This is a genomic window from Methylovirgula ligni, from assembly GCF_004135935.1.
Lineage (GTDB): Bacteria > Pseudomonadota > Alphaproteobacteria > Rhizobiales > Beijerinckiaceae > Methylovirgula > Methylovirgula ligni.
This window is the reverse complement of record NZ_CP025086.1, coordinates 1,206,677-1,318,873: the sequence shown is the minus strand read 5'-3', so window position 1 is coordinate 1,318,873 and position 112,197 is coordinate 1,206,677. Positions and strand designations below refer to the sequence as shown.

Annotated in this window: 111 protein-coding genes and 1 other RNA gene (2 of these 112 only partly in view); 67 read left to right on the top strand and 45 right to left on the bottom strand. The window is 63.6% G+C overall.

Going from position 1 to position 112,197, the window contains the following annotated elements; genetic code table 11:
* The 11 genes from pstB to argH form a co-directional block, all read right to left on the bottom strand.
* Positions 1-576, bottom strand: partial view of a phosphate ABC transporter ATP-binding protein PstB gene (pstB, locus tag CWB41_RS06425; protein WP_115835054.1) — the 5' portion only. It extends 222 nt beyond the left edge of the window; the window shows 576 of its 798 coding nt (coding positions 1-576); it begins with the start codon at positions 574-576; its stop codon lies off the left edge, out of view.
* A complete protein-coding gene (gene pstA / locus CWB41_RS06420; protein ID WP_115835055.1) occupies positions 573-1,412 on the bottom strand; it encodes a phosphate ABC transporter permease PstA in 840 nt (279 codons plus the stop codon). The genes pstB and pstA overlap by 4 nt, the downstream gene beginning before the upstream one ends.
* A gap of 2 nt (positions 1,413-1,414) precedes the next feature.
* A complete protein-coding gene (pstC, locus tag CWB41_RS06415) occupies positions 1,415-2,407 on the bottom strand; it encodes a phosphate ABC transporter permease subunit PstC (RefSeq protein WP_115835056.1) in 993 nt (330 codons plus the stop codon).
* 116 nt (positions 2,408-2,523) lie between these two features.
* Complete coding sequence (gene pstS, locus CWB41_RS06410) at positions 2,524-3,570, bottom strand: phosphate ABC transporter substrate-binding protein PstS (protein WP_115835057.1); 1,047 nt, start codon at positions 3,568-3,570, stop codon at positions 2,524-2,526.
* 141 nt (positions 3,571-3,711) lie between these two features.
* Complete coding sequence (locus tag CWB41_RS06405; RefSeq protein ID WP_115835058.1) at positions 3,712-4,770, bottom strand: ATP-binding protein; 1,059 nt, start codon at positions 4,768-4,770, stop codon at positions 3,712-3,714.
* 30 nt (positions 4,771-4,800) lie between these two features.
* A complete protein-coding gene (locus tag CWB41_RS06400) occupies positions 4,801-5,382 on the bottom strand; it encodes a cob(I)yrinic acid a,c-diamide adenosyltransferase (RefSeq protein WP_115835059.1) in 582 nt (193 codons plus the stop codon).
* Between the two features lie 4 nt (positions 5,383-5,386).
* Positions 5,387-5,575, bottom strand: coding sequence for a twin transmembrane helix small protein (locus CWB41_RS06395; protein WP_115835060.1), 189 nt, complete (start codon positions 5,573-5,575; stop codon positions 5,387-5,389).
* A 61-nt stretch (positions 5,576-5,636) separates the two neighbouring features.
* Positions 5,637-8,243 carry a TIGR02302 family protein gene (locus CWB41_RS06390; protein ID WP_245411124.1) on the bottom strand — a complete coding sequence of 869 codons (2,607 nt, stop codon included), beginning with the start codon at positions 8,241-8,243 and terminating at the stop codon, positions 5,637-5,639.
* A gap of 62 nt (positions 8,244-8,305) precedes the next feature.
* Positions 8,306-9,586 (bottom strand): diaminopimelate decarboxylase, encoded by a 1,281-nt coding sequence (gene lysA, locus CWB41_RS06385; protein WP_115835061.1) that lies wholly within the window; start codon positions 9,584-9,586, stop codon positions 8,306-8,308.
* Between the two features lie 7 nt (positions 9,587-9,593).
* Complete coding sequence (gene lptM, locus CWB41_RS16270) at positions 9,594-9,860, bottom strand: LPS translocon maturation chaperone LptM (RefSeq protein WP_207206633.1); 267 nt, start codon at positions 9,858-9,860, stop codon at positions 9,594-9,596.
* A 76-nt stretch (positions 9,861-9,936) separates the two neighbouring features.
* Positions 9,937-11,328, bottom strand: a complete 1,392-nt coding sequence (gene argH, locus CWB41_RS06375; protein WP_115835062.1) for an argininosuccinate lyase — start codon at positions 11,326-11,328, stop codon at positions 9,937-9,939.
* A gap of 24 nt (positions 11,329-11,352) precedes the next feature.
* Here argH and tlpA point away from each other — a divergent pair, with 24 nt between their 5' ends.
* From tlpA to CWB41_RS06355, 4 genes are all read left to right on the top strand, one after another.
* Positions 11,353-12,030: a thiol:disulfide interchange protein TlpA gene (tlpA, locus tag CWB41_RS06370; RefSeq protein WP_115835063.1), complete on the top strand. Its 678-nt coding sequence runs from the start codon at positions 11,353-11,355 to the stop codon at positions 12,028-12,030.
* A 46-nt stretch (positions 12,031-12,076) separates the two neighbouring features.
* The gene (locus tag CWB41_RS06365) at positions 12,077-13,000 is read left to right on the top strand and encodes a 50S ribosomal protein L11 methyltransferase (protein ID WP_342633720.1); all 924 of its coding nucleotides are present in this window, start codon (positions 12,077-12,079) and stop codon (positions 12,998-13,000) included.
* 126 nt (positions 13,001-13,126) lie between these two features.
* On the top strand, positions 13,127-14,359 hold the full coding sequence (locus CWB41_RS06360; RefSeq protein WP_115835065.1) for an NAD(P)/FAD-dependent oxidoreductase: 1,233 nt from the start codon (positions 13,127-13,129) through the stop codon (positions 14,357-14,359).
* Positions 14,360-14,517: 158 nt separating this feature from the next.
* Positions 14,518-17,724, top strand: a complete 3,207-nt coding sequence (locus CWB41_RS06355; RefSeq protein WP_115835066.1) for an autotransporter outer membrane beta-barrel domain-containing protein — start codon at positions 14,518-14,520, stop codon at positions 17,722-17,724.
* A 94-nt stretch (positions 17,725-17,818) separates the two neighbouring features.
* Here the strand turns inward: CWB41_RS06355 and hisS are convergent, their stop codons facing one another.
* A complete protein-coding gene (hisS, locus tag CWB41_RS06350; RefSeq protein WP_115835067.1) occupies positions 17,819-19,312 on the bottom strand; it encodes a histidine--tRNA ligase in 1,494 nt (497 codons plus the stop codon).
* A gap of 136 nt (positions 19,313-19,448) precedes the next feature.
* Between hisS and CWB41_RS06345 the strand changes: the two genes are divergently transcribed.
* The 4 genes from CWB41_RS06345 (at position 19,449) to CWB41_RS06330 (ending at position 24,387) form a co-directional block, all read left to right on the top strand.
* Positions 19,449-20,234: a DUF2076 domain-containing protein gene (locus CWB41_RS06345; RefSeq protein WP_115835068.1), complete on the top strand. Its 786-nt coding sequence runs from the start codon at positions 19,449-19,451 to the stop codon at positions 20,232-20,234.
* A gap of 173 nt (positions 20,235-20,407) precedes the next feature.
* Positions 20,408-21,205: a trehalose-phosphatase gene (gene otsB / locus CWB41_RS06340; protein WP_165204071.1), complete on the top strand. Its 798-nt coding sequence runs from the start codon at positions 20,408-20,410 to the stop codon at positions 21,203-21,205.
* A 12-nt stretch (positions 21,206-21,217) separates the two neighbouring features.
* Positions 21,218-23,008, top strand: a complete 1,791-nt coding sequence (locus tag CWB41_RS06335; protein WP_115835070.1) for a glycoside hydrolase family 15 protein — start codon at positions 21,218-21,220, stop codon at positions 23,006-23,008.
* Positions 22,993-24,387, top strand: a complete 1,395-nt coding sequence (locus CWB41_RS06330) for an alpha,alpha-trehalose-phosphate synthase (UDP-forming) (protein WP_115835071.1) — start codon at positions 22,993-22,995, stop codon at positions 24,385-24,387. Before CWB41_RS06335 ends, CWB41_RS06330 begins: the two co-directional genes overlap by 16 nt.
* On the opposite strand, the gene CWB41_RS06325 is transcribed toward CWB41_RS06330, so the two are convergent.
* On the bottom strand, positions 24,374-24,973 hold the full coding sequence (locus CWB41_RS06325; RefSeq protein ID WP_425373905.1) for a L,D-transpeptidase: 600 nt from the start codon (positions 24,971-24,973) through the stop codon (positions 24,374-24,376). The two genes, CWB41_RS06330 and CWB41_RS06325, sit on opposite strands and share 14 nt — an antisense overlap.
* Before the next feature lie 330 nt (positions 24,974-25,303).
* Here CWB41_RS06325 and CWB41_RS06320 point away from each other — a divergent pair, with 330 nt between their 5' ends.
* The gene (locus CWB41_RS06320; RefSeq protein WP_129396423.1) at positions 25,304-25,657 is read left to right on the top strand and encodes a VanZ family protein; all 354 of its coding nucleotides are present in this window, start codon (positions 25,304-25,306) and stop codon (positions 25,655-25,657) included.
* Positions 25,658-25,735: 78 nt separating this feature from the next.
* Here CWB41_RS06320 and CWB41_RS06315 read toward each other — a convergent pair whose 3' ends face one another.
* Both CWB41_RS06315 and CWB41_RS06310 read right to left on the bottom strand, forming a co-directional pair.
* A complete protein-coding gene (locus CWB41_RS06315; protein ID WP_115835074.1) occupies positions 25,736-27,151 on the bottom strand; it encodes a mannose-1-phosphate guanylyltransferase/mannose-6-phosphate isomerase in 1,416 nt (471 codons plus the stop codon).
* Positions 27,152-27,242: 91 nt separating this feature from the next.
* Positions 27,243-28,820: a CYTH and CHAD domain-containing protein gene (locus CWB41_RS06310; protein WP_165204068.1), complete on the bottom strand. Its 1,578-nt coding sequence runs from the start codon at positions 28,818-28,820 to the stop codon at positions 27,243-27,245.
* Positions 28,821-28,974: 154 nt separating this feature from the next.
* Between CWB41_RS06310 and CWB41_RS06305 the strand changes: the two genes are divergently transcribed.
* The gene (locus CWB41_RS06305; RefSeq protein WP_115835076.1) at positions 28,975-29,676 is read left to right on the top strand and encodes an MgtC/SapB family protein; all 702 of its coding nucleotides are present in this window, start codon (positions 28,975-28,977) and stop codon (positions 29,674-29,676) included.
* Between the two features lie 9 nt (positions 29,677-29,685).
* Here the strand turns inward: CWB41_RS06305 and CWB41_RS06300 are convergent, their stop codons facing one another.
* Positions 29,686-30,573 (bottom strand): branched-chain amino acid aminotransferase, encoded by an 888-nt coding sequence (locus CWB41_RS06300; RefSeq protein WP_115835077.1) that lies wholly within the window; start codon positions 30,571-30,573, stop codon positions 29,686-29,688.
* Between the two features lie 243 nt (positions 30,574-30,816).
* Here CWB41_RS06300 and CWB41_RS06295 point away from each other — a divergent pair, with 243 nt between their 5' ends.
* The 3 genes from CWB41_RS06295 to CWB41_RS06285 are packed head-to-tail and all read left to right on the top strand — an operon-like array spanning position 30,817 to position 33,505.
* Complete coding sequence (locus CWB41_RS06295; RefSeq protein ID WP_115835078.1) at positions 30,817-31,371, top strand: MarR family winged helix-turn-helix transcriptional regulator; 555 nt, start codon at positions 30,817-30,819, stop codon at positions 31,369-31,371.
* Positions 31,368-32,123 carry a response regulator gene (locus CWB41_RS06290; RefSeq protein WP_115835079.1) on the top strand — a complete coding sequence of 252 codons (756 nt, stop codon included), beginning with the start codon at positions 31,368-31,370 and terminating at the stop codon, positions 32,121-32,123. Before CWB41_RS06295 ends, CWB41_RS06290 begins: the two co-directional genes overlap by 4 nt.
* Before the next feature lie 2 nt (positions 32,124-32,125).
* Positions 32,126-33,505 (top strand): sensor histidine kinase, encoded by a 1,380-nt coding sequence (locus tag CWB41_RS06285; protein WP_425373445.1) that lies wholly within the window; start codon positions 32,126-32,128, stop codon positions 33,503-33,505.
* Positions 33,506-33,549: 44 nt separating this feature from the next.
* Here CWB41_RS06285 and CWB41_RS06280 read toward each other — a convergent pair whose 3' ends face one another.
* The 6 genes from CWB41_RS06280 to cobU all read right to left on the bottom strand — a co-directional run bounded on the left by CWB41_RS06280 (position 33,550) and on the right by cobU (position 39,594).
* Complete coding sequence (locus tag CWB41_RS06280; RefSeq protein ID WP_115835081.1) at positions 33,550-34,257, bottom strand: TetR/AcrR family transcriptional regulator; 708 nt, start codon at positions 34,255-34,257, stop codon at positions 33,550-33,552.
* A 100-nt stretch (positions 34,258-34,357) separates the two neighbouring features.
* Entirely contained in the window at positions 34,358-35,185 is an 828-nt protein-coding gene (gene proC, locus CWB41_RS06275) for a pyrroline-5-carboxylate reductase (RefSeq protein ID WP_115835082.1), read from the bottom strand.
* A 1-nt stretch (position 35,186) separates the two neighbouring features.
* Positions 35,187-35,693, bottom strand: coding sequence for a type III secretion system chaperone family protein (locus CWB41_RS06270; RefSeq protein ID WP_115835484.1), 507 nt, complete (start codon positions 35,691-35,693; stop codon positions 35,187-35,189).
* Positions 35,694-36,101: 408 nt separating this feature from the next.
* Complete coding sequence (gene cysN, locus CWB41_RS06265) at positions 36,102-38,042, bottom strand: sulfate adenylyltransferase subunit CysN (RefSeq protein ID WP_115835083.1); 1,941 nt, start codon at positions 38,040-38,042, stop codon at positions 36,102-36,104.
* A complete protein-coding gene (gene cysD, locus CWB41_RS06260) occupies positions 38,042-38,938 on the bottom strand; it encodes a sulfate adenylyltransferase subunit CysD (RefSeq protein WP_115835084.1) in 897 nt (298 codons plus the stop codon). Before cysD ends, cysN begins: the two co-directional genes overlap by 1 nt.
* Positions 38,939-39,042: 104 nt before the next feature.
* Positions 39,043-39,594: a bifunctional adenosylcobinamide kinase/adenosylcobinamide-phosphate guanylyltransferase gene (cobU, locus tag CWB41_RS06255; RefSeq protein ID WP_115835085.1), complete on the bottom strand. Its 552-nt coding sequence runs from the start codon at positions 39,592-39,594 to the stop codon at positions 39,043-39,045.
* Between the two features lie 60 nt (positions 39,595-39,654).
* Between cobU and CWB41_RS06250 the strand changes: the two genes are divergently transcribed.
* The 10 genes from CWB41_RS06250 (at position 39,655) to CWB41_RS06205 (ending at position 52,472) form a co-directional block, all read left to right on the top strand.
* Positions 39,655-40,746 (top strand): extracellular solute-binding protein, encoded by a 1,092-nt coding sequence (locus CWB41_RS06250; protein ID WP_115835086.1) that lies wholly within the window; start codon positions 39,655-39,657, stop codon positions 40,744-40,746.
* Between the two features lie 99 nt (positions 40,747-40,845).
* A complete protein-coding gene (gene zapE, locus CWB41_RS06245; protein WP_115835485.1) occupies positions 40,846-42,009 on the top strand; it encodes a cell division protein ZapE in 1,164 nt (387 codons plus the stop codon).
* Positions 42,010-42,017: 8 nt separating this feature from the next.
* The gene (locus CWB41_RS06240) at positions 42,018-42,635 is read left to right on the top strand and encodes a TetR/AcrR family transcriptional regulator (protein ID WP_245411125.1); all 618 of its coding nucleotides are present in this window, start codon (positions 42,018-42,020) and stop codon (positions 42,633-42,635) included.
* 236 nt (positions 42,636-42,871) lie between these two features.
* On the top strand, positions 42,872-43,837 hold the full coding sequence (mdh, locus tag CWB41_RS06235) for a malate dehydrogenase (protein WP_115835487.1): 966 nt from the start codon (positions 42,872-42,874) through the stop codon (positions 43,835-43,837).
* A gap of 41 nt (positions 43,838-43,878) precedes the next feature.
* Complete coding sequence (gene sucC / locus CWB41_RS06230; RefSeq protein WP_115835087.1) at positions 43,879-45,075, top strand: ADP-forming succinate--CoA ligase subunit beta; 1,197 nt, start codon at positions 43,879-43,881, stop codon at positions 45,073-45,075.
* Between the two features lie 4 nt (positions 45,076-45,079).
* The gene (sucD, locus tag CWB41_RS06225; RefSeq protein ID WP_115835088.1) at positions 45,080-45,964 is read left to right on the top strand and encodes a succinate--CoA ligase subunit alpha; all 885 of its coding nucleotides are present in this window, start codon (positions 45,080-45,082) and stop codon (positions 45,962-45,964) included.
* An 86-nt stretch (positions 45,965-46,050) separates the two neighbouring features.
* On the top strand, positions 46,051-49,050 hold the full coding sequence (locus tag CWB41_RS06220) for a 2-oxoglutarate dehydrogenase E1 component (RefSeq protein ID WP_115835488.1): 3,000 nt from the start codon (positions 46,051-46,053) through the stop codon (positions 49,048-49,050).
* Between the two features lie 107 nt (positions 49,051-49,157).
* Entirely contained in the window at positions 49,158-50,372 is a 1,215-nt protein-coding gene (odhB, locus tag CWB41_RS06215) for a 2-oxoglutarate dehydrogenase complex dihydrolipoyllysine-residue succinyltransferase (RefSeq protein WP_115835089.1), read from the top strand.
* A gap of 51 nt (positions 50,373-50,423) precedes the next feature.
* Positions 50,424-51,821 (top strand): dihydrolipoyl dehydrogenase, encoded by a 1,398-nt coding sequence (gene lpdA, locus CWB41_RS06210; RefSeq protein ID WP_115835090.1) that lies wholly within the window; start codon positions 50,424-50,426, stop codon positions 51,819-51,821.
* 108 nt (positions 51,822-51,929) lie between these two features.
* Positions 51,930-52,472: a Clp protease/crotonase-like domain-containing protein gene (locus CWB41_RS06205; RefSeq protein WP_245411126.1), complete on the top strand. Its 543-nt coding sequence runs from the start codon at positions 51,930-51,932 to the stop codon at positions 52,470-52,472.
* Positions 52,473-52,475: 3 nt separating this feature from the next.
* Here CWB41_RS06205 and CWB41_RS06200 read toward each other — a convergent pair whose 3' ends face one another.
* Positions 52,476-53,453: an AraC family transcriptional regulator gene (locus tag CWB41_RS06200; protein WP_165204065.1), complete on the bottom strand. Its 978-nt coding sequence runs from the start codon at positions 53,451-53,453 to the stop codon at positions 52,476-52,478.
* A 106-nt stretch (positions 53,454-53,559) separates the two neighbouring features.
* Here CWB41_RS06200 and CWB41_RS06195 point away from each other — a divergent pair, with 106 nt between their 5' ends.
* Positions 53,560-54,660 (top strand): DUF3047 domain-containing protein, encoded by a 1,101-nt coding sequence (locus CWB41_RS06195; protein ID WP_115835092.1) that lies wholly within the window; start codon positions 53,560-53,562, stop codon positions 54,658-54,660.
* Positions 54,661-54,912: 252 nt separating this feature from the next.
* The gene (gene rpmE / locus CWB41_RS06190) at positions 54,913-55,146 is read left to right on the top strand and encodes a 50S ribosomal protein L31 (protein WP_115835489.1); all 234 of its coding nucleotides are present in this window, start codon (positions 54,913-54,915) and stop codon (positions 55,144-55,146) included.
* Between the two features lie 151 nt (positions 55,147-55,297).
* Here rpmE and rcdA read toward each other — a convergent pair whose 3' ends face one another.
* Both rcdA and CWB41_RS06180 read right to left on the bottom strand, forming a co-directional pair.
* Complete coding sequence (gene rcdA / locus CWB41_RS06185; protein ID WP_115835093.1) at positions 55,298-55,831, bottom strand: protease adaptor protein RcdA; 534 nt, start codon at positions 55,829-55,831, stop codon at positions 55,298-55,300.
* A 304-nt stretch (positions 55,832-56,135) separates the two neighbouring features.
* The gene (locus CWB41_RS06180; RefSeq protein WP_115835094.1) at positions 56,136-56,342 is read right to left on the bottom strand and encodes a DUF1192 domain-containing protein; all 207 of its coding nucleotides are present in this window, start codon (positions 56,340-56,342) and stop codon (positions 56,136-56,138) included.
* Positions 56,343-56,624: 282 nt separating this feature from the next.
* Between CWB41_RS06180 and CWB41_RS06175 the strand changes: the two genes are divergently transcribed.
* The 3 genes from CWB41_RS06175 to CWB41_RS06165 all read left to right on the top strand — a co-directional run bounded on the left by CWB41_RS06175 (position 56,625) and on the right by CWB41_RS06165 (position 59,252).
* Positions 56,625-57,323, top strand: coding sequence for a DUF1013 domain-containing protein (locus CWB41_RS06175; RefSeq protein WP_115835490.1), 699 nt, complete (start codon positions 56,625-56,627; stop codon positions 57,321-57,323).
* A gap of 92 nt (positions 57,324-57,415) precedes the next feature.
* Positions 57,416-57,730, top strand: coding sequence for a hypothetical protein (locus tag CWB41_RS06170; RefSeq protein ID WP_115835095.1), 315 nt, complete (start codon positions 57,416-57,418; stop codon positions 57,728-57,730).
* Between the two features lie 85 nt (positions 57,731-57,815).
* Complete coding sequence (locus CWB41_RS06165; RefSeq protein WP_115835096.1) at positions 57,816-59,252, top strand: L,D-transpeptidase family protein; 1,437 nt, start codon at positions 57,816-57,818, stop codon at positions 59,250-59,252.
* Positions 59,253-59,255: 3 nt separating this feature from the next.
* On the opposite strand, the gene queC is transcribed toward CWB41_RS06165, so the two are convergent.
* The gene (gene queC / locus CWB41_RS06160) at positions 59,256-59,966 is read right to left on the bottom strand and encodes a 7-cyano-7-deazaguanine synthase QueC (protein ID WP_115835097.1); all 711 of its coding nucleotides are present in this window, start codon (positions 59,964-59,966) and stop codon (positions 59,256-59,258) included.
* 125 nt (positions 59,967-60,091) lie between these two features.
* On the opposite strand from queC, the gene ffs reads away from it, so the two are divergent.
* The 12 genes from ffs (at position 60,092) to CWB41_RS06100 (ending at position 71,111) form a co-directional block, all read left to right on the top strand.
* An RNA gene (gene ffs, locus CWB41_RS06155) (signal recognition particle sRNA small type) lies at positions 60,092-60,188 on the top strand.
* 118 nt (positions 60,189-60,306) lie between these two features.
* Positions 60,307-62,118: a DNA polymerase III subunit gamma/tau gene (locus CWB41_RS06150; protein ID WP_115835098.1), complete on the top strand. Its 1,812-nt coding sequence runs from the start codon at positions 60,307-60,309 to the stop codon at positions 62,116-62,118.
* Between the two features lie 17 nt (positions 62,119-62,135).
* Positions 62,136-62,456, top strand: a complete 321-nt coding sequence (locus CWB41_RS06145) for a YbaB/EbfC family nucleoid-associated protein (RefSeq protein WP_115835099.1) — start codon at positions 62,136-62,138, stop codon at positions 62,454-62,456.
* A gap of 1 nt (position 62,457) precedes the next feature.
* On the top strand, positions 62,458-63,063 hold the full coding sequence (gene recR, locus CWB41_RS06140; RefSeq protein WP_115835100.1) for a recombination mediator RecR: 606 nt from the start codon (positions 62,458-62,460) through the stop codon (positions 63,061-63,063).
* Positions 63,064-63,290: 227 nt separating this feature from the next.
* On the top strand, positions 63,291-65,201 hold the full coding sequence (locus CWB41_RS06135) for a methyl-accepting chemotaxis protein (protein WP_129396421.1): 1,911 nt from the start codon (positions 63,291-63,293) through the stop codon (positions 65,199-65,201).
* A gap of 48 nt (positions 65,202-65,249) precedes the next feature.
* A complete protein-coding gene (locus tag CWB41_RS06130) occupies positions 65,250-65,615 on the top strand; it encodes a response regulator (RefSeq protein WP_115835102.1) in 366 nt (121 codons plus the stop codon).
* Between the two features lie 15 nt (positions 65,616-65,630).
* A complete protein-coding gene (locus CWB41_RS06125; protein WP_115835103.1) occupies positions 65,631-67,823 on the top strand; it encodes a chemotaxis protein CheA in 2,193 nt (730 codons plus the stop codon).
* Positions 67,820-68,719, top strand: coding sequence for a CheR family methyltransferase (locus CWB41_RS06120; protein WP_115835104.1), 900 nt, complete (start codon positions 67,820-67,822; stop codon positions 68,717-68,719). The genes CWB41_RS06125 and CWB41_RS06120 overlap by 4 nt, the downstream gene beginning before the upstream one ends.
* 50 nt (positions 68,720-68,769) lie before the next feature.
* Positions 68,770-69,792 (top strand): protein-glutamate methylesterase/protein-glutamine glutaminase, encoded by a 1,023-nt coding sequence (locus CWB41_RS06115; protein ID WP_245411163.1) that lies wholly within the window; start codon positions 68,770-68,772, stop codon positions 69,790-69,792.
* Entirely contained in the window at positions 69,771-70,160 is a 390-nt protein-coding gene (locus tag CWB41_RS06110) for a response regulator (RefSeq protein WP_115835105.1), read from the top strand. Before CWB41_RS06115 ends, CWB41_RS06110 begins: the two co-directional genes overlap by 22 nt.
* Positions 70,157-70,714 (top strand): chemotaxis protein CheD, encoded by a 558-nt coding sequence (locus CWB41_RS06105; RefSeq protein WP_115835106.1) that lies wholly within the window; start codon positions 70,157-70,159, stop codon positions 70,712-70,714. Before CWB41_RS06110 ends, CWB41_RS06105 begins: the two co-directional genes overlap by 4 nt.
* Positions 70,715-70,727: 13 nt before the next feature.
* Positions 70,728-71,111 carry a hypothetical protein gene (locus CWB41_RS06100; RefSeq protein WP_115835107.1) on the top strand — a complete coding sequence of 128 codons (384 nt, stop codon included), beginning with the start codon at positions 70,728-70,730 and terminating at the stop codon, positions 71,109-71,111.
* 101 nt (positions 71,112-71,212) lie between these two features.
* Here the strand turns inward: CWB41_RS06100 and CWB41_RS06095 are convergent, their stop codons facing one another.
* The 3 genes from CWB41_RS06095 to CWB41_RS06085 are packed head-to-tail and all read right to left on the bottom strand — an operon-like array spanning position 71,213 to position 73,452.
* Positions 71,213-72,058, bottom strand: a complete 846-nt coding sequence (locus CWB41_RS06095; protein WP_115835108.1) for a quinoprotein dehydrogenase-associated SoxYZ-like carrier — start codon at positions 72,056-72,058, stop codon at positions 71,213-71,215.
* Between the two features lie 46 nt (positions 72,059-72,104).
* Positions 72,105-73,064 (bottom strand): quinoprotein relay system zinc metallohydrolase 2, encoded by a 960-nt coding sequence (locus tag CWB41_RS06090; RefSeq protein ID WP_245411127.1) that lies wholly within the window; start codon positions 73,062-73,064, stop codon positions 72,105-72,107.
* A 37-nt stretch (positions 73,065-73,101) separates the two neighbouring features.
* Positions 73,102-73,452 (bottom strand): carboxymuconolactone decarboxylase family protein, encoded by a 351-nt coding sequence (locus tag CWB41_RS06085; protein WP_425373442.1) that lies wholly within the window; start codon positions 73,450-73,452, stop codon positions 73,102-73,104.
* Positions 73,453-73,571: 119 nt separating this feature from the next.
* On the opposite strand from CWB41_RS06085, the gene CWB41_RS06080 reads away from it, so the two are divergent.
* From CWB41_RS06080 to CWB41_RS06055, 6 genes are all read left to right on the top strand, one after another.
* Complete coding sequence (locus CWB41_RS06080) at positions 73,572-74,135, top strand: TetR/AcrR family transcriptional regulator (protein ID WP_115835110.1); 564 nt, start codon at positions 73,572-73,574, stop codon at positions 74,133-74,135.
* Positions 74,136-74,152: 17 nt separating this feature from the next.
* On the top strand, positions 74,153-74,710 hold the full coding sequence (locus tag CWB41_RS06075; RefSeq protein WP_115835111.1) for a PQQ-dependent catabolism-associated CXXCW motif protein: 558 nt from the start codon (positions 74,153-74,155) through the stop codon (positions 74,708-74,710).
* A gap of 137 nt (positions 74,711-74,847) precedes the next feature.
* Positions 74,848-76,020 carry a (5-formylfuran-3-yl)methyl phosphate synthase gene (locus CWB41_RS06070; RefSeq protein ID WP_115835112.1) on the top strand — a complete coding sequence of 391 codons (1,173 nt, stop codon included), beginning with the start codon at positions 74,848-74,850 and terminating at the stop codon, positions 76,018-76,020.
* A gap of 9 nt (positions 76,021-76,029) precedes the next feature.
* Complete coding sequence (locus tag CWB41_RS06065; protein ID WP_165204062.1) at positions 76,030-76,665, top strand: amino acid kinase family protein; 636 nt, start codon at positions 76,030-76,032, stop codon at positions 76,663-76,665.
* 22 nt (positions 76,666-76,687) lie between these two features.
* Entirely contained in the window at positions 76,688-78,082 is a 1,395-nt protein-coding gene (locus CWB41_RS06060) for a DUF6513 domain-containing protein (RefSeq protein WP_115835114.1), read from the top strand.
* A 1-nt stretch (position 78,083) separates the two neighbouring features.
* Entirely contained in the window at positions 78,084-78,647 is a 564-nt protein-coding gene (locus CWB41_RS06055) for a DUF447 domain-containing protein (RefSeq protein ID WP_115835115.1), read from the top strand.
* On the opposite strand, the gene CWB41_RS06050 is transcribed toward CWB41_RS06055, so the two are convergent.
* Positions 78,644-79,657: a hydantoinase/oxoprolinase family protein gene (locus CWB41_RS06050; protein ID WP_115835116.1), complete on the bottom strand. Its 1,014-nt coding sequence runs from the start codon at positions 79,655-79,657 to the stop codon at positions 78,644-78,646. The genes CWB41_RS06055 and CWB41_RS06050 overlap by 4 nt on opposite strands.
* Before the next feature lie 72 nt (positions 79,658-79,729).
* On the opposite strand from CWB41_RS06050, the gene CWB41_RS06045 reads away from it, so the two are divergent.
* Positions 79,730-80,431, top strand: a complete 702-nt coding sequence (locus tag CWB41_RS06045) for a HisA/HisF-related TIM barrel protein (protein WP_115835117.1) — start codon at positions 79,730-79,732, stop codon at positions 80,429-80,431.
* Positions 80,432-80,478: 47 nt separating this feature from the next.
* Here CWB41_RS06045 and fae read toward each other — a convergent pair whose 3' ends face one another.
* The 7 genes from fae to CWB41_RS06010 all read right to left on the bottom strand — a co-directional run bounded on the left by fae (position 80,479) and on the right by CWB41_RS06010 (position 86,939).
* Positions 80,479-80,988 carry a formaldehyde-activating enzyme gene (fae, locus tag CWB41_RS06040; RefSeq protein WP_115835118.1) on the bottom strand — a complete coding sequence of 170 codons (510 nt, stop codon included), beginning with the start codon at positions 80,986-80,988 and terminating at the stop codon, positions 80,479-80,481.
* Between the two features lie 165 nt (positions 80,989-81,153).
* Positions 81,154-82,005 (bottom strand): triphosphoribosyl-dephospho-CoA synthase, encoded by an 852-nt coding sequence (locus CWB41_RS06035; protein WP_245411128.1) that lies wholly within the window; start codon positions 82,003-82,005, stop codon positions 81,154-81,156.
* Positions 82,002-82,949, bottom strand: a complete 948-nt coding sequence (locus CWB41_RS06030; protein ID WP_115835119.1) for an ATP-grasp domain-containing protein — start codon at positions 82,947-82,949, stop codon at positions 82,002-82,004. Before CWB41_RS06030 ends, CWB41_RS06035 begins: the two co-directional genes overlap by 4 nt.
* Positions 82,933-83,892 (bottom strand): methenyltetrahydromethanopterin cyclohydrolase, encoded by a 960-nt coding sequence (mch, locus tag CWB41_RS06025; RefSeq protein WP_115835494.1) that lies wholly within the window; start codon positions 83,890-83,892, stop codon positions 82,933-82,935. Before mch ends, CWB41_RS06030 begins: the two co-directional genes overlap by 17 nt.
* Positions 83,889-85,019: an ATP-grasp domain-containing protein gene (locus tag CWB41_RS06020; RefSeq protein WP_115835120.1), complete on the bottom strand. Its 1,131-nt coding sequence runs from the start codon at positions 85,017-85,019 to the stop codon at positions 83,889-83,891. Before CWB41_RS06020 ends, mch begins: the two co-directional genes overlap by 4 nt.
* Positions 85,012-85,899 carry an NAD(P)-dependent methylenetetrahydromethanopterin dehydrogenase gene (locus CWB41_RS06015; protein WP_115835121.1) on the bottom strand — a complete coding sequence of 296 codons (888 nt, stop codon included), beginning with the start codon at positions 85,897-85,899 and terminating at the stop codon, positions 85,012-85,014. The genes CWB41_RS06020 and CWB41_RS06015 overlap by 8 nt, the downstream gene beginning before the upstream one ends.
* The gene (locus CWB41_RS06010; protein ID WP_115835122.1) at positions 85,899-86,939 is read right to left on the bottom strand and encodes a beta-ribofuranosylaminobenzene 5'-phosphate synthase family protein; all 1,041 of its coding nucleotides are present in this window, start codon (positions 86,937-86,939) and stop codon (positions 85,899-85,901) included. The genes CWB41_RS06015 and CWB41_RS06010 overlap by 1 nt, the downstream gene beginning before the upstream one ends.
* A 163-nt stretch (positions 86,940-87,102) precedes the next feature.
* On the opposite strand from CWB41_RS06010, the gene CWB41_RS06005 reads away from it, so the two are divergent.
* The 6 genes from CWB41_RS06005 (at position 87,103) to CWB41_RS05980 (ending at position 92,704) form a co-directional block, all read left to right on the top strand.
* Positions 87,103-87,489, top strand: coding sequence for a 4a-hydroxytetrahydrobiopterin dehydratase (locus CWB41_RS06005; protein ID WP_115835123.1), 387 nt, complete (start codon positions 87,103-87,105; stop codon positions 87,487-87,489).
* Between the two features lie 46 nt (positions 87,490-87,535).
* Positions 87,536-88,618, top strand: coding sequence for a molybdopterin-binding domain-containing protein (locus CWB41_RS06000; RefSeq protein WP_115835124.1), 1,083 nt, complete (start codon positions 87,536-87,538; stop codon positions 88,616-88,618).
* Between the two features lie 6 nt (positions 88,619-88,624).
* Positions 88,625-90,262 carry a formylmethanofuran dehydrogenase subunit A gene (locus tag CWB41_RS05995; RefSeq protein ID WP_115835125.1) on the top strand — a complete coding sequence of 546 codons (1,638 nt, stop codon included), beginning with the start codon at positions 88,625-88,627 and terminating at the stop codon, positions 90,260-90,262.
* Entirely contained in the window at positions 90,250-91,158 is a 909-nt protein-coding gene (gene fhcD, locus CWB41_RS05990; RefSeq protein ID WP_115835126.1) for a formylmethanofuran--tetrahydromethanopterin N-formyltransferase, read from the top strand. Before CWB41_RS05995 ends, fhcD begins: the two co-directional genes overlap by 13 nt.
* Positions 91,155-91,958 (top strand): formylmethanofuran dehydrogenase subunit C, encoded by an 804-nt coding sequence (locus CWB41_RS05985; protein WP_115835127.1) that lies wholly within the window; start codon positions 91,155-91,157, stop codon positions 91,956-91,958. The genes fhcD and CWB41_RS05985 overlap by 4 nt, the downstream gene beginning before the upstream one ends.
* A 62-nt stretch (positions 91,959-92,020) precedes the next feature.
* A complete protein-coding gene (locus tag CWB41_RS05980) occupies positions 92,021-92,704 on the top strand; it encodes a hypothetical protein (RefSeq protein ID WP_342633296.1) in 684 nt (227 codons plus the stop codon).
* A gap of 50 nt (positions 92,705-92,754) precedes the next feature.
* On the opposite strand, the gene CWB41_RS05975 is transcribed toward CWB41_RS05980, so the two are convergent.
* Positions 92,755-94,479 carry a lysine--tRNA ligase gene (locus tag CWB41_RS05975; RefSeq protein WP_115835128.1) on the bottom strand — a complete coding sequence of 575 codons (1,725 nt, stop codon included), beginning with the start codon at positions 94,477-94,479 and terminating at the stop codon, positions 92,755-92,757.
* A 241-nt stretch (positions 94,480-94,720) separates the two neighbouring features.
* On the opposite strand from CWB41_RS05975, the gene CWB41_RS05970 reads away from it, so the two are divergent.
* Positions 94,721-95,005, top strand: coding sequence for a hypothetical protein (locus CWB41_RS05970; protein WP_115835129.1), 285 nt, complete (start codon positions 94,721-94,723; stop codon positions 95,003-95,005).
* Here CWB41_RS05970 and CWB41_RS05965 read toward each other — a convergent pair.
* Positions 95,002-95,796: a glycosyltransferase family 2 protein gene (locus tag CWB41_RS05965; protein WP_115835130.1), complete on the bottom strand. Its 795-nt coding sequence runs from the start codon at positions 95,794-95,796 to the stop codon at positions 95,002-95,004. The genes CWB41_RS05970 and CWB41_RS05965 overlap by 4 nt on opposite strands.
* 29 nt (positions 95,797-95,825) lie before the next feature.
* On the opposite strand from CWB41_RS05965, the gene CWB41_RS05960 reads away from it, so the two are divergent.
* The gene (locus CWB41_RS05960; RefSeq protein ID WP_115835131.1) at positions 95,826-96,263 is read left to right on the top strand and encodes a hypothetical protein; all 438 of its coding nucleotides are present in this window, start codon (positions 95,826-95,828) and stop codon (positions 96,261-96,263) included.
* 243 nt (positions 96,264-96,506) lie between these two features.
* On the opposite strand, the gene CWB41_RS05955 is transcribed toward CWB41_RS05960, so the two are convergent.
* Positions 96,507-96,806, bottom strand: coding sequence for a hypothetical protein (locus CWB41_RS05955; protein WP_129396420.1), 300 nt, complete (start codon positions 96,804-96,806; stop codon positions 96,507-96,509).
* A gap of 139 nt (positions 96,807-96,945) precedes the next feature.
* On the bottom strand, positions 96,946-97,932 hold the full coding sequence (locus CWB41_RS05950) for an IS1595 family transposase (RefSeq protein ID WP_115835132.1): 987 nt from the start codon (positions 97,930-97,932) through the stop codon (positions 96,946-96,948).
* Between the two features lie 99 nt (positions 97,933-98,031).
* On the opposite strand from CWB41_RS05950, the gene CWB41_RS05945 reads away from it, so the two are divergent.
* Together CWB41_RS05945 and CWB41_RS05940 are read left to right on the top strand one after the other, a co-directional pair.
* The gene (locus CWB41_RS05945) at positions 98,032-98,274 is read left to right on the top strand and encodes a DUF6471 domain-containing protein (protein ID WP_245411129.1); all 243 of its coding nucleotides are present in this window, start codon (positions 98,032-98,034) and stop codon (positions 98,272-98,274) included.
* Between the two features lie 20 nt (positions 98,275-98,294).
* Positions 98,295-99,131 (top strand): hypothetical protein, encoded by an 837-nt coding sequence (locus CWB41_RS05940; RefSeq protein ID WP_115835133.1) that lies wholly within the window; start codon positions 98,295-98,297, stop codon positions 99,129-99,131.
* A 79-nt stretch (positions 99,132-99,210) separates the two neighbouring features.
* Here the strand turns inward: CWB41_RS05940 and CWB41_RS05935 are convergent, their stop codons facing one another.
* Complete coding sequence (locus CWB41_RS05935) at positions 99,211-100,497, bottom strand: glycosyltransferase (RefSeq protein WP_165204059.1); 1,287 nt, start codon at positions 100,495-100,497, stop codon at positions 99,211-99,213.
* Between the two features lie 110 nt (positions 100,498-100,607).
* Between CWB41_RS05935 and CWB41_RS05930 the strand changes: the two genes are divergently transcribed.
* Positions 100,608-101,423, top strand: a complete 816-nt coding sequence (locus CWB41_RS05930) for a transporter substrate-binding domain-containing protein (protein WP_245411130.1) — start codon at positions 100,608-100,610, stop codon at positions 101,421-101,423.
* 6 nt (positions 101,424-101,429) lie between these two features.
* Here the strand turns inward: CWB41_RS05930 and CWB41_RS05925 are convergent, their stop codons facing one another.
* On the bottom strand, positions 101,430-102,011 hold the full coding sequence (locus CWB41_RS05925) for an SCO family protein (RefSeq protein WP_115835136.1): 582 nt from the start codon (positions 102,009-102,011) through the stop codon (positions 101,430-101,432).
* Positions 102,012-102,200: 189 nt separating this feature from the next.
* Between CWB41_RS05925 and CWB41_RS05920 the strand changes: the two genes are divergently transcribed.
* The 8 genes from CWB41_RS05920 to mscL all read left to right on the top strand — a co-directional run bounded on the left by CWB41_RS05920 (position 102,201) and on the right by mscL (position 108,984).
* Positions 102,201-103,094 (top strand): metal ABC transporter solute-binding protein, Zn/Mn family, encoded by an 894-nt coding sequence (locus CWB41_RS05920; RefSeq protein WP_115835137.1) that lies wholly within the window; start codon positions 102,201-102,203, stop codon positions 103,092-103,094.
* Positions 103,095-103,100: 6 nt separating this feature from the next.
* Positions 103,101-103,964, top strand: a complete 864-nt coding sequence (locus CWB41_RS05915; protein ID WP_115835138.1) for a metal ABC transporter ATP-binding protein — start codon at positions 103,101-103,103, stop codon at positions 103,962-103,964.
* Positions 103,957-104,760 (top strand): metal ABC transporter permease, encoded by an 804-nt coding sequence (locus tag CWB41_RS05910; protein WP_115835139.1) that lies wholly within the window; start codon positions 103,957-103,959, stop codon positions 104,758-104,760. Before CWB41_RS05915 ends, CWB41_RS05910 begins: the two co-directional genes overlap by 8 nt.
* A gap of 75 nt (positions 104,761-104,835) precedes the next feature.
* A complete protein-coding gene (locus CWB41_RS05905; RefSeq protein ID WP_115835140.1) occupies positions 104,836-105,933 on the top strand; it encodes a CobW family GTP-binding protein in 1,098 nt (365 codons plus the stop codon).
* Positions 105,933-106,940, top strand: a complete 1,008-nt coding sequence (locus CWB41_RS05900) for a WD40 repeat domain-containing protein (protein ID WP_115835141.1) — start codon at positions 105,933-105,935, stop codon at positions 106,938-106,940. Before CWB41_RS05905 ends, CWB41_RS05900 begins: the two co-directional genes overlap by 1 nt.
* A 113-nt stretch (positions 106,941-107,053) precedes the next feature.
* On the top strand, positions 107,054-107,572 hold the full coding sequence (locus CWB41_RS05895) for a DUF2937 family protein (RefSeq protein WP_165204040.1): 519 nt from the start codon (positions 107,054-107,056) through the stop codon (positions 107,570-107,572).
* Position 107,573: 1 nt separating this feature from the next.
* Positions 107,574-108,371: a bifunctional hydroxymethylpyrimidine kinase/phosphomethylpyrimidine kinase gene (gene thiD, locus CWB41_RS05890; protein WP_115835143.1), complete on the top strand. Its 798-nt coding sequence runs from the start codon at positions 107,574-107,576 to the stop codon at positions 108,369-108,371.
* A gap of 175 nt (positions 108,372-108,546) precedes the next feature.
* The gene (gene mscL / locus CWB41_RS05885; RefSeq protein WP_115835144.1) at positions 108,547-108,984 is read left to right on the top strand and encodes a large conductance mechanosensitive channel protein MscL; all 438 of its coding nucleotides are present in this window, start codon (positions 108,547-108,549) and stop codon (positions 108,982-108,984) included.
* A gap of 68 nt (positions 108,985-109,052) precedes the next feature.
* On the opposite strand, the gene CWB41_RS05880 is transcribed toward mscL, so the two are convergent.
* Together CWB41_RS05880 and CWB41_RS05875 are read right to left on the bottom strand one after the other, a co-directional pair.
* On the bottom strand, positions 109,053-109,676 hold the full coding sequence (locus CWB41_RS05880) for a Spy/CpxP family protein refolding chaperone (protein ID WP_245411131.1): 624 nt from the start codon (positions 109,674-109,676) through the stop codon (positions 109,053-109,055).
* 212 nt (positions 109,677-109,888) lie between these two features.
* Positions 109,889-111,697, bottom strand: coding sequence for a hypothetical protein (locus CWB41_RS05875; protein WP_115835146.1), 1,809 nt, complete (start codon positions 111,695-111,697; stop codon positions 109,889-109,891).
* 169 nt (positions 111,698-111,866) lie between these two features.
* Here CWB41_RS05875 and CWB41_RS05870 point away from each other — a divergent pair, with 169 nt between their 5' ends.
* Positions 111,867-112,197, top strand: the 5' portion of a protein-coding gene (locus CWB41_RS05870; RefSeq protein WP_115835147.1) for a hypothetical protein. The gene runs 98 nt beyond the window's last position; only the first 331 of its 429 coding nucleotides appear in the window; the start codon lies at positions 111,867-111,869; the stop codon falls past the right edge of the window.

The following is a 112,197-nucleotide window of genomic DNA, read 5'->3' as shown; positions in this document are numbered from 1 at the left end:
GAGCGCCGAGCACGGCTCGTCGAACAGGATGACCTCGGGGTGGATGGCGATGGTGCGGGCAATGCAGAGCCGCTGCTGCTGGCCACCCGAGAGTGACAGGCCGCTCGCATTGAGCTTGTCCTTGACCTCGTCCCACAGTGCCGCGCCGCGCAACGCCGTCTCGACCCGCGCGTCGAGATCGGCCCGCGAAAGCTTTTCATAGAGCCGCACGCCGAAGGCGATGTTTTCATAGATCGTCATCGGAAACGGCGTCGGTTTCTGGAACACCATGCCGACACGCGCGCGCAGCAGATTGAGATCCTGCCCCGGCTTGAGAATATTCTCGCCGTCGAGCATGACCTCGCCCTCGGCGCGCTGGCCGGGATAGAGATCGTACATCCGGTTCATCACACGCAGCAGCGTCGATTTCCCGCAGCCGGAGGGCCCGATCAGCGCCGTCACCTTGTTGGTGTAGAGCGGGATGTTGACGTCCTTCACCGCATGATTCTGGCCGTAATAGAATTGCAGGTTGCGGACCGAGATCTTCGTCGGAAGCTCGTTTGTGGCCGGCACTGTCGTCGTCGCTACCGCGGTCATCGGCTGGGTCCTTGAGAGCTGAGGGTCCGCGCCAGAATCGATAGGCCAAGCACGGCAAGGGTGATGAGCAGCGCGCCCGTCCAGGCCAACCCCTGCCAGGCCTTGTAGGGGCTCATCGCGAACTGGAAGATGATGGCCGGCAGGCTCGCCATCGGCGCGTTGAGATCGGTCGAATAGAACTGGTTGTTGAGCGCGGTGAAGAGCAGCGGCGCCGTCTCGCCGCTGACGCGCGCGATGGCCAGCAGAACGCCGGTGATCAATCCGGCGCGCGCCGCCTTGTAGGCGATCTTCGCGACCACGGTTGCACGCGGCAAGCCGAGCGCGCTCGCCGCCTCGCGCAGGGCGCCGGGGACGAGCAGCAGCATGTTTTCGGTGGTGCGCACGACGATTGGAATGACAATCACGGCGAGCGCCGCGGCGCCGGCGATGCCGGAGAAATGGCCCATGCGCGTCACCATGACCTGATAGATGAACAGGCCGATGACGATCGACGGCGCGCTGAGCAAGATGTCGTTGATGAAACGCACCACCTGGGTGAGCTTCGTGTTGCGTCCGTATTCCGCCATGTAAGTGCCGGCGAGCATGCCGAGCGGCGTGCCAATCGCCACGCCGAGGATCGTGATGATGAGGCTGCCGACAATGGCGTTCAGCAGGCCGCCGGCGCTGTCGGGCGGCGGCGTGTTCTGCGTGAAGACGGCAACCGACAGTCCGGAAAAGCCGTTCCACAGCAGCGTGATGAGGATGAGCACCAGGAAGAACAGGCCAAAGACCACGGAGGCGTAGCAGAGGCCGAGCCAGACTGCGTTGGCCCGTTTGCGGGAATCGTAAAGCGCCATGATTACCCCCCCTGCCTCTCGAGCCGCATCAGCATGAACCGCGAGATCGCCAGCACGATAAAGGTGATGACGAACAGGATCAGGCCGAGTTCGATGAGCGACGAGGTATAGAGATCGCCGACTGCCTCGGTGAATTCATTGGCGATCGCGGCGGAAATCGTCGTTCCCGGCGCAAGCAACGAAGTGGGAATAACGTCAGCATTGCCGATGACGAAGGTGACCGCCATGGTCTCGCCGAGCGCGCGGCCCAGGCCAAGCATTACCCCGCCCAGCACGCCGACGCGTGTATAGGGGATGACGATGTTCCGGATCACTTCCCAGGTGGTGTACCCCATGCCGTAGCCCGCCTCCTTGAGCAGCGGCGGCACCGTGTCGAAGACGTCGCGCGCAACCGCCGAGACGAAGGGCAAAACCATGATCGCGAGAATAAGGCCCGCCGTCAGCAGGCCGATGCCATAGGGCGGCCCGGCGAACAGCGTGCTGAGAACCGGGATGTTAGCGAAGGCCTTGATCAGCGCCGGCTGGATATATTGCTGGAGGAACGGGCCGAGGACGAACAGGCCCCAGATGCCATAGATGATCGAGGGAATGCCCGCGAGCAGCTCGATCGCCGTGCCGATCGGCCGGCGCAGCGCGTGCGGACAAAGCTCGGTGAGGAAGATCGCGACGCCGAGGCCGATCGGCACGGCGATGATCATGGCGATGAAGGAGGTGACCACCGTGCCATAGACCGCGGCCAAGGCGCCATAATGGTCGGTCGCCGGGTTCCAGACATTGCTGACGAGGAAGCCGAGGCCGAAGGCGCGGATCGCCGGCAGGGAGCCGTAGATCAGCGAAGCAATGACGCCGCCGAGGATCAACAGGACAGCGACGGCCGCTCCAAAGGTCAGCCAGTGAAATGTCGTGTCGCGGAACTTGAAGCCGCTTAACGCGCGCGCCCGCCGCGCGGCATCTTCGTAGGCCACCTGGCCGCCCTTTACCGCTATGTCCGCCAAACGCCGTCTCCGCCACTCAAGAGGATTGCCGTAACCCGGTTATGCGCACGGCGATCCTTGTTTTGAGGATGCGGCGCCGCCGCCGCATCCGGATTTGTCGAGGATCGAAAGCTCGTTTAGTTCACCAGAGCCTTGCCATCCGCGCCCTTGACCTCGTCCTCCCAGGTCTTCTTGATGAGCGTCACGACCGCAGCCGGAATCGGGATGTAATCAAGCGCCTCGGCCGCCGGGCCGCCCTTGTCAAAGGCCCAGGCGAAGAACTTCAGCGCCGCCTTGGCCGCCGCCTCATCCTTCGGCTGCTTCGGCAGCAGAATGAAGGTCGCGGCGGTGATCGGCCAGGATGCGTCGCCGGGCTGATTGGTCAGGATCAGTTGGAAGCCGGGGGCATGCGCCCAGTCGGCATTCGCAGCGGCCGCCTGGAAGCTCGGCGTCTCCGGCGCGACAGTCTTGCCGGCGCTGTTGATGAGCTTGGTGTAGGTCAGCTTGTTCTGCAGCGCGTAGGCATATTCGACATAGCCGATGGCGCCCTTGGTCTGGATGACATTGTTGGCAACGCCCTCATTGCCCTTGGCGCCGATACCGGCCGGCCATTGCACCGCGGTCGCGGAACCGACCTTCGCCTTCCAATCCGGCGAAACCTTCGACAGATAATCGGTGAAGTTAAAGGTGGTGCCCGAACCATCGGCGCGGTGGACGACGGCAATCGCGGTCGAAGGCAGCTTGACGCCGGGGTTCAGCTTGGCAATCGCCGCATCATCCCAGGTCTTGATCTCGCCGAGGAAGATCTTGGCGAGGGTCGGGCCGTCGAGAGCAATCGCGCCGGAGGCGATGCCGTCGAGATTGATGACCGGGACGATGCCGCCGATGACCTGCGGCCACTGGACGAGGCCATTCTTTTCGAGATCGGCGCTGTCGAGCGGCTTGTCGGTCGCGCCGAAGGTCACGGTGCGGGCTTCGATCTGCTTGATGCCACCGCCGGAGCCGATTGACTGATAGTTCAGGCTGTCGCCGGTCTCGGTCTTATAGGCGGCGGCCCATTTCGAATAGATCGGATAGGGGAAGGTGGCACCAGCGCCGGAGATGTCGGTGGCTTGGGCGCCAGCAAAGACGGCGATCGCCGCAGCGGCGACCAAACCCGTCCTTACGAAGGACTTGAAACTCATATTATGCCTCTCAAAACTGAGAAAAATGCGCTGCATGTCGAACCTTCCAGGCTGACCCGCGCAAGCGGCACCCTAGGGAGAGCGGGCAAAGCATTTACGACAATCACATGACGTTTACATGACGGGTGTGGAGGAGGACGTTTAGTCCTCGAAAAGCGGCAGCGTCACCGTAAACGTCGCGCCTTCACCCAGTTTAGATTCAATGTTTAAGCGCCCGCCGTGGCGTGCGACGATATGTTTCACGATCGCGAGGCCGAGGCCGGTGCCGCCCTTGGCGCGGCTCTGCCCGGCATCGACGCGATAGAAGCGCTCGGTCAGCCGCGGCAGATGTTCCGGCGCTATGCCTGGCCCGTGATCGCGCACGTGAATCTGCGCCTGACGCCCATGCGTCGTGAGTTCGACATCCACGTGCCGGTCGGACGTGCGCGGGTCGGACGCGCCGTATTTGATCGAATTTTCGATCAGGTTCTCGGCAACGCGGAGAAGCTCATCGCGATCGCCGGGGACGACGATGGCCTTCGGCGCAATGATGCTGAGCGTGACATCGCGCTCCTCCGCGACGGGTGAGAGCGTATCGGCAATATGGCGGAAGATGCCGATAAGATCGACCGGCGTCTCCGGCCGCACATGCAGATGCTGCTCGATCCGCGACAGCGACAGCAGATCATCGACCAGCCGCGCCATCCGCTGCGCCTGTTCGCGCATGATGGCGAGGAACCGCGTGCGCGCCTCGGCATCGTCCTTGGCCGGTCCCTGCAACGTCTCGACGAAGCCAAGCAGCGAGGCGAGCGGCGTGCGCAGCTCGTGGCTCGCATTGGCGACGAAATCGACGCGCATGCGCTCCAGCCGGCGGGCATCGCTCAGGTCATGCAGCGACAGTATCAGCGCCCGCTCGAAATTCTCGTCCGCGAGCGCGGCGATATTGACCTCGAACAGCCGCTCGACCGGAAATTTCTCCGCCCAGACGACGCGCTGGCTGCGGCCGTCCTCGCGCACCCGGTCGAGCGCATCGAGCACATCCGGAGCGCGCAGCGTGCGCGCCAGCGGAATATCCGTTTGCAAGCCCGGCAAGATCGCATGCGCGGCGGAATTGGCGGCCAGGATGCGGTCGTTGCGATCGATGACGACGACCGCCTGCGGCATTGCTTCAGCGATGCTGCGGATCAGCGAACGGTCGTGATTGCGTGTCTTCTCGTCCATGCGGCTTGGCAATAAGCCCCGGTCTGAAAATTAGGGAGCCCCGCCCGGCGTCCAAAGAATATCCCCCTCGCCGAAACGATTGAGATGCCGCGCGGCGACGAAGAGAAAATCCGATAAACGATTGATGTATTTGAGTGCCGGTGCGCCGACTTTTTCGCCGGGTTCGGCAGCGAGCCCGACCATCAGGCGCTCCGCCCGGCGCGTCACCGCGCGCGCGACATGCATCGCCGCCGCCGCCGGTGAGCCGCCCGGCAGAACGAAGGATTTGAGCGGCAGCAGATCGGCATTGAGCACGTCGATCTCGCGCTCCAGCCGGTCGACCTGATCCTGCCGCACGCGCAACCGCTCCGGGGCGCCCTCGACCTCGGGCGTACAGAGATCGGAGCCGAGATCGAAGAGATCGTTCTGGATTGCAGCAAGGACGGCCGCGAGCTTCAACTCGTTCGGCGCATCGCAAAGCGCTGCGCGGGCAAGGCCGATGAAACTGTTGGCCTCGTCGACCGTGCCATAGGCTTCGATGCGCAGATCGTCCTTGCGCCGCCGTGTACCATCGCCGAGCGACGTCATGCCGGCATCGCCGCCGCGCGTATAAATCCTGCTGAGCGTCACCATCGGTCTACTTCCGGAAAAACAGCACGCCGATAATGATGAGGATCGCAATGAACTGCAAACCGACGCGCCAGCGCATGAGCGTCTGCGACGTGCTCGCGCTGCCGCCGCGCAGCATGTTGACGAGCCCGGCGATCAGAACCGCGAAGACGCCGAAAACCGCCACGCCGACGAGCGCATTGGTGAGTTGATGCATGATCGCCTCTTGAGCCTGGCCCGGAGCGAAGTCAACAGATCGTCACAAATTTCGATCCGGTTCAATAGGGCTTCAGCAGCCGCTCGAGATAATCGAGCTCCTCCTGCGAACGCCACGGGTCGGCGAGCCGGCGCCGCAATTCCTCCAGCACACGCTGGGCGCGCTCGGCCGCCGGCAGACCTTCCATGTTCAAGCGCGAATTGGGATTAAGCACCGGATCGTCCGCCATCGGCCGGCCGAGCGGATCGGTATCGCCGGCGCCTTCCGCCTGACCCGGACCCTCTTGACCGCCGGGCTGCTGGCCTTGGCCCTGTCCTTGCTGCATCGCCTGGGCGAGTTGTTCGGCGCCCTTGCGCAGACCTTCGAGAGCGCGGCCCTGCGCCGCGACGGCGGAATCGCCGGGACTCTGGCCTTGACCCTCCTGCTGGCCCTGATCGCCCTGGCCCTGCGCGCCCTGCTGACCCTCGCCCTGCTGGCCCTGATCCTGTTGGCCCTGGCTCTGCTGGGCTTCACCCTGCTGATCCTCGCCCTGCTGACGGCCGGGGCTGAGCGATTTCTCCGCCTGCTGCATCGCCTTCTGCGCATCCTTCAGCGCGGCCTGATCCTGCCCCAATTTCTTGAGCTGCTTCTGCAAATCTTGCAGCCGCTGGGTGAGAGCCTGCTGCAAGTCGTGCAATTGTTGCGCGCTCATCGGCTTTTGCGGGCCGCCGCTTTGATCCGGCTGGTCGGAATCCTGCGCGTGGGCGAGACGCTGCGTCTCATCGCGCAACTTCTGCTGCTCGCGGGTCAGCCGGTCGAGATCGCGCATGGCCTGCGTCATCGCTTGCGCTGTCGGGTCCTGGTTCTGCTGCTGGGACATCTGCAGATTTTCGAGCGTGTTCTGCAATTGCTCGAGCATTTTCTGCGCATCTTGCCGATCGCCCGCATTGGCCATCTGCATCATGCGGTCAAGCATGCTCTGCAAATCCTGCGGCGTGACCGACTGTGGCGCATTGGGCGATCGCGTACCGTTTTGCGCGCGCTGCGCCTGCCGCGCCGCGAATTCACGCAGGAATTTATTCATCGCGGCACGCAGGGCTTCCGTCAGCTTGCGGATTTCCTCCGGCGGAGCGTTGCGCTGCAAGGCGTCGTGCAATTGCTGCTCCGCCGAGCGCAGGTCGCGCTCGGCATCGGAAAGGCTGCCGTTCTCGATCTGCAGCGCCATCTGCCAGAGAAAATCCGCGACGCCGACAAGATCAGTATCGCTCTGCGCGTCCTCCAGCATGTCGGACGCCACGACGAGGCCGAGAAAGACCGGCGCCGTGGTACCGAACAGGTCCGGCGCGATCGTCAAGGCATCGAGCGCCGTCTGCACCCGGTCACGCGACTCGGGATAAAGCACAAGATCGCGCCTTTGCTCGACAAGCGCCTTGGCGATCGGCTTGACGAAGGGCTGTTGCGGCAAGGTGATCTCGATGGGATCGCTGCGGCCGACATTGCCGCCCTCGTCATGCGCGACGAGGGTCATTGTCACCCGCGCCCCGGCCCAGGGATGGCTGGACAGGTCGCCCGTTGTCTCCGCCTCGCCGACGCCGCCTTGCGGCAGAACCAGCGAAAGATGCGGCGCCGCCACCAGCGAGCGCACCGTCCCGCTCGCGCCCTCGACGCTGGGATCGCTAAAGACCGCTTCGGCCGAAGCCGCCCCGTAATCGTCGTTGATCTTGTAGGCGAGCGTGAGCGAGCCGCGCGCGTTGAAGCGCGGCGCATCGGTCAATTCGATCTCGGGCGGCCGGTCAGGAATAACCGCGATCTTGAAGACGCCGACGGTCGATCCGGCGTGTTTCAAGGTCAGCTCGGCATCGCCGCGCAGCGTCAGCCTCTGTTCGCTCTCGTCCGGCGCCTGCGGCGCCTTTGTTCGCGGCGCCGATTCAAGACCGCCTTGCCTCTCGACGCCGACGTCGCCGCCGGCGGCGCGCACGATCAGCGTCGAATTGATCGGCGCCGCGACCTCCTCAGGCGCATCCGGCCGGCCGAGATGCAGCAGCACCGGCGGCTTGCCGGTATAGGCGGGCGGATCGAGCCAGGCATCGATGCGATAGCCGGCCGCGGCAGGCATGGCGCCGCGCCAATCGAAGGCTGCCGCCACGCGGGCGTATTTTTCCGGCCCGGCCAGAAAGGCGCTGGCGACGACGAGCACCAGCACAGCAGCGCGCACCGCATAATGGTCCCGCGCGGCGACATGCGGTGCGGGCGCTCCCACGCGCAGCCGGCCGACTCGCGCCAGCAGCCGCTTGCGATGCAGGTTCCACAGCGCCTGCGTGGCGGGATCGCTCCCGGCATTGGCAAGCTCATCATCGAGCCCGGAGGCGGGGTGATGGGCGAACTCCGAGCTTTGATCGATGCGGGCGAGCGCGGCTTTGCGCGCCGGAGGGCGCAGCCAGAGGAACGGCAGAAGCGCGGCGACAAGGGCCACGCCGAACAGGCCGACGCCGATCTCGCGCCAGAGCGGCCCGATTTCGAGCCAGAGACCGGCGAAAGATACCGCGACGAACAGGCCGACGACGACAAGCGGCGGCACTAAGGCCCGCCACAGAGCCTCCCAAAACAGGACCGCGCGGGCGCGCGCGACAAGAGTGTCGAGCCGGCGCAGCGCGGGATTGAGACTTCGGTTTCGTCGCTTCTCGGCCAATCAACGCTCCGGGTCGGGGTGCCCTGCCTGTTTAGGCCGCAATTTGGTCCCCGAGAGGGCGATTATCGGAGCCAGGGCGGCAATTTGTCGAGCCCGATCAATTGCTCATAGGTCTCGCGCGGCCGCACCACGGCATAGGCGTCGCCCTTGACCAGAACTTCCGGCACCAGCAGCCGCGAATTATAGGTCCCGGCCTGGACGGCGCCATAGGCCCCCGCCGAAAGAACCGCGAGCAGATCGCCGGGCCTTGGCTCCGGCATCCGCCGGTCGAGGGCGAGGAAATCGCCCGTCTCGCAGACCGGGCCGACGACATCAGCGACGATTTCCCGCGCGCCGGGCGCGGGCATCACCGGGACGATCTCGTGATAAGCGTCATAAAGCGTCGGGCGGATGAGATCGTTCATCCCGGCGTCGACGATGACAAAAGTCTTTCCAGACTCTTTGGCCTCGGCCTTTTTCACATAAAGAACGCGGGTGACGAGAATCCCGGCGTTGCCGGCGATGAGCCGCCCCGGCTCGAAAATCAATTGCCGGCCGAGGCCGCCGAAATGCCGGCGGACGATCTTGGCGTAGAGATCGGGATGGAAGGCATCGCCCTTGTCGTCCGGCTTGTAGGGGATGCCGAGACCGCCGCCGAGGTCGATATGATCGATCCGATGCCCGTCGGCTTCCAGCACGCCGAGAAACTCGGCGGCGAGCGCGAAAGCATTGTCGAAGGGCTCGAGATCGGTGATCTGCGAGCCGATGTGGATGTCGATGCCGGTGACCTTGAGGCCCGGCAGCGCCGCCGCCCTCGCATAGACCTCGCGGGCGCGGCCGAGCGGAATGCCGAACTTGTTCTCCGCCTTGCCGGTCGAAATCTTGGCGTGGGTGCGCGCATCGACATCCGGATTGACCCGCAGCGCCACCCGCGCCGTGCGGCCCCGCCCCGCCGCGAGGCCGGAGAGCGCCTCCAGCTCCGGCTCGGATTCGACGTTGAAGCAGAAAATATCTTCATCGAGGGCGTAATTGATCTCGTCCGCCGTCTTGCCGACGCCGGAAAAGGTGATCTTCCCGGCCGCGACCCCGGCGCCCCGGGCGCGGCGCAACTCGCCCTCGGACACGACATCCATGCCGGCGCCGAGATTGCCGAGCGTCTTCAACACCGCCTGATTGGAATTGGCCTTCACCGCGTAGCAGACCAGCACCGGCAAATCGCCGAAGGAGCGCTTGAAAACCTCGTAATGGCGGGTGAGCGTCGCGGTCGAATAGCAATAGAAGGGCGTGCCCACCGCGGCGGCCAGCCGGGCAAGATCGACCCCCTCGGCATGCAGAACGCCGTCCTTCAGCTCGAAATGATTCATTCCCGGATCATTTCACCAGCGGGTCGAGGACGAAGGTCTTGCCCTCTGTTCCGGCGGTCGACGTCGTCGCATTGGTTTCCTGCCGCGACGGCGCGTTGGGCACCACCAGATCGCCAGCCATCGCATTGGGGACCTTGACCTGCTGCGGCACCACCTCGCTGGCGGGCACGCCGGGGGGCGGGTCCAAATCGCCGCGGCGCCCGCAGCCGCTAAGCGCCAGCGCGAGAAGGACGAGGCAGAAAAGACCACGTCTGGCGCAGAAACGAGAATTCACACCGAAGCTCCGGTAAGCCTGCGGCTTATATAGACGATGCTGGCCCCAAAGCGAAAGCCGCGAGCCGGAATCTGGCTTAATCCTGCGGGGTTTTCAGCCGATCGAGCCAGGCTTGTGCCTGCTCTGCCACATTGGCCGGTGCCGTGCCGCCATAGCTCGTCCGGCTGGCGACGGAATTTTCCACGCCAAGCACGGCGAAAACCTGGTCCGTCAGCCGCGGCTCGACGGTCTTGATCTCCGTAAGGCTCAAGGCTTCGAGGCCGATGCCGCGCTCCGCCGCCAGCCCCACCAGACGGCCGGTGACATGATGCGCCTCGCGGAACGGCAGGCCGAGTTCGCGGACGAGATAATCCGCCAGATCCGTCGCCGTCGCATAACCGGCGCCGGCGGCGGCCTTCATCCGCGCAAGGTCCGGCACGAAATCGCCGACCATGCCCTTCGTCGCGGCAAGGCAGAGCGAGAGAGTCTGGAGCGCATCGAACGTGCCCTCCTTATCCTCTTGCATATCCTTGGAATAGGCGAGCGGCAGACCCTTGAGCACGACGAGGAGCCCCGTCAATGCGCCGATAACGCGCCCGGATTTGCCGCGCACGAGCTCGGCCGCGTCGGGATTGCGCTTCTGCGGCATGATCGAAGAACCGGTCGAGAACTTGTCGGAAAGTCGCAGGAAGCCGAATTGCGGCGTCGCCCAGAGCACGATCTCCTCGGCGAAACGCGACAGATGCACCGCGCAGAGCGCCGCCGCCGACAAAGTCTCGATCACGAAATCGCGGTCCGAAACGCTGTCGAGCGAATTCGCGGTCGGCCGGTCGAAGCCGAGCGCCTTCGCCGTGGCGAAGCGGTCGATGGGAAAAGACGTACCGGCGAGCGCCGCAGCGCCCAGCGGGCTTTCGTTGAGCCGCGCGCGCGCGTCGCGGAAGCGGCCACGATCGCGGCCGAGCATTTCGACATAGGCGAGCAGATGATGGCCGAGCGTGACGGGCTGCGCCGATTGCAGATGGGTGAAGCCGGGCATCACCGCGCCGGCGAAGGTCAAAGCCTTTTCGGCAAGCGCCAGTTGCAGCGCGGCGATCTGTCCATCAAGCGCCTCGATCGTGGCGCGGACGTAGAGCCGGAAGTCGACCGCGACCTGATCGTTGCGCGAGCGCGCCGTGTGCAGCCGCCCGGCGGCCGGGCCGATGAGATCGGCCAGCCGCGCCTCGACGTTCATATGGATGTCTTCGAGCTTGCGCGAATAGGTGAAATCGCCCTTCTCGATTTCGCCACGGATGCGGCCTAGAGCCTCGGCGATCTTTGCGGCGTCGTCCTTCGACAATATGCCGGTCTCGCCCAGCATCGCGACATGGGCGAGCGAGCCTGCTATGTCATACGCCGCAAGCTTCTGGTCGAAATCAATCGACGCATTGATTTCTTCCATGATCGCGTCGGGGCTGTCGGCAAACCGGCCGCCCCACATCTTGTTGCTCATTGGTTCCGCTTTCAAAGATCAGGCATGTCAGACCAGAAACCACCGAAGCGTGGCCTGCCCGCCCCGGCCATATCGATCATCGCCTTCGGCCTTATGCTGGCCCTCGTATACGTGATGAAGGGCTTGCATCGCAACGAACCCGCCGCAAGCGATGCCTGTCCGGCCGCCCGCGCCATCGCCGCCCGGCTCGCGCCGCTCGTCAAGGGCGAAGTGGCGGCGCTGGCGCTCGACAGCGATCCGCATCCCCTGCCGCCGCTGACCTTCATCGACGGAGACGGCAAGCCGGTGACGCTCGCAAACTTCCACGGCCACGACATCCTGCTGAACCTGTGGGCGACCTGGTGCGTGCCCTGCCGCATGGAAATGCCCTCGCTCGACCGGCTGCAGGGCGCGCGCGGGAATGCGGATTTTTCCGTCGTCGCGGTCAATATCGATACCGCCCGGCTCGACCGGCCGAAGGGCTTTTTGAAGGAAATCGGGGTCAAGAACCTCAATTTCTACGCCGATAACAGCGCCAATATTTTCGAGACGCTGAAGCAGGACGGCAAAGTGCTCGGCCTGCCGACCACGATCCTCGTCGCCAAAGACGGCTGCGACATCGGCACGATGGCGGGGCCGGCGAAATGGGATTCGCCCGAGGCGCTCGCCTTGATCGGGGCCCTGCAATCCGCCGCCGCGGCAGCGCAGCAGCCCAAGAGCTAGCATGGGCTAACCGGAGCCGAGCCCGCATTGCCGCATAGGCGGCCACGTGCTACCCGCCGACATGCTCGAAGGCCTGCCCCCCAACAATGCGGCTTATCTGATGCGCCTGCGCTGCCCCGATGCGGCGACGGCGCGGCAGGTCGCGGACGTGATCGTCGAAAGCTTCGACCCGGCCGAGACGGCGGCCAGCGCCTTCGAGGAGGCGGGCGACCGTCCCGAGATCGAGGGACCGTGGATCGTCGAGGCTTATTTCGGCATGGCGCCGGACGAGCCCCAGGTGCGCGAACTCGTCAGCCTCGTGGCGGGCGAGGCGCTCGCCGCGCAAGTGGAATTCGGCCGCGTGCAGAAGGCCGATTGGGTCGCCAACGCGCTCGCTGGCCTGGCGCCGGTCCGCGCCGGGCGTTTTCTGCTGCACGGCGAGCATGATCGCGGCACCGTGGGCATCAACGATCTCGGCATCGAAATCGAGGCCGCGCTGGCCTTCGGCACCGGCCATCATGGCACGACGCGCGGCTGCCTCACTTTTATTGACGCCATCGCCAAGCGGCGGCGTCCAAGGAAAATCCTCGATGTCGGCACCGGCACAGGCGTCCTCGCCATTGCCGCAGCAAAGGCGTTTCGCCGGGTCGTCGTTGCGGGCGATATCGATGCCGTCGCGGTGGCGACGGCGCGCACCAACGCCATACGCAACGGCACCGGCGCTTTTGTTCATGTCGTCGAGGCGCGCGGCATCGGCCATCCCGCCCTCAAGGGCCGGTTCGATCTTATCACCGCCAACATTCTCGCCGCGCCCTTGCGCAAGCTTGCGCCGGCCCTGGCGAAGGCGCTGGAACCGGGCGGAGACATCATCCTTTCCGGGCTGCTCGGCCGCGATGTACCGGGCATTATCAGCGCCTACCGCACACAAAACCTGCGGCTGGTCGCACGGCTTGACATCGACGGCTGGGCAACGCTTTTGATGCGCCGCTAGCGCGCTTTCCGACCGGATGGACTCATCCGGTCGGAAAGAAATCGCGCCGTTTCAAAACGTTGAAGCGTGTTCTAATCGGAAAAGTCATGCAACTTTTCCGGAACACGCTCTAGCAGAGAAAGAAGAATGAGTTCAGACCAGATTGTCATCGTCGGCGCCGGCCACGGCGGCGTGCAGCTTGCGGCCTCGCTACGCGAGGAAGGATATGACGGCAAGCTGATCCTGCTCGGCGATGAGAAGGATTTGCCCTATCAGCGCCCGCCGCTCTCCAAAGCCTATCTGAAGCGCGCCACGCCGGAAGACGGCGTACTGCTGCGCGGGCCGGATTTCTATCCGCAGAACAGGATCGAACTTGCCCTCGGTGAGCGCGCCGTCGAGATCGACCGCGCCGCGCGGCGCCTGCATCTCAAATCGGGTCAGGTGCTCGACTATTCGCAACTCGTGCTGGCGACGGGGGGCGTGCAGCGCCACCTGCCGATCGAGGGGGCGCATCTCAACGGCGTCTTCTCGCTGCGCACGATGGAAGAGGCGCGCGCCTTACGCGGCTGGCTCGAAACCGCGCAGAACATCATCGTCATCGGCGCGGGCTTCATCGGCCTCGAATTCGCCGCCACGGCCGCCTCGCAGGGCCGCAAGGTCGATCTCTTCGAATTGGCCGACCGACCGATGGCGCGCGCGGTGACGCCGCAGACCTCCGCCTTCTTCGCCAAAGCCCACACGGCTTTTGGCGTCAATCTGCATTTCCGCAGTTCCGTCACCGCGATCAAGGGCGAGAACGGCAAAGTGTCCAGCGTCGTGCTGAGCGACGGCACCAGCCTGCCGGCCGACATGGTGCTGATCGGCATCGGCCTCGTGCCAAGCGACGAACTCGCCCGCGCTTCCGGCATCGATGCGCCGAACGGCATCAAGGTCAACGAGCGGCTCGCGACTTCGGACGAGAACGTTTTCGCGATCGGCGACACGGTCTATCACTACAACACGCATCGCGGCGCGGAGATGCGGCTCGAATCCGTGCAGAACGCGACCGATCAGGCACGCACCTTGGCCAAGCTCCTCGTCGGCAAGCCGGCGAATTACGACCATGTGCCGTGGTTCTGGAGCGATCAGGGCGATCTCAAATTGCAGATCGCGGGCTTCCTCGACGAGAGCGACAAGATTGTCCTGCGCGGCTCTTACGAAGACCGCGCCTATTCGCTCTTCGGCTTCAAGAATGGCGCTCTGACCGGCGTCGAATCGGTCAACAAGGCGGGCGATCACATGCTGGCCCGGCGGCTGCTCGGCGAGCATATTCTGGTGACGCCCGAATTCATCGCCGACCCGGCGTCCGACCTCAAGGCGCTGGTGCGCCCGAGGCGATGATTGAGCATCGTCAAGCCGTGAACCAAGCATTGTGATGAATCAGCCACACTGAGTCTTAATGCTCAGTTCAGTCAAAGGACGGCCGGAAAATTCATCCAAGTGTCACGACCGAAAAATAGCGCCGGTGTGAGTTAAGATAACACATCGGAATAGACATAATGTTGCGTTTGGTTTGTGCGGGCCGCGGGTTGAGCGGCAGGTCGTTTTCAACTTTCGTTCGGACCACCTCTTCACTGTCCCTCGCCGCGGGCTTCTGGGCGCTGCCGGGTCTCGGCGCTTCCGGGCAGGTCCGGGCCGCGTCATTCGACATCACCACAAACACGACCGCCGCGGAGACCCTGTCGTCGACCAATGATACGGGAACGGTCGCGGCGGGCGTCACTTTGACCTACAGCGCCGATACGAGCACGCCGACGGTCACAGTCACCGGCACCGACACGTCGCTGACTAATTACGGGACGATCTCGCAAACAAACCCCGGCGGCGGCCGTGCGGTCCGCGTCAATCAAAAGGGCGTCAGTTTCACCTTGACCAATGCGGATGGCGCGGTCATCTCCGCCGCCGGTGACGACGCATTCCAGTCAAACAAGGACGCCAGCGTCACGATCTATAATTCGGGAACCATCGAATCCCTCGGCGGCGGTCAGGCGATTGACCTGAACGCCGTCACAAGCGGCACGAATGAGGTTTATAATTATTCGACCGGCCTGATCGAAGCCTTCGGCGCGGACGCTTTGCGTCCCGGCGTCAACGGCTATGTGTACAATGCGGGTACGATCAAATCGGAGAACGTCCCCGGCAACGCCACCGGCAACGATGGTATCGACGCGCAGAGCAACAGCGGCGTGACCATCGACAATGCCGGCCTCATCGATGGCGCCCGTCATGGCATCACTGGCGGCAATACCGACACGACCACGAACGGCGCGTATGCGATGACCATCACCAATGAGATCGGCGGCCAGATCACCGGCGAGGACGGGTCAGGCATCAATATCGACGGCTTCAACGGCAATGAGCTGGCCACGATCACCAATCACGGCACGATCACCGGCAATGGCATCACTGGCGATGGCGACGGCGTCGATGTCGATGGCCTCGTCTACCTTATCAATAGCGGGACGATCAAATCCACGCAGGCCTATAACGACGTCAGCGAGGGTGTGACCGTCGGCGGCGGCACGATCATCAATAGCGGCACGATTGAGGGCGACAATATCAACGGCGGTGACTCGCACGGCATTACGCTGGCCGGCATCGATAAGGACAGCAGCGGCAATCCGATCCCGACTGAGGGTATTTATGCCGATACGACCGTGACCAACAGTGGCCTGATCCGCGGCGAAACGGGCTCTGCGATTGCCGTGACGGGCGCGGCCAATGCCTTTACCGTCGAGATCGACAATCTGGCGGGCGGCATCATCGAAGGCGGCGGCACCGAAGCGGCGATCTATACCGGCGGCAACGATGCGACGATCGTCAATTACGGGACGATCGAAGCCGATGGCACCGGCGACGCGATCGACCTTGGCAGCGGCAATAGCGCCGTTCAGATCCTCGGCGGCAGCGCCAAGGTCAACGGCAATATGGACGGCGGCAGCGGAACCAGCACGCTGCTCATTGCGCCCGGCGCCGGAAACAGCTTCACCTATGACGACGTCATCTCCGATTTCTCGTCGGTGGAGATCGGCGAAGGAACGATCACGCTGAACGGCGCGAACACCTACGCCGGCACGACCATGGTCGATGACGGCGGCACGCTCGCCGGCATTGGCACGGTGTCGACCACGATCGTCGATGATGGCGGCACATTGCAGCCGGGTTCGGGCGGAAATCCTGGCACGCTCACCATCAACGGCGATCTTACCTTTTCCGCGGATTCGATCTATCGCGTCGCGATCGGCGCCGCGACCGAGGTGAGCGGCGAAGCGATCCTGAACAACGCGTCGCTTGTCCTCACATCGGGCAACACAATTAATGTCGGCGAGAAATATACGATCCTGACCGCCGCCGATGGCATCAGCGGTACTTTCGATGCGAGTGGAACCTTTTATTCCTACGAGGTTCTGACCAGCTACAATGCCGACGATGTCTTCCTGACCTTCTCCTATGGCAATCTCGCCCTGCCGATGGGCGCCTCCGCCAATGTGATGCGGATCGCCAATGCACTCGATGCGGCCGTTGCGGAAAACCCCAACACGCAATTGCCTTCCGCCTTCAACACGCTCTTCGCCCTAACGCCGCAGCAATTGCAGACAAATCTCGCGCAACTCACGGGCGAGCCCGCGACCGGCGCGCAGGAAGGCGCCTTCCGGATGGAAAATTCCTTCCTCTCGCTGCTGCTCGATCCTTTCGCCGGCGGCCGCGAGGGCGGAAGCGACGGTTTTGGCGCGGCATCGTCCACTGGTGCGCTCGCCTATTCGGCCGAAAGCCAGGCGCAAATGCCGGCCTATCTGGCTGACGCCTATGCGCAAGCTCTGCCGGCGCTCAAGGGGCCACCCCCGGCGCTGGTCTATACGCCACATTGGGATGCCTGGGCGGCACCGTTCGGCGGCGGCGCCTTTACCGCCGGCGATGCGAATACCGGCTCGCACAATACATCGACCACCGCGGCGGGCTTCGCCGCAGGCGCCGATTATCATCTCGCCCCCGGCGCCCTCATCGGCCTCGCTCTGGCAGGCGGCGGCACCGGCTGGTCGCTCGGCAGCGGCTTCGGCAGCGGCCACAGCACCGTCTTCCAGAGCGGCCTCTATGGCATCACGCAATTCGGCAACGCTTATCTCGCTGGCGCTTTCGCCTTCGGCAATTATTGGATCAAGACCAACCGGCTCGTCGGCCTTGGTGACGGCGGCACGCTTGATTCCAGTTTCACTGCGCAGGGCTACGGCGGACGCATCGAGGCGGGCTATCACGTTCCGCTCACAGCGGTCACTTTCACGCCTTATGCCGCGGTGCAGCCGCAGGTCTTCACCTCGCCGGCCTTTAGCGAATTCGCCACCAGCGGGTCTTCAAACTATGCGCTCGCCTACAACAGCGAGAGCAGCACGCAGGTGCGCGGCGAGCTCGGCACCTGGGCCAATACCACGCTGGCGCTCGATGCCGGACGATCGCTGAACCTCTTTGGCCGCACCGCTTGGGCGCATGACTGGCAGAGCAACCCGAACCTCGACGCCAGCTTCCTGACGCTGCCGGCGGCGAGCTTTGTGGTCGAAGGCGCCAAGCCCCCGGCCAATCTCGCGCTCACCACGCTCGGCGCCACGCTCGATCTCACTGGGGGCTGGTCACTGACTGCCAAATTCGACGGCGAATTCGGCAAAGGCGCGCAATCCTACGCCGGGACAGGCCGCCTCGCCTATACGTGGTGAGATTGAGGACGAGCTAATACGTCATTGCGAGCGTAGCGAAGCAATCCAGAGGAACATCCCGGATGGCTTCGCCGCTTTGCTTCTCGCGATGACGTCAGCAATGCCGCGCCAGCACGTCGCGGACCGCCCGCAGCAGATCGGACTCGGCCACCAAGAATTGCGCTTTGGTGCGCAGTTCCAGATAATCCGCGCGCTCTTTCGAGGTCGCCGCGAGCTCGGCGCCGAGAACGAGATCGCGGATGGCGATCTCGCCCTTCTCGCGCTCGTTCGATCCCTGAATGATGGCGCAGACCGCATTGCGCTTGTCGGCGTATTTCAATTGCGCGTTCATGCCGGAGGCGCCGAGATAAAGTTCGGCGGCGATCCCGGCATTGCGCAACGTCGAGACGAAACCCTGATAGCGTGCGATCTCGCTTTGGTCGAGAACGAGGACGATGACCGGCCCGCGTTGTGCCGCGCCCGCGACGATTGGCGAATTGATCGCCTTCAGCGCCGCGTAGAGACGCGAGACACCGATGGAGAAGCCGGTCGCCGGCACGTCGTCGCCGCGGAAGCGGCCGACGAGGCCGTCATAGCGGCCACCACCGCCGACCGAGCCGAAGCGCACCGGGCGGCCATCCTCTTCCGCGATCTCGAAAGTCAGCTCCGCCTCGAAGACGGGGCCAGTATAATATTCGAGGCCGCGCACGACCGTCGGATCAATCCGCACGCGTCCGTCGTCATAGCCGGCGGCGGCAATCAGCCGGCCGATCGCCTCCAATTCGGTGCGCCCCTGCTGGCCGATTTCGCTCTCGGTGAATTTGACGTCACCAGTGGTGACTTGATCTTCCCAAGATTTGCCGGGATCGATCAGCGCGAGAATGAAATTGATCGCAGCCGGGTCCAGTCCCGCACCTTTGGTGAAGTCTCCGGACTCGTCCTTGCGCCCGGCACCAAGCAGCAAACGCACACCTTCGACGCCCAAACGGTCGAGCTTGTCGATCGCGCGTAATACAGTCAGCCGCCGGCCGAAATTCGTCTCGCCGCCAAGATCGATCGCTTCCAGGGCGCCGTCGAGCACCTTGCGGTTGTTCACCTTGATGACGTAATCGCCGCGCTTGACGCCGAGCCGCTCCAGCGTATCCGCCGCCATCATGCAAAGCTCGGCATCCGCCGCGACGGAGCTTGTGCCGACGGTGTCGGCATCGAATTGCATGAACTGGCGGAAGCGTCCCGGCCCCGGCTTTTCGTTGCGGAACACAGTGCCGGCGCGATAGGAGCGATAGGGCTTCGGCAGCTTGTCGTAATTCTCCGCGACATAGCGGGCGAGCGGCGCGGTGAGGTCATAGCGCAGCGACAGCCATTGCTCGTCATCGTCCTGAAACGAGAAGACGCCCTCGTTCGGCCGGTCGAGATCGGGCAGGAATTTGCCGAGCGCCTCGGTATATTCGATGAAGGGTGTCTCGACCGCTTCGAACCCATAGAGCCGATAGCTGTCCTTGATCGCCGCCAGCATCCGCTCGGTCGCGGCGATCTCGGCCGGGCCACGGTCGGCCAGACCGCGTGGCAATCGGGCCTGGGTCCGTGACGTTTTTTTAATGTCATTCATTCTGCGCAAAACCTCTCCGCCGCGCTTCTAATCTATCACCGGCGGAAGCGAAAGCGGGCGCCGATGAGCCCTTGGAGGCGCCGCAATCGCGCCCCATATCTCCGCGGCGGGGTAAGCCGAACCACGGGAGAAAGTCATGTCACCCGAAGAACGCCAGCTGCTGAACGGTCTTTTCGACCGCATCAAGGGGTCCGCCAATGTACCGCGCGATCCGGAGGCCGAGGCGTTGATCGCAAACGCCGTCAGATCGCAACCCTATGCGCCCTACTTCCTGGCACAGGCCGTGCTCGTTCAGGATCAAGCCTTGCAGGCCGCAAGCCAGCGGCTTGAGGAATTACAGGCGCAGGTCGAGGCGCTCCAGCAGGGCCAGGGACAAGGCCAGCAGCAGCCGGCCAGCGGCGGCTTCCTCAACAGCCTCGGCTCGATCTTCGGCGGCGGCCCATCGGCCGCACCGCCTCCGCCGCCCCGGCCCGGGCAGCCGTTGCCAGGTGGCCCCTCGGGCGGTCCTTGGGGCCAGGAGACACAGGCGCCGCGCGGCTATGCGCCCCCGCAATCCTATCCGCCGCAAGGCGGCGCACCGTGGGGCAGCCCGCCGCCCGGCGGCGGCGGTTTCCTGAGCGGCGCGCTGCAAGGCGCGGCGGGCGTTGCCGGCGGTGTCCTGCTGGCCGATTCGATCCGCAACCTCTTCGGTGGCCATGCGGGCGGACTGGGCGGCCTCGGCATCGGCGGCCTTGGTGGACTCGGCGGGCTTGGGACTGGACTTGGCACCACCGCGCCCGGCCTCGGCACGGGCGGCGAAACGATCGTCAACAATTATTATGACGACACCGGCCGCAACGACGCGAACGACGCTAATTTCTACGACGATTCCAGCAGCAACAGCGATCCCGGCAGCAACGACGACGGCTCCTTCGACGTATAGTTGCAAATTTGGGCGTATACACTGGCCTCGTCGCGCCTGCGGCGGGGCCTTTTTATTTCCACATGCGCCGGGAGTTTTTTTACAGCTAGACCGGAACGATTTTACTGCTCGCCCGTTATTTGAACGGTGCGCACGACATCTGTGCGCGCCTGCTCGGACTGGGGGAGCTTATGATGGCCAGCCGCGCCCGGCTGCGCGATAGCGCGAGCGAACATCTTGGGCTAGAGGCAGAGACCATGAAAGATTCGCCCTCGTCGGTGCGAGGCATTTTGGCGCCTGCGCCGGCTCCGAACTGGGCGCTTTTTCTCGACCTCGACGGAACCCTGCTCGATATCGCCGCGACGCCCTCATCGGTCGTCATGCCGCCGACCCTCGTTCGCGATTTGCAAGGCGCGGCACGCGCGTTGAACGGCGCGCTCGCCATCGTCAGCGGCCGCGCGCTCGGCGAAATCGACCGGCTGCTATATCCGCTGCGTCTGGCCGGCGGCAGCGAACATGGCGCGGTCGTCCGCCTGCCCGACGGCACGCAGGACCAGACTGGCGCACCGGTCCCGCCAGGCTGGGTGCAAGCTTTCATCGAATTGCAGCGCGCCCACCCCGGCGTACTCATCGAGGTGAAGCCGCATAATCTTGTCGCGCATTTCCGCAATGCGCCCGCCGCCGAGACGCACGTACGGCGCCTTGCCGAAGAGCTTCTCGCCCGCGAGCCGGGCGCGTTTGAATTGCTGGAAGCCAAAATGGCGATCGAGATCCGCCCCAGCGCGGCGACCAAGGCGCGGCCCGTCTATCGCCTGATGGAGCTCGCGCCCTTTGCCGGGCGCTATCCGGTGTTCGTCGGCGATGACGTGACGGACGAAGACGGCTTCGCCGCTGCCCGCGCCCATGGCGGTCTCGCGCTCGATGTCGCGACCTATTTCGGTGGCCAGCCGCGCGACGTGCGCGATTGGCTCAAACGCGTCGCCGATCTCTGAGGATGCGTGCCAATGCAAACGCTCGACCTTGCTGCTATCGGCAATTGCGCGATCGCAAGCCTCATCGACCGGGGCGGCCGTCACGTGTGGTTCTGCTTTCCGCGACTTGACGGGGATCCTGTTTTCTCGGCGCTCGTCAACGGTGACGATCCGCAGCAGGGCTTCATGGACGTCGTCGTTTGCGACGCGATCGAAACCAACCAGCGCTATCTGCCCAATACGGCGGTGCTGGAAACGACCATCACCGACCGTAACGGCGGGCAGGTGCGCATCACCGATTTCGCGCCGCGCGCGCAGCGTTTCGGCCGCAGCTTCCACCCGCCGATGCTCATTCGCCGTATCGAACCCATGACCAAACGCGTGCGGCTCTCGGTGCGGATACGCCCGCATTTCAATTATGGCGCAACAAAGCCGTCGATCAGCTTCGGCAGCAATCATGTGCGCTACGGCGGCGGCCAGATGGCCTTGCGCGTCACCGCCGACATGGCCATTGCCTATATTCTCGAAGAGACCGAGTTTGCGCTCGACCGGCCTGTCAATCTTTTCATCGGCCCGGACGAATCGGTGCCCGAGGCGCCCGATTCCCTCGCGCAGAGTTTCCTCGCCGCGACGATCGACGACTGGCGCGCCTGGGTGCGCGGCCTTTCGATCCCCTTCGAATGGCAGCAGGAGGTCATCCGCTCGGCCATCACGCTCAAACTCTGCAGTTGCGAGGATACCGGCGCGATCGTCGCAGCGCTGACCACGTCGATCCCCGAAGCGCCGCATACGGTACGCAATTGGGATTATCGTTACTGTTGGCTGCGCGACGCGTTCTTTACCGTCGGCGCGCTGAACCGGCTGGGCGCGACCCGGACGATGGAAAATTTCATCCGCTTCATCATCGATGCGGTTCTGCGCGAGAACGACATCGCCATCGCCCCGCTTTATCCTATCTCCTCCGGCACAAGTTCCGAGGAGCGGTTCGCGTCCACCCTTTCCGGCTATCAGGGCATGGGTCCGGTCCGGATCGGCAATGCCGCCGTCTCGCAAATCCAGAACGACGTGTACGGCTCGATCATCCTCACCGCCGCGCAAATGTTCTGGGACGCGCGGCTGACCTACAAGGGCCTTGCGACGCTTTATCAGCAATTGCGTGGCATGGGCCAACTCGCCGCGCGCTATGCTCTGACGGTTGACGCCGGGCCGTGGGAATACCGCGGCCGCTCGAAAATCCACACCTATTGCGCCGCCATGTGCTGGGCGGCGCTGAACCGGCTCGCGCGCATTGCCGACCGTGTCGGCGAATCGACTGAAGCCGCAACATGGGCGGCGCAGGCGGCCAAGCTGCACTCGGAGATTCTGGAACGCGCGACCACCCCCGAGGGCTGGCTTTCCGGCGTCCTCGATGCGCCGGTCACGGATGCGACCTGCCTGCTGCTGCCGGAGATCGGCTTCCTGCCGGCGAACGACCCGCGAATGGACAAAACGCTCGATGTCATCGCCAAGCGGCTCCTGCGCGACGGTTTCATCATGCGCTACGACGAGGCTGACGATTTCGGCCATCCGGAGACGGCCTTTCTTGTCTGCACGTTCTGGTACGCCGATGCGCTCGCCTTCGCGGGGCGGCGCGACGAGGCGCGCGAGATTTTCAAAAACGCGCTTTCGGTCCGCAATTCGGCGGGTCTGTTGTCGGAAGACATTCTCGCCGGGCCGCGAACGCTATGGGGCAATTTTCCCCAGGCCTATTCGCATGTCGGGCTCATTCATTCGGCGGCGCGGCTCTCGCGCGGCTGGGAGGAGGCGTTATGGCGCGCGTCGTAATCGTTTCCAACCGCGTGCCGCTGCCATCCAAAGGCGCCAAGGCCGGCGGTTTGACCGTCGCCTTGAAGGATGTGTTCAAGCAAGGTGCGCTCTGGCTCGGCTGGAGCGGCGAACTGGCCGCGGAAACCGCGACTTCGGCCAAGATCCACGCGACCGGCAAGCTCGATTTCGCGACGATCGACCTTTCGGAACAAGATTACCGCCGCTTCTATGTCGGCTTCGCCAATTCCGTGCTCTGGCCGCTGCTGCATTTCCAGCCAGGCCTCCTGGAATTCGACCGCGAGGATTTCGAGGGCTATCTCTCCGTCAACCGCGCCTATGCCAAGGCCCTCGCCGAATTGCTGCGGCCTGACGACCTCATCTGGGTGCATGATTATCACCTGATCCCGCTCGCCGAAGCTCTACGCGCGCTCGGCGTCAAGAACCGGATCGGCTTCTTTCTGCATGTCCCGTTCGTGCCGGCGAGCGTCTTCAGCATTCTGCCTTCGGCCGAATGGCTGCTGCGGATGATGCTGGCCTATGATGTGGTCGGCTTCCAGGCGCGCCAGCATCTCCACGATTTCGAGGATTGCCTCCGGAACTTCCTCAATATCGCGCGTCAGTCGGGCGAGCCGATCTGGTTCGAAGGGCGGCCGGTTATCGTCGACACTTTCCCCATCGGCATCGATTCGCGCGCCTTCGCCCGGCAGGCGAAAAAGGCAGCCGGGAGCATCGCCGGGCATCGGCTGTTCGAGAGCATCGCCGGCCGTTCCTTCATGATCGGCGTCGATCGGCTGGATTATTCAAAGGGCCTGCCGAACCGTTTCGAAGCCTTCGGCTATCTGCTCGACCGGTTCCCGGAACATCGGATGCACGTGACCTATCTCCAGATCGCGGCCCGCTCGCGCGAGGATGTCACCGAATATCAGCGGCTGAAGCACGAACTCGACCGTCTGTCCGGCGAAATAAACGGCCGCTATGCCGATTTCGACTGGCAGCCCTTGCGCTACATGACTCGCGCTGTCTCGCGCGCGAATCTTGCCGGATTTCATCGACAGGCGCGGGTCGGCCTTGTCACGCCGCTGCGCGATGGGATGAACCTCGTCGCCAAGGAATATGTCGCCGCGCAAGATCCCGAAGATCCCGGCGTCCTGGTGCTCTCGCGCCTCGCCGGCGCGGCGGAGGACCTGACCGAGGCGATCATCATCAATCCCTACGACCCGGAGGAAATCACCGAGGCGATGCATGCGGCGCTGATCATGCCGCTCGACGAGCGCAAGGACCGGCACGAGAAACTGTTCGAGAAAATCTGCCGGACAACCGCGGCGAGTTATTGCCGCGACTTCCTCAACGCTCTGGCCGGCACCGCGACAAGCACGGGCATGCCTACATCACAATGACCTTGGTGCCGACGCCGACGCGGTCATAAAGATCGATGACGTCCTCGTTCATCATCCTTATGCAGCCCGACGAGACATTGGTGCCGATCGAGTAAGGCTCGTTGGTGCCGTGGATGCGATAGAGCGAGGCGCCGAGATAGAGTGCACGCGCGCCGAGCGGATTGCCGATGCCGCCCGCCATGTGAGTCGGCAAATCCGGGCGGCGTTTCAGCATTTCCGACGGCGGCGTCCAATCCGGCCATTCGGCCTTGCGCGAAATTTTCTCGGTGCCCGACCAGGCGAAGCCCTCGCGCCCGACGCCGACACCATAGCGCCGTGCCTTGCCGTCCTTTTCGACCAGAAACAAAAACTTGTCTTTGGTGTCGATAACGATCGTGCCCGGCCGCTCGGAGCCGGAATAATCGACCTCCTGGCGCAGGAACATCGGATCGACAGTGCGCTGCGGCTCGGCCGGCTGCGCCTCGGCGCGATAGGCCGAAGCGGGCGTGCTGGACGCGGGCGTGTTGTAGGTGCTGCGGCCGCCCGTGGCGAGGAACTCGAAAAATCCGCCACCATAGCTGCCGGGAGGCGGTGCAGCGTTCGCCATTTGGCGATTTTGGGGATCATTATAGGTTTGCGCGGCTGCCGGAAGAGCAAGAACCAACACGGCAAGACTGGAGAGCGCCGCGCCAAACCAGATAGGTGCGCAGGGTTTCAACATGGAACCACCCCGAGAAAATAAGATGTCTCTTTATAAACCGAAATTTTGCGGCGTCGCTCGCATCCGATTGTTGTGGTTAGGAAAGCGATAACGCTAACGGACGCGGCCCCATGGTAAAGGATGGGTGAATCGGCCCCCTGGTTTCTTTTAGCAAATTCGCCAATCTTCGTTGGCCCGCTCCTCTTGGGGTGCTAAGACTTACGCGTGATCCGATTCATGCGACTTGCCCCCTGGTTGGCGATTCTGATCATCGCCGTGGTGTCACTGACCCCCGGCGGACTGCATCCGCACGCGGTTTCATCGGAGCTGGCAGAGCGCTTTCTGGCGTATTTCCTGACCGCTTTGATCCTGTCGATCCGCTTTCCGCGCCCCGCGGCGGGGATCGAGATCGCCGCCTGGCTCAGTATCTATGCCGGCAGCCTGGAGATTCTGCAGCTCCTCATTCCGGGGCGGAATGGGCGCTATGGCGATTTCGTCATGAGCTCGCTCGGCGCTCTATGCGGAGTCGCCTTCGGCCTGTTGGCAACGATCTGGTGGGAGCGTTCGCACAACCAGACCGCCAGGCATTAAAGCGTTTTCGAGCGAAGTGGACACCGGTTCGCGTAAAGAAAACGCGTCAAAAAAAATTATAGCGCGAGCCGTATCGCATCAGACGCGATTGTAGACGTCCTCGATCCGGACGATATCGTCTTCGCCGAGATAAGAGCCGGTCTGCACCTCGATCAGTTCGAGATCGATCCTGCCGGGATTGGCGAGGCGATGCACGGCGCCGATCGGCAGATAGATCGATTCATTCTCGTGCACCTGAATCACTTCGTTGTTGCGCGTCACCTCCGCCGTGCCACGTACGACGATCCAATGTTCGGCACGGTGGAAATGCTTCTGCAGCGAGAGCCGCGCGCCGGGTTTCACGACGATGCGCTTGACCTGATAGCGCGGTCCGTTGTCGACGGATTGATAATAGCCCCAGGGACGATAAGAGCGCTTGTGCTCCAGCGCCTCGCGCCGGTTCTCGGCCTTGAGACGATCTACGAGCTGCTTGACCTTGTCGCCATGCGCGCGATCGAGCACGAGGACCGCGTCCTGCGTCGTCACCACGATGACATTATCGACGCCGACGACTGTGGTGAGATGCTCATCTGAACGGATATGAACGTTCGACGCGTCAAGCACGATGCCATTGCCGCGCACCGAATTGCCGTCGGCGTCATGCTCGGACAATTCGTAGACGGCCGCCCAGGTGCCGACATCCGACCAGCCGATATCGGCCGGCACGACGGCCGCCTTTTCGGTATGTTCCATCACCGCATAATCGATCGAGATTTTCGGCGCGCGGGAAAACGCTTCCTTGTCGAGCAGCAGGAAATCGAGATCCTTGCGCGCCTTGGCCAGCGCCTCCGCGGCCGCCGCCTGCACCAGCGGCGTGAAATGGCGAAGTTCCTCCTGCATGACATCGGCGCGGAAGAAGAAATTGCCGGCGTTCCAAAGATAGCCCTCGGCGACGTAACGTGCCGCCGTCTCCGCATCCGGCTTTTCGACGAAGGCCTCGGCCTTAAGCACCGTGCTGCCAGCGAGCACAGGGGCGCCGGTCCTGATGTAGCCATAGCCGGTCGCAGGCTGAGTCGGCTTGATGCCGAGCGTCACGATATAGCCCTGCGCCGCCGCGGCAGCGGCCTCGCGGCACGCGGCGAGAAAAGCTGCGCGATCTCGCACGATGTGATCCGCCGCGAAGATGGCGACGATCGTATCCGGCGCGATCTCGACAGCGAGTTCCGTGCCGACAGCAACAGCGGCCGCGGAATCGCGCCGCACCGGTTCGAGCACGACGCGCGCGGTGCGGCCCGTCTCCTTGACCTGCTCAGAAACTAGGAAGCGATAATCCTGGTTGGAAATGACGATCGGCGCCTCGAACAGGGATTCGTCGAGATTCTCCAGCGTCGCTTGGAACGTGGAACGCACGCCAAGGAGCGGAATGAATTGCTTCGGCAGGCTCTCGCGCGATTCAGGCCACACGCGCGTGCCGGAGCCGCCACACATGATGATGGGGAGAATTTTCACGTCCATATCCCTGCGGATGCTCCGGCGCTAGATTTCAGTAGCTTAAGCCATGCCGCGGTTGGCGGATAGGCGTCGATGCCATTCTCGGCGAGAGTTGTTAATCACGTGCCAAGCCGGTCCAGAATGGCTTGGTGTCGAAAAGCGCCTCGCGGGCTTTTTCCGCCCCCTTATGGAACTGGCGCTTGCCGCGGCGACGCAATTTGGCGGCGAGCGCGGCGCCCGCGGCGACGGCCGCCGCATCCGCGCGCACGCTATCGCCATCCTCGGCGAGCCTGGCGAAATAGTGCTGCGCCATTTCCGCGTCGTTCTCCTCCCCCAGGAAGGTCTGCAACTTCTTCAAAGCCGCTACAAAGCCACGCAACCGCTTGCGGAACGCTTTGGCATCGGCGCCAGCCGACAGACCGTCGAAAAATTCCGCGCCATAACGCAGATTCTTGGCGCGGATGCGCGTCTGATGCCGCTCCGCGGGACTCGCCTCTTCGAGGTCCGCGCACCGACGATGGAATTTTGGGACGCTTTTGCTGAATTTGCGCTGAACGAAAGTGCCGATCGGCTCAGCGCGGGCGGCGTCCGCTGTCCAATCGCCGGCTTCGATCCAGGTGACGACACGCAACAGGGAATCTTCCGTCCCCGGCGCGTTCAGAACATCGACCAGCGCAGCATAGGTCTTCTCCCGCCGTGCCTCGAGCAATTTGCGCACCGTCGCCACAGCAGAGTCGGCATCCTTGCCCGCCAGCCGCGCCAGCAACACGTCGATATCCCGCGCCGCGCGCAAGGAGCTCTTGATCCGGTTCAGATCCTCCTTCACGGCTTTGGCGCCAGCACCGCCGATCAGCGGGCGGAACAAGCGCAGCGCGGTGGAAAAGCGGCGCAGGGCGACACGGCATTGATGCACGCCCTCGACGTCGTGCAAGCGGCGCACGCGAACTTGTGCCAGCAGAAAATGATCGATGGCGGCATGCGCAATCGCCTGAAAGGCAGCGGCCACCGATGTATCCGCCGTGAGACGTGGCGTGATGGCGGCGGGAGTTGCAACATCGGAATGTCCGGCGGTCTGATAGGCGGTCAGCGCCAGCGTTTCGCCGGTAAGGCGGAGCGGCACGCTCTTGCCGAGCGTGGCGATGAAGGCCAGCGCCAGACCCGCGGCATTCTCCGGATAGATCAACGTCAGCGAAGCAAGCCGCGTATGGATGCCGTTGACGATGTTCGCCTGCTCGAGCACGAGACTCGCATCGCCGCCGAACGGCAGGGACCAGAAGCTCTGCTGCGCCTCGCTCTGATAGACGAGCTTGAGGCTTTGCCTCGCGTTCGGACCGCGCAGGAGCTTTTGCAATTCGCGCGCATCGGTTGGCGCCGCGACGGAGAGCGCATGGCGAAAAGTCGACCAGCCGCCGACGCCCGGCTGGCCGCGGGCGAAGCGGCGCAGCGCCTCTTTCGTATCGTTGAGCGTGACATCGCCACGCCGGCGCACGCCAAATCCGAAGCCAAGCTTGCCGATGGCGCAATCCGGCGTGTCGAGATAGAGCGAGAGCAGTTTCGTCTCCGCCGTCCAATGCGCGCCCGCCTTGCTGAGTCGCGCCAGCAGCAATTCGCAATCGTTGGGATCGAGCGCGAATCTCAGGGTCTTCTCCGCGCCTTCAGGTGCGGCCGGGTCACGCGGCTTCCGGCGGCGCATCGGGGCGCGCAAACCTGAAATTTTTGCCGGACGGCTATTCGATCCCATACGATGATCCCTGGCATTGATCGCGGACGGACGACCATATTCAACGGTCGCGGCTTGGCCTATGATCGGTCGCAAACTTTATCGGCTGTGAACGATATTCGCGCAAATGCCCCTTTATCCGAGTTGGGAAGATATAGCGCTGCGCCTTGCTCTCACCGTGCTGGCGGGCGGCATTATCGGCATCGATCGCGGCGTGCGCGGACATGTCGCGGGCCTGCGGACGACGATCCTCGTCGCGCTCGCGGCCGCGCTGGCGATGGTCCAGGCCAACATTCTGCTGCCGGTCACCGGCAAGACGGCGGCCTCCTTCGGCGACATGGACATGATGCGCCTGCCGCTGGGCATATTGACCGGCGTCGGCTTCATCGGCGGCGGCACGATTTTGCGCCGCGGCGATCTCGTCACCGGCGTCACCACGGCGGCGACGCTTTGGGTCGTGACCGTGATCGGTCTGTGCTTCGGCGGCGGCCAACTCTCTCTCGGCATTGCCGGAACGGTACTGACGGTGCTGACGCTTTCGGCATTGCGCTGGCTCGACGGGCGGATTCCGCGCGAGCAGCGTGCCGTCCTCGTGCTTCGCGCCGCGCCAGAGGACGGACTCTCCGACCGGCTCAACGCGCTGATCGCGCCGCTCGGCTATCATGCCGCCTTCCAGCGCCAGAGCGAGACGGCGGGCGAGCGCAAAGTCTGGTTCGAACTTATCGGCAGGCGCGCGGAAGCGGCGGGAGCGCCGCTCGATCTCATCAACCTGCTGAACCGGAGCTTCGAAGTGGCGCGATTTGAACTCGCGCAGGAACCGCACAATTAGAACGTTGGATCAAGCCGCCTGCTGCTTCGGCCGCACCTCGGCGGAATAATCCTCGACAAATGTGCGCGAGAGTGCGCCAGGCTTGAAAGTATAGGGGCCGATCTCGGACACCGGGGTCACTTCCGCACCCGTGCCGGTGAGAAAGCATTCCTCGAAATTCGGCAGTTCTTCGGGCTGAATGCGCCGCTCGATCACCTCGATACCGCGGCGGCGGGCCAGTTCGATCACCGTGCGGCGCGTGATCCCGTCGAGGAAGCAATCGGCGATCGGTGTATGCAACACGCCATCCACGGCGAAAAAGATATTGGCGCCGGTACATTCGGCGACCCGGCCCTGCCAATCGAGCATCATCGCATCGGCATAGCCGCGCCGCTCCGCGCGATGTTTGGAGATCGTACAGATCATATAGAGGCCGGCAGCCTTGGCCGCCGTCGGCGCGGTCCGCGGATCGGGCCGGCGATATTCGGCGATATCGAGACGGATGCCCTTCATCTTCTCCGCGACATTGAACATGCTCGGCCAGGGCCAGACCGCAATCGCCGTATTGATCGTCGAATTCTGCGCCGCGACGGCCATCATCTCGCTGCCGCGCCAGGCGACGGGCCGCACATAGCAATCGGTGAAATTGTTCTTGTCGACGACGAGCTGTTTGGCCGCATCAAGCTCGGCGACCGAATAGGGAATTTCGAAATCGAGCACATTGGCGGAGTTTCTGAAGCGCTCGGAATGTTCCGTCGATTTGAAAATCTGGCCGCCATAGGCGCGCTCGCCCTCGAACACGCAGGAGGCATAATGCAGGCCGTGCGAGAGCACATGCAGCTTCGCCTCGCGCCACGGGACGAGGCTACCATTCATCCAGATGAAACCATCACGCTGGTCGAACGGCAAAACCGACATGGCAGGATCTCCTCTCGCGTGGCCGGGCATGGCCGGCACGGCGCATTTTGACTCCCAATGGGCCGCTGCGCAAAAAGTTTACGGCACTTCTCGCGCAGGGACGCCGACTTGACGGCTAGCAATCCCGCTGAAATATGTCAATATCACTGACTTAAATAGCCTCGCCCGGGCCTGACGCGGTCCTTGCAGCGTGCTATGGGCATCCCAGTTCTGTCATTGCATCGGTGGCGTGGAAGGCGGCTTATGGAATCAGCGTCGCGGAGAAAAGCCGCCGAGCCCAGCCCCCCGGCGGCGCGAGCTGCAAACGGAGCGGATACGGAGCCGATGTTCGATTTGATCGAACTTCTGTTTTTCGCCTATCGCGATTTTGTCGGCGATGCCGACCGGCTGCTCGAAAATTACGGCTTTGGCCGCGCCCATCACCGCGTCCTGCATTTCGTCAGCCGGCGTCCGGGACTCACCATCGCCGAGCTTCTCGATATTTTGAAGATCACAAAACAGAGCCTCAACCGCGTACTCAAGGAATTGCGCGATAAGGGCTTTGTGGAAGTACGCGCCGGCGTCATCGACCGCCGGCAGCGTCAGCTTTACCCAACGAAGACCGGCACCGCCCTGGCCCTCAATATTGCAAAGCTTCAAACGCAGCGGTTCCGGCGCGTTTTCGGCCATTTGCAGAAGAATGCCCGCCCGGATGCAATTGCGTTTCTGCTCGCCATGATCGACCCGCGCGAGCAGGAGAAGGTCGCAACGCTGGTGGCCTCCGGCGCCCGGCTCAAGTCGCTTGGCCGTGAGCTATGAGCGAACCTGATTTTGAGCGCGACGCGAGCGTCGAGAGCGAAACGCCGATCCCGGCGGACGATGCCGCGCATCTCCTGATCATCGACGACGACCGGCGCATTCGCATTCTGCTGCAACGCTACCTCAGCCAGGAGGGGTATCGCATCACTCTCGCCGGAAATGCCGAGGAGGCCGACGCGGCGCTCAAGAATTTCTCCTTCGATCTCATTGTCCTCGACGTCATGATGCCCGGCGAGAACGGACTCGAATTCGCCGCCCGTTTGCGTGCTGACAATTCGGAGCGCGGCCGCGTGCCGATCCTGATGCTGACCGCAAGAGCCGAGACGGAGGACCGCATCGCCGGGTTCGAAAAAGGCGTCGATGATTTTCTTCCCAAGCCCTTCGAACCGCGCGAACTCTCGCTGCGCATCGCCTCGATTCTGCGGCGGGTACAGCCGGCGGAGCCGGCGACGCAGATCACCCATGTGCATTTCGGCGGCTTCAGCTTCGATCTGGATCGTGGCGACTTGCGGCGTGGCGAGGACATCGTTCGCCTGACCGAGCGCGAGCGCGATATGTTGCGTCTGCTGGCCGCGCGCCCCGGCGAAACCGTGTCCCGCGATGTACTCGCCGGGCCCGGCGGCGCCGGCAACGAGCGCACGGTGGATGTTCAGGTCAACCGCCTGCGTCACAAAATCGAACGCGACCCCGCCAATCCGCTGCACCTGCAGACCGTGCGGGGCGCCGGCTACCGGCTTCTCATTGACCGCTGATGATGCGAACACCGACCCGTCCACCGTTGCCGAACTATCTGGGCAAGCCCCTCGCCCTCTGGCGCGGCTGCGTGCAGAAGCTGAAGTCGGTCATGCCGAAGGGACTTTATGCCCGCGCCCTGCTCATCGTCATCCTGCCGATGGTGATTTTGCAGACCGTCGTGACCTACGTCTTTCTCGAACGGCACTGGCAGCTCGTCACGCATCAGCTTTCGACGGCTCTGGTTCAGGATATCGCCGCGATCATCGATATCCATAATTCCTATCCGCAAGACAAAAACGACGAGACGCTGACGCGCATCGCCCAGCAGCGCATGAACATCGATATCGAGTTCATCCCGAAAGGCCCGCTACCTCCGCCCTTGCCGAAGCCGTTCTTCTCCATCGTCGACAGCGCGCTGTCGAAGGAGATCAGCCGCCAGATCAACAAGCCCTTCTGGCTCGACACGGTCGGCCGCTCGAACCTCATCGAAATCCGCGTCCTGCTCGACAACTCGATCCTGCGCGTCGTCGCCTATCGCAGCGCCGCCTATGCCGCGAACTCCTATATCTTTCTGCTTTGGATGCTCGGCACCTCCTTCGTGCTGATCGTTGTCGCGATGGCGTTCCTGCGCAACCAGATCAAGCCCATCGTGCAATTGATGAACGCGGCAGAGGCTTTCGGCATGGGCCGTGAGGCGGATTTCCGCCCGCAAGGGGCGCGCGAAATCCGCCGCGCTGGCTATGCCTTCATCGAGATGAAGCGCCGGATCGAGCGCAATATCGAACAGCGCACCGCAATGCTCACCGGCGTCAGTCACGACCTGCGCACCATCCTCACACGCTTCAAGCTCTCGCTCGCACTGATGGGTACGGCGCCGGAAGCCGAGGACATGCAAAAAGACATCGACGAGATGCAGCGGATGCTGGAGGCCTATCTCGCCTTCGCGCGCGGCGATTCCGGCGAAGCCGCGGCGAAGATCGATATGCAGGATTTCCTCGCCGGGCTGCGAAGCGAGGCAGAGCGGCACGGCGCGGAGATCGCCGTCTCGCTCCAGGGCGACCCGCAGGTCATTGTTCGCCCCGCTGCTTTCAAGCGCTGTCTTTCGAATCTTATCGGCAATGCCTTGGTTCATGCCAAGAAGGTGCAGGTCGAGGCCTTCCGCGACCAGCGCTTCCTCACCGTCAATGTGGACGACAACGGCCCGGGCATTCCGCCCGAGCGGCGCGAGGACGTCTTCCGCCCCTTCTTCCGGCTCGACCCGTCCCGCAATCAGGATCAGGGCGGCACCGGCCTCGGCCTCGCCATCGCCCGCGACATCGCCCGCTCGCATGGCGGCGATATTACGCTCAGCGACAGCCCCCTCGGCGGCCTGCGCGCGACGGTGCGCGTGCCGGTCTAGACGGCCGAGAGCATCAGACTGAAAAGTGCGCGGCCGGTTTCAGTTCAGAAAGCGGTCGGCGTGTTGTCGTCCCCGCCCGTCTCATGCAAGCTCGAACGGCGGCGGTCGAGAAACGAGCGGGCGATCGAGAACAAAGGCGCGGTCAGGCGGCCGACATCCTCGACGCGCGCCAGCACCGAACTGCCACGGCTGAGCTCGTGCTCGAGGACCGTCTTCGTCGCGGCGAGATCAGGGCTGTCGTCGGTGAACCACGTCGTCAGCACGTGCCGCCAGGCGAAGGCGAGGCCCTGCAATTTGACGACGCCGACGGGGCCTTCGGAATCGATGCCCGCCGCTTCCAGCATGAAGCGCATGGAATTGACCGTTTCACGGTTGAGCGCGGCAGCACCAAAGGGATCGCGCAGGCTCCATTCGCTGATGCTCTCAAGACCCGGCCGATAGGGCTTCAAAGCATCGAGCCGGCGCAGCAGAACCTCGGAGAGCCGGTCCTTCGGCGCTTCATCCGCCTTGGGCGGGCCGCTGCCGTCGAGCACGATCTTGTCGATCTTGCGGGTGAAGGCCGCGAGCACCGCGCCCTTCGACGGGAAGAACTCGCGGAAGGTCGACAGCGAGACATTGGCGCGTGCCGCAATGTCGGTGATCGGAATATCTTCCCAGTGCCGTTCGCCGGCGAGCTCCAGCAAGGCGGCAATGATCGCGTCGCGCGCCGATGCGGGCGCGGAGTCCTGGCTCGATCCCGATCCTTTAGCCATTTCCGCCTCCTCCGCCGAACTCTTGCGCCGAACCTTGGCCGGGGGAGACTAGTGCTCGCGGGCCGTCAGTCAAGCGCGGCACGACAGATCGAAAAACGGCTCAGCCGGACAATTGCTGCGCCCGCTTGCGCGCCGCCGCCACAGCACGAGCGATCAGCTTCGGCAACGCATCGCCGCCCTTCAATTCGGCCAGCGCGGCCTCCGTGGTGCCGCCCGGCGACGTGACATCGGCGCGCAATTTGGCCGCCGCCACCTCAGGCAGCGCGGCGAGCAGCGCGCCAGCACCTTCGATGGTCGCGCGGGCGAGGCGTTCTGCGACCGCTGGCGGCAGACCCTCGACGATGCCGGCTTCGGCGAGGCATTCGGCGAGGTAGAAGACATAGGCCGGGCCGGAGCCGGAAACCGCTGTGACCGCGTCGATCAGGTCTTCATCGCCGAGCCATTCGACGCGGCCGCCAGCGGCGAGCAGCGCGTCAGCCTTGCGCTTTTGTTCTGGCGTCACGGCGGGATCGGCGACGGCGCCGGTGATCCCCGCGCCGATCGCGGCCGGCAAATTGGGCATGGCGCGGACGAAAGCGCCGGCCGAAGGCAAATGATCGGCGAGTGTCTTCAGCGTCTTGCCCGCGAGGATCGAGATGACGAGCGTCGTCGGCGCCGCGAGCGACACGAGCGCAGGCGCGGCGCTGGCGAGAGTCTGCGGCTTGATCGCGAGAACCAGGACTTCGGGCGGAGTCGCGGGAACGCCAAGCTTGACACCGACCGTCGTGCAGAAAGCCTGCAATTCCGGCGACGGCGCGGGATCGAGGACGTGAACCCCGCCGGGATCGAGCCCGAGCTTAAGCCAGCCTTGCAGCAGGGCGCTGCCCATCCGGCCCGCGCCGACGAGAAGCAGCGAGGCGGGGAAATCGCCCCCGCCGGAGATCGTCATCTCAAGCTTCGCCTTTGGTTTCGAGCAGGGCGGTTTCGAGCGCCTCGCGGCCACCCTTGCCGGCCCAGACCACGAACTGGAAGGCTTGATAATAGCGCTCGCAGGCGGTGACCGCATTGCTCAAAGCCGCCTCGCATTGGCTGGTGTTGAGGACCGCGCCGCCGGTGAGCAGGATGGAATGGCGGAACATGACGACGCCATCCTGCGGCCAGACGTCGAAATGGCCGATCCAGAGTTGCTCATTGATCAGCGCGATCAAGGCCAGCGCATCGCCGCGCCGGGCCTGCGGCACCTTGAGATCGAAGGCGCAGGCAACATGCAGCGCCTCGATATCGGAGAGCCAGGTGAAAGCGATGTTGTAATCGGTCCAGGTGCCGGTAACCGCGATCGAGATTTCATCCTCGTCGTCGCGGTCGTAAGCCCATTGATTGCGGAGGGCGATTTTTTCGATCTGATCGACGGGATTCTGGGTTTCAATCTGGGGAAGTTCAATTTGCGAGAGCGACATGCTTTTGCCCTGGGCCCCTTCGCGGCGGAGAGCCGCGATCAAATTTCAAACGCTGCGGGGAAGCTCCCCGTGGCGGCTCACACACGGCAACATTACGCTTCGCTCGATGCCCGCCACGGCAGCGCGACTATTGCGCCGCTCGGGGCGGCGCGACTCATTCGCCAACGCTTGAAACTGAATCACATCGTCCGGTGATTCTGCAACATCGTGACGACGGGGATAACGCGGACAAAGTCATCATGCGCTCTTGCGCCGCCACGCCGCCTGGCACCGGCACGGCGATTCGTTCAGCCTTGGAGAGAGGGAGGCTTTGCCGCCGCGGCACCGGCTACCGTGGCGCACACTTGCCCGAAACTTGTGCAAATCGGCCGCGAAAACAGTGGATAAACGGAAAGCGCGGCCGCCGCTTCAGATCGACCAGTCGCCGGAATCGTCGAACCGTTCGATATGCTGATGCGCGAGAAGATAAGTGATGACCTGCGCCGCCGACTGTGCCGGCGTCGCCCCGCGCCCGAGTATCAACTCCGGCTTTTCCGGCGGCTCATAAACCTGATCGATGCCGGTGAAATTCTTGATCTCGCCGGCCAGCGCCTTCTTGTAGAGGCCCTTGGAATCGCGCGCGATACAATCTTCAAGCGGCGTATCGACGAAAATCTCGACGAATTCACCCTCGTGCACGAGTTCGCGCACCATTCGGCGGTCGGCAGCAAAGGGCGAGATAAAGGCGCAGAGAACGATCAGCCCCGCGTCGGTCATCAGCTTCGCCACCTCGCCAATGCGGCGGATGTTCTCGACTCGATCGGCCTCAGTGAAGCTAAGATCCTTGTTCAGCCCGTGGCGGATGTTATCGCCATCGAGCAGGATAGTATGGACGCCGCGGGAATGAAGCTGCGTTTCGAGCAGGTTGGCAATGGTCGATTTGCCCGAGCCGGAAAGGCCGGTGAACCAGAGCACGGTCGGGGTCTGATGCTTCAGCCGCGCCCGCGCCTCGCGCGTGATGGTCAAGTCCTGGACATGGACATTGGTGGCGCGCCGCAGGCCGTAGGCGATGAGCCCGGCCGCCACGGTCGCATTGGTATAACGGTCGATCAGGATGAAGGCGCCTGTGGTGCGATTCTCCTTGTACGGATCGAGCGCGATCGGCGCCGTCGCGGCAAGGTTGCAGCAGCCGACTTCGTTGAGCGCCAGCGATTTGGCGGGCAGTTCGCCGAGACTCGTCACGTCGAGCCGGTATTTCACGCTCGTGACCGAGACCGGCAACGAGCGGGTGCCGATCTTCATGAGGTAGGAGCGGCCGGGCAGCAGCGTCTCATCGCTCATCCAGATGAGCGTCGCGGCGAATTGATCGACAACCTCGGGACGCGCCTGCGGTGTCACCAGGATGTCGCCGCGGCCGACGTCGATTTCATCCGCGAGTGTCAACGTCACGGCATCGCCCGCCCCGGCGCTCGGCAAATCGCCGTCGGCGGTGACGATGCGCGCGACATGCGAAGCGCGGCCCGAGACCGCCACCGTCACCGGATCGCCGGGGCGGATCGTGCCGGAGGCGATGGTGCCGCAAAAGCCGCGGAAATCGAGATGCGGCCGGTTGACGGCCTGCACCGGCATGCGGAACGGCCGGCCGCTCAAATCCTCTTCGACCTCGATGGTTTCGAGATAGTCGATCAGCGGCGGCCCGAGATACCAAGGCGTCCTGTCGCTCTTGTCCGATATATTTTCGCCGAACCGCGCCGAAATCGGAATGGGTTGCAGCGTGACAAAACCAAGCTTCGCCGCGAAGACTCCGAATTCGGCGACAATCTTGTCGAAGACCGCCTGATCGTAATCGACGAGATCGAACTTGTTCACCGCCAGCACGACATGGCGGATGCCGAGCAGCGACACGATGGCCGCGTGACGGTGCGTCTGCGCCAGCAGGCCCTTGCGGGCATCGACGAGCAGGATGGCGAGATCGCAATTCGAGGCGCCGGTCGCCATGTTGCGGGTATATTGCTCATGGCCCGGCGTATCGGCGACGATGAAGGAGCGCCGCGCCGTCGAGAAGGCGCGATAGGCAACATCGATGGTGATGCCCTGCTCGCGCTCGGCCTCAAGACCGTCGACCAGCAAGGCAAAATCGATGTCCTTGCCGACCGTGCCGTGCTTTTTCGAATCGCGTTCGAGCGCGGCAAGCTGGTCATCGAGAATGAGCTGCTGATCGTAGAGCAGGCGGCCGATCAGGGTCGATTTGCCGTCGTCGACCGAGCCGCAGGTCAGAAACCGCAGCGTCGGCAGATTGCGCGGTGAGGCTATCCCCTCGTCGCGCGCCAAAACTCCGATCCCGGCTCCGACTTCGACCCGTTCGCCCATCAAAAATAGCCTTCGCGTTTTTTCTTTTCCATCGAGCCGGATTCATCGTGGTCGATGAGCCGGCCTTGACGCTCCGAGGTATTGGCGGTGCGCATCTCGTCGATGATCGCCGCGAGTGTATCGGCATCGGAGCGGATCGCGCCAGAGAGCGGATAGCAGCCGAGGGTGCGGAAGCGGACACGCTCCAGACGCGGCGTCTCGCCCGCCTTGAGCGGCAGCCGCTCGTCATCGACCATGATCAGCGTGCCGTCGCGCTCGACCACCGGGCGTTCCTTGGCAAAATAGAGCGGCACAACGGGAATGGATTCGGCGGCCGTATAGTCCCAGATGTCTCGCTCGGTCCAGTTCGACAGCGGAAAGACGCGCATCGATTCGCCCGGCTTGATCCGTGTGTTGAAGAGCCGCCAAAGCTCCGGGCGCTGATTGCGCGGGTCCCAGGCGTGCGTCGTCGAACGATGCGAGAAAATCCGCTCCTTGGCGCGGCTCTTTTCCTCATCGCGGCGGGCGCCGCCGAAAGCCGCGTCGAAGCCGTATTTGTCGAGCGCCTGGCGCAGCGCCTCGGTCTTCATCACCTGAGTGTGCAAGGCCGAACCGGACGCGACCGGGGAAATGCCGCGCCTCAGCCCCTCCTCGTTGGTGTGAACGATGAGATCGACCCCGAGCCGCTTTGCCGTGGCGTCGCGGAAAGTGATCATCTCCTTGAACTTCCAGGTCGTGTCGACGTGCAGGAGGGGAAAGGGCAGCTTGCCGGGATAGAAGGCCTTCTGCGCCAGATGCAGCATGACGCCGGAATCCTTGCCGATCGAATAGAGCATCACGGGCTTGGCGAATTCCGCCACGACCTCGCGGATGATGAAGATCGATTCGGCTTCGAGCCGGCGCAGATGCGGGGTCAAAGCTCTATTTACAGTGAGCACCTGTGATAGGCTCCAATTTACATTCCAGCGCTCATAATCCCTCGATCTGGAGGGTGCAATGAGATTTGCGCGGCGCGTGAAGTCTACAAAATTGATGCGCTATGGGCGGACGGCTTCAACGTCAGCGGCAGACCCGCAGCGACCAGAACGACACTATCGCAAGCCGCAGCGATCGTCTGGTTCAACCGCCCTTGGGCATCCTGAAATCGGCGCGCCAGAATATTATCCGGCACGATGCCGGACCCGACCTCGTTCGAAACGAAAATCACCGGCCCCGCGAGGGTGGCTATGACGTCCGCGAGGTGCTGTCCTTCCGCCGCCGCATCGCCGCCGGCCAGCATCAGGTTGGACAGCCACAGCGTCAGGCAATCGACGAGGACGATCGTGCTAGGCGCCGCCGCGGCCTTCAGGGCATCGCCAAGCGCCAGCGGCGCCTCGATCGTGCACCAGTGTGACCCGCGTTCCGCCTGATGCGCGGCGATCCGCGCCGCCATTTCCGCGTCTTTCGCCTCGCCGGTTGCGATCAACACCGGCTTTTTGCCGGATCGCTCCGCCGCCATCTGCGCGTAGCGGCTCTTGCCGCTGCGGGCGCCGCCGATCACCAGCAGCGAGCGGATGCCCTGCGCCTCAGCCATCAGCACCCCGGCCCCGCGACGCTTGACAAAGCCCGTGCTTCGCCGCGACAGAATTTAAGGATGACACTCCGCCTCGCTTGCCTGCTCTTGTCTCTCATGCTGCTTGCCGGGGCTGAGCCTGCCCATGCCGGCGGACAAGTCAATATTCTCGGCTGGCCGGACTATATCGATGCGCAGGTTCTAGAGGATTTCACCAAGGAAACCGGCATCAAGGTCGTCTACGACACTTTTTCGTCGGAAGCAGCTCTTGAAAGCCGGCTGAACGACAGCAACGCCGATTACGATGTCGTCATGCCGACGGCGCCCTTGCTGCACCGGCTGATCGAGGCCGGCCTGCTGCAAAAGCTCGACAAGGCGCGCCTGCAAAACGCGAAGAACCTCTGGCCGGAGATCATGGCGCAACTTGCGCGCGACGACCCCGGCAACGACCATGCCGTGAACTACATGTGGTTCACCGCCGGCATCGCCTATGACGCGGATAAAGCGCGCGAGCGGCTGGGCGATGCGCCTCCCGACTCCTGGGATCTCGTCTTCCAGCCCGACAATCTGGCGAAATTCGCCGATTGCGGCGTCGATGTTCTCGACGATCCGCATACGATGTTCGCGCTGGCGCTGATCTATCTGAAGCGCAATCCGGCGACACGCAACCTCAACGATCTGCGCCGCGCCGCCGATCTTCTCGCCGGCCTGCATCGCAATATCACGCGCTTCACCTCGACCGATTACGTCAACGCTCTGGGCAATGGCGATATCTGCCTTGCGGTCGGCTGGTCGGGGGATGCCTCACAGGCGCGCCGCGGCGCCGACGAGGAAGACAACGGCACCGAGATCGGCGATGTGACACCGAAGGAGGGCAGCGTCCTCGGCCTCGACAATCTGGCGATCCCGGCGAGCGCGCCGCACCCGGCCGCCGCTTATACCCTCATCGATTATCTGATGCGTCCCGAGATCGCCGCGCGCAATAGTGAGGCGACGGGATTTGCCAGCGGCATCCTCGCCGCCAAACCGCTGCTGTCGAAAGAACTCGCCAATGACAAAGCGGTCTACCCCGACGCCGACACAATGACGCGCCTTTATGCGCTGACCAATCCCGATCCGATGGTCGAGCGTTACATCACCCATGCGTGGACGCTCATCAAGGCGGCGAAATAAGGTGCGACAAGATCGGGCTTTCCCGCCTCGGCTTTGTTTGCACAATGGCAGCTGGCACCACGAACATATCTCTCGCGTCGAAGGCTGACCGGATTGCATCTGCCCAACATTCTTTATGAGCGTTATCTCGATCGCGTCCGCCGCGGTGAGTTCGAGCGTGATCCGGCGCAGGAGCACGTGGTGCTCGGGTTGCAGGAACTGGCGACGCAGCTCGCCTTCTACCGCCCGACGCGCAAGAGCGCGGCGCTCGGCTGGCTGATGGGCCAGAAGCAGAAGGCGGCGCCGGTGCGCGGCGCCTATATCTGGGGCTCGGTCGGGCGTGGCAAGACGGCGCTGATGGACATGTTCTTCGAGGAGACGCAGCTCAGCCACAAGCGACGCATCCACTTTCATGGTTTCATGGCCGATGTGCATGCGCGCATTTTCGCCTTCCGCCAGCAAGTCAAGGAAGGCCGCGCCAAGGGCGAGGATCCGATCGCGCCCGTCGCCGAGGCGCTAGCCAATGAAAGCTGGCTGCTCTGTCTCGACGAATTCACCGTCACCGATATTGCCGATGCGATGATCCTCGCGCGGCTGTTCAAGGCCCTGTTTGAAGCCGGCGTCGTCGTTGTCGCGACCTCCAATGTCGCGCCGCGCAACCTTTACAGCGACGGCCTGAACCGGTCGCTGTTCCTGCCTTTCATCGACATCCTGAATGCTCACATGGATGTGGTGGAACTCAATGCGCGCACCGATTTCCGGCTCGAGAAGCTGAAGGGCGAGCAGGTCTATCATGTGCCCGCCGATGCCGCGGCCCATGCGGCGCTGACGCATGCCTTCACGGCTCTTACCGGCGTTGAGAAAGCCGGCCCCACAACGCTGCAATATCTCGGTCGCGGCCTGCGCGTGCCGCAAGCGAAGAATCGTGTGGCGCGATTCAGCTTCGCCGATCTCTGCGAGGCGCCGCTCGGCGCCCGCGACTTTCTCGAAATCGCCGAGAATTTTCACACCGTTATCGTCGACGACATTCCCACCATCGACAAAAGCCAGACGAACGAGGCCAAGCGTTTCATCCTGCTGATCGACGCGCTCTACGATCAGCAAGTGAAGCTGCTCGCCTCTGCCGCCGCCGAGCCGCATGAACTCTATATCGCGCAAGAAGGCCGCGAAGCCTTTGAATTTTCCCGCACGGTATCGCGCTTGATGGAGATGCGCTCGGCCGCCTATCTTGCCTTGCGGCACGGCCGGCTTGGCGGGGCGCCGAGCGGCGTCGCCGAGACGTGAGGCAAGCGATGGCGCTGCGCAGTGCGTCTCCTCCCAAGCCTTCGACCGATCTGCGTCTGCTCGATCTCGCCACCGAACACGTCCGCCGTTACGGCGCCGCACGGCTGACCGTGACGGAGATCGCCGAGGCGGCCGGCATGTCGCACGCCAATGTCTACCGCTATTTCCGCTCGAAGACGGCGCTGCTCGAAGCTGTAACCGCCACATGGCTCGCGCCGCTGGAAGCCGGGCTGCGCATTATCGCCGACGCGCCGGACCCCGCCCATGACAAACTCGAGCGGCTGCTTTTTACCATCCACCGCGCTTATCGCGACAAGCTCGCAACCGATCCGAAGATTTTCGATCTCTTCTGCGCGGCAACGGCGCAGAATGCGGAGATCGCCCGTCGGCATCAGCAACGCATCGCCCGCGCCATCCAGCGTATTCTCGACGAAGGCCACGGCAGCGGCACCTATCATATCAACGACCAGGGCGGCGCCGTGACCTTCGTCATCGACGCCATGTACCGCTTTCTGTCGCCCGGCACGCTGCGCGCCGACATCGACAGCCCCCGCGCCGAGATTGAAAATCGCGCCGTACGCCTGCTCAATCTGGTCAGCCAGGCCCTCGCGCGTGGCGGCCTTTAAAGCATTACAGATTACATTTTTTGTAATTTGATGTTGCCTATTTCAAAAGCACGAGACTGGGATTTATTGGCCTAATTGATTGAATAATAGGACTCTTCTGAGTCCCTTCCCAATTCCGCCATAAAGGGAGGGCTTAGCCGAATGGCCAAGGTTGGCAGACTTGCTTTTGCCCCCCGGATTGGCGAGAACCCGGCATGGCCATGCCGCAGTGCAACAGGCAGAGTCCCGAGGGAAAGATGGCACGCAGCAAGATCGCGTTGGTTGGCGCCGGACAGATCGGCGGAACACTTGCCCATATCGCCGCCCTTAAGGAACTGGGAGATGTCGTTCTTTTCGACATCGCCGAAGGCATCCCGCAGGGCAAGGCGCTCGATCTCAGCCAGTCCTCCGCCCAGCAGGGCTTCCACAGCAAGATTTCCGGCGCCAACGACTACGGTGCGATCGCCGGCGCGGATGTCGTGATCGTCACCGCCGGCGTGCCGCGCAAGCCGGGCATGAGCCGCGACGATCTTCTCAGCATCAATCTCAAGGTGATGGAATCGGTCGGCGAGGGCATTCTTGCTCACGCGCCGGGCGCCTTCGTCATCTGCATCACCAATCCGCTCGACGCCATGGTCTGGGCACTGCAGAAGAAGACCGGCCTGCCGGCCAATATGGTCGTCGGCATGGCGGGCGTGCTCGACTCTGCCCGTTTCCGTCACTTCCTCTCCGAAGAATTCAACGTCGCGATCGAGGACGTGAGCGCCTTCGTTCTCGGCGGTCACGGCGACGATATGGTGCCCTCGCTGCGCTATTCCACGGTCGCCGGCGTCCCCCTGCCTGATCTCGTCAAGGCGGGCTGGACCACGCAAGCCAAACTCGACGCCATCGTCGAGCGCACCCGCAAGGGCGGCGGCGAAATCGTTGGCCTCCTCAAGACGGGCTCGGCTTTCTATGCGCCGGCGGCGTCCGCGATCGCCATGGCGGAATCCTATCTGCGCGACGAGCGCCGGGTTCTGGCCGCGGCCGCGCAGCTCAACGGCGAATATGGCGTCAACGGCCTTTATGTCGGCGTGCCGGTCGTCATCGGCGCCAATGGTGTCGAGCGAGTGGTCGAAGTCGCCCTCGACGCCGACGAAAAGAAGATGTTCGAGAAATCCGTCGCCTCCGTGCAAACCCTGGTCGATGCCTGCAAGACCATTAACCCGGCCTTTGCAGCCTAGACGTCCCGCGCGCCGGGGTACGGCGCCGAGCTTTGACTGCGATGAACATTCACGAATATCAGGCCAAGGCGATCCTGCGGGATTTTGGCGTGCCGGTTTCGTTGGGCGTCGCGGTGACCGACGCCGCTGTGGCCGAGGCTGCCGCCGCGAACCTGCCGGGTCCGGTCTATGTCGTAAAGGCGCAGATCCACGCGGGCGGGCGCGGCAAAGGCACGTTCAAGGAAGCTGAAGCCGGACCTGCGGGCGGTGTGCGCATCGCCCGCTCGCCACAGGAAGCCGCGGCCGAGGCCGCCAAAATGCTCGGCAAGACGCTCGTCACCGTGCAAACGGGCGCTGCCGGCAAGCAGGTCAACCAGCTCTATATCGAAGACGGCTCGGCGATCGCGAAGGAATTCTATCTCGCGCTCCTCGTCGACCGCGAGAGCGGCGAGATCGCCTTCGTCGTCTCGACCGAAGGCGGCATGTCGATCGAAGAGGTGGCGCATAACACGCCGGAAAAGATCGTCAGTTTCAGCGTCGATCCGGCGACCGGCATCATGCCGCATCATGGCCGTGCGATCGCCGCCGCGCTCAATCTTTCCGGCAATGCCGTCAAACAGGCGGTCGATCTCGCCGAGAAGCTTTTTACCGCGTTCACCGCCAAGGACATGGCGCTGCTTGAGATCAACCCGCTGATCCTCGACAACACCGGCGCTTTGAAGTGCCTCGACGCCAAGATCGGCTTCGACGACAACGCGCTCTTCCGGCACCCCGATATTGCCGCCCTGCGCGACGTAAGCGAGGAAGACCCGAAGGAGACCGAGGCGGCCAAGCACGATCTCTCTTATGTGGCGCTCGACGGCACGATCGGCTGCATGGTCAACGGCGCCGGGCTGGCGATGGCGACGATGGACATCATCAAGCTCTATGGCGCCGAGCCCGCCAATTTTCTCGATGTCGGCGGCGGCGCGACGACCGAGAAGGTGACGGCCGCCTTCAAGATCATCACCGCCGATCCGCATGTCCAAGGTATTCTGGTCAATATTTTCGGCGGCATCATGAAATGCGACGTGATCGCCGAAGGCGTCATCGCCGCGGTCAAGGAAGTCGGGCTTGAAGTGCCGCTGGTCGTGCGGCTCGAAGGCACCAACGTCGAACTCGGCAAGGCGATTATCGCCGAATCGGGCCTCAACGTCATCGCCGCCGACGATCTCGACGACGCGGCGCAGAAGATCGTCGCCGCCGTGAAGAAGGCGTGAGCCCATGTCCATCCTCATCGGCAAAGAGACAAAGATCATCTGCCAGGGCTTCACTGGCAAGAACGGCACGTTCCATTCGCAGCACGCAATCGCCTATGGGACGAAGATGGTCGGCGGCGTTTCGCCCGGCAAAGGCGGCACGCAGCATCTGAACCTTCCTGTCTTCGACACGGTAAAGGACGCGCGGGAAGCAACTGGCGCGGACGCCAGCGTCGTCTATGTGCCGCCGCCCGGTGCAGCGGATGCGATCTGCGAGGCGATCGACGCGGAAGTCCCGCTGATCGTCGCCATCACCGAGGGCATACCGGTCCTTGATATGGTGCGGGTGAAGCGGGCGCTTTGCGGCTCCAAATCCCGTCTCATCGGGCCGAATTGCCCGGGCGTCGTCACCGCTGGCGAAAGCAAGATCGGCATCATGCCGGCCAATATCTTCCTGCCCGGCAGCGTCGGCATTGTCTCCCGCTCCGGGACGCTGACCTACGAGGCGGTGTTCCAGACCAGCCGCGAGGGGCTCGGCCAAACGACGGCGGTCGGCATCGGCGGCGATCCGGTGAAGGGCACCGAGTTCATCGACATGCTCGAGCTTTTTTTGGCCGACGATAAGACGCAATCGATCATCATGATCGGCGAGATCGGCGGCGGCGCGGAGGAAGACGCGGCGCAATTCCTGCGCGACGAGGCAAAGCGCGGCCGCAAGAAGCCGATCGTCGGCTTCATCGCCGGCCGCACCGCGCCGAAAGGCCGCCGTATGGGCCATGCCGGCGCCATCATCGCCGGCGGCAAGGGCGGCGCCGAAGAAAAGATCGCGGCGATGCAAGCCGCCGGAATCGTGGTTTCGCCGTCGCCGGCCCGGCTCGGCAAGACCCTGGCGGAGATCTTGCGGCGGTAATTTTCCGGCCGCTGCTTAAATAGAACAGTGGGATGAAGCGCCGCGGCGGCGCGAAATTCCGGAAGAGCGAAAGCTCGGAGAGCATCATGGCACGACAAGGCACCAACGGTCAGAACGGCTCCGGCGGCGCGGCGCTGGCCCGCTCGACGAGCAATTCCACCTTTGCTCTGACCTCCTTCCTCGATGGCGGCAATGCCGCCTATACCGAGCAGCTTTATGAAAACTATCGGCGTGATCCCAATTCCGTCGATCCGCAATGGCAGAGCTTCTTCGCAGAGCTGAGGGACGACCCGGCTCTGATCGAGAAAAGCGTCCAGGCCCCCGCCTGGAAGGCCGAGGTCACGCAGCCGGCGCGGGATGAAACGCTCTCCGCCCTCGACGGGCACTGGGACGCGGTCGAAAGCGCCCTCGGCGCCAAGCTCAAGACAGTGCATAAGGACGCCGGCCATTCCGACGCCGAACTGCGTCAGGCGACGCGCGATTCCGTTCGCGCCATCATGATGATCCGCGCCTATCGCATGCGCGGCCATCTCGAGGCCGATCTCGACCCGCTCGGCCTGCAAGCCAGAAGCGAGAATGAGGCGCTGCACCCGTCGCATTTCGGCTTCACCGAAGCCGATTATACCCGCCAGATCTTCATCGACGGCGTGCTCGGGCTCAAATTCGCGACGATCCCGGAAATGCTGGCCATCCTGCGCCGCACCTATTGCGGCACGATCGGCTATGAGTTCATGCATATTTCCGACCCCGCGGAGAAATCCTGGCTGCAGGCGCGCATCGAGGGCCTCGGCAAGGAGATCAGCTTCACCCGCGAAGGCAAGCGCGCCATCCTCAACAAGCTGGCGGAAGCCGATGGTTTCGAGAAATTTCTCGACCTCAAATTCACCGGCACCAAGCGCTTCGGCCTCGACGGCGGCGAATCCATGATCCCGGCGCTGGAACAGGTCATCAAACGCGGCGGTGCGCTCGGCGTGACGGAAATCGTCTTTGGCATGGCCCATCGTGGGCGCCTCAATGTCCTCTCACAGGTGATGGCGAAGCCACATCGCGCCATCTTCCACGAGTTCAAGGGCGGCTCGTTCACGCCGTCCGAGGTCGAAGGTTCGGGCGACGTCAAATATCATCTCGGTGCCTCGTCGGATCGCGATTTCGACGGCAATCATGTCCATCTATCGCTGACCGCCAACCCTTCGCATCTCGAGATCGTCGATCCCGTCGTGCTCGGCAAGGTCCGCGCCAAGCAGGACCAGCAGCACGATTACGTCGAGCGCAGCAAGGTTCTTCCGCTGCTCATCCACGGCGACGCGGCCTTCGCCGGCCAGGGCGTCATCGCCGAATGTTTCGGCCTTTCGGGCCTGAAGGGCCACCGCACCGGCGGTTCGGTGCATTTCATCATCAACAACCAGATCGGCTTTACGACCTATCCGCGCTATTCGCGCTCCTCGCCCTATCCGTCGGATGTCGCGAAGATGATCGAGGCGCCGATCTTCCATGTGAACGGCGACGATCCCGAAGCCGTGGTCCATGTCGTCAAGGTCGCCGTCGAGTTCCGCCAGATGTTCCACAAGCCCGTGGTCATCGACATGTTCTGCTATCGCCGCTTCGGCCACAATGAAGGCGACGAGCCGGCCTTCACCCAGCCGCTGATGTATGAGCGCATCCGCGAACATCCGACCACCTTCAATATCTACGCCAAGAAACTGGCTGAGGAAGGCGTCGTCACCGAAGCGGAAATCGACGAGCTAAAGGCCGCGTGGCGCGCCAAGCTCGACGTGGAATTCGAGGCTGGCCAGCAGGCCTACAAATCCAACAAGGCCGATTGGCTCGACGGCCGCTGGTCGTCGTTGCGGCCGGCCGATCAGGTCGATGAGGCGCGCCGCGGCGCGACCGGCGTCGCGATCGGAAAGCTCCGCGAACTCGGCGCCAAGCTCTGCGCCGTGCCCGAGGGCTTCCATCTGCACAAGACGATCCAGCGCTTTCTCGATTCACGCAAGAACGCGATCGAACAGGGCCAGGGAATCGATTGGGCGACAGGCGAGGCGCTGGCCTTCGCCAGCCTGCTCGACGAGGGCTATCCCGTGCGCCTCTCCGGCCAGGACAGCGAGCGCGGCACCTTCTCGCAGCGCCACAGCGTACTGATCGATCAGAAGACCGAGGCGCGCTATGTGCCGCTCAACCATCTGCGCGACGGCCAGCCGCGCTATGAAGTCATCAACTCCATGCTGTCCGAAGAAGCCGTGCTCGGCTTCGAATATGGCTATTCGCTCGCCGAGCCAAATGCGCTGACGATGTGGGAGGCGCAATTCGGCGATTTCGCCAATGGCGCGCAGGTCATCTTCGACCAGTTCATTTCCTCCGGCGAGCGCAAATGGCTGCGCATGTGCGGCCTCGTCTGCCTGCTGCCGCATGGCTACGAAGGCCAGGGGCCGGAGCATTCCTCGGCGCGGCTGGAGCGTTATCTTCAGCTTTGCGCCGAAGACAATATGCAGGTCGCCAATTGCACAACCCCGTCGAACTATTTTCACATCCTGCGGCGGCAGTTGAAGCGCGACTTCCGCAAGCCGCTGATCCTGATGACGCCGAAATCGCTGCTGCGCCACAAGCGCGCCGTCTCGAGGCTCGAGGAGTTCGACATCGACAAGACCTTTCACCGCCTGTTGTATGATGACGCGGAGATGGTCGAAGGCGGCGAGATCAAGCTCGTCCGCGACGACAAGATCCGCCGCGTCGTTCTCTGCTCGGGCAAGGTCTATTTCGATCTTTTCGAGGAGCGGGCCAAGCGCGGCATCGACGACATCTACCTGCTGCGCGTCGAGCAGCTTTACCCCTTCCCGATCAAGGCGCTGATCAAGAAATTGTCGCTCTATAAAAAAGCTGACATCGTCTGGTGCCAGGAAGAGCCGAAGAACATGGGCGCCTGGAGCTTTGTCGAACCCTATATCGATTGGGTTCTGGGTCAGGTTGGCGGCAAGGTGCAACGGCCGGTCTATGTCGGACGCCCGGCGGCAGCGGCGACCGCGACCGGCCTGATGTCGAAACATCTGGCACAGCTCAAGGCCTTCGTTGACGAGGCGCTGGCGGCCTAGAGCATCGGACCGAAAAGTGCGAAGCGGTTTTCGGACCAATCCGATGCGACCGAAAAAGAGACTGAAAACGCTGGACGAGAACGCCCGTTGCTAAAAAGGGGTTGAAAATGACAATTGAAATCCGCGTTCCGGCTCTGGGGGAATCGGTCAGCGAAGCGACGGTCGGCCGCTGGTTCAAGAAGCCCGGCGAGGCGGTGAAAGCCGACGAGCCGCTGGTCGAGCTTGAGACCGACAAGGTGACTCTCGAAGTCAACGCGCCCGCCGCCGGCGTTCTCGCCGAGATCGCGGTCGAAAGCGGCGCAGTGGTGAAGCCCGACGCGCTGCTCGGCGCGATCGGCGAAGGCGCTGGTACAAGCGCCGCACCCCCGAAGCAGGCTCCTGCGCCAGCACCAAGCCCCGCGCCTGCTCCTGCTGCAACGCCCGCATCGCCGCCGCCCTCGCCGGCCGCAGCAAAAATCGCCGCCGACAGCAGCGTCGATCTCGCCGGTGTCGTCGGCTCCGGCAAGCGCGGCCAGGTTTTGAAGGGCGATGTTCTCGCCGCGCTGACCGAGGCGCCGACGGCGCCGCTCGTGCCCGCGCCGCCGCTGCCGCAGGCACGCCCGCCGGTGCCTGTAGAGGACGCGCCGCGCGAGGAGCGCGTGCGGATGACCAAGCTGCGCCAGACCATCGCCCGGCGGCTGAAGGATGCGCAGAACAACGCCGCCATGCTGACGACCTTCAACGAGGTCGACATGAGCGCGGTGATGGCCTTGCGCGCCCGCGCCAAGGATGCCTTCGAGAAGAAGCACGGCACCAAACTCGGCTTCATGGGCTTTTTCGCCAAGGCCTGCGTCGCGGCTCTGAAGGACATTCCGTCCGTCAATGCCGAGATCGACGGCACCGACCTGATCTACAAAAACTACTATCATCTCGGCATCGCGGTCGGCACTGACAAGGGCCTCGTCGTCCCCGTCGTGCGCGATTGCGACCGGCTCTCGTTGGCCGAGATCGAGCGTACCATCGCCGACCTCGGCAAGCGCGCCCGTGACGGCGCGCTCAAGATCGAGGAAATGCAGGGCGGCACGTTCACGATCACCAATGGCGGCGTCTATGGCTCGCTGATGTCGACGCCGATCCTCAACGCGCCGCAATCCGGCATCCTCGGCATGCACAAGATCCAGGAGCGGCCGGTCGCAATCGCCGGCAAGGTCGAGATCCGGCCGATGATGTATCTCGCGCTCACCTACGATCACCGCATCGTCGACGGCAAAGAGGCGGTCACCTTCCTCGTCCGCGTCAAGGATGCGCTGGAAGACCCGGCACGTCTGCTGCTCGACGCTTAGAGCCTTTTCCTGACGCCGACATTCTGATCCGAAGGGATCGAGGAGATTATTGTGACTTACGATCTGACCGTCATCGGCACGGGACCCGGCGGCTATGTCTGCGCCATTCGCGCCGCGCAATTGGGCCTCAAGGTCGCCGTCGTCGAAAAGAACAAGACCTTCGGCGGCACCTGCCTCAACATCGGCTGCATCCCCTCGAAGGCTTTGCTCGCGGCCTCGGAGAAATTCGCCGAGGCGGAGCATGATCTCCCCGCCTTCGGCGTCATCGTCGGCAAGCCCTCGCTCGATCTCAAGGCGATGATGAAGCACAAGAGCGATACGGTCGCGGCCAATGTGAACGGCGTCGCCTTCCTGCTGAAGAAGAACAAGGTCGATCCGTTCATCGGCACCGGCACGATCACGGCGCCGGGCAGGATCGAGGTGACGGCCGCAGACGGCGGCAAGCAGACGATCGAGACGAAAGCCATCGTCATCGCGACCGGTTCCGATGTTGCGCCGCTGCCGGGCGTGACGATCGACGAGAAGGACATCATCTCCTCCACCGGCGCGCTCGAACTGGCGAAAGTGCCCGGCCGATTGCTCGTCGTCGGCGCGGGCGTCATCGGCCTCGAACTCGGTTCGGTCTGGCGCCGTCTCGGTGCGGAAGTGACGGTCGTCGAATTCCTCGACCGGATTCTGCCGGGCCTTGATGCCGAGACGGCGAAACAGGCGCAGCGCATGCTCGAAAAGCAGGGGCTGAAATTCGTCCTCGGCCACAAGGTCGCGAAGATCGAGAAGCAGAAGACTGGCCTCAAGGTTGCTATCGAGCCGTCTGCGGGCGGTGCGGCATCGGAGATCGAAGCCGACGTCGCGCTCGTCGCCATCGGCCGCCGCCCCTACACCGAGGGGCTCGGGCTCGAAAATGCCGGCGTCGCGCTGGAGCGCGGGCGGGTCGTGATCGACGATCGCTTCGCCACCAATGTTCCGGGCATTTATGCGATCGGCGATGTCGTGCGCGGGCCGATGCTGGCGCATAAGGCGGAGGATGAAGGCATTGCGGTCGCCGAAATCCTCGCCGGCCAGCATGGCCATGTGAATTACAACGTCATCCCGAGTGTCGTTTACACGAACCCCGAGATCGCCTCGGTCGGCGCGAGCGAGGAGGAGCTACAAGCCAAGGGCATCGCCTACAAGACGGGCAAATTCCCTTTCAGCGCCAACGGCCGCGCACGCGCCATGCGTGCCACGGAAGGTTTCGTGAAATTCCTGGCAGACGCGACGACGGATCGCGTGCTCGGCGTGCATATCGTCGGGCCTTTTGCCGGCGAACTCATCGCCGAAGCAGCCGTGCTGATGGAATTCTCCGGTTCGTCGGAGGATCTTGCCCGCACCTGCCATGCGCATCCGACCTTGTCCGAAGCGATGAAGGAAGCTGCGCTCGCGGTGGACAAGCGCGCGATCCATATTTGAGCCCGGCGGAACCTGGAGGGGCTATCGGCATTATTGCGGCGGCGGCGCTTCGCTCCGCTAACAACCGGGTTCGACACCGCCATGCCTTCTGCGCCGTTTGACATCACAATGTTCCGATCGCCCGCCGTCCTCCTGTCCGGACCGGTCGATTACGCCATGTACAACAATTTCCGCATCCAGTTCGGCAATGCGCCGCTGGAGGGGCTTGTCGTCATCGAATTGTCAACGCTCGGCGGCGATCCGGAGGTCGCTCGGATGATGGGCGAGGATATCCGCTACCACAGCGATATCAATCCCAACCGCCGTTTCGTCTTCCTCGGCAAGGCGGCGATCTATTCGGCGGGCACGACCTTCATGAGTTTCTTCCTGCCGGAAAATCGTTATCTGACGCGCGGCACACGACTCATGATCCACGAGCGCAAGCTCGCCAAGTCCTTCAAGATCAATGGCCCGCTGACGACTTGCGTCGCGACGGCCAGATCGCTGCTGCACGAGATCGAGGCGTCAATCATGATTCAGAACGAGGGCTTCGAAAACCTCGTCCGTGGCTCGCAAGTCACGATGGAGCAAGTGCTCGAAAGAGCGCCTGGCGACTGGTACATCGAGGCGCAGGAAGCGCAGCAGCTCGGTCTCATCGCCGCCGTGATCTGAACTCTAGCGCCGCCGCCACGCGCGCGGCGGCCTGCCGGCCCATCGGCGGAAGGCGCGGGTGAAATGCGCCGCATCCGAATAACCGAGTTCATGACCGATAGCCGTCACCGCCACGCCCGCTTGCGCCAGAAGTTCGGCTGAGCGATCGAATGACGCGCGCCGCACGATTTCTTCAAAGCTGACGCCCCGCGCCGCGAGCTTGCGCTGCAGGCTGCGGCGCGAGAGATTCAGCCGCCGGCAGAGCCAATCGAGCCGCGGCCGGCCGTCGAGCAGGGCGAGCACCACAAGCGCATCGACGCAGGCGAGAAGATCGTCGGGGTCGGGTACCGGGCCTTCGTCATCCGCCAGGCGCGCGACGGCACCGGGATTTTCGACCTCAAGCAAATCCGCCGGGAAAACCAGTGCCGCGACATCGCTGTGAGAGATCGCGCAGCGAAGCACAGCCTCGTTGGCCGCGTGACCGGCCAGCGGCCCCGGCACGTCCGCGCGGATCGGCGTCCAGCCGGGATTGAGAAAGCCGCGAAACAGGTCGAGCATGTAGCCGAGCGCCAGAATTTCATTTTTCTGCCGGCCGGTCGCGATCGGGTCCGTCACCCGATAGGTCCAGCGCGCTTCGCCGCCGGAAATCGTCAGCGTCAATGATGTCGCGGACTGCAATTGCGAGGTCATCAGCGCATTGCATTGTACGATCGCAGCGTCGAGGCGCGGCGCGCTGCTGACGCGATGTCCCAGAGCGCCGAGGAATTTGACCCCGCCTTCCGTTGCAACCCGCGCCGTGAAAGCATCGTCGCCGATCTCGCGGGCGGCACATTCGACGAGATAGAGCTGATCGCGCAGAAGGATGAGCCGTTCCGGCGCGTCGATAAGCTGGAGCGGCAGTTCGGCGCGGCGGAAGACGCGGGCGATCGAGCCGCCGGCGCGTTCGACAGCCTCAGCGACCGGCCCCATCGAACGGGCCTTGGTCAAGCCATAGTGAGCCATAGACGTTTCCTCGCGCACAAGATCGCGGCGGTGGCGCAAAATGGCAAGTTCCCGTTTTCCCGGCATGCCAGCCTCGGCATCAGAATAAATCTGCCGGGAGGAGAAAATGACGGATACGCATCTCGAGGCCGATCGCGGCCCTGTGGTAGCTGGTTGGCACAAGGCCATCGCGGACAACCTAGATCTGCTGCGCCAAGCTGCGGTTGTCGAGCTTCCGGCCTGTAGCGAGGACTGGATCGACAGCGGCATCGATGTCTCTGCCGGCGAAGCGATCAGCCTGCTGGGCGCTGGCGCGGTGCAGATTGCCGTCGAGCCGGACATCAGGCTTTTCAGCAATGTCAGCCTGTGGTGGCGCGTTGGACGCGAGGGACAGGCGACGAAATCCATTCGCGAGACGACGACATTCAATGCTCCTGCTTCCGGGCGGCTGTTCCTCATCGCCAAACATCCCGGCGAATGGGCCAATGAACGCGGCGATCTCGATCCCGGCTGGCCGCGTGCCGGCGCAACGGGCGGATTCAGCGTCGCGGTTCTCGCCTGGCGCGGCGTGGCGGCTGCGGGCCTCACGCGCTTCAGCGCCGGCGATACGAGCGGCCTTGCCGCAGCGGAGGCCGCGCGGCTCAATGCCAACAAGACCGTTCCGCGCGGTTGGCGGCCGCTCTGGCGGGTCGGCGATACCGGTATTTTCTGCGAGAAAGCCGATGCGTCGAACCCGCCGCATATCGCCTGCTGCTGCCGCTTCGACGCCGGCATCCTGCAATATCCCGTCGATGTCGCGCTCGATCCGACGACGCGCCTCGCCTGGTCCTGGCGCGTCACCAACCTGCCCTCGGCGTTGGCCGAGAACAGCGGGGCGACGCACGATTATCTCTCAATCGCCGTCGAATTCGAAAACGGCCGCGATCTCACTTATGCCTGGAGCGCGGACCTGCCGGTCGGCACCTCCTTCGCCTGCCCGCTGCCGTGGTGGGACAAGCGCGAGACGCATATGATCGTGCGCTCGGGGACGGCGGACCTCGGCCGCTGGCTGGAGGAGGAACAGCCTGTCGCGGAGGATTACGCCCGCGCCATCGGCGGCCCGCTGCCGTCGCGCATCGTCGGCGTCTGGCTCATCGCGCTCTCCTGCTTCCAGCGCGGCTATGGCGCCTGCGATTATGCGAAAATCGAGCTGCGCGGCGATACGGGCGAGGCGCTCATCGGGCCGTGAACCCGCCGGGCTATATACCGATAAGCGCATGCCGCTTGTCGGGGGCGCCTGAAAAGGTTATAGGGGCGCCTCGCGCTAGAGCGGAATGCGAAAAAGCGGATACCGGTTTTTCGCGTAAATCCCGCTCTAACTCATAAAAACCGATAGCGTTTCATGTGTTTGGCCGATTCAGCCAGACACGCCGCGATCCGGGCGCCCCTTATTATTTGCGGCAGGCTCGCGCCGCCGCTTCAACCTTATCTGGATTTGACGATGAAATCGGAAGGTCATCCGAACTATCACTACATCAAGGTCGTCCTGACGGACGGCAGCGAGTTTTACACCCGCTCCACCTATGGCGAGGAAGGCTCAACGCTGAACCTCGACATCGACCCGAAGACGCATCCGGCCTGGACCGGCGGCTCGCAGCATCTGCTCGATCGCGGCGGCCGGCTGACGCGCTTCAACTCGCGCTTCGGCAACCTCGGCATCGGCGCCAAGAAGTAAGACGGCAGAATCCGGTCATTGTGACGAGCGGAGCGCCGAAGCAATCCACGGTATTGCTTCCGGAGTCCGCTATTGGCCCGGCTGGAAGCCGGACCTCGGTTCGCCGCGACAAATCCGGATTGCTTCGCTTTGCGCGCAAAGACCGTGCGAGCTATTCGCCGGTCGCGAAAGCCGCGCGCAACAGTTCGAGCTGCGGTTCGAGCGGGCGCATTTGCTGAACGGGTGGCGCGCGCTCCTCAGCCGGCTGATAGATCACACGATCGAGATGCAGGATCCGGCTCTGCAACCGCAGAGAGCGATCGACGATCGCGTTGAGCTTCGCCGGCAGCTTGGCGAGAACATCCGCGTTTGTCGTCGACTGCTGCTCGCTGAGGCGCACCTTGCGCTTTTCCGAGGCCGCCTCGCCTTGGGTCAGTTCGCCCTCGTTGACGGCTCGTTGGAGCAAAAGCCAAGACGCGGTCTGCATCAGCCGTGTCGTCAGCCGCATGCTTTCCGTCGCATAGGCGAGCGCGGCGAGGCGCGGCAGATTCTTCGCCTCTTCGCGGCCGTCGCCATCGAGATAATTGGCGGTTTCCTCGACCAGCGCCATGCCATCGCGAAACAGGGTTTTGAACGATTCCGACGCCACCAATTTGGTGGCAAAGGAAACCGCGGCTTCTTGCTCGTAACCCGACAATTGAACCATGCGACGCCCGGACCCTCACTCTTCCCCTCGCGGCCTTGACCGCGCGGCGGATACTAGGGGCTTTGATAGGCCGGCGGGCATTAAGTTTTAAGTAAGGTTAATGCGCGAACAAGCCCAAAACCCCTGCGGGGCCCGCGAAAAAGGAGCCGCCGAAGCGGCTCCGCGAAGTCAAGTGTTGGGGAGGGAGAAGCCGCGGCAAATGCCCTGCGGCTGGCCGGTTCGGCACCGGCCAGATAATGCTAGAAGCTGAAATTCTAATAAAAGCTTAACGATTGCCGCCCGCGGCAGCCACAACCGGTGGTTTTCAGCCCGCCGGCTTGAAAAAGGCCGCAGCGCCGGCGAGGCTCGCCTCCTTCGCGGTCCGCGCGCTCTCCAGCCGGGCGATCTCCGCCTTGAGCGCGGCAATACGCAGGCCTAGTTCCTCGACCGAAAGATCATCGAGCAGCTGGCCCACCACATGAGCGGGCGCCTTCTTCGGCGGTGCGAACGGATCGTCATCGTCACGGCTCATGGCCGGCCATCCTCCCTCGGCGGCTCACCCGGTCGCGAAAGCCGGGCGCAATTGGTGCAAGAACGACTATATCAGCCTCAAAGCCGCTATGGCGCGCATTGCTTTGCGCCGCCGGGTCGCTTAGAAAAGAGCCGATTCCCCCAAAACGGACATTAAGATGCGGCATTCAGGCTGCGCTTGAGTTTGTCCGGCCGCGTGCAGACGCGGACGCCCCTGTTTCCGGTTTTGGCTGCCGCGCCGCTGTTCGCGCTCCGGCGCCGCCGAGGCCCAAAGGAGTTGATGATGACCGACGCCCCGCTGATGCCCAAGGCGACCGCCGTATGGCTCGTCGAAAATACTTCGCTCAGCTTCGACCAGATCGCCGATTTCTGTAAATTGCATCCGCTGGAAGTGAAGGGCATCGCCGACGGTGAAGTCGCGGCCGGCATCAAAGGCCACGACCCGATCACCTCCGGCCAATTGACCCGCGAGGAGATCGCCGCTGGCGAGAAGGACCCGGCGCATCGCCTGCAGCTCGCCCAATCCAAGGTGCGGCTGCCGGAGATCAAGCGCGCCCGCGGGCCACGCTATACGCCTCTCTCCCGCCGCCAGGACCGACCGAACGCGATTCTCTGGCTGCTGCGCAACCATCCGGAGTTGAAGGATGCGCAGATCATGCGCCTCGTCGGCACGACCAAGACGACATTGCTGGCGATCCGCAACCGCACGCACTGGAATTCCGCCGCGCTGACGCCGATGGACCCGGTCACGCTGGGCCTCTGCTCGCAGATGGATCTCGATTTCGAGGTCAATCGCGCCGCCAAGGAGCGCCCGCCGGTCGAGGAAGACCGCAAACAGACCCTGGTTCCGGCGGAGATCACGACCGCGCCGCGCCCTGAGGGCTTCCACGACGGAGATGTCTTCAGCTCACACCCCTCGGCGCCGGCCGAGCGTGAGGAGGAAGTCAGCCTCGCGTCCGTCTTCTCCAAGCCCAAGGTTTGATCGTCAGGGCGTGACCCGCTCAAGCGAGAGGCAAGCTTAGCGCGTCATTCTCCGGCGAATCGCGGCCGATCGGCCGCGCCGGAGCTGGATGGATGCCGGGCATTGCAAAGACGAAGATGGGCCTGCTCCCCGGCCTCGCCCTGGCTTGCCTTTGCGCCGCCGGGGCCGCATGGGGCGCCGATCTCGACCAGCCCTATTATCCCCCGACGCCTCCGCCAGCGGTCGCGCTTTCCCCCCCGCCCACCTGCGATATCGTCGCCGACCCGCAGATGAACCTCTATAATCAGGTGACCCGGATGGGGATTCAGCGGGTCTGCGTCACCCGCGGCGTCTACGCCGACCATTTCTGGCCCTATGCGCCGCCTTATTGGCGGCCCAATCACCGCCAAGGCTATGGCCCCGAGTGATCGCCGGGCGGTTGAAGTAACCGGCGGATAAGGATAACGCTCTTAGATGGCGGCGTGGCCACTGGGGGCCTTAGAGCAAATGCCGATGCCGTTCCATTCCGCTTTCTTTCGCCGCTTTACGGCGCGGTTCGCCGTCATCGCCTTGACCGCCATGCTCGCTGGCTGCGTCGGCGAAGACGATTCCAGCGATTTCGTCGATCGCGCCTATCAGCCGCTTTCGCCGCAAACGCTGGCCTTGATGCAGGCCAAGGGCACGAACCCGCAGGCACCCGTCCTCTTCCGTACCTACAAGAAGGAAGCGGAATTCGAAATCTGGAAGCAGCGCGACGACGGGCGCTACGTGCTTCTGCGGACCTATCCGATGTGCCGCTGGTCGGGCCAGCTCGGCCCGAAGAAACGCAAGGGCGACCGGCAGGTGCCGGAAGGATTCTATCCGATCTATCCCTCGCAGATGAATCCGCGCTCCAGCTATTATCTTTCGTTCAACGTCGGCTATCCCAATGTCTACGATCGCGCGCACGGCTACAGCGGCGATTCGATCATGGTGCATGGCATCTGCTCCTCGGCCGGCTGTTTCTCGATGACCAACATGGAGATTGCCGAAATCTACGCGATTGCGCGCGAGGCTTTCGCCGGCGGCCAGCCGGAGATTCAGATGCAATCCATGCCGTTCCACATGACCGCGGAGAATTTCGCCAAATACAGGCTCGACCCCAATATCGCCTTCTGGCGTGAGTTGAAGACAGGCACCGACAATTTCGAAGTGACGAAAGAGGAAGTTCGCGTCGGCGTCTGCAACCTGCATTACGTGTTCAACGCGACGCCCGCGAACGGCGAGAGGCTCGATCCCAGCGCGCCTTGCCCGGCGCTGAAGCGCGACCAGATGGTAGCGGAAGAAGTTCTCGCCAAGGAAGCACGCGACGACGCCCGGATCGCCGAGCTTGCCGCCAGCGGTCTGCCGGCGGTGCACACGGTCTATGCGGATGGCGGTCAGAACCCGACCTTCAGAGGGCAGCCGATCGAGGATGTCAGCCGTCCCGACGCTTTGGTTCAGGGGCCGGTCGATGTCGCGATCAAGCGGCACGGCAAGGCGCCGACCGAAGCACAGTTGAAGGTCGCCCGCGCGAAAGACCTTGCCGCCGCCGATGCGGCCGAGAAAAAGGCCAGGGCGTTGGCACTGGCGCGGGGCGAGAGCGAACCCGCTGTCGATCCGCAGCCGACTGCCTCGACCACCGCTGCCGCACAGCCGGCGAGCACCGGCGCGGCGCCCCCGGCAGTTCCGAATCCGCAGACGCCGCCGCAGAGCGCGGCACCGGCAACGCCTCTCGCCGCGCTCCAGACGGCCAGCGCGCCGGCCCCGCAGCGGGCGCCGAGTCAGGGCTCGTTTTTCTCGTTCTTCGGGGCAAAGCCTGCCGTGCAACCGGCGCCTGCGGCGCAAGCCGCGGCCGCGAGCCCAGCCCCGGCCGCCTCGCAAAATGCGACGAGCGCGACCAGCACCGCCGCGCCCACGCCAACCCAATAAAGACTAGCCGGCGCTCGCCGCAGCTTCGGCGCGATATTTCGCCCAGCCCTGCGCCCGCAATTGGCAGGCGGGGCAGGCGCCGCAGCCATAGCCCCATGCGTGCCGCGTGCCGCGCTCGCCGAGATAGCAGGTGTGCGTGTCCTCGACGATGAGATCGACCAGCGCCTGCCCGCCAAGCTCTTCGGCGAGCTTCCAGGTCGTCGCCTTGTCGAGCCACATGAGCGGCGTATCGAGCACGAAATCCTTTTCCATGCCGAGATTGAGGGCGGTCTGCATGGCCTTGATCGTCGCGTCGCGGCAATCGGGATAGCCGGAGAAATCCGTCTCGCACATGCCGCCGACGATGTGCTTGAGCCCGCGCCGGTAGGCGACCGCCGCGGCGAAGGCGAGAAAGATCAGGTTGCGGCCGGGAACGAACGTGTTCGGCAGCCCGTTCGCTTCCGTGACAATGGCAACATCGCGGGTCATCGCCGTCGCCGAAATCTGGCCGAGCACGGTAAGGTCGATCAGATGGTCCTCGCCGAGCCGCCGCGCCCAGAGCGGGTCGCGCAGGACGATCCGCTCGCGGATTTTCGCCCGCTGATCGAGTTCGACGCGATGGCGCTGCCCATAATCGAAGCCGATCGTCTCGACGTGATCGAAACGCGCCAGCGCAAAGGCGAGGCAGGTGGTCGAATCCTGCCCGCCGGAAAAAAGCACCAGCGCCTTGGTCATCGCAATGTCTCGCCCGGGATATAAGGTAAGCTTCTGTTTTGACGTATAAACCTCTCAGGCTCGCGAGCAAGATTTAAGCCTCGCCCGGCCTTGCGGATTTTCCCGCGCTGGTCCACATAGAGCGCGGGAGGTTGGCGGTGGACGCACCACTCGCCAACCGGGTCAGGTCCGGAAGGAAGCAGCCCAGACGAGACCGGGCGGGTTTCTGTCCAGCCTCCCACCTCTCGACCTTATACCTTCGATCGGGAAAGGTCCGTCGCTGCGTCATTGCGAGGCGCGCAGCGACGAAGCAATCCGAGAACCGGCTGGATTGCTTCGCTCGGCTCGCAACGACAGGCGAATGGCCGAGGATCACAGCGCCGAACCCTCTCTTCTGCCCAAAGGTCACGAGGCCATCGCGCCGACGCCCTATCGGGTGCTCGCGCGCAAGTACCGGCCGGCGAATTTCGACGATCTCATCGGCCAGGAGGCGATGGTCACGACCTTGTCGAATGCCTTCGATCTCGGCCGTATCCACCAAGCCTATATCCTGACCGGCGTGCGCGGGGTCGGCAAGACGACGACAGCCCGCATCCTCGCTCGCGCCTTCAATTACGAGCTGCCGGCGCGCGACGGCAAGCCGGCAATCAACGCGCCGACGATCCACATGCCGGAGCTTGGCGTGCATTGCCAGGCGATCATCGATTCCCGTCATGTCGACGTGATCGAGATGGACGCGGCCTCGCATACCGGCATCGATGACGTCCGCGAGATCATCGATAATGCGCGCTATCGTCCGGTCCTTGCGCGCACCAAGGTCTATATCATCGACGAAGTTCACATGCTCTCGAAACAGGCCTTCAACGGCCTGTTGAAGACGCTGGAAGAGCCGCCGGACCATGTGAAATTCATCTTCGCCACGACCGAGATCGAGAAAGTCCCGGTGACGGTGCGCTCGCGCTGCCAGCGTTTCGATCTGCGCCGTATCGAGGCGGACCGGCTCGTCGCTCACCTTTCGGGCATTTGCGTCAAAGAGGAGATCGCCGCCGAACCCGAGGCACTCGCCTCGATCGCGCGGGCGGCGGAAGGCTCCGTGCGCGATGCGCTGTCGCTGCTCGACCAGGCGATCGCCCATGCCAAGGGCAGCCTGCGCGTCGAAGTCAAAGCCGAAGACCTGCGGCAGATGCTCGGCCTTGCCGACCGCGGGCGCCTGATCGAGCTTTTCGCTGATGTGATGCGCGGCGATATCGCCGCCGCCCTCGCCGCGATGAAGGCGCTCTATGAGTCCGGCGCCGATCCCCAGCGCCTGCTCGGTGAGCTTGCCGAATTCACCCATATCGTGACCCGGCTGAAGCTGGTGCCGGAGACGGCGAAGGACCCGGCACTGAGCGAGGTGGAGCGCGTGCGCGGCGCCGAATTCGCGCAAAGCCTTTCTTTGCCGGTGCTGACGCGCGCCTGGCAATTGCTGCTGAAGGGTTTGAACGAGATCAAGGATTCGCCGCGCCCGCTTGCCGCCGCCGATATGATTCTCGTGCGGCTCGCTTACGCCGCCGATCTGCCAACGCCGGACGAGGCCCTTCGCCGGCTCGGCAACCTGCCGCAAGCGACGACCGCGGCTTCCTCTCCAAGTCCCGCACGCGACTCCGCGCCTGCTGGCAGCTCGGCTTCGTTGGTGTCGCGCGGAACCGGTCAGGCTGTCCGCGCCGCGCCGGCACCGCAGCCGGAGCGCACTGAACCAGGGCTGCGGCTCGCGCGCTTCGAGGATGTCGTGGCGCAAGCCGCGGCCGCCCGCGACATTCAATTGAAGATGGCGCTGGAGCGCGACGTCCGCCTCGTGCGCTTCGAGGAAGGCGCGATCGAATTCGCGCTTGCTCCCGGTGCCTCGCCGCAGCTCGCGCAAACGCTGATGCGGCGATTGCAGGAATGGACCGGCCGGCGCTGGATGGTCGCGATTTCTAGCGAGGCTGGCACGCCGAGTTTGAAAGAGCAGGCCGAGGCCGCCGCAGCGGCGAGCCTGCACGGGGTGCGCGCCGACCCGCTGGTGCGCGCGGTGATGGACGTTTTTCCTGGCGCCGAGATCGTCGCGGTGCGCGAGGCAGAGCCGGCGGAAAACGCGACGGCGGCCGAAGACATCGCCTATATAGATTCGGCGCCTCCTGAAGACGATCTGTAATTTTCAAAGGAAACATCATGGCCGGAATGTTCGACATCATGAAGCAGGCCCAGGCCATGCAGGCCAAGTTTCAGGAAGCTCAGGCCGAGCTCGAACGCATTGAAGTCGAGGGCCAGTCGGGCGGCGGTCTCGTCCGTGTCACCCTGACGGCGAAAGGTCTGTTGAAGGGCCTCTCCCTCGATCCCTCGCTGCTGAAGCCGGACGACAAGGAAATGCTCGAAGATCTCATCGTCGCCGCCTATGACGATGCCCGCAAGAAGGCCGACCGGCTGACGGAAGAGCGCATGAAGAGCCTGACGGCCGGCCTGCCGATCCCGCCGGGTCTGAAATTATTCTGATATGGCAGAACGCATCGCCGGTCCGGAGATCGAGCGGCTGATCCAATTGCTGGCGCGGCTGCCGGGGCTTGGCCCGCGTTCAGCCCGCCGCGCGGCGCTGCACCTGATCCGCAAGCGCGAAGAATTGCTGGCGCCGCTCGCCGAGGCGATGCAGGTGGCGCGCGAGCGTATCGTCGTCTGTTCGGTCTGCGGCAATGTCGATACCTATGACCCTTGCACCATCTGCCGCGATAACCGGCGCGACAGCAAGTTGCTCGTCGTCGTCGAAACTGTGGCCGATCTCTGGGCTCTGGAACGCGCCGGAGCGCTCTCGGCGCGCTATCACGTTCTTGGGGGTACCCTGTCGCCGCTCGACGGCATCGGCCCCGACGATCTCAATCTGAAAAGCCTCGTCGGCCGTGTCGCCAATGATTCGATCGAGGAGGTCGTGCTGGCGGTCAATGCCACAGTCGATGGCCAGACGACTGCGCATTATATCACTGATCTTTTGGCGCCGCTGTCGGTGCGCGTCACGCGGCTCGCACATGGCGTACCCGTCGGCGGCGAGCTTGATTATCTCGACGAAGGCACGCTCGTCGCGGCGATCCGCAGCCGCACGGATTTCTAAGAAGGCGCGATCTTCTTCTAATTTCCATTGCCGCCCTCGCCGCGCAATGTGTGTCGCTCAATTCCTGATTGCCATCGCAGAGAATTCACCCGACGAATCGCTTGGGAATTTATTCATTCTTTTCGCGTAAAAATTTTCAAAAGAAGCATGCGGCAGGGGCTCTTGCGCTCATCTTGGTCAATGTCCTGACCGTTGCGCCGTCGCGCTCACTCGATCGGGAGGGGTCTGTGGCGTCGCAGAACCTGGTCATCTCCAAGAAACTGATTGTCGCATTTTCCGCTGTCCTCGGTGTCGTGGCACTCACGTCCGTTGCCATCGAATTCGCCGTCCATCACGCGGAAGACGCGATCGAAACGCGCGATGCGTCCTTCCAGCTCGCCGAACGTCTCGATAACGCGATGGCCGCGCAATTTGATCAGAGCAGCGATGCAAGAGGCTTCTTGCTTTCTGGCCAGTCGCGCTATCACGAACTCTATGCCGCGGCGGTCAAGCAGTTCGATGACGAGATCGCCGCGGCCCGCAACGAGGCGGCAGACCGGCCAGACATCGCGGCGTCAATCAATCAATTCGCAGAGGACAACGCGGCGTGGCGGCATGACGTCGGTGATCCGGAAATGCAGCTTGGCGGCGACCCACAGACAGCGCCGCAAGCTATAGCGATCGCCAAATCGACGGCGAGCGTCGATTCGATGCTGCGTGTCCGTGCGGCGGCCGCTGATCTTCGTGCCAAGGCCACCGCGCTTTCCGCCGGAGCAGCCGAAGCGCAGGCCGGCGCGCTCTGGCTTGTTCACCTCGCGCAGATCATCGGCGGCGTGCTCGCCCTTCTGGTCGCGGCCTATGCCGGTTACCAGCTCGAGCGGCGGATCGCATTCCCCATCCGCATTCTCAACGATTGCATGCGGAAATTGGCGCAAGGCCGGATCGACGTCGGCGTCCCGCCGCTGGGAGAAGGCGACGAGATCGCCGAGATGTCGCAACGTGTCCAGGTCTTCAAGGAAAATGCGGTCGAGAAAGCCCGGCTCGAAACCGCGGCCGAAGCGGCGCGCAAGGCGGCCGAAGAAGACCGGGCGCGTCAGGAAATCGAGACCCAGCATTATATCGAGGCGCACCACACCTTCGTCACCTCGATCACCGAGGCCTTGCAGCGGCTCTCGGACGGCGATCTGACGTTCCGGCTCTCGAATGCCTTCACCAGCGAATACGAAAAAATTCGCGGCAACTTCAACGTCTCGATCGAGAAGCTTCAGCAGGTGATGCTGCACGTCAATTCGAACACGCGGGCGATTCGCTCCGGCACGCAGGAAATCTCCACGGCGGCGGATGACCTCTCGCGACGCACAGAGCAGCAGGCGGCAAGCCTTGAGGAGACCGCCGCAGCGCTCGATGAAATCACGGCGACGGTGCGCAAGACCGCCGATGGCGCGACCCACGCGCGCGAGCTCGTCGCCACCGCCAGATCCGATGCGGAAAAAGGCGGCGGCGTCGTCCGCCAGGCGATCGGCGCGATGAGTGCGATCGAGAAATCCTCACAGCAGATCAGCCAGATCATCAGCGTCATCGATGAGATCGCTTTCCAGACCAATCTGCTGGCGCTCAACGCCGGCGTGGAGGCGGCGCGTGCGGGCGATGCCGGCCGCGGCTTCGCGGTCGTGGCGTCCGAGGTGCGGGCGCTGGCGCAGCGCTCGGCCGAGGCGGCAAAGGAAATCAAGGGTCTCATCTCCGCCTCCAGCACGCAGGTCAAGCAGGGCGTCGATCTCGTCGCCGAAACCGGCAAGGCGCTTGAGCGCATTTTCACACAAGTGGCCGAGATGGATTCAATCGTCGCCGACATCGCCACCAGTGCTCGCGAACAGGCGACCGGCCTGCAAGAAGTCAACACCGCCGTCAATCAGATGGATCAGGTGACGCAGCAGAACGCCGCCATGGTCGAGGAATCGACTGCGGCAAGCCATACGCTGTCGCAGGAAACCGAAGAGCTGAGCCGGCTCGTCGGCCGCTTTCAGGTCGGCGAGATCGAAGCGCCGCGCAAACCGCAGGCGCGGGGCGCCGAGAAGATTGCCGCGCGGGCGCTCAAAACCGTCGGCGCTCGCGGCGGCGCCGCGCCGAAGCCGGTCACCGACGAGTGGGAAGAATTTTAAGCGCCGTGGCGGAGACTGGGACGAGCGTTTTGCAGGGGGCCGCGGCGAATGACCAAGACGATTCTCACTGTCGATGACTCGCGCACGATGCGCGACATGCTTTTGCTGACCTTGTCCGATGCGGGCTATCGCGTCATCCAGGCAGAGGATGGCATGCACGGCCTTGAAGTTCTGGCCGGGGAAAAGCCTGACGTCATCGTCACCGATATCAACATGCCGCGGCTCGATGGTTTCGGCTTCATCGAGAAGGTGCGCCACGACGCCGAGCATCGCGCCATCCCCATCCTGGTGCTGACGACGGAAAGCGATGCCGAGAAAAAGGATCGCGCCCGCCGCGCCGGCGCCACTGGCTGGATCGTCAAGCCGTTCGATCCCACCAAGCTTGTCGCGGCCGTGCGGCGCGTCGCTGCCTAACATTCGGGGGAAGCCATGGACCCGATGGCGGCGATCAGACAGACTTTCTTTCAGGAATGCGAAGAGCAACTCGCCGAACTCGAAGCGGGCCTGCTGGCGATGGAGAACGGCGAGGCCGATTCGGAAACAGTGAACGCCGTGTTCCGCGCGGTCCATTCCGTCAAGGGCGGCGCCGGCGCCTTCAGCCTGGAAGACCTCGTCGGCTTCGCGCATGTCTTCGAGACTGCGCTCGATCATGTCCGCGCCGGCAAGTTGGAACCTTCGCCGGAAGTTCTGAAGGTTCTGCTGCGCGCTGCCGATGTGTTGGCCGATCTCGTCCGCGCTGCCCGCGATGGCGGCAGCATCGACGAGAGCCGCGCCCAGAAGCTCGCCGACGAATTGCGTGCGCTTAACCCCTCGGCCGAGGCAGAACCCGAGGACGATCTTTCCGGCCTCGAATTTCAGCCGGTGCACGCCGCCTTCGACTTCGACGAGGACGCGCCGGCGTCACCATCGGAAAATGTCTTCATCATCAAATTCAAGCCCAAGCCCAGCCTCTATGCCAAGGCCAATGAGGCGATGCTGATTCTGCGCGAACTGGGCAGCCTCGGCACGGTCGAGACGTCCTGCGACATTTCCGAGCTGCCTCTGTTGAGCGAACTCGACCCCGAAGGCGCTTATCTCTCCTGGACGATCAAGCTGACGACGCCGAAAAGCGAGGACACGGTCCGCGAGGTCTTCGATTTCGTCACCTGGGATTGCGATCTCGACATCGTCAACGAAGCTGCGCCGCAAGGCGAACCCGCCAGCACCGCCGATAATGAAGTCGCCGCCCTGCTGGCGCGCGTGCTGAATGGCCTCGACGCCTCCCCCGCCGGGGATGAAGCGCCAGAAAGCCCCGTTGCCGCTCCCGTTGCCGTCCTGGCGTCGGCTTTGACTGACGACGCCGAGCCCGCGGCCGCAAAACCGGCAGCCGCAGCGAAACATGCTGCCGAGGCGAAACACGCCACCGAGGCCGAAACCAAAGCGGTCGCAACCATCCGCGTCGATCTCGATCGCGTCGACCGGCTGATCGACCTTGTCGGCGAGCTTGTCATCAATCAGGCCATGCTGGCGCAACGGGTCACCGAGGCGGGCCTCGCCCGTGCCTCCAACGTCGTGATCGGCCTCGACGAGCTCGAGCAATTGACGCGCGAAATCCAGGATAGCGTCATGGCGATCCGCGCGCAGCCGGTAAAATCGGTCTTCCAGCGCATGCCGCGCCTTGTCCGCGAACTCGCGGTGATGACCGGCAAAGCCGTGCGGCTGGTGACGGATGGCGAAGGCACCGAGGTTGACAAAACCGTCATCGAGCGGCTGACCGATCCGTTGACGCATATGATCCGCAACGCCATCGACCATGGCCTCGAAAAGCCCGAGGCGCGCATCGTCGCCGGAAAGCCCGAGGAAGGCACGGTGCGGCTCTCGGCGCTGCATCGCTCCGGCCGTATCGTGATCGAAATCTCGGACGACGGCGCCGGCATCAACCGACCACGCGTCAAGCAGATTGCGATCGACAAGGGCCTAATCCCCGCCGATGTGCAGCTGAGCGACGAGGAGATCGACAATCTGATCTTCCTGCCCGGCTTTTCCACTGCGTCGGAAATCTCGGATATTTCTGGCCGCGGTGTCGGCATGGATGTGGTGAAGCGTTCGATTCAAGCACTCGGCGGCCGGATCTCGATCAGCTCGCGCCCCGGCAGGGGCTCGACCTTCACCATGAGTCTACCGCTGACGCTCGCGGTCCTTGACGGCATGGTCGTCACCGTCGCCGACCAGACCTTGATCGTCCCGCTCACTGCCATTGTCGAGACCCTGCAACCCAAGGCTGGGGAGATTCACGGCATGGGCGGCAGCGCGCGCGTGATCTCGATCCGCAACAAATTCACGCCGCTCATCGATATTGGCCGCGAACTCAGCTATCGCGCCAATGTGGCCGACCCGATGTCGAGCGTCGTCATCCTCGTCGAGACCGAGGGCGGCGGCCGCAGCGCCCTCCTCGTTGATGCCATTCAGGGCCAGCGGCAGGTCGTCATCAAGAGCCTTGAAGCAAATTACCGGCATGTGCCGGGCATTGCCGCCGCGACGATCCTCGGCGACGGCCGCGTTGCGCTGATCCTCGATGTCGATGCGGTGATCGCCAACGCCCAGGCGAAGGATTTGCCGGTCGAGGCGAGCGAAGCCGCATGACCCGCACCCCCGCCTTCGCCGCCGGGAAATCGCAGAGCGCCGCCATCACGGCCGAATTCGTGATGACCGATGCGGATTTCCGCCAGATCGCCGATATGCTGCATGCCGACGCGGGCATTCACGTCCCGCCGGGCAAGGCAGCGCTCGTCTATTCGCGGCTGGCGAAGCGGCTACGCGCCCTCGGGCTCGAAAGCTTTCGCGACTATTGCCATCTCGTCACCTCGCAATCGGGCGCGAGCGAGCGTCAACAGATGCTGGCCGCCCTCACGACTAACGTGACGCGGTTTTTTCGTGAGCCGCATCATTTCGAACATTTGCGCCGTCACGTCCTGCCGCCGCTGGCAGAGAGCGCGCGCCGGGGCGGCCGCGTGCGCGTGTGGTCGGCAGCCTGCTCGAACGGCGCCGAGCCCTATTCGATCGCACTGACGATCCTCTCCGTTCTGCCCGACGCGGCATCGCTCGACATCAAGATTCTCGCCACCGATATCGATCCCAATATGATCGCCGAGGGCGATGCCGGCATCTACAGCGACGCGGCGATGCAGCCTGTGGCCGCCGATCTGCGGCTGCGCTGGTTCACGGCTTCGCGCGGCGCGGAGGGCAAGAGCTGGGCCGCGGGCGATGCCCTGCGCACGCTCGTCGCCTTCCGTGAACTCAACCTCGTCGGCCAATGGCCGATGCGCGGCAAATTCGACGCGATCTTCTGCCGCAACGTCGTGATCTATTTCGAGGACGACACACAGGCGCGGCTCTGGAGCCGCTTCGCGCCGCAGCTCCAGCCGGGAGGCCGACTCTACATCGGTCATTCCGAGCGCGTCTCGGGACCCGCGGCAGCGGTCTTCGAGACCGAAGGCATCACCACCTATCGCTTGAAGCAAAAGGATCGCGGCAAGTGAACCGGCAAGTGAGCAAGACAAAAGTTCTTGTTGTCGACGATTCGCGGACGATGCGGTATCTGATTTCCCAGATTCTCGCGCAGGATCCCGATATCGAGATCGTCGGTCAGGCCGCAGACCCCTACGAGGCGCGCGAGGCGATGAAGACGCTCGAGCCCGATGTCGTCACGCTTGACGTCGAAATGCCGAACATGAACGGCATTGAATTTCTTTCCAAGATCATGCGGCTGCGGCCGACGCCAGTCATCATGATCTCGAATCTGACGGCGCGCGGAACAGAGGCGACGATCAAGGCGCTTGAGATCGGCGCTTTCGACTGCATCGCCAAGCCCTCTTCGGCGGATCGCGAGATTTTCCCCGATCTCGCTGCGAAGGTGAAAGCGGCGGCGTCCGCGCGGGCGCAACTGATGCGGCCGCAACGCCACGTCGCGGCGCCGACGCCGCGCAATTTCGTTTATGAGCCGGATGGCCGGATTGTCGCCATCGGCGCTTCGACCGGCGGCGTCGAGGCGTTGATCGAGGTCTTGTCGCGGTTTCCCGACAATTGTCCGCCGACGATCATCACCCAGCACATGCCGGCGACCTTCACCAAAAGCTTCGCCGAGCGGCTCGACCGGCTCTGCGCGGCCAAGGTGACCGAGGCCCGTGACGGCGCGCCGCTGGCAAAGGGTCACATCTATTTGGCGCCGGGGACAGTGGCACATCTCGAAATCGCGCTCGGCAAGAACCTGATCTGCCGCCTGAGCAAGGCGGACCTCGTCAACGGGCATCGGCCGTCGGTCGATGTGATGTTCAAATCCGTCAGTGCGGTCGTCGGCGCGCAGGCCGTCGGCGTCATCCTCACCGGCATGGGCCGCGACGGCGCTGAAGGACTCGCGAGCCTGCGCAAGGCAGGTGCGAACACGATCGGCCAGGATCGCGCGACGAGCCTCGTTTACGGCATGCCGCGAGTCGCCTTTGAAATGAAAGCCGTGGAGCGGCAATTGCCGCTCGAAAAAATCGGCGGCGAGATCCTGAGACTGACAAACAGGAACGAAGAAGGGGGGGTGGCATGCCGTTCGCGTCTGCCATAAGGGCAATGATCGTTGACGATCAGCTCACCAGCCGCGCGCTGATTCGCGACGGTCTGCAGCAGCTTGGAATCGAGAACATCGAAATGGCCGCCGACGGCGAGCAGGCCCTGAAGTCTCTGGTGCAAAAGCCCGCGCATCTGGTCATTTCCGATCTCAACATGCCCAAACTCGATGGGCTGCAATTTTTGCAAGCCGTGCGGGCACATCCTGCGACGCAGAAGTCCGCCTTCATCATGCTGACGGGCCGCGGCGACCGCGCGTTGATCGAGCGCGCCATCAAGCTCGGCGTCAACAATTACCTCGTCAAGCCTTTCACGATTCCCGTGCTGAAGGGTGCGATCGAAGCCGTTTTCGGGAAGCTGAAATGAGCGGCAGCTCCGCGGCCGCAGCCGCAGACCGCGAAGAGACGCATTATCGGAAGGTGCATATCGTTCAGGGCGAATATTTTGTGTCCGACGATCCCGATGTCGTGCTCCTGACCTTGCTGGGCTCCTGCGTGGCGGCCTGCATTCGCGACCCCATCGCGCGTGTCGGCGGCATGAATCATTTCCTGTTGCCCGGCGACGATAAAGCGGCGCGCAATGGCGAGGCCGAGCGCTACGGCGTGCATCTCATGGAACTTCTGGTCAACGGTCTTTTGCGGCGCGGCGCCCGCAAGGAGCGGCTCGAGGCCAAGCTTTTCGGCGGCGCGCGCACGATCGAAAACTTCTCCGACATCGGCCGGAAGAACGTTATTTTCGCCGAACAATTTCTAAAGACCGAGAACATAGCCTATCTCGGTGGCAGTTGCGGCGGCGAGAGCGGCCGGCGGCTGCAATTCTGGCCGGTCTGCGGCCGGGCGCGGCAAGCCTTCATCGCCGGCGCGGAAGTACCGGTGGCGGTCGCGCCGCCGACGCAGACGGCCGATGTCGAGTTCTTTTAGGATCTGGCGCAGAATGACCACGGACCCCACCGAGCTGAAAGAGTCGACGAGCGTCCCCATCGCCGACGTGACCGACCGCGTCGGCGAGGCCCTGAGCGAAATCGGCGACTCCGTACATCGCCTGCAGAGCCTGATCGCGCCGCTGATTCTGCAAGCCGCCGCCCGCGATCCCGCCCATTTGCGCGAACTGCAGGACTTCGATCACATCAGCCAGAAGCTGAAGAACCTCGGCGACTTCCTCGGCGCGCTGGCGCTAGCGCTGCCGGACCATTGGCGGCTCGACCCCAGCGTAGCGGCCAAGGTCCTGACGCTCGCCGAGCTTGAAGCGCGCCTCGCCTTCGCAAAAAAAGGCGAGAGCGAAACGCATGCGGCGGGCGATTTCGAACTGTTCAACTAAAGCATTTCACGGTTCCACGGAAACGATGAAACGCTCCATTCTTTTATTGTCGCGTTTCGTTTCCGAAAACCGGTTTCCACTTTTCGGCGAAGCCCTCCGGCTTACATCGCCGGTTCGATCGCAGCGTTCTTGGCGAATTTCTTGCCCTTGCTGTCGGATGCGGCGACATCCATCTTGCCGGCGCCGTTCGAGAGATAATCGAAGCGGAAGTTTGGATCTTCCGAAATCGAGATCCCCCCGGTCATCGCGAAGATCAGCGTATCGCCCTGCGTGACGCGTAGCGAATCGACATAGCGCGCGGGAATATAAAGATGCGTCTCCTGATCCATCTGCATGCCGGAATTGTTCGGATGCTTGATCATCACGACAGCTTCCTTGCGGCTGGCGTCGTTGCTGACATATTCCGGCTTGATCCCGCGCACGCGGATTGTGCCGATAGGCGGCCCGTCGGCAGCATCCGCATCGCCGCTCGGTGCCGAGCAGCCGCCGGCGGCAGCGACGAAGGATTCGCTCACGTAAAGCTTGCCGTCGACGGTCTCTGCCACCGCATGGACCTTGGTGTTCTGATTGACGCGCACGCGCGTTTCGATCTTGGTGACGCCCGCTTTCGGGCCAAGCTCGAACACCGCGGCGACCGGGGAGGGATTCTCATCAATGACAAGGGTGACTTTCTTTACCCGATGCGGATCGTTGGCTGGCAGATCGGGATCGGTGTAATTCATATGCAGCGTCACCGGCACGAGCGCGGCATCCTCCGCTGCCAGCGGCGTGCCAAGCTTGATTATCGTGCCATCCTCGGTCAGCGACTGGTGCGGAAAGAGCGCGTCGGCCAGATTCTTCCAGTTCTCTTCGGGCGTCGCGTTGACGGCGCGCACCGGCGACGCCAGGATCAAAAAGCTTGCAGCGGCCGCAACGGCCAATGCCGCAATTCCATGCCATCTGCGCATGTCGTTTCTCCCTTTTGCTTTCCTATAGCGCATTTGCCTTGCCGCTTCACTGCCATTCGAGCTCGGCATAGCCGGCGGTCGCGTTACGCGGGTTATAGACTCCAAAGAGCTGCCATTTTCCGGCTTCCGATTGCGCGGCCTTTTTTGCTGCGGTGTTGATGTCCGCGCCCTGCTTCAGGAGGGCGCGCAAATCCTCGGTCATTTTGGCGAGATAGGCTTTTTGCGCGTCGAGCGCCTCATGCCAGTCGGAATCGGCGGGACCATGCCCCGGGACGATGCGTTGGGCCGGGATTTTCGCGAACGCTGGCAATTCCTTGAGCCATCCGAGCAGGCTCCCGTCGATGACCGGCACATGATGCAGATAAAGCAGGTCGCCGGTGAACAGGGTCGCGGTCGCGGTATCGAAGACCGTCACGTTACAGTCTGTCGACATTGTCGGCCAAGCACGGACGTCGATTTCGCGATGGCCAAGATCAAGGTGTAAATCCTTCCCTGGCTCGACGAGCAGGGTCGGCGGCACGAGCTTGATGCCCGCTACAAGGTCAGGCATCATCCGCCGCCAGGTCACCAGATAGTCGGGGCCGCGCTGGGCCATTTCGCGCGGCAAATTCTTGTGACCGACGAAGGTGACGCCCGGACCGACAAAAGCCGCATTGCCGAAAATGTAGTCCGGGTGCTCGGTCGTGTTGATGACATAGCGGATCGGCTTCGGGGTGATCGCTTCGATCGCCTTTTTCAGCCGCGCGCCAATGGTCAGCGCGCCTCCCGTATCGATGACCGCGACGGCATCGTCGCCGACAATGAAGCCGGTATTGGCAATATCGCCGCCGCTTGCCGCGTTCATCTCCGTAATCGGCGCCTGATGCACATAGACGCCCGGCGCGATCTCGCGCACCGGCAACGGCGTGATCTGCGGCGCGACGTCGGAGAACGCATATCGCGGCGGCAGCAGCAAAGCCATGCTCGCGCATACGACCGCGGCCAGCAGGGTGAAAGCTTTTGCCACGCAACCTCCCGCGCTCTTGCCGCCTTTGCCGCCCGGTCTATTCCGCAACGCTATCGAACGCATCGACGGCACGTGCCGAATAGATCAGCGCGGCTCCCTCGTTGAGGGTGATGGCGACACCAAGCGCCTCGACAAGCTCCTCTTTCGTCGCCCGTGCCTTACGCGCCGCAGCGGTATGATAGGCGATGCAGCCGTCGCAGCGGGTCGTCACCGCGACCGCAAGCGCGATGAGTTCGCGCGTCTTGGCATCCAGCGTCCCCGGCTTCGGCGCCGCATTGGAGAGGATTTCGTTGCCTTTGAGAATGTCCGGGCTCACGCTGGCGATGCCGCCGAGCGTCTTGTTGAGCTGTTTCCGGTATGCGTCCCAATCCAGCATCTTCTCGCTCATGGCGCTTCCTCTCCCTTGTTCCCTACCTTCTAGTCGGTAGCTCCGCGCCGGTCAATCGGTTGCGGAGAGCACGCCCGAAATACTTGACGGGCCTGCCTATCGGTAGGTAGGCAAAGCATATGCTCGCAGATACGCGCGAAAAATTGCTGGCGGAGGCCGAGGTGCTGGTGAGACAGCGCGGCTGGTCGGGCTTCAGCTATGCCGATCTGGCCGCAGCCGTCGGCCTGCGCAAGGCGAGCATCCATTATCACTTTCCGACCAAGGAAGAGCTCGGCCTTGCGCTCGTCGCCGCCTACGGTGAACGCTACGACCGGGCGCTCGAGGAGATCACGGCCGCCAGCAAGGACGGCCTCGCCCGCGTCGAAGCCTATGCCAAGCTTTATCTCCACGGCCTGCGGGAGGAGCAGGGCTGCCTCGCCGCGGCGATGGCGGCCGAGCTCGCCATCCTGCCGCCGCGCATCCGCGAGGGCGTCGCGGTCTTTTTTCAGCGTCATGTCGCCTGGCTGAAGCAGGTTCTCGCGGAAGGCCGCGCCAACGGCACGATCGGGGCCGATGTCAAACCCGCCCAATCCGCGCGGATGATCGTGGCGACGCTGGAAGGCGCCCTGATGATGGAGCGCCTTCTCGGCGGCCCCGCCGGCTTCAAGGAAACGCTGTCCGCATTACGCAAAAGTCTAAAATAGAACTGAGGAACCCAAGGATGAGACTATTCCGCTTCGCTGCCGCCTTTGCCCTTTGCGCCCTTGCCATCGTACCCGTCGCATGGGCCGACCAGCCTGTCCCGGAGCCGGGCGGCTATCGCACCTCGGACTACAAAACCGCAACGCCGGCGACGCTCGACGGCAAGCCGGCCCTCACCGTCGCCGAAACCCACGACCTCTGGCAGAAGAAGGCGGCGGTGTTCATCGATGTCCTGCCACAGGTGCCGAAGCCCGCCGGACTGACGCCGGGCACGATCTGGCGCGACAAGCCGCGGCTCGATATTTCCGGCAGCGTCTGGCTGCCGGATACGGGCTACGGGGCGCTGGCGCCGGCGATGGAGGATTACTTCCGGCGCGGGCTGAAACAGGCTAGCGGCGGCGACCTCAACAAGCCGCTGGTCTTTTATTGCCTGCGACATTGCTGGATGTCGTGGAACGCCGCCAAACGCGCCAAAGCTCTCGGCTATACCCATGTCCTCTGGTACGCGGACGGAACCCAGGGCTGGTCCGAGGCCGGCTATCCCCTCACACAACAGAAGCCCGTGCCGCGCCCTTAACGGCTTCCGGTCCTGCTCCGAGAGGATAATTGGCCTTTCGCCCGTTCTCCTATAAAGGAAGCCCAGATTGAAGAGGGCGGCCCGAGCGGCGCGCATTGTCGCCGTGCACCGGCCGCCCGCCTAGACTTTGGTGCCTGATGACGCTGATGCTCGCGAGCGTCGCCGACGCTGCGGAAGCCGAAATCGCGCTGATCGAAGGCGCCGATATTCTCGACCTCAAGAACCCGGCAGACGGGCCGCTCGGCGCGCTGACGCCGGCGGTGATTCGCGCCATCGTTGCAACAATCGGCGGTCGCCGACCAGTGAGCGCCGTCGCGGGCAATCTCACCGAGCCCGCCGAGCTGGCCGCGGCGGCCAAAGCGATCGCTGCCACTGGGGTCGATTATGTGAAAGTCGGCATCCCCAGCGAGAGCGCCGCCGAGAGCATCGCGGCGCTGACGTCCCTCGCCGCTGAAGCCAGGCTCATCGCCGTTCTCTTCGCCGATCGCGGCCTCGATCTCACGCTGATCCCGAGCCTCGCCGCGGCGGGGTTCAAAGGCGTCATGCTCGACACGGCGGCGAAGGATGGCAAGCGGCTCGTCAATCATGTCGACATCTCCGGCCTGCGCGAATTCGTCGATCGGGCGCATGAGGCGAATCTCATCGCGGGGCTTGCCGGCTCGCTTGAGGCGCCCGACATCGCCCGGCTGCTGCCGCTGGAGCCCAACCTCCTCGGCTTTCGCGGCGCGCTGTGTTCCGGCAACGATCGCAAGAAAGCGATCGATGCGGCGCAGGTGCGTTTCATCCGCGACCTGATCCCGCGCGCGCCTTCGACGCTCGATGCGCAGGACGAATTCAAGATCGACTGGCGTCTTTTGTCGGCCCGCGGCTATGGGCCCGGGCGCGACGAGAAGATCGAGACCGACCGCGTCTTCGTTCACGACCTCGTCTTGTTGGTCTCCATCGGCGCCTATGATTTCGAGCGCGAAAAGACGCAGCGGGTGCGCTTTAATATCGACGCCGACGTTCGCCGTACGGCGCATCATGCTGAGGATATGCGCGACATCCTCTCCTATGATTTGATCGTCGATGCCATCCGTCTCGTTCTTTCGCGCGGTCACGTCGATCTCGTCGAAACCGTCGCCGAGCGCGTCGCCGACGCCCTGCTCGCGCATCCGCGTCTCGTTGCGATCAAAGTCCGCGTCGAAAAGCTCGATGTCATCGACGGCAGCGTCGGCATCGAAATCAGCCGCGAACGGGCGAGCCAGGCGGGCAGCCTGCACCAGCTTTTCGCCAGTATATCCGACGTTGCCGCCAAATCCGGCGGCTGATCGATCACCGTGCCATCCTACAAAACGCCGCGCCCCCTGGTCGTGAAGCTTGGCGGCAGCCTCGCGGATACGCCGCTGCTCACAAGCTGGCTCGAAGCGCTCGACCGCTATCCCGATCCGCTCATCGTCGTGCCCGGCGGCGGCGGCTTTGCCGATGCCGTGCGCGCGATGCAGGCGAAGATGCGCTTCGACGACGATGCCGCACATCACATCGCCCTTGTCGCGATGGAGCAATACGGCCTGGCTCTGGCCGCGCTCTGGCCGCGGCTCGCCGTTGTATCGACGCCTGCCGCCATCGGCCGTGCGCTGCGGACCGGCCGCATCGCCTGCTGGGCACCGGCGGCGATGGCGCTCGCCTCGCCGCTGCCGAAATCCTGGGACGTCACCTCCGATACCCTCGCCGCCTGGCTCGCAGCGAAGCTGCGGGCGGAGCGGCTGCTGCTGATCAAAAGCGCCGAGATCGACGCCGACGCGGGCCTCACGCTCACCGAGCTTGCGCAGGCGGGCGTCGTCGATCGCCTGTTCCCGCATTTTGCCGCGGCGAGTGGCGCTGATATCTTCATCGCCGGACCAGCCGCTCTGCCCGAGGCGCCGACCGAATTTTTACGCGGGCAGATACCGGGCCTGCACCTGCGACGCGCCTGAAAAAACGAGGCTCGACTGACGTATGGCCGAACGCATCCTGCTTCTGACCGGACATCTCGCCGCGCCGCGTCTCGTCAAGACGATGAACGGGCTCGGCCCGACGCCCTTCGCCTGGCGCATTTTCGATGTCGGGGTGAAAGTCGCGGCGCTGATGACTGAAGCGATCATTCTGCGCCGCGTGCCGCGCCCCATCGAGGCCGAGCGGATTATCCTGCCGGGACGCTGCCGCGCCGATCTCGACGCGCTGTCGCGCGAACTCGGCGTCAAGGTCGAGCGTGGCCCGGACGAGATCGCCGATCTTCCGGCCTATTTCGGCCGGGGCGGCCGGCCACCGGATCTGTCCCGCTACGACATTCGCATTTTCAGCGAGATCGTTGACGCCTCCGGCGTTTCCGTCGATGAAATTCTGCGCCGCGCGGCGCAGATGCGCACCGAGGGCGCCGATGTGATCGACCTCGGCTGCCTGCCCGATACGCCGTTTCCGAATCTTGAGGATTGCGTGCGCGCGTTGAAGGCGGCGGGGCATAAAGTGAGCGTCGATTCCGCCGATGCCGGCGAACTCGAGCGCGGCGCCGCAGCGGGGGCAGATTTTCTGCTGAGCCTCACCGAGACGACGCTCGACATCGCCCGCAAATATCCGGTGACGCCGGTGCTGATCCCGCAGCCGCATTCCGATCTCGGCTCGCTGGTCCGGCTCGCCGAAAAGGCGCAAGCGGCGGACATTCCCTTCATCATCGATCCGATTCTCGATCCGATCCATTTCGGTTTCTCCGCCTCGCTCGCGCGCTATATCGAGGCGCGGCGCCTGCTGCCGGACGCCGAGATGATGATGGGCACCGGGAATCTGACGGAGTTGACCGAAGCGGATACCAGCGGCATCACCGCCATGCTGCTCGGCATCTGTTCGGAGCTTTCCATCCGCAATGTGCTCGTCGTGCAGGTGAGCCCGCATACGCGCCGCACGGTCGCCGAACACGATGACGCGCGGCGGCTGATGTATGCGGCGCGCGCCGACGAGGCCCTGCCCAAGGGCTATGGCGCGGGCCTCGCGCAGGTGCATGATCTCAAGCCCTTCGTCACGACGCCGGTCGAGATTGCCGAGCGCGCGGCGGATGTGCGCGATGCCAATTATCGTATCGAGGTCGCGGAAGACGGCATCCATCTCTACAATCGCGCCGGCCATCATGTGGCGCGCGATGCGATGACGCTCTTCCCGCATCTTGCCGTGAAAGGCGACGACGCGCATGCCTTCTATATCGGCACGGAATTGATGAAGGCTGAGCTCGCCTTCACGCTCGGCAAGCGCTACGTGCAGGATGAGCCGCTCGACTTCGGAGCGGCGACGGAGGCAGCACAGGAAGATCTGACGCGGCTGCGCGAGATGGGCCATACGCTGCGTGCCAAGGCGGAGGGTTGAAATGCCCATGATCCGCGAATGTGTCGTGACGACCGCCGATGCGCAGGGCCGCGTGCATATCGCGCCGCTTGGACTGATCGCCGAGGCGGACCAATGGATCATCGCGCCCTTCCATCCTTCGACGACGCTCGACAATCTGCGGGCGGTGCCTTTCGCAATCGCCAATTACATCGACGATGTGCGCATCTTCGCCGGCTGTTTGACCGGGCGACGCGACTGGCCGCTGACGAAGATCGAAGGCTTTCCCGTGCCGCGTCTGGCGGCGGCCTTGACCCATGCGGAACTTGCCGTCGATCAGGTCGAGGCACACGAGCAGCGCCCGCGGTTTCATTGCCGCGTGTTACGCCAGCAGCAGCATGCGCCTTTCGAGGGGATGAACCGCGCCAAGGCGGCAGTGCTGGAATTGGCGGTGCTCGCAAGCCGGCTCGACTTCCTGCCGCGCGAGAAGATCGAAACCGAAATCGCCTATCTCCAAATCGCCATCGACAAGACGGCGGGGCCGGAAGAGGCAGAGGCGTGGAGCTGGCTCGCCGAAAAAGTCGCGGCGCATTACGCACGCATCTAAGCCAGCAACGCCACCGCGCAGGCAGGCAGACAATCGGCGGCTTTGCGGCGCAGCTCCGGTGCCGTGGGAAGCAAATCCGCGCAATCGATGTACGGACGGCCGAGTCGCGCCGCGAGTCGCCGGACGACGAAGCGCCCGGCCCCGGCGCCGACAATCGGAGCATCATTGTCGAGCGCGGTTACCGACAGTGCGAGGCAGGTGCCGTCGAAAATCTCGCGCAATTGCGCCTCGGCAAAATAAGCGGCGAGCCGATCGAGCGCCGCAGCGCTGACGTCGCTTGCGTCATGGCCGATCTGGCGTGCCAGTCGCGCGCGGGAGGCTTCCGCCGTCTTGGGTTGCACATCCGCCGTGGGCATCAGATCGGCGTCCTCGGGCAGATCGCCAAGAATGCGATAGACGTCGCTTGCCGTCGCGAACGCCTCGTTCATGATCGGCACCCAGCGGCCGCCGAAGGGCACATGGTGCAGGCCTGCCATCAGGAAGCTGCGGACAATTCCGGCATAGACCAGTTCGCCTTGCGCCATCCGTGTCGCGTCGCTATAGCCGCGCGCGGCGACCTTGCCCGCTTGCAGGGGAATGATGTCCGTCGTCGTCGAGCCCACATCGACGAAGAGACCATCGGGAACCTGCCGCGCGGCGAAGACGGCGCTGGCGTGCCAGTTGGCTGAGGCGACAGCCTCCACATGCGCCACGACCTGATCCGCCGCTACGAAACCCTGCGGCCCGGCATAGAATCGCACTGGGCCGAGTTCGCGTACAGCGGCCGCAGCAATGGCGGCAACGCCGGCGCGGCGATTGGGAAAGACATCGGAAAGTTCGCCCGTCATCGTCGCGAAATGATGCGGCACCGACCCGAGCGCCGCTTTCGCTTCGGCAAAGGCTTCATGCAGTTGATCCAGGCCGAGCCAGAGCGGGCAGGCGATCTGGACGACTTTGACAACCTGCCCGTCTTCGACGCGCGCGGCTTTCAAATGCGCGCCGCCGATGTCCCAGCCGATCGTGCCTGGCATTTTGACTCGCCCCAAAATCGCGTTACGCAGGCTCTAACATGCGGCGGCTTCCAGACCCAAGCGGAGCGAGCGTTGGACGTCATTCCCGTGATCGATTTGAAAGCCGGCGCTGTGGTGCGCGCCAGCGGCGGTGCCCGGCATCTTTACGCGCCGATCGAGACGCCGCTCGCCCGTACGAGCCGTCCGCGTGACGTTATCGCGGGCTTTCGCGCGCTCTTCCCATTCAAAAATATCTACATCGCCGATCTTGACGCGATCACCGGCGTGGGCGGCCATACGGCGATCATTTCCGAGCTCGAAGCGGTTTTCCCGGAGATCGAATTCTGGGTCGACTCAGGAATCGCGACAGAAAACCATGCCGCCGCCTGGCTCGCGCGCCATCGCGGCGCGCTCGTCATCGGCAGCGAGAGCCTCTCCGATCTCGAGACACTGCCGCGCTTTGATCTGCCGCGCCGTATTCTCTCGCTGGATTTTCGCGGCGACGATTTTCTCGGTCCGATGGCTCTTGCGACGAATCCGGCGCTGTGGCCGCAACGAATCATCGTGATGACTTTGGCGAAGGTCGGCGCCGGCGGCGGTCCGGACTTCGCACGTCTCGATCGGCTCGGCGTGCTCACGCAAGGAAAGCATGATCTCTATGCCGCGGGCGGCGTGCGCGACGCGGACGATCTGCGCTGGCTCGAATCCGCAGGGCTCAAGGGCGTCCTCGTCGCCTCGGCGCTGCATGACCGCAAGATCACTGCGAGCGATCTGCAAACTCTGAACCCAAAATAAAAAAGGGGAGCCGAAGCTCCCCTTTGATTACCAGAATTTTGCGTGGCTCACGACGGCGAGAAGGGGTGCTTCGCCGAGTTGCGCTTGGCAACGACTTCGGACGGCTTCGGCTCGCCGGTGACGGCGCGCTTAATGGCTTCCTTCGTCGCCTGATAGTTATAATCGTGGATCTTCTTGTCGTCGCTGGCATCCCAATGGATGAAGACGCCGACGGAGATGAAAATGTCATCGGCTTCTTCAACCGGAATCACGCCGTCAGCGACGCTGTCGGCGACGGCTTTGGCGACGGCGGCCTGCGCCGGTCCAAACATCTGCACCGCCTGCTTGGCGCCCTTGATCGTGACCTTGTTATAAAGAATCGTGTGGGGCTTGACGGCAAGATTCGGCGCGATCACCGCGAGCAACGTGCTGAAACCGTCCTTTTCATTGACGAGCGCGTTGGCGAAGGCGGATTCCGCCACGCTACCGCGCGGTCCGATGATGAGGTCGATATGCGCGACCTCATTGCCCTCGCCGACGAGCGATTCGCCGACACCAAGTTTCGTTATCTTGGCCATATGTACTTCCTCCGGTGGAACAAAAAACACGACTCCCCGCCGATTCCTCGACGGGACCAATGACCTATCCTTGTTATCGACGCCCGTCAGCTACCGGCACGCTACCGATGGCTTTGGGACAGGCCGGTTGGCCAGATAGCGGCGGACCGTCCGCACGGGGCGCAATCAATCATCATTGCGGCGGCTCGGCAAGCCATTGCGCAAGCGATCGGCGAAAAGTGTCGCCACCGTCAGGTCAGCGCTGGTCCCAGGGTTAAGGCCGCGGGCTTTGAGACTCTGGTCGAAGGCGAGAAGCTCGGGCAAACAATCTCCGCGCCGGGAATGAAAAAGTAAAAGCATCTCCGTGGCTTCGCGTCGCACCTCAGCCGCTGTCCCGGCGCCGAATTTACGAAAAACATGCGTATCCGCGAAGCTACTGAGGAAGACGAGATAGACCGCGACAGCGCGCAGCGGCGACGTAAGGCCGCGCGTTTGCGCTTCCGCAAGTGCGAAAAGCCCCGTCACGAAAATATCATCAAAATCCGACGCATATTGGTAAGCGATCCGGTCGCGCGGCGCCGCTTCGCGCATCGCCTCCAGAAGGCTGGTATCCGCCGGGTGACGGACATCATGATGCGCCGCCGCGCCAAGGCCGCCCGGGTTCGCCAGAGCGATGGCACGGAACACCTGGTCCGCATCATTCCGGTCGAGACCCGCGAGCACATGGGCCAGCGCCGGGCGCAGCGGGCCACCGCGTTCCGCCGCCGCGGCAAGCGGCGCGCAGAGCAGGACAATGCCGAGATTCGTGTTCATGCCGACGGCATCGAAACTTGCCGTGACCGCGCCGAGGACCCGCGCGCCGACCGAGGCGCCGGGCGCCGCGAGGGGTCCGGCCGAAGCTTCCGCGCTCGTCAGAAAATGCGCGGCTTCCATATTGTGGCCGCCGGCGAAAACATGCACGTTGCCGGGTTTGGGCGCCTCGATCTCCTCGCGGCAGGCCGCGCGGAAGGCTTCGGCAATCGCCGCGGCAAAAATCAAGAGGCCATCTCGGCCCCGCCCGCGGCGAGGCCGTGGCGGGCGAGCAGCAAAGACGCGAGTTCGTCGGCGATGGGGAAATCGGTCACGCTTTGCAGCCCCTGCCAGCCGGGCATGGAATTGACTTCGATCACGTACCAGCGGCCATCGGCCGCGCGCAGCAGATCGACGCCGGCGAATTCCGCCTCGACCGCCGCCGCCCCCCGCAGAGCAAGATCGCGCATTTCGTCGTCAAGTTCCACCGGCTCCGGCTTGGCGCCGAGCTTCACATTGGTGATCCAATGCGGCGCCCGCCGTGTCATGGCGGCCAGCACGCGCCCACCCGCCACCAGTACGCGGCAGTCGGAGAAGCCGTCGCGTTCGACGCCAATATAGCGCTGCAGATAATAGACCCCGGCCATGCTGGCGATATCCGGCAGGTCCGACTCTTGCCGGATCAACTTGAGGCCGCGCCCCTGCGCCCCGAACAAGGGCTTGAGCACCAGCGGGCTGCGAGCGCATTCACGCCGCACCAACGCGCGCGTCTGGCGCGGGCTTTCGAGCGCGAAAGTCTCCGGCGTCGGAATGCCGGCGTTAAAGCAGCGAAAGCTCGTCGCCGCCTTGTCGACGCACAATTCGATCGCGCGCGGCGAATTGGCGATAGGCACGCCCATGTCTTTCAGTGCGTGCAACAGGCCGAGCCGCAGCGTGATCGATTCGAACGAGCCGAGGCCGACCGCGCGGACAAGAATCAAGTCGGGCAGTCTGGTGCCAAAGCCGGGAACGGCGATGCCGCTCGGCCGCCGCGTATCGAGGCTGAAGGCCGAGAGGCGCATTGGCACGGCACGCGCGCCGAGTCTGGCGAAAGATCGCGTCAACGCCTTGGCGTGGAATTCGATCTTGTCGACCAGCAGCGCGATGCGCGGGCTTGTCTCCAAAGACGGATTTGCCTCAGCAGAAGGAGGCATTCAAGGCGCTCTCGTTGATCTCGCCGGCGAAGAAGGTCTCGCCGGTCTCGACCGCCGTCACCGCGGCGACCGCCGGGCTGAACAGCATCGGATCGATCTTGTAGAAGTCGCCTTTGAATTTCTTGAAGATGTCGCTGAACGGCTCGCCATAATCGCGCGAAGTCTTGCTCGGCAGTTTCTCGGCGAGGGCGCGCGCCTCGTCGGCCGGCCCGGTGACGAAGAGATGTGTCAGGCCGCCATAGATGATCGCATCATTGGTGCGACCCATCGCCTGGACGAAATCCGGATGCGGCGGCGACAGGGGCGCCGTGCCGATGCCGTCGATGATGCGCGACAGCGGAAATTTCAGTTCATGCGCCTTGTGCAGCGCGACTTCGAGCACGCGGGCGACAACTTGAAGACCGCCCGCAAGGCTGCGCGTCGGCGCATAGATGAACGTGAGGTGGTGCGGTGGGACGCCGGTATCCTTGGAGACCTTCTCGACAACTTCCGGCGGCGGCGGCTTGTCGCCTTCGACCACTAAGGTCGCGCGATTGGCCTTGTCGGCATAGCCGAGGTCTTTGAACAGAGGCTCCTTCAGTGCCAGGGCCCGGCCGGGACCGGAGCCGAGCGCGAACCATTTCTCGTGCGACAGAGCCCAGCCGGCATATTGGCTGGCGAGGCAGGCGATCACCGGGTCGGCCGTGCGGACGGTCAGATGGAACGGCCATTTCGCCGTCGCGGCATAGGGGCTAAGCGTCACAGTGCCGAGGCCGCCGAGACAGATTTCCGCTATCAGCAGACCGACATCGAAGCCGCCGACCGCCTTGACGCCGGCATCGATCAGGGTTTCGCCGAGTGAGCCCTTGGAAACAATAATGCGAAGACGGTCAGCCTCGGTGACCATGCGATCGACGATTGCGCCGGCAAGGTTATTGACGCTGATTTTCGGGGCTTCCGTCATGCGGCACATTCCTTTTGGGCTTCGCGCAGGAGCTGCGCTTCAAAAACAGCAAGACGTTCGGCGACAAGGGCGCGGGCCGCGGCGGCGGTTTCGGCCTCGGCGAGGATTGTGCAGACGGGATCGCCCGCGCGCAGATATGTCCCAGACCTTTGACGGTCCTTGCACCAGTCCGGCCAGACGAGGCCGGGCATGGAGGGCAGCTCGTGCGGCGCGTAAGCGATCGCTGTCGCGGCCGCTTTGGTAAAGACCAAAGGCCGCTCCGGCAAGTGGCCCCGGCATGCGGCCAAATGCGCGGCGAAGAGCGCACCCTCCAAGTCGGCGAAAATATCGAGCGTGGCGCCGGGGCGCGGATTGACCTCGATCAGGTGATAGGCGGCTGCATCGGCAAGAAAATCGACGCTATTCAGCCCGACGAGGCCGAGCGCCCGTGCAATTTTCCGCGCCGCGTCACTTAGAACCGCAAGCTGGGCTGACGGATCGAGGGCCGGACGCACCGCGCCGCCGAAGCGGTACGGCATTCCCGGCCAGGGCGTCGTCCATTGCGAACTCCTGCCGAGAATTTGCGTCTCGCTTCCATCGCAGAGCACAAGCACGGAGACCGGCGTGCCGCCGACGCGGCGCTGAAAATAGTCCCCGGAGGAAATTTCGCTGTGTCCGGCAGGACGGACATGCAGACCGCCGCCGCTGCCCTGCCGCTTGACGAGCCAGTTTTCGGGCGCGCGGGGACAGGCGACGCTGATCTCGGGATGCGGAATTTCGAGTTCTCCGCAAAGCGCCGCGAGGGTGCGCGGGTCTTTCGCGCGGGTCACCGTTTGCGCATTATTGCCGAAGACGAAAAAATGCTGCGCAAGAAGATCAAGAATTTCGGGTCGGTCTTCGAATCCGCTGCCATAGACGACACCCGCCGTCGTCTCACCCGCCGCGAGTTCGCGCAAATGTGAAAGCAGCTCATCCGCCACAAAGCCGCGCGCGGGATCGGCGATTTCGCGCGTCGCCGCCGCCAAGGCGCGCGTATCGCTGTCGCCGAAAAAATCGACGACAAGCGGTCTGCAGCCTGATCGCCGCGCCGCCGTGGCGAGCCCGCGCCCCGAGGCCGCGGCGATCAGAATTGCGTTTGGCTCAGACAAGCTCGCGCGCGAGCTTGAAAGCGTCGCGGAAGTCGATCGCGAGCGGCGTGTCGGATGTCGCCATCTTTTTGAACAGCCGGAACTCGGTCTGATATTTCACATTGCCGATGGCCAGAGCGCCGATGCCGCAGCTCCCGCCCGGCAGCTCCTTGCCGTCGTCATGGAGGCCGACACCCTCAATGCCCAGCGGCGGCACCGCATTGACGTCGGCGCTGACAAGCAGGTTTTTCGCCTTACTGATGTCCTCGGCAGAGAGGATCTGCACACCGGCCTTGCCGGCGCAGAGCGCGACTTCCGAATTGACCAGCAAATCGAGCACTTTTTCATGGTCGCTCGCATCGGCGAAATAGGTCTCGACGCCGAAACGCTTGCGAATCTCGTGCGTCGCCTTTTCGACACGCTCCGGCCCGTTATAGCCCGCGAGCGTCACATGGGCGCCCTCCAGCGCGGCGATAACGGAGGAGGAAAAGCCGACAACGCCGGTCGCGCCATAGACCACGATCTTGGTGCCGGAGAGCGAACGCTGCTTCTTCTCTTTCAGCACCTTTTCGACGCAGGCAACCATGGCCGCGGCGGTCGTGAACGAACCGGCCGGATCGGCGAAGATCGAAATCTCGAACGGCTTCAGCAGCGTCTTCTTGGCCCTCTCGACCATGTCGAGGGCCTGAATCGCATCCTTGCCGCCGATAAAGATGCCGGTGCGGACGGCATCGCGCGGCGAACGGGAGAACATCGCATCCTGCACGAGCGGCTCGATCTCCTCGAGCGTGACATTTGTATAGGGCGTCACCGAATCATAGCCCGCATCGAGCGCCATGTTCACGTCGAACGGGCTCATATGTTTCAGCGGGCTCAGCATGTGCAGGATGAGTTTTGCCATTATGTGCTTCCCTGTCGAAGGTCTTGCGTGCCTGGTTGGTCTTCCGCATTCCGAATGTCACCGGGGACAGAACTCGCCGTTATTCTGGCGCCCCGGTTGATGGCTTTGCAAACGACCATGACCGGGTCAGCCCCGTCTTCCGCCTTTTGCGCGCGCCTTTCTTCCCGAACCTGGCGAACAAGTCTCTGCGCTTCATCGTCGCTGGCGGCAAAGGCGAAGCCCGTCGGCCCCCAGGAGCTTTGGCCGATCCCCTGAGCCCCGAAATGCGCGAGGCGGCCGATGACCTCGGCGACGCGGGCGCTTGTATAGCGCGCCCCGCCCTGGGCGGGAGCGAAATAATCGCCCAGGATTACCTGAATATGACCAACCGCCGCGCCGAACTGGGCCAGATCCCGCTCCGCCAGCGCCGGCAGCGCCTGCATCAACAGCCGGTGGCAGATGTCTGCGGCCGCTGCGGCGGGAAACTGCGGCAACGCCGCGAAGGCAGCGCGCTCGTCGGCGCCGTGGACCCCGGCGAAGGTGCTGTCCATGACAATAATGATACGCCAATCCTCCGGAAAGGGCAGATGGCAGAGGACCGGAGGCAGAACCGTCCGCGGGCCATGTCCACCATCGACGACAAGGCCGCCGCGCGAGAACAGGGCCGCGCCAATGCCGGAACGACGGCCGCGCTGGAGCAGCAGGGCGTCGCCGGCGAAATCCTCCGGCAATCCTTCCAGCCGGCGCAGCCCGGCGGCGAGCGCAAAGGCGAGCTGCGTGCCGGAGCCCAGCCCGGCGTGGGCCGGAATGGCTTCCTCGATCCGCACGCCATAGGTCGTGCTGAGATTGAGATGACGCTTCAGAACCTCGATATGAGCGGCGATGCGCTCCGCCTCCGGCCCCTCGACCGACGGCTGGCTGGCGCGAAAAATCGTCAGCGCCGTCACCGGCCGGTCGATCGCCAGCCCGAAACTGCCAAAACGCCGGCCGAGGCCGCCGTTGAGATCGAGAAATCCGAGGTGAAGACGGGCCGAGGTCTGCACCGAAACACGAGTTTGCATACGTCTTCAACCTGACATCAAACGCTTACGGCACGACCAAGCACATCGACATTGCATACAGATTGCGCCGCCGCGCCGGAGCTTATACGCCGCTCTGCACAATGCGCCAGACTGGACCTATAACATCGATATTGTCATAGTGCGCGCAGGAGGAGGCTTTGCCATGAGCGAACGTCAGCACGAGCGCACCTATGACGAAGCCGAGATCAAGGCGCATCTGGAACGCGAATTGCCGCATTGGCACTACGAGGACGGCTGGATAAGACGGAAATATCGTACCCAAAGCTGGAAGGGTACGCTGATGGTGATCAATACGGTCGGCCACCTCGCCGAGGCCGCCTGGCACCATCCCGACATCACAGCGTCTTACGCCTGGGTTGAAGTCCGCTTGAAAAATCATGCCGCCAAGGGCATCACCGACAAGGACTTCGAACTGGCGAAGAAGATCGAGGAGGTTGTGCAGTGGCAGCCCGGCAGGGAAAGCTCCGCGCTCGAAGGCACACCGGCCGACGATCAGCGTTTCGCCTATATAAAATACGATAAAAACTGACTCTCTCCATGGCCTCGGATCGCGACGGCGACGACGTGAGGAATATATGACGGCTTATGTTGATGGCGCGGCGGTTCCGCTCGAAGCGGCGACCGCGGAGGCGGCGCGTTTGCTCGAGGGCGCGCGCCTGCCCCTTGTCGCCGGCTTGCAAACCGATGTCGCCGGTGCGCGCGCGGCGATTCTGCTCGCTGAGAAATTACGCGGTGCCTACGACCATGCGGCAAGCGATGCCTTGCTGCGCGATGTCGGCGTGCTGCGCCAGGCAGGCCGCATGACGACCACAGCCAACGACGTCCGCATCCGCGCCGATCTCGTATTGTTGATCGGCCAGCGGCTGACGCGTCTTTGGCCCGATCTCGCGGACCGGCTGGCCCTCGGCACGCCGCCGCGTCTTTCGGCGGACAAGGCGCCCCGCAAAATCTTCTGGCTCGGCGGCGAGCCGGATGCCGCGGCCGCGATTGGCGCGACCGAGATCGCCGCCAGTGCGGAGCAATTGCCGCAGGCCGTCGCGGCGCTGCGCGCGGCGGTCGCTGGCCGCAAGAGCCGCCTCGGCGGGGCCTTGGCCAAGAACATTGCCGAGCTTGCCGGGCATTTGCAGGCGGCGCATTTCGGCGCCTTCGTCTGGTCGGCCGAGACGCTGGACCCGCTGACCATCGAGGCCCTGACCGGCCTCGTCTTCGATCTGAACCTCAAGACGCGCTTCACCAATCTCGTCTTCGGCCCGCCGCAGAACGCGGTGGGCGTGCTGCAGACCTCGGGCTGGATGACGGGCTTTCCGATCCGCACCGGCTTCGGCCGCGGCTATCCGGAACATGATGTCTGGCGCTTCGACGCCAACAGGCTCGTCGATACCGGCGAGGCCGACGCGGCCTTGTGGGTCTCGGCCTATGGCGCCAGCGCACCGGGCTGGCGGCGCAAAGTGCCCTTCGTCGCGCTTGCGGTGCCGGGCACGAGCTTTCCCTATCCGCCGAAAGTGAACATCGAAATCGGCGCGCCGGGACAAGATCACGATGCTATCGAATGGACGCGCGAGATCGCGACTTTCGCCAACGTTCCCGCGAAGGCCGCCAGCGACGCGCCGCGCGTCGCCGAGGTGATCGGCCTCATCAGCGAACATCTGAAAGGATAACGAGGCATGTTGATACGCCTGGCCGGCGGCCGCGTCGTCGATCCCGCAAACGGACGCGATAGCATCGGCGATATCTGGATCCGCGATTCGCGCATCATCGAAGCGCCGTCCGGCGAGACACCGGACGAAGTCTTCGATGTCTCGGGCAAGATCGTCATGGCCGGGGCGATCGACATCCACTCGCATATCGCGGGCGGCAATGTGAATACCGCCCGCCTGCTGCTGCCGGAGAATCATCGTTCCCACACCCCGCGCCCGGCCGAGACGCCGCTCTCGACGGCGGGCTGGTCGACCTTCGAGACCGGCGTCCGCTATGCCGCGATGGGCTTCACCACGGTGATCGAGCCGGCGGTGCCGACGCACGCTGCGCTTCATTCGCATCTCGAACTCGCCGACGTGCCGATCATCGACAAGGGCATCCTGACCGTCGTCGGCGAAGACGATTTCCTGCTCTCGCTGCTGCGCGAAGGCGGCAATCGCACGGCGATCGCGGATTATCTTGCCTCGGCACTGGCGCAGACCAAGGCTCTCGGCATCAAGAGCATCAATCCCGGCGGCTCGGTCGCCTTCGCCAACAATGCCCGCACCTTTGATCTCGATGACGTGGTGCCGTTCTACGGTATCACCTCGCGGCAGCTCACCGAGGCTTTGCAGCAAGGCGTGATCGACATCGGCATCGCCCATCCGCTGCATCTTCATACCAACAATCTCGGCATCGGCGGCAATGTCGAGACGGCGCTGCGCACGCTGCAGGCCGCCAACGGCAAGCCGCTGCATCTCGCGCATCTGCAATTCTATGCCTATGGCAAGGACGGCAAGCGCGGCTTCTCGTCCGGCGCGGCGCAGCTGGCCGATGCCGTCAACAAGACTCCCAATGTCACGATCGACGTCGGCCAGGTGATGTTCCGCCAGACGGTGACGATCTCCTGCGACGTGGTGCGCCAATATAGCTCGATCGGCTCCGCCAAGCCGCGCAAGTCTGTCATCTACGACGGCGAGGTGAACGGCGCCGGCGTCGTGCCCTATCTCTATAAGTCGGACAGTTTCTACAACGCCATCCAATGGGCGGCGGGGCTTGAACTCTTCCTGCTCATCACCAACCCCGCGCAGGTCTTCTTCACCACCGACCATCCGAACGGCGCGCCCTACACGACTTATCCGGAGCTTTTCGCGCTCATCATGAGCCGCGATCTGCGCAGCAAATGGCTCGCCGACCTTCCGAAGGAAGCGGTCGAACTCACCACGCTGCCGTCGATCGAACGCGAATATTCGTTCAGCGAGATCGCGACCATGACGCGCGTCGCGCCGGCCAGGCTCCTCGGCCTTAAGGACCGCGGCCATCTGACCCCGGGCGCCCTCGCCGATGTCGCGATCTACGACGACGATCCGGCCGACCGGGCGCGCGCCTTCCGCCACGCCCATCTCGTCTTCAAGGACGGTGATCTCGTCGTCCGCGACGGCAAGATCACCCATTACCGCCCGGGCCGCGCGCTGACCGTGCAGCCGAGCTACGATTCCAATATCGATCGCCGCCTGTCGCGCTATTACGACGAAGCCTATGGGCTTTCGCGCGACCTGTTCAAAGTGCCCGAGCACGCGATCGGTCTCGACCATGCCTTCGAGGAGGTTCAATGCCAGGGATAACGCGCAACGGCGTGCGCATCGATGACAGCTTCGCCGAAGCTTTCCCGATGCGCGGCACGGCGATCCTCATCACCGGGCCCAACCGCAAATGGGCGCGCCAGGCCGCGGTGACATTGACCGGCTTCGCCACCTCGGTCATCGGCTGCGGCGTCGAGGCGGGAATCGACGGCGAGATCGACCCGCGCGACACGCCGGACGGACGGCCGGGCGTGCGCGTGCTGATCTTCGCCATGTCCAGCACCGAATTGCAGAACCAGCTCACCAATCGCGTCGGGCAATGCGTGCTGACGTCGCCGGGCTCGGCCTGTTTCGGTGATCTTGTCGCGCCCGACCAATTGAAGGTTGGCGAACTCCTGCGCTATTTCGGCGATGGCTGGCAGATCTCGAAGAAATTCGGCGGCCGGCATTTCTGGCGCATCCCGGTGATGGACGGCGAATTCCTCGTCGAGGCGACGACCGGCATGACCAAAGCGGCCGTCGGCGGCGGCAATCTCCTGATCTGCGGCGCCGATTATGAATCGACCCTGCGCGCCGCCGAGGCGGCGGTCGAAGCGATGAACAAGGTAAAGGGCGCGATCCTGCCCTTCCCCGGCGGCATCGTCCGCTCGGGCTCCAAGGTGGGCTCGCGCTACAAGGTACTGCACGCCTCGACCAACGACGCCTTTTGCCCGACCTTGCGCGGCCAGGTCGCGACCGCGCTCGACGATGATCTCGGCTGTGTGCTCGAAATCGTCATCGACGGGCTGACCGAGGCCGCCGTCGCCGATTCCATGCGCGCCGGCCTCGCCGCCATCGTCAAGCTTGGTCCGAAACGCGGCGCACGCCGCGTCAGCGCCGGCAATTATGGCGGCAAGCTCGGACCCTTCCATTTTCATCTGAAGGAATTGGCGCCGTGACGCTCGTCCTCACGCTTAAAGCGCAGCCGCCGCAGCGGCTCGATCTTTCGCCGCTGGTGCCGCATCTGCTCGAAGGCAAAAGCGCGAAGGAGATCGCCGCCATCGATCTGGCGACCACCAGGGAGCCGGCGAAGGCCGGCGACATTTTCCGCATCCGTTCCGGCAGCGTCGACGAGATCCGCTTCGAGGGCGGCTCGGAGCGCTTCGACAATCTCGGCCACGGCGCGACAAGCGGCCGCATCGTCCTCGACGGCGACGCCGGCAGCAATGTCGGCCGCAAGCTGGCGGGCGGCGAAGTGATCGTCACCGGCCATGTCGGCCCTTATGCCGGTTCCAGCCTCGCGAGTGGACGGCTGGAGATCAAGGGCGATGCGGGCGACTTTCTCGCCGCGCCGCGCGAGGGTGAGCTTCACGGCATGAGCGGTGGCCTGCTGGTCGTGCGCGGCACGGTCGGCGAGCGGGCGGGCGACCGTCTGCGCCGCGGCACGATCATCGTCGAAGGCGATGCCGGCGATTGGCTGGCGAGCCGCTTTATCGCCGGCACGCTGATCGTGCTCGGCGCCGTCGGCCGCAACCCCGGCTATCTGATGAAGCGCGGCACGCTGGCGCTGGCCAATCCGCCCGATCTGCCGCCGAATTTCGTCGATGACGGCGGCTATTTCGCGCCCTTCAGCGCCGTGCTCGGCCGTGCGCTGCAGGCCGAAAGTGCGGGCGTGGCCAAATTCCTCCGCGGGCCGCTGCACCGCTTTGCCGGTGACGTCTCGGTACTTGGCAAGGGCGAGATTTTCATCCCTGGCTGAGCGACTTTGTTCCGCCGCCTTTTCCCCCTATGTTAAGCAAGCCTTAACCATAGGAGCTGGCGGTGGAAAATCCGACGCCGCGTTCGAACGGCGGCCAGCCGGCGGATGTCCCGGTGGAACCTGCGCGCATCGGTGAAAGGCTGCGGCTCGCGATGCGCCAGGCGCGGGTCGACGATGCCGAGCGCAGCAGCGTCGTCGCCGAATTGCGCGGCGCCGAGGTCGCCCGGCTCGAGATGCTGCGCGACGAACTTCTCCCCGTCTTTGCCGAAGTGCCAAAGGACGCCGATCTCTTCGACCTCGCCCTGGTGCCGAGCGAACGGCCGCGCCTTTTCATCGATATGGTCGCTTTCGTCGAGATGGATCGCGACCGGCGCACCTATCGATTCCTGCAGGATACGCGGCTCGGCCGCGTCCTTCTCGCCGAGGGCGAGCGGCTCGAACCTTTGGTCGAATCGATTACCGATTATGTCGCCCGCCGGCTGATCGAGCGGGACAAGGCGATCGCCGGCGACACGACACTCGAACGCGCAGCGCGCGCGCAGATCGAAACCGAGCAGAAGCTCGCCGCACGCCATCCGCAGGCAGCCGCGGACCAGCCGCAGCGCAGAAACGCCTTCGCTTTGGCGCTTGGCTTTCTCATCGAAGTCCTCGGCTCGGCCGTGCTGATTGGCCTGGCCGGGCTCGGCGGCTGGACCGTGTGGAAATATATCGCCCCGCTGCTCGCGCACCACGCAGCGGGGCATTAGCGCCGGTCATTGCGAGCGACTCACATAAGGGTCTCGGCAAGTAACGCGCTTTACGCGCCCTTCTCCCCGGACCGCTCGACAAGAAATTCCGCGTGGCGGCGGATCAGATCGCCCGCCAGGGCATCGGCGATCAATTGCCGGGTTTCCGCGATGCCGTAGAGGGCCACGAAGGAGCCGAAGCGCGGCCCGCGGCTTTCACCGAGCAGCACCTGATACAGCATGTTGAACCATTCGTTGGAGACGCCCGGCCGCTCTGGCGTCGCGCCCTTGGCCTTCAAATCCTGATAGCGCGGAATCGGCCGCGCGATGTCGTAGAGCGCGGTCTGGATCTCTTCCGCGCTCGCGTCCGCGGGCAGGCGCCCGAGCATGTCCGAGAGCTGTTGCAGGGCCGCGCGCTCGACCTCGTCGGCTTCGCGATAGGTCTTCGACGGCCGTACGAAGTCGCGGAAATAGCGCACGGCATAGGTGATGAGCCGGTCGAGCTGCGGATGCGTCTGCGGTGAGACGCCCGGCGCATAGCGGCGCAGGAAGCCCCAGAGCACTTGCGGGTCTTCGCTGTTGGCGACCGCGGCGAGATTGAGCAGCATGCCGAAGGAGATCGCCGTGCCCTGCCCCTCGTGCCGCAGAAGCTCGGGCGCCGGCGGCGCGCCGGAATGGATGTGCCAGACCGGATTGCCGAGCTGTTCCTTCACGCCCTGACGCGGATAGGCCTCAAGGAAAGAAAGATAATCGTCGACGGTGCGCGGGATGACGTCGAAATAGAGCCGCTTCGCCGCCGACGGCTTCTGATACATGAAAAGCGACAGGCTCTCGGGGCTTGCATAGGTGAGCCATTCCTCGATCGAGAGGCCATTGCCCTTCGACTTCGAAATCTTCTGACCCTTCTCGTCGAGAAAGAGCTCGTAATTGAAGCCCTCGGGCGGGGCCCCACCAAGCGCGCGGACAATCTCGCCCGACAGCTTGACCGATTCGATCAAATCCTTGCCGGCCATCTCGTAGTCGATGCCGAGCGCATACCAGCGCATCGCCCAATCAGGCTTCCATTGCAGCTTGGCGTGACCGCCGGTGACAAGCGTCACGAAGCTCTCGCCCGAGACGGGATCGCGCCAGGCGATCTTGCCTGCCGCCGCATCGACGACCTCAATCGGCACCTGCATGACGACGCCGGTTTCCGGATGGATCGGCAGAAAGGGCGAATAGGTGGCGGCCCGCTCCTGCCGGAAGCTCGGCAGCATGATCGCCATCACCGCCTCGTATCGCGCCAGCATGTGCAGCAGCGCGGCATCGAACCGTCCGGACGTATAATAGTCCGTCGCCGAGGCGAATTCGTAATCGAAGCCGAACTGATCCAGAAACCCGCGCAGCCGCGCATTGTTATGCGCGCCGAAACTCGAATGGGTGCCGAACGGATCGGGGATCTGCGTCAGCGGCTTGCCGAGATGGGCCGCGATCACGTCCTTGTTCGGGATGTTGTCGGGGACTTTGCGCAACCCGTCCATGTCGTCGGAAAAGGCGATGAGCCGGGTCTTCACCTTATCGTCGGTCAGCAGGCGGAAGGCATGGCGCACCATCGTCGTGCGCGCCACCTCGCCGAAGGTGCCGATATGCGGCAGGCCGGAAGGGCCGTAGCCCGTCTCGAAGATCACCTCTTTCTGGCCGGTGCGGGCGACGCGGGCGACGATCTTGCGCGCTTCCTCGAAAGGCCAGGCACCCGCCTGGCCTGCGGCTTCGCGAAGCGTCAAGGCCGAGGTGGCCGAAGGGTCTAAGGCGGTCATCTACAGTTCCGGATTGTGCGCGGCAGCACCGGGCCGGGGCGCCCCGAGGCCCTACTATCAAATGCGGGGTTCGGCAATTGGGCCGCGACAAGCGCGGCCGGGACCCCGCATTTCGGGAGGGCAAGTGCATCAGTTCGTCTCCACCTTACCGCCACCTATCCAGCCTCGCATCCGGCATGACAAGCTCGCGTGCCTCTCTAGGTCACTCGACCGCTCTCCAGGACTCTGAGCAGGTTACGACATGAACCGATCTACGGACCCCTCCAAAACGCTCCCGCCCGCGTCCTCCGCGACACCGCCGGAATGGCGCACCGTCGAAACGCAGACCATTCTCGACCAGCTTTCGGAATCGCTCCGCCGGGCGATGGCCGATCATCAGGCGATGCTCGGCGTCCTGTTGCAGCAGCGCACCGAACTGCCGCTTGAGCTTGGCGAACTCTTCGAAGATGCCGGCAACGCCTACATGGAAATGTCGGAGCGCGTCAGTCAGAAATTCCTCACCGCGCGTAACCATACCCCCGGCTAGACGACAAGCCTTCTAGACGACACGCCCTGCGCGCCGTCGCTTTTGCGCCGGTGCGCCAGCCCGTGCTCGGTTTTGTGCCAATGGAAGGGCCGCCGGACGAGATCGAAGACGGCTGCCCAGGCGGCGGCGCAAATGAGCAACCAGTAGAACGGCAAAAGCGCCAGGACCGGCCACAGCCGCAGGAGACGGCGGCGCTGCATCCCCAGAAGCGTCGGCCAGAGCAGCGCCGGAACGCCAGCCACGATCACCATCGTACAGACCCCCGCCAGCCCATCCTGCCAGCCATTGGCAGGCAGGGCCGCGGCGCCGAGAGCGACGTCGAGAGCGAGGCAGAGGCCGCAAAGCGGCGCGGCGAGCGAGCCCAGAATGTTCGCGCCGAGCGTCAGCGCGATCGCGGCATGACGCACAGGCCCCAATTCCCGCAGCAGCCGGCGCGGGTTCCGCAACAAGACGATCAGCGTCTGGTACCAGCCTTTGCACCAGCGCCGCCGCTGATTGAAAAAGGCGGCGAGTGTGAAAGGCGCCTCTTCGCAGGTCGTCGAGTCCAATGTCTCGATGTCATAGCCGAAGCGGGCGAGCCGCAGGCCGATGTCGGCGTCCTCCGTGACATTCCAGGCATCCCAGCCGCCGATCCGGCGCAGCGCCTCGGATCGAAAATGATTCGAGGTACCGCCCAGGGGAAGCGGCAGACGCAAAGCCGAGAGCCCCACGTTCAACACATCGAAGAGGCCGGCATATTCGATGGCGAAAAGCTGCGCCAGCGGTCTTATGGCGCAAACGCCGGAAGACATTAGACCATGCCATTCCTAGATTCTAGGACATGGAACCGAACACAAACCAATACGCGCTTGCCGCTCTCAAAGAGCGCCGCGCCACAATCGCGGGCGAAATCTCGTCTCTCGAAGATCGCCTGCGCTATCTCCGCAAGATGGCCGAGGCCGTCGATCATACGATACGGCTATTCAATCCCGATCTAGACGGCTCCGCCATCCCGGCAAAGAAGCCCTACAAGCGGGTGAAGCTGTTCAACGCGGGTGAATTGAACCGGCTGATCCTGAACGCGCTCAGGAAGGCCGGAAAGCCGCTCTCAACGGGCGAAGTGACGGACGCTGTAGTGGCGGAGCTAGGCCACGGCCCCGACGCCAAGCGCGGCATGACAAACCGCGTGCGGGCGAACCTGAATTATCTGCTGCGGGAGCGCGGCCTGGTCAGGAAGGAAGGCGACAGGCTGAGCGCGCTTTGGTCGCTCGCGAGCTAGTGGAAAGGTCTAAACGGATTGCGCGGCGGAGGCTTATCTAAGTCGGCCGCGATTCGTTGAATGGCCCAAAATTCGGCTCGCCCCTCATCATCTTCGAGGGGCACCTTAAAAGGGTAGCCGCCGTTCGGCACGTGCCACCACTCTCCGGTATTGTTTGAACCTTTCCCCTCTAATGGCTCCGCGCCATGTCTTCGTAGCTTTGCCTCCCATTCGGAGCGCGAAAGGAGGCGATTTGCGATCATGTCAATTGACGTATGCTACGTACTCTTTATCGCAAGCAGCAGGAACCGAGGGAAGTTTGTCTTCGGGATTAATAGCTTCGCCAAGCCTGCCAAGGCGACTAGCTACAACTGACTCACCCCATATCGCTGACAGCATGAATTCAAGCGTCGGAACGATGTCCGCAAGGACTAATTCTGGATTCTTATTGGACAAAACAAATCCAGGCACGTCATCACTGTACGCACGAAGACCGCCGTCTTCGCGTCGCTCGAACTTGACAACAATTTTTGCGAATTTAGGTGTGTGGGTCACGGCGCTCATGGAAGCTATCCCGCTAGGGACAATGCTTTGAAAGGGTTTACACCCTATTACATACACCAGATACCGCCGAATCAAGGCCGACTCGTGATTCTGTCCGGATTTTTAGTATAAGTCAAGGCATCTACCCACTAAATGTAGTTTATAAACGGTTAATAGACCGTTGCCAATATCCGCTGAAATCGACGCTCGGCTTATTGCGCAGCGCCAGACCCGCCAGCCGCTGCACCTGATCGCCATTCGCCATGCGGCGATGATCCTCGCGCCATGACGCCTCTTGCGCGTAGCGCAGGAGATAGACGCCAGCGATATTGTGGTGATGGCCGATCTCGGCACGGCGGAGACGGCTGAAATATTCCTCCGCCCAATTCGTGCAAGCGCCATTGAGGCTGTACGCCTCTTGATGATTGATGCGCTTCATTTCGTATTGGCCGTGAAGGTCATTCCAGCCATTGCCTTCGTCGGCGTTGATGACGGTGCCTTTCGCGACACGCGCGCGAATGAAATTCAGGGCTTGGCCTTCGGACCGGAAAACCGCCGGGACTGAGTTGCCGCCGCGCTCGCGGACGATCACGACAACCTTGCGCTTGCCGGATTGGTTATTAGTGAAGCGCCGATCTTTGCGGTTCTCTCTGAGATTGGCAGGTTTTACGTAGCCGCCGAAATAGCCGCCGTCGATCTCCGCAACCTTGCCTTCGCCGCCGACGACGCGGCCTTTCATTTCCGAAGCCATTGCTTCGCGAAGCTTGTGCAGCAGGACAAAGGCGGTTTTGTAGGAAAGGCCAAGATCGCGGGACAGGGCGAGCGCAGACTTGCCTTTCACTTCATTGCAGAAGATCGCGATAGCCCCGAGATAGGTGCGCAGCGGAAGCTTGTGAGAGGCGAACAGCGTCCCGCTGGTGATGCTGAAATCCTTGCCGCACGCGCGGCACTCGAAGCGTGGCGCACCGTTCGGACGGCGGCAATCGTAAGGCTCTAAGCCCCCGCAATGCGAGCAGACCGGCTTGCCATTCGTCGCCGGCCAACGGACTTGCGAGAACATCGCCTCGGCTTCCGCATCCGAAAGGCGAAGCACCTGAGCGAGGCTCAGGGTCTTTGCGGCTTTCGAGAGGAGGAAGTGCTGGCTCATTGCGTTCTCGTTTCTGAGAACACAATATCGGATACGGTATCATTGTCAATAGGAAATTATCGTATATGATAACGAAAGATCGCATTTGGGAATATTTCCATGATGGCGTTTGCCAAGACGGAACAGGAATGGGCTGAGAGGGCGGCTAGGCACCTGAAAGCCGAGCTGAAACGAGCGGACGTAACCTATGAGGAGCTAGCCGAAAGGCTAAAGAAGCAGGGATTCAGCGAGACGAAAGCAAGCATCGCGAACAAGCTTGCACGTGCAACCGTTCCGGCGGCTTTCTTTCTGGCTTGCCTTGCTGCGCTAGAGCTACAGGGCGTAAGATTGGAGGATATTTAATTTAAGAGCGGCGCGGCTAAATGACTGAGAAGCCAGAAAGCAATAGCGCCAATCGAGAGAGCATAGATCAAAAAATTGAAACGGACGGAGGCGCTATACCCGAAGGCAGCGCCCCCAAAACATCCGATGCAAAAAGCGCCGCTAACGCTCCCAATGGCAATGCTGGCAAGCAGCGCCGCGAAACCCTCCGCTTTCTTGGCCGCCTGACTGTCAATGAGTGGCTTACGTTGCTGGTCGGTATCGGGTCGCTGGCAATATCCTATCTGACTTACCGAAACGCCGCTGATACATCTCAACTGACCGAAGCTGTCAGCAATCTGCACAACTTGGCCGGTTCGGCCCAAGGCCAACTTAACGAAATGAAGATCGAGCGCCGTCCTTGGGTTTCCGTTGACGCTGAGCCGTCCGGGAAATTCTCGATTACTGCGAAAGCCGCAGATCTTCCATTGACATTGTCCATAAAAAACAGCGGGACTAGTCCGGCTATGGTTATTTTTAGGGATGCTTACATCTTCCCTATGAATAGCACTGAGGCTGACAAGAAATTGGTTGATAGTAAAAAGTGCAGGGCGAGCCATGATAGTGGCTTCACAAGTGCTGTCTTCCCAGGGAGTAAATTGGAACAAGGTGTAGATGCGGATCTTATCGACGGAATTAATGCATCCGAACTCACCAAATCCGACCTGTTCAGAGGCTTCATCGTCGTCTGTATTAGGTATCAAGAAATAGGCGTCAAAGATACGCCCACGTTCTTCACTGAACCCACCTACATTTTGATCCAAGGTAAGGGCGCAAAGCCTATCAACGGTCATCTGGGCGACGCGATTCTGGTACAAACTTTTACCGACGCTAACTAAAAGAAGAAGCGTCAAGAGAATCGCGGCCCATGCCGCGTGCCGCCGCACGGCGGGCTCCTAACTCATCGTTCCTCTCCCGCTATGCCAGCGTGACATGCGAACGCCCTTCCGGCGTTTGCGCCATAAGACCGTGCGCCAGCCAGCCATCGCCGGTATTGTCGATCGCCAGCCGCGCCTGAAGGCAGGCGAGCCGGGACGGCGCCACGGCAAAGCGCGCCGCCGCGCGGCGAAGTTGCTGCGGATCGGGAATATCTTCGGCATCGTAGACCGCGACCAGTTCGCCGCGAACGAGAGGCAGAGCGGCGTTGAGCGCGCGCGGCTTGGTGCGCGGAAGCCCCGCCGGCACGATGATGATCTCGCTGTAAGGCGGAGCGCGGCGCAACGCCGCAAGGGTTGCGTCGTCGCCATCTTCAAGGACGAACTTCACGTCGAGCTTGGTGCGCGGATAAGCCAGCGCCTCGATCGCCGCGAGCAATTGCGGCACGATCCGCGCTTCGCGATGGAGCGCGACGACGAGCGAATAAAGCGGCAGATCGGCATCCGCCAAAGGTGAGGCTTGAGGCGCTGCCGCCGCAAGGCTGGCGGCACAGATCGACAGGCGCAACCAGAGGATCGCGAGAAATACGAAGCTCGCCAGCGCCGTGCAGATCGTCGCCGTCTCGACCGGTGCAAGCGGCGCGAAGAAAGCGGCGAGACAGGCCGCCGCGGTCAGGGCAAGAAGCTGCGGCTTGGTCATGCCATCCCGGGCACAGAGGCTGGCGTCCAACGTTTGAAGCGTAAGGCTGGCGGCATTCGCGATCTCGACGCGGGCCGCCGCGCGGGCGAGATTCGAAAGATGCGTCGGCGTGGTGATCGCAAGATTCTTGACCCGATTGGTCTGCCGCGCCGCCGCGATCAGCGCAATAATCGCCCGGCCGCGCGGCGCGGCGAGAAGGTCTGCCCCGTGCCCCCGCGCCAGCGGCGTGACACCCGCCCGAATCGCCGCCCGATAATTGACGTTGGCAGCCAAGGCGATATCGCCCTCGACGAAGCCGACGCGAAGGTGGCGCGCGAGGCAGCGATAGAAATGCGTTTCGGAAACGAGACCTTTGGCAATCAGAACCCTGTCTGCCGTGACCCCGAGCTCGCGCGCTTTCTCCGTCGCGATTGCCAAACATGCGGGCGGGACGTCATAGTGGACGAGAAAGCCGATCTCGCCCGGCCAACGCCGGGCGCCGCGCGCAGGCGAGATGGCGGACGGAAGGGATGATGGCTGATCGGATTTTGGGGCCGCGCCTGGCGCTCGCAATATCGCCAGCTTGCGCTGCGTACTGGCGGGGGCAAGGCCGCGCTCGCGCGTCTGCTCGAACCACGGCTCCGAACGCAAGCTACACGCCCCCGGCACCAATCGACGCTGCCCGGCATGCCAGCCCAAGTTACGTCGCGCCATACGTTAAACTTTGTCGGCATTTTTACAGGCTTTGCATGGCTATGGCAATGCTTACGCTTGTCCTGGCCGCGCCGGGGGCGGCATGGGCGCAAACGAGCCAGCCGGTGACGGTGCCGAATTATTTCGATCCGCAAAACCGGCTGGAGAAACCCGATCTCGGCGCAATCCATACGCTGCGGTTTTTGACCGAGGACGATTATCCGCCGTTCCACTTCGCTCTGTCGGATGGGACGCTCACCGGCTTCGACATCGACCTTGCGCGCGCGATCTGTGAGGAATTGAAAATCGCCTGCACCATTCAGGCGCGCCGGTTCGATCTCCTTACCGACGCCTTGAATAACGGCGAGGGCGATGCGCTGATCGCCTCATTGCGGATCGACGCCGCAAGCCGCGCACGTTTCGATTTCACCGCGCCCTATTACACGACCCCGGCGCGCTTCGTCGCGCGCAAGGACGCGACCTTCAAAGCGACGCCGGAGGGTCTGGCGGGCAAGAAGATCGGCGTCATCGGCGAAACGGCGCACGAGGCCTTTCTCAAAGCTTTCTTTCCGCAGATTCATCGGCAGACCTTCGCCAACCGCGGCGAGCTTTATGCCGCTCTGCAGGGCGGCCAGATCGATGCCTTTTTCGACGATGCCATCACCTCGAGCTTCTGGCTCGCGGGAACGGCGGCAGCCAATTGCTGCGCCTTCCGCGGCGGTCCCTATACCGACAGCAATTATTTCGGCGAGGGCGTCGGTATTGCGGTGAAGAAGGGCAACGACGACCTGCGCCGCGCGCTCGACTACGCGCTGGTGGAGCTCGCCCGGCGCGGCGTCTATACCGACATCTATCTCAAATATTTTCCGATCGGCTTTTATTAGGACCGATCAAAGATAGGTCTCGAGTTCCTCCGCCGCGACCAATGGCGGGCGCTCGACATCGAAGGCCGAAACGAACTGGCCCTGTTTGTCCATCAGATAGATGATCGCGGTGTGATCCATCGCGTAGCCTTTGCCGTCCGCCGACGGCGCCTTGCGGGCATAGACGCGATATTCCTTCTCGACGGCATCGATCTGCGCCGGCGTGCCCGTGAGGCCAACGATGCGCGAATCGAAACTCGCCAGATATTGCTTGAGCACCGGCGCGGTGTCGCGCTCCGGATCGACGGTGATGAACAGAACCTTGAGCGGCTTGTCCGTCCCCGCCGCCTTCAGCATCTGCGACAGCTGAAAAAGCTCGGTCGGGCAGATGTCCGGACAATGCGTATAGCCGAAGAAGACCAGAAAGGGACGGCCCTTGAAATCGGCGTCGGTCAGCTCGCCGCCGTTTGACGATTGAAGCCGGAACGGGCCGCCGATGGAGGCGACGGGTGCCCCCGCCTGCTTCGAAATCGTCATGAACGTGCCGATCCCGACGCCGGCAAAGCCGATGAGAAGGATCGCGAAGGGGAGCAGAAGGCGGCGTGACATAGGTTTGAGCTAGCGGAAAACTCGGGCGATAAAAAGTCTTATCAGGCGTTCTCGGCAGGGGTCTTTGCGCACGCAGCGGGGCAGCAAATCCGGGCGGCCATAACGCGATCGTGATGGCGGCGCCGCCCGAAGATTGCCATAAACGTTATATTATTACATAACCCGTTCCGTCCACATGAGGTTCCCCATATGTCGTTCCCCCGCGCGATCACGGCGCATCGCAGAAAGCTCTCGTTCCTTCTCGCAGTCGCCGGCCTGGCGCTGACATCGGCGCTGGCGCAGGCCGCGCCGGTTCCGGTCGTCGCCGCGGAAAATTTCTACGGCAATGTCGCCAAGCAGATCGGCGGCGGCGATGTGGCCGTCACGAGCATCCTCAGCAATCCCGACGAGGACCCGCATCTTTTCGAGGCGAGCCCTTCGGTCGCACGCGCCATCTCCGGGGCGAAAATCGTTATCGCCAGCGGCGCCGATTACGACCCCTGGGTGCAGAAACTGCTCGCCGCCGCCAAGAGCCCCGACCGCAAGGTGATCGTCGTGGCCGACCTCGCGGGCAAGAAGTCCGGCGATAACCCGCATATCTGGTACGACATCGATACCGTCACCGCCTTCGCCAAGGCGTTCACCGCCGATCTCGGCGCGATCGACCCGGCGCATAAGGCCGATTACACCGCCCGTCTGGCGCAATTCGAGGACTCGCTGAAGCCGATCCGCGCCAAAATCGCTGAACTGCATGCCCGTCTCGCTGGCCGCGCTGTCACCGCGACAGAACCCGTCTTCGGCTACATGCTCGACGCGCTCGGGCTGACGAGCCGCAACCAGGGCTTCCAGATCGCGGTCATGAACAATACCGAGCCGAGCGCCTCGGATGTCGCGGGCTTCGAGGACGATCTGAAAAACCACAAAGTTGTCTTGTTAGTATATAACAGTCAGGCATCGGACCCGATCGCCGAGCGGATGGAGAAACTGGCGAAGCAATCGGGCGTGCCTGTCATCGGCGCGACCGAGACCGAACCGCTCGGCGTCGCCTATCAGCAATGGATGTCGAACGAGCTCGATGCGGTCGATCACGCTCTGGCAAAGTAGAGGTTCATGAACGCCATCGAGCTGCGCGATGTGACCCTGGCCCTCGGCGGGCGCACCATCCTGGCGAACATCAGCCTGGACATTCCCGCCGGCCAATTCATCGGCGTTCTGGGGCCGAATGGTTCCGGCAAGACCACATTGATGCGGGCCATCCTTGGCCTGCTGGCGCCAAAGTCGGGCACGCTACGCGTGCTCGGCGAGCCGGCGACGCGCGGCAATCCGAAAATCGGCTATCGCCCGCAGACGGCGGGTAATATGACGACGCTACAGATCAGCGGCTGGGATTTCGTCGCCAGCGTCGCCGATGGCTATCGCCTCGGCCTGCCGATCCTGAGCCCCGCCGCCCGCGCCGAGGTGCAGCAAGCGCTCGCGCGTGTCGGCGCTGAAAAGCTTGCCCCGCGGCCGCTCGGTGAACTCTCCGGCGGCGAGCGCCAGCGCCTGCTGCTGGCGCAGGCACTCATCGGCGACCCCAAATTGCTGCTTCTCGACGAGCCGTTGATCAGCCTCGACCCCCGCCGTCAGGGGGAAGTCGTTGAATTGGTGAAGAAACTGCAGCACGAGTTCGCCATTACCGTTCTGTTCAGCGCACATGAATTGAATCCGCTGCTCAATGCCATCGATCAGGTGCTCTATCTCGGCAGCGGCCAAGCGGCGCTCGGCCCAGTCGCGGAGGTGATTACGCCGCCGGTCCTCTCCAAGCTCTATGGCTCGCCCATCGACGTCATCCAGGTGCAGGGCCGCATTTTCGTGATGTCCGGCAGCCACGATGTCGAGGCCGACGCGCATCGGCATGAACATGGCCATGCGCACGGCCACTCCCATGACGATCATACCCATGCACACGCGCGCGAAGAGTCGTCGCATGTTTGAATATGATTTCATGCGCAACGCCTTCGCCGCCGCGACCGTCGTCGCCATCGTTTCCGGCATCGTCGGCTATTTTCTCGTGCTGCGCGGGCAGACCTTCGCCGGCCATGCGCTCGCCCATGTCGGCTTCACCGGGGCGACGGGCGCCGTCCTCATCGGCGCGTCTCCCCTCTGGGGTCTCGTCACGATGACAGTGGTCGCCGGTGTTCTGATGGGATTTATGGGCGAACGGCTGGCGCAGCGGGATGTCGCGATCGGCCTTGTGCTCGCCTTCGCGCTGGCGCTCGGCCTTCTCTTCCTGCACTTTTTCACCAGTTTCGCGACCCATGCGACGGCGCTGCTCTTCGGCAACGTGCTCGCGGTCGATCCGGGGACGGTCGTCATCCTGCTCGGGCTCGGCGCCGTCTGCCTCGGTACGCTCGCGGTCATCTCGCGGCCGCTGCTGTTCGCCAGTCTCCAACCCGAACTCGCGGAGGCCAAGGGCGTCTCGCTGCAACTTTATGGCGTGATCTTCCTCGCCATCGTCGCTTTGGCGACGGCCGAATGCGCTCAGATCGTCGGCGTCCTGCTGGTCTTCGCCCTGATGGTCGGACCGGCGGCGGCGGCCCAAAAGCTGGTCAACGGCGTCGCTGCCGGCGTCCTGCTCTCGGCGGGACTGGCGCTTGTGGAAGCCTGGGGCGGGATCACCCTCGCCTATTATACCGATTGGCCGACGAGCTTCTGGATAACCGCGCTCAGCACGCTTATCTATCTCCTCGCCACGGCGCCTAGCCAGATCCGCGCCTGGCAGACGGCCTGACCCCTATTCTCGCCACGATGCGAGCTAGAGTCCGGCCGCTCTTGTCTGCAAGATCAATCCCTCCCGGAGTTTGGCATGGCCGAAAAAATTCCCGTCACCGTGCTCACCGGCTATCTCGGCGCCGGCAAGACGACGCTGCTCAACCGCATCCTGAGCGAGCCGCACGGCAAGAAATTCGCCGTCATCGTCAATGAATTCGGGGAGATCGGCATCGACAACGACCTCGTCGTCGGCGCCGACGAGGAAATCTTCGAGATGAACAATGGCTGCATCTGCTGCACGGTGCGCGGCGATCTGATCCGCATCATCGAGGGGCTGATGAAGCGCAAGGGCAAGTTCGACGCCATCATCGTCGAGACGACCGGCCTCGCCGATCCCGCCCCCGTGGCACAGACCTTCTTCGTCGATGCCGATGTGCAGGAGGCAGCGCGTCTCGATGCCGTCGTCACCGTCGCCGACGCCAAATGGCTGTCCGAGCGTCTGAAGGACGCGCCGGAGGCCAAGAACCAGATCGCCTTCGCCGATGTCATCCTGCTCAACAAATCCGATACCGTGAGCAAGGACGAACTGGCCGAGGTGGAGGCGCGCATCCGCGCTATCAACCCCTATGCCAAACTGCACCGGACGGTGAACTGCGCCGTGCCGCTCGACGCCGTGCTCGGCCGCAACGCCTTCGATCTCGACCGCATCCTCGAAATCGAGCCGTCCTTCCTCGAAACCGAGGACGAGGACGACCATCACCATCACGGCCACGATCATCATCACGGTCACGACCATGATCATGAACATCATGAGCATGAGCACCACGCCCACGATCATGACCACGCGAACCACGAGAGCCATGAGCACAAGCACGGCCTCAAGCATTATCACGACGAGGAGATGCAATCGGTCGCCTTGTCCCTCGACGGCGATGTCGATCCCGAGAAATTCCTGCCCTGGCTCAACGATTACATCCAGAAGGAAGGGCCTTCGATCCTGCGTTCCAAAGGCATCCTCGCCTTCAAGAACGAACCCAAGCGCTTCGTCTTTCAGGGCGTGCATATGATGCTCGATGGCGACGTGCAGCGCGAATGGCGGCCGGACGAAAAGCGAACAAGCCGCGTCGTCTTCATCGGCCGGCATTTGAAGGAAGACGAAATCCGTCAGGGCTTTCTGGCCTGCGCCGCATAATGGCCGAGACGGCAACCTCCCTTACCGAGCGCGTGACGCCGCTCGCCGCCGACGCGCATGTCACCGCGGCGGCCTTTCTCGGGCCGGTCGCGGTGCTGGCGCTCGGCGACGGCACGGCCCTGTGGCATGGCGCGGGCGGCGATACGCGCATCCCGCTGCATGAAGACGGCGCTATTCTCGTCGCGGCGCTCGCCGGCAAAAGGCTTCTCACCGGCGGTGACGACGGCCGCATCGTCGCACTCGCCGCCGATGGCACACGGGAAGAAATTCATTCCGAAAAGGGCAAGTGGATCGACGCGCTCGCCGGGCGCGACGACGGCGCACTCGCCTGGTCCTCCGGCAAGCAGGTCTTCGCCCGCGATGCGCACGGCGCGCTGAAGAATTTCACCGCGCTGTCTTCCGTACGCGGCCTTGCCTTCGCGCCCAAGGGCTACCGGCTTGCAATCGCCCATTACAATGGCGCGACGCTCTGGTTTCCCAACGTCGCGGCGGCGCCCGAAGTCCTCAGCTGGAAGGGCGCGCATCTCGACACGGCGTTCTCGCCGGACGGGCGTTTTCTCGTCACTTCGATGCAGGAGAATGCGCTGCACGGCTGGCGGCTCGCCGACAAACGCGACATGCGCATGTCGGGCTACCCGGCGAAGACCCGTTCCCTCTCCTGGTCCAGCGACGGCCATTGGCTGGCGACGTCCGGCGCCGAGGCCTGCATCGTCTGGCCGTTCAAGGACAAGGACGGACCAATGGGCAAACAGCCGCGTGAATGCGGCGTGCGGCGTGCGAAAGTCTCGCGCGTCGCCTGCCACCCGAAGGCGCTGGTCGTCGCGATCGGCTACGAGGACGGCTGGGTTCTCCTCTGCCGCATGACCGATGGCGCCGAAATTCTGGTGCGCCGGACGGAGGCAGGAACGCAAGACCCGGTCACCGCGCTCGCCTGGGACGAGACCGGACGCCATCTCCTCTTCGGCACCGGCGAAGGTGCGGCCGGCCTGCTCGAAATGCCGGCCTGATCGCATACCCGCAGGCGATGCCCTATAATCATGCGGTCCGGTTCAGCATCGGACCGAAAAGCGCGAAGTGGTTTTCGGACAAATCCGATGCTGTCCGCCCCAACGGAGCCCGCATGATCATCGGCCGCTTTGCCCTGTTCTTCGCCTTTATTTTCGGCCTGGCCGCGACGCAGGCGCCGGAATTCTGGCAGCAATACAAGCAGCGGCTTGGCGGCGCCATCGACGAGCTTGCCGCCATCGTCACCCAGTTCGACACGGACGCCACCGCCCAGCACCTGACGCAGGCGCAGGCCATCGCCCGCCTCGAATCCGACCCCGACCCGCTGGCACAAGGGCGCGGCGTCGAGATCCAGCATCTTATCGACCGGCTGGCGAAGCTGCGCCATGCCGCCGCCGCCTTCGACGCACCGAATGTCGGCGCCAAATGGGTCGCGCTCGCCGAAACCTTCGATCCGCAAATCGCCGAGCGCGCCTACGAAGCTTATGAGCCGGCCATTCCGACGACGCCGGATGGCTTCATCTCCGGCATTATTGGCTTTGTCATCGGCGGCGGATTGGTGCATCTCATCGGCCTGCCGATCCGCCATCGCAAGAAACTCTTTCGCCGCCGCAATGCCCCCGTCGAAGCCTGACATGACCGCGAACGTGCTTTCCATTGCCGGCTTCGATCCCTCGGGCGGCGCCGGCGTGCTCGCCGACATCAAGACCTTCGCCGCCCTGCGTTGCTATGGCGTCGCCGCGATCACCGCTCTGACGGCGCAGAATACGCAGGGCGTGCATGCGCTCATGCCGGAACCGCCGGAATTTCTCGCGGCACAGATCGACGCGCTTTTCGTCGATATCGAAATCGCGGCGGTGAAGATCGGCATGCTGGCGACAGCCGCCAATGTCGAGACGGTCGCGGAAAAGCTCGCGGCCTATCGGCCGGCGCATGTCGTTCTCGACCCCGTGCTCGCGGCCTCGCATGGCGAAACCCTCGCCGAAACGGACCTTGGCCAGGCCATCCTGCGCCGCCTCGCACCGCTCGTGACTTTGGTGACGCCAAATCTAGGGGAAGCCGCGCAGCTCACGGGCACGGCGGAACTTACCTCGGTCGCGAAGATGGAAGCTGCTGCGGCGCAGCTCCATCAAGCCGGGTTCAAGAACGTACTGGTCAAAGGCGGCCATCTGCCGAGCCGCGAAACCATCGATGTCTTTTACGACGGCGCCGGCTATCAGCATTTCCGCGCACCGCGCGTCGCGACGAAGAATACGCATGGCACGGGCTGCACGCTCTCTTCCGCCATCGCTGCCGGTCTTGCAAAGGGGCTGGACCTGCCAGCCGCGATCGAAACCGCCAAGGCCTATGTGAGCCGAAGTCTCGAAGCGGCCAATGAACTCAGCGTCGGCCACGGCCCCGGCCCGCTGCAGCACTTCAGCGGCCTTTGGTAATCCGGCCCGCGCCCCGGACGAGGCGCAAAGGGGATGTAAAGCATGTGCGGTTTGGTACATAAGAATGCGCCGTCATTTTGAATCTAGATTTGTAGCGTGGGCTTTTAACGGCCAAGTCAACGCCCCGGAGCGCAATTGATCGCTCCGGCCGATTTTTGAAAAAGGGGGTCAAAGAATGAGCGTGTTGAAGGAATTTCGCGAGTTCGCGATGCGGGGCAATGTCGTCGATCTCGCCATCGGTGTGATCATCGGCGCGGCCTTTGGCAAAATCGTCGATTCGCTCGTCAACGACGTCATCATGCCGGTCATTGGCGCGATCGCCGGCGGCCTCGATTTCTCCAATTATTTCCTGCCGCTCTCGCACAATGTCACGGCGCATGTCCTGGGCGACGCGAAGAAGGAAGGCGCGGTTCTCGCCTGGGGCAATTTCGCGACAATCGTGCTGAACTTTCTGATCGTCGCCTTCGTGCTCTTCCTCGTCGTGCGCGGCATCAATGTTCTGCGCACCCGGTTCGCCAAGGAAGAAGAGAAGAAGGAAGCGGCGGCGCCGCCGACGCGCGAGGAAGTCCTGCTTGAAGAGATCCGCGATCTGCTGGCCAAACAAGCCAAGTAAAATGCACCGCTGACGATCAGACGGCCCCGCATCCCCTTCTGACGCGAGGAGACGGGGTCGTATTTCAATCAGTGGTCTTCATTATCGGGACCATCGCTATCCTGGTCATGGTCCATCTCCATTCCGTGATGATGCTCGTCCTCCTCATGCCAATCGCCATCGCGGTCATCGTGATCGACCGCGTCATGCCAGTTGAACATGTGACCGCACATGAAATGAAAACGCCCCGCATGCAGAAGGAACGGCAGGCGATGTTTTTGATCATCGTTGAGCGCGGCATAAAGCGGCGCTGCTGCATCGGCGAGCTTTTTCAGGGCTTCGCCGCGCGCGACCGTATTCGTTCCGATCCGCTGTAGCCACGCGACCGGATCAGCAGGGCGAGGCTCGTTGCGCCGCTCAGCGCGTTGCGCAGCGATGACCTTGTGCGTGTCGCGCAAAGCGCTTTCGAAGGGTGGCCAAAGCTTCTCCTGCTCCGGTGTCAGCGTGAGCCCTGCATGAAGCGCAGCGATCCGTGCTTCGAGGAAGGCCGCACGATCGGCATCTGTGAGTTTGGTGTTATCCGAAGATTCCGGCATTGCGTGCTCGGCAGGCGCTACGTCGACCGGATCGGCGCTGGCGTTAATCGCCATGGACGTGAGGCCCGCACCGACAACGCCGGCAAGTGCGAGAACGAGTGGTAAGCGCGATTTCATGATCAATCTCCCCATCGACTCGAAATCGATTGGGCAGAGCTAGGCCCACCGGCTGGTGCCTTCAAATTAAGCTTTGGCAATCTTGTCCTGCGGTGCGGACCGCTGCTGATTTCTCGAAAATTTCGCAAAGTACATTTCGCAAAGAACGTCTTTCAATATGCTGGAGCAGCGTATCTTTCACGGTCGGCGGCATTCGGCCGCTAAAAGTCCGCCTACGGCTTCATCACAAAGACTTGATACGCGCCGCCGTGTGACAATGGTGCGAGCCACGCCGGCAATGTTCCGGCGACGATCTGCGCGGCGAGCGAATCGGGCGCGCGCTTTGCAAGCCCTGCAAATTCGCCAAGCCCCGCGCATTGCACGACATAGGTGACCTTCGCGCTCGATAGAATGTCGTGCGCGCGCGAAGGCCTGGCGAGAAGCGCGTCGAGCACGATGCGATTGCCGTGATTGTCGCGATGATAAGGCGCCGCAAGCACCGAGTGCGGCGTGAGCGCGAGAATGTGTGAACCAGCATCGATCGGCCCGGCGACGAGCCCCGGCGGAAGCCGCGCCAGATCGGCGAAGGCCGATGTTGCCAGACAGGCGTCGCGCCTATCCGCCGTTTTGGCGCCCAAAGCCGGCGTGGCAAGCGCCCAGCCGATCGAGGAGAACGGCAACACGAGCAGAAAGGCGAGTGAAGCTGCCTCGCGCCATCGCGTCGTCTTCGAATAATCTTTTAGCCGCACGATCCCCCAGGCGCCGCCCAGCAGCGCGAGCGGCGTTGCGAAAGCTATCATGCGGATTTGCCAGAAGCTCAGCAGCAGACCGGCGCTCGCCATCGCCGCGACGACGCCCCAACGCAGACGCGCGAGCCCATGCGTGCGCCAGACGGCGACAAGGGTTGCCGCCACGCCCAGGATGATCGGCATGGAGAGCGTCAGAGCCGGAATCGGCCGCAGAAGCGCAAAGCGCGCAAGCGGGAGCGCCTCTTCGACATGCTTGAGCCAGATGTCACGCAGCAGCGGGTCGATGCCGCTATAGGGATCGACGAAACAGCCCGGCCGGATCGCGGCGGCGGCGGCGAGCACGGCGCCCCCCGCCAGCGCCGCACCCGCGAGCCTTAGCGGCCATCGCGGTAGCCGGGGCGATACAAGGCCGAGCAGCACCAGCACGGCAGCGCCGGCAAGGCCGGGCACAAGATAGGTGCGCGAGAAGGCGTCACAACTGTCATCGGACCAATGCGCGTTGCCGATCGTCGCGAAGAAGACGATGGGCAGAGTCACGCCCAGCCCGAGACCGAAGGCGATCATCTGTTTGCGCAAGCCATCGCCAAGGCCGATCCACAGCAGGACAGCGGCTGCCATTAAGACGACGACGAACGGAAGATTCTCGAGGCTGATCGCGAGCGAACCGGCGGCGAGCGCGCCCGCGACCGCAGCGCGGCGGGCGAGGGCCTGATCGAGCGCATCGACAAAACTGCCGACCATGAAAACGAGCAGCACGACCTGCGCCGCCGAATGGGTGATGCGGCCGGGCTGGAATTGGCCGAAGACCGCGCCGCTGAGCAGCACCAGGATGAGCGCGGGGAGGATGCCCTCGACGCCGATAAGCCGGCGCGCCAAATGCGCAACCCCGGCATAGAGCAAAGTCAGCAGGAGCAGCGGAAAAACGATGCGCGTCGCCCGCTCGGCATCGCCGGCGGACATGAAGAGTTCGAAAAACCGGATCAGAAGCGCGAGTGGCGCGTCGATCAACCGCGACCAATGCATGAAGACGCCTTGCGGCGGATCGAGCCGGGCGGCGGTGAGATCAAACCAGTTCTGGCCGTTGAGAAGTGCCCGCACCTCGACGAGCTGCATCGCATCGTCGGAGTCGAAGAACGTGCTCTTCCGCCACACGCTCGAAATGCTGGCGGCGGAAACCACCGCGCTGAGGCCCGAACAGATGGCTATCAACAGCCATGCGGGAAGCGGCCGCTGTGTGCGGCCGCGTGAATGCTGCGCCGTGGCAAATCCGGTCGTCGTATCGGTGCTCGACACAAGGGCTCCAGCGCTCAAGCCCGGCAAGGGCCTGCGCGTCTTATGGCGGAGAACCTTTTATGTCCCGTTACGGCCATCGCCGCCCTTTTAAGGTTAATCGGTTCTTAAGCGACCTCGGCATTCAATGCGCCGCGCTCCTTTCGGCGCCAGCGAATGCCCAAGGAGCCTCATGCAGCCGATCCGGCAGCCGTCCTTCAGCGATATTCTCGAAGACCTGGCGCTCGATCCGCACGCGGCGGACGATCTCGGCGAGGCGGCACCGGCGGCATCGAGCCCGGACTGGCTGTTCCGCGTCTTCGTCGCAGCGGCTGAAGATATTGCCGGCGATCCGCAAGACCCGCGCACCGCCTATCACGAAACCGGAGAAGAAGAGCCGCCGCTTCTCCTCTCGCTGAACGATGAAGAGCGCATCATCGCGGAACTCGAACTCGAGTCGGCACGAACTCTCGACGACCTCGCGCGCATCCGCCGTGCCTTCGCGCGCCGCAACCATCCCGATC

Coding starts and splice junctions, on each gene's coding strand:
- tlpA (WP_115835063.1), top strand. CDS start 11,353: ATGTCAGACCAGAAACCACCGAAGCGTGGCCTGCCCGCCCCGGCCATA.
- CWB41_RS06095 (WP_115835108.1), bottom strand. CDS start 72,058: ATGCGCAGATGGCATGGAATTGCGGCATTGGCCGTTGCGGCCGCTGCA.
- CWB41_RS06075 (WP_115835111.1), top strand. CDS start 74,153: ATGAGACTATTCCGCTTCGCTGCCGCCTTTGCCCTTTGCGCCCTTGCC.
- CWB41_RS05975 (WP_115835128.1), bottom strand. CDS start 94,479: ATGACCGCCTTAGACCCTTCGGCCACCTCGGCCTTGACGCTTCGCGAA.
- cobU (WP_115835085.1), bottom strand. CDS start 39,594: ATGGCTGAGGCGCAGGGCATCCGCTCGCTGCTGGTGATCGGCGGCGCC.
- CWB41_RS06195 (WP_115835092.1), top strand. CDS start 53,560: ATGACGGATACGCATCTCGAGGCCGATCGCGGCCCTGTGGTAGCTGGT.
- CWB41_RS05895 (WP_165204040.1), top strand. CDS start 107,054: ATGATCATCGGCCGCTTTGCCCTGTTCTTCGCCTTTATTTTCGGCCTG.
- CWB41_RS06085 (WP_425373442.1), bottom strand. CDS start 73,452: ATGAGCGAGAAGATGCTGGATTGGGACGCATACCGGAAACAGCTCAAC.
- CWB41_RS06270 (WP_115835484.1), bottom strand. CDS start 35,693: ATGTCGCTCTCGCAAATTGAACTTCCCCAGATTGAAACCCAGAATCCC.
- CWB41_RS05925 (WP_115835136.1), bottom strand. CDS start 102,011: ATGTCACGCCGCCTTCTGCTCCCCTTCGCGATCCTTCTCATCGGCTTT.
- CWB41_RS06220 (WP_115835488.1), top strand. CDS start 46,051: ATGGCACGACAAGGCACCAACGGTCAGAACGGCTCCGGCGGCGCGGCG.
- CWB41_RS06205 (WP_245411126.1), top strand. CDS start 51,930: ATGTTCCGATCGCCCGCCGTCCTCCTGTCCGGACCGGTCGATTACGCC.
- CWB41_RS06120 (WP_115835104.1), top strand. CDS start 67,820: ATGACCCGCACCCCCGCCTTCGCCGCCGGGAAATCGCAGAGCGCCGCC.
- CWB41_RS06325 (WP_425373905.1), bottom strand. CDS start 24,973: ATGGCGAACGCTGCACCGCCTCCCGGCAGCTATGGTGGCGGATTTTTC.
- CWB41_RS05965 (WP_115835130.1), bottom strand. CDS start 95,796: ATGTCTTCCGGCGTTTGCGCCATAAGACCGCTGGCGCAGCTTTTCGCC.
- queC (WP_115835097.1), bottom strand. CDS start 59,966: ATGACCAAGGCGCTGGTGCTTTTTTCCGGCGGGCAGGATTCGACCACC.
- CWB41_RS06335 (WP_115835070.1), top strand. CDS start 21,218: ATGCAAACGCTCGACCTTGCTGCTATCGGCAATTGCGCGATCGCAAGC.
- CWB41_RS06300 (WP_115835077.1), bottom strand. CDS start 30,573: ATGTCGGTTTTGCCGTTCGACCAGCGTGATGGTTTCATCTGGATGAAT.
- CWB41_RS05915 (WP_115835138.1), top strand. CDS start 103,101: ATGAACGCCATCGAGCTGCGCGATGTGACCCTGGCCCTCGGCGGGCGC.
- CWB41_RS06180 (WP_115835094.1), bottom strand. CDS start 56,342: ATGAGCCGTGACGATGACGATCCGTTCGCACCGCCGAAGAAGGCGCCC.
- hisS (WP_115835067.1), bottom strand. CDS start 19,312: ATGAATGACATTAAAAAAACGTCACGGACCCAGGCCCGATTGCCACGC.
- fhcD (WP_115835126.1), top strand. CDS start 90,250: ATGCCAGGGATAACGCGCAACGGCGTGCGCATCGATGACAGCTTCGCC.
- CWB41_RS05880 (WP_245411131.1), bottom strand. CDS start 109,676: ATGAAATCGCGCTTACCACTCGTTCTCGCACTTGCCGGCGTTGTCGGT.
- CWB41_RS06030 (WP_115835119.1), bottom strand. CDS start 82,949: ATGCCTCCTTCTGCTGAGGCAAATCCGTCTTTGGAGACAAGCCCGCGC.
- CWB41_RS06405 (WP_115835058.1), bottom strand. CDS start 4,770: ATGGACGAGAAGACACGCAATCACGACCGTTCGCTGATCCGCAGCATC.
- CWB41_RS05920 (WP_115835137.1), top strand. CDS start 102,201: ATGTCGTTCCCCCGCGCGATCACGGCGCATCGCAGAAAGCTCTCGTTC.
- CWB41_RS06010 (WP_115835122.1), bottom strand. CDS start 86,939: ATGCAAACTCGTGTTTCGGTGCAGACCTCGGCCCGTCTTCACCTCGGA.
- fae (WP_115835118.1), bottom strand. CDS start 80,988: ATGGCCAAGATAACGAAACTTGGTGTCGGCGAATCGCTCGTCGGCGAG.
- CWB41_RS05995 (WP_115835125.1), top strand. CDS start 88,625: ATGTTGATACGCCTGGCCGGCGGCCGCGTCGTCGATCCCGCAAACGGA.
- CWB41_RS05900 (WP_115835141.1), top strand. CDS start 105,933: ATGGCCGAGACGGCAACCTCCCTTACCGAGCGCGTGACGCCGCTCGCC.
- proC (WP_115835082.1), bottom strand. CDS start 35,185: ATGACGATCTCCGGCGGGGGCGATTTCCCCGCCTCGCTGCTTCTCGTC.
- CWB41_RS06170 (WP_115835095.1), top strand. CDS start 57,416: ATGCCGGGCATTGCAAAGACGAAGATGGGCCTGCTCCCCGGCCTCGCC.
- CWB41_RS06290 (WP_115835079.1), top strand. CDS start 31,368: ATGAGCGAACCTGATTTTGAGCGCGACGCGAGCGTCGAGAGCGAAACG.
- CWB41_RS06110 (WP_115835105.1), top strand. CDS start 69,771: ATGCCGTTCGCGTCTGCCATAAGGGCAATGATCGTTGACGATCAGCTC.
- CWB41_RS06395 (WP_115835060.1), bottom strand. CDS start 5,575: ATGCATCAACTCACCAATGCGCTCGTCGGCGTGGCGGTTTTCGGCGTC.
- CWB41_RS06100 (WP_115835107.1), top strand. CDS start 70,728: ATGACCACGGACCCCACCGAGCTGAAAGAGTCGACGAGCGTCCCCATC.
- CWB41_RS06330 (WP_115835071.1), top strand. CDS start 22,993: ATGGCGCGCGTCGTAATCGTTTCCAACCGCGTGCCGCTGCCATCCAAA.
- mdh (WP_115835487.1), top strand. CDS start 42,872: ATGGCACGCAGCAAGATCGCGTTGGTTGGCGCCGGACAGATCGGCGGA.
- pstS (WP_115835057.1), bottom strand. CDS start 3,570: ATGAGTTTCAAGTCCTTCGTAAGGACGGGTTTGGTCGCCGCTGCGGCG.
- sucD (WP_115835088.1), top strand. CDS start 45,080: ATGTCCATCCTCATCGGCAAAGAGACAAAGATCATCTGCCAGGGCTTC.
- CWB41_RS05955 (WP_129396420.1), bottom strand. CDS start 96,806: ATGAGCGCCGTGACCCACACACCTAAATTCGCAAAAATTGTTGTCAAG.
- CWB41_RS06050 (WP_115835116.1), bottom strand. CDS start 79,657: ATGCCAGGCACGATCGGCTGGGACATCGGCGGCGCGCATTTGAAAGCC.
- CWB41_RS06305 (WP_115835076.1), top strand. CDS start 28,975: ATGCCCCTTTATCCGAGTTGGGAAGATATAGCGCTGCGCCTTGCTCTC.
- CWB41_RS06055 (WP_115835115.1), top strand. CDS start 78,084: ATGCCCATGATCCGCGAATGTGTCGTGACGACCGCCGATGCGCAGGGC.
- odhB (WP_115835089.1), top strand. CDS start 49,158: ATGACAATTGAAATCCGCGTTCCGGCTCTGGGGGAATCGGTCAGCGAA.
- rpmE (WP_115835489.1), top strand. CDS start 54,913: ATGAAATCGGAAGGTCATCCGAACTATCACTACATCAAGGTCGTCCTG.
- CWB41_RS06070 (WP_115835112.1), top strand. CDS start 74,848: ATGACGCTGATGCTCGCGAGCGTCGCCGACGCTGCGGAAGCCGAAATC.
- CWB41_RS06345 (WP_115835068.1), top strand. CDS start 19,449: ATGTCACCCGAAGAACGCCAGCTGCTGAACGGTCTTTTCGACCGCATC.
- CWB41_RS05930 (WP_245411130.1), top strand. CDS start 100,608: ATGCTTACGCTTGTCCTGGCCGCGCCGGGGGCGGCATGGGCGCAAACG.
- mch (WP_115835494.1), bottom strand. CDS start 83,892: ATGACGGAAGCCCCGAAAATCAGCGTCAATAACCTTGCCGGCGCAATC.
- cysN (WP_115835083.1), bottom strand. CDS start 38,042: ATGGGCGAACGGGTCGAAGTCGGAGCCGGGATCGGAGTTTTGGCGCGC.
- CWB41_RS06200 (WP_165204065.1), bottom strand. CDS start 53,453: ATGGCTCACTATGGCTTGACCAAGGCCCGTTCGATGGGGCCGGTCGCT.
- CWB41_RS05910 (WP_115835139.1), top strand. CDS start 103,957: ATGTTTGAATATGATTTCATGCGCAACGCCTTCGCCGCCGCGACCGTC.
- CWB41_RS05905 (WP_115835140.1), top strand. CDS start 104,836: ATGGCCGAAAAAATTCCCGTCACCGTGCTCACCGGCTATCTCGGCGCC.
- CWB41_RS06360 (WP_115835065.1), top strand. CDS start 13,127: ATGAGTTCAGACCAGATTGTCATCGTCGGCGCCGGCCACGGCGGCGTG.
- lysA (WP_115835061.1), bottom strand. CDS start 9,586: ATGAATCATTTCGAGCTGAAGGACGGCGTTCTGCATGCCGAGGGGGTC.
- CWB41_RS06315 (WP_115835074.1), bottom strand. CDS start 27,151: ATGGACGTGAAAATTCTCCCCATCATCATGTGTGGCGGCTCCGGCACG.
- CWB41_RS06105 (WP_115835106.1), top strand. CDS start 70,157: ATGAGCGGCAGCTCCGCGGCCGCAGCCGCAGACCGCGAAGAGACGCAT.
- pstA (WP_115835055.1), bottom strand. CDS start 1,412: ATGGCGCTTTACGATTCCCGCAAACGGGCCAACGCAGTCTGGCTCGGC.
- CWB41_RS06355 (WP_115835066.1), top strand. CDS start 14,518: ATGTTGCGTTTGGTTTGTGCGGGCCGCGGGTTGAGCGGCAGGTCGTTT.
- CWB41_RS06000 (WP_115835124.1), top strand. CDS start 87,536: ATGACGGCTTATGTTGATGGCGCGGCGGTTCCGCTCGAAGCGGCGACC.
- CWB41_RS06175 (WP_115835490.1), top strand. CDS start 56,625: ATGACCGACGCCCCGCTGATGCCCAAGGCGACCGCCGTATGGCTCGTC.
- CWB41_RS05960 (WP_115835131.1), top strand. CDS start 95,826: ATGGAACCGAACACAAACCAATACGCGCTTGCCGCTCTCAAAGAGCGC.
- CWB41_RS06015 (WP_115835121.1), bottom strand. CDS start 85,899: ATGGCAAAACTCATCCTGCACATGCTGAGCCCGCTGAAACATATGAGC.
- CWB41_RS06130 (WP_115835102.1), top strand. CDS start 65,250: ATGACCAAGACGATTCTCACTGTCGATGACTCGCGCACGATGCGCGAC.
- CWB41_RS06165 (WP_115835096.1), top strand. CDS start 57,816: ATGCCGTTCCATTCCGCTTTCTTTCGCCGCTTTACGGCGCGGTTCGCC.
- rcdA (WP_115835093.1), bottom strand. CDS start 55,831: ATGGTTCAATTGTCGGGTTACGAGCAAGAAGCCGCGGTTTCCTTTGCC.
- CWB41_RS06145 (WP_115835099.1), top strand. CDS start 62,136: ATGGCCGGAATGTTCGACATCATGAAGCAGGCCCAGGCCATGCAGGCC.
- CWB41_RS06115 (WP_245411163.1), top strand. CDS start 68,770: ATGCGGTATCTGATTTCCCAGATTCTCGCGCAGGATCCCGATATCGAG.
- CWB41_RS06060 (WP_115835114.1), top strand. CDS start 76,688: ATGGCCGAACGCATCCTGCTTCTGACCGGACATCTCGCCGCGCCGCGT.
- otsB (WP_165204071.1), top strand. CDS start 20,408: ATGGCCAGCCGCGCCCGGCTGCGCGATAGCGCGAGCGAACATCTTGGG.
- CWB41_RS06250 (WP_115835086.1), top strand. CDS start 39,655: ATGACACTCCGCCTCGCTTGCCTGCTCTTGTCTCTCATGCTGCTTGCC.
- CWB41_RS06080 (WP_115835110.1), top strand. CDS start 73,572: ATGCTCGCAGATACGCGCGAAAAATTGCTGGCGGAGGCCGAGGTGCTG.
- CWB41_RS06125 (WP_115835103.1), top strand. CDS start 65,631: ATGGACCCGATGGCGGCGATCAGACAGACTTTCTTTCAGGAATGCGAA.
- CWB41_RS06150 (WP_115835098.1), top strand. CDS start 60,307: ATGGCCGAGGATCACAGCGCCGAACCCTCTCTTCTGCCCAAAGGTCAC.
- CWB41_RS06005 (WP_115835123.1), top strand. CDS start 87,103: ATGAGCGAACGTCAGCACGAGCGCACCTATGACGAAGCCGAGATCAAG.
- argH (WP_115835062.1), bottom strand. CDS start 11,328: ATGAGCAACAAGATGTGGGGCGGCCGGTTTGCCGACAGCCCCGACGCG.
- CWB41_RS06320 (WP_129396423.1), top strand. CDS start 25,304: ATGCGACTTGCCCCCTGGTTGGCGATTCTGATCATCGCCGTGGTGTCA.
- CWB41_RS06295 (WP_115835078.1), top strand. CDS start 30,817: ATGGAATCAGCGTCGCGGAGAAAAGCCGCCGAGCCCAGCCCCCCGGCG.
- sucC (WP_115835087.1), top strand. CDS start 43,879: ATGAACATTCACGAATATCAGGCCAAGGCGATCCTGCGGGATTTTGGC.
- thiD (WP_115835143.1), top strand. CDS start 107,574: ATGACCGCGAACGTGCTTTCCATTGCCGGCTTCGATCCCTCGGGCGGC.
- CWB41_RS06280 (WP_115835081.1), bottom strand. CDS start 34,257: ATGGCTAAAGGATCGGGATCGAGCCAGGACTCCGCGCCCGCATCGGCG.
- mscL (WP_115835144.1), top strand. CDS start 108,547: ATGAGCGTGTTGAAGGAATTTCGCGAGTTCGCGATGCGGGGCAATGTC.
- CWB41_RS05945 (WP_245411129.1), top strand. CDS start 98,032: ATGATGGCGTTTGCCAAGACGGAACAGGAATGGGCTGAGAGGGCGGCT.
- CWB41_RS05950 (WP_115835132.1), bottom strand. CDS start 97,932: ATGAGCCAGCACTTCCTCCTCTCGAAAGCCGCAAAGACCCTGAGCCTC.
- CWB41_RS06310 (WP_165204068.1), bottom strand. CDS start 28,820: ATGCGCCGCCGGAAGCCGCGTGACCCGGCCGCACCTGAAGGCGCGGAG.
- CWB41_RS06285 (WP_425373445.1), top strand. CDS start 32,126: ATGCGAACACCGACCCGTCCACCGTTGCCGAACTATCTGGGCAAGCCC.
- CWB41_RS06240 (WP_245411125.1), top strand. CDS start 42,018: ATGGCGCTGCGCAGTGCGTCTCCTCCCAAGCCTTCGACCGATCTGCGT.
- CWB41_RS06400 (WP_115835059.1), bottom strand. CDS start 5,382: ATGGTGACGCTCAGCAGGATTTATACGCGCGGCGGCGATGCCGGCATG.
- recR (WP_115835100.1), top strand. CDS start 62,458: ATGGCAGAACGCATCGCCGGTCCGGAGATCGAGCGGCTGATCCAATTG.
- CWB41_RS05970 (WP_115835129.1), top strand. CDS start 94,721: ATGAACCGATCTACGGACCCCTCCAAAACGCTCCCGCCCGCGTCCTCC.
- CWB41_RS05940 (WP_115835133.1), top strand. CDS start 98,295: ATGACTGAGAAGCCAGAAAGCAATAGCGCCAATCGAGAGAGCATAGAT.